Below are 115,343 nucleotides of genomic sequence, written 5' to 3'. Positions count from 1 at the left end.
ATCTATCCACTGTTTATTCAGTGGCCCCCAGCTATCTAGCCGGTAATATCCTGCATTATTGCGCACACCATCTTGCACAAATGTCATTGTGATGCCCAAACCGGGCAAGGCTTTCAAGACATCCTGTAATGTTCGCCGCGGCCAGCCTGTCAATTCCATCAAACGCGGCACATTCATTGGCTCACCTCGGCTGATCAGCCAGCAAAGGTAGAGACGACGAGCAAACACGGGATTAAGTTCCATACAAAGTCCTATTTTGAGTCACTGCTAATGAGTCTACCTGATACTAGAAAAAACACCTGTTTATACCCGCCATACTTCACGTTATATGTCCGTTGGCAGCCGTCGGGCAACTCGAACTATTTAGGATATATGACTTTTATCGCCATCAAGGAAAATTAACTCGATTTTATCGAGGTTTTTTACAGCTTCTCCTTATTTTCTTCACGTTTTCTTCAGCATTCCCACGTAAAGTGCACAGTAGATTCTGCTACATTTAACTTTAGAGGCTGGCACTGCATGGCTAATTTTTTCATCGACCGCCCAATATTTGCTTGGGTATTGGCGATAATTTTGTGTCTGACTGGCGCATTGGCAATCTCAACACTGCCGGTTGAGCAATACCCCAATTTGGCACCGCCAAATGTGCGCATCAGTGCCTCATACCCCGGAGCCTCAGCACAAACACTGGAAAATACTGTCACGCAAGTTATAGAACAAAGTATGACTGGCCTGGATAACCTGCTGTATATGTCATCACAAAGCAGTAACTCCGGCAGTGCATCAATAACACTGACATTCCAGGCGGGGACTAACCCTAATGAAGCTATGCAACAGGTGCAAAATCAGTTGCAATCGGCGATTAAAAAGCTGCCGCAAGATGTGCAACAGCAAGGTGTTTCGGTCTCTAAATCTGGTGATAACACCTTGATGATGGTGGCATTTGTCTCCACCGATGGCAGTATGGATAAACAAGATATTGCCGACTATGTCGCCAGTAATCTGCAAGACCCTCTGAGCCGCATTGAAGGTGTTGGCAGTATTGATGCCTTTGGCTCCCAATATGCTATGCGCATTTGGCTTGATCCCAATAAACTCAATAATTATCAACTCACAACCCAAGATATTGTCACCGCCATTACGTCGCAAAATAGCCAGATAGCCGTGGGCCAATTGGGCGGAACGCCCTCTGTTGATAACCAGGCGCTGAATGCCACGATTAATGCCCAATCCCAATTACAAACCCCGGAGCAATTCAGAGAAATCACCCTGAGAGTCAATCAGGATGGGTCACTGGTGACACTGGGAGATGTGGCAAAAATTGAAATGGGCGCTGAAAAATATGATTACTTGAGCCGCTTTAACGGGCAGGCAGCATCGGGGATGAGTGTCAAATTGGCATCAGGTGCGAATGAACTGCAAACCGATGAATTAGTCAAAGCCCGTATCGCTGAGCTGGCCCCATTTTTCCCACACGGCCTTGAAGCAAAAATTGCTTATGAAACAACGCCGTTTGTTAAAGCTTCAATTAAGGATGTGGTGAAAACGCTGCTGGAAGCCATTTTGCTGGTTTTCCTGGTAATGTATTTGTTCTTACAAAACTTCCGCGCCACCCTTATTCCAACGATTGCCGTCCCGGTGGTGCTATTGGGCACTTTCGCAATATTGTCAGTATTTGGGTTCAGTATTAATACCTTAACTATGTTTGCCATTGTGTTAGCCATCGGGTTATTAGTCGATGATGCTATCGTGGTGGTGGAAAACGTGGAGCGGGTCATGAGCGAGGAAGGGCTTGACCCGCGCGAAGCCACCCGTAAATCAATGGGCCAAATTCAGGGCGCACTCGTGGGGATTGCCCTGGTGCTGTCAGCCGTATTTATCCCGATGGCTTTCTTTGGCGGCACCACCGGGGCCATTTACCGTCAATTCTCCATTACCATTGTATCTGCCATGGTGCTGTCAGTTCTGGTGGCATTGATTTTGACTCCCGCACTTTGCGCCACCATGCTCAAGCCCATCAAACCGGGACATCATCACGCCAAACGCGGCTTCTTCGGCTGGTTTAACCGCATGTTTGACAGCAATGCCCATCGTTACGAGCGGGGCGTGGCGCGCGTGTTACACCACAGCGTGCGATATATGTTGTTGTATTTACTGCTTCTCGGTGGGCTGGCGCTGCTGTTTATCAAGTTACCGACGTCATTCTTGCCGTTGGAAGACCGTGGCGTGTTTATGGCGCAAGTCCAGCTTCCCGTCGGCTCCACTCAGCAACAGACATTGAAAGTGGTTGAGAAAGTCGAAAATTACTTTCTGACAGCAGAGAAGAATAACGTGCTGTCGGTGTTCTCCACCGTGGGGTCTGGCCCCGGCGGTAATGGTCAGAACGTCGCGCGTTTGTTCATTCGATTGTCTGACTGGGAACAGCGCAAAGGCAGCCATGACTCCTCTTTTGCCATTATTGAACGCGCGACCAAAGTGTTTAATAAAATCGGCGAAGCCAAAGTCTCTGTCAGTAGCCCTCCGGCCATTTCAGGTTTGGGTGGCTCATCCGGTTTTGATATGGAATTGCAAGATCACGGTGGATTAGGCCATGACAAACTGATGGCCGCCCGTGACCAATTATTACAGATGGCCTCGCAAGACCCGGCGCTAACGCGAGTGCGGCACAATGGGTTGGATGATAGCCCACAATTGCAGATAGATATTGATCAGCGCAAAGCGCAAGCGCTGGGAGTGTCATTAGATGATATTAACAACACACTAAAAACCGCCTGGGGCTCAACTTACGTTAATGACTTTGTCGACCGGGGCCGAGTGAAGAAAGTTTATGTCCAATCTGAAGCCACGGCGCGTATGTTGCCCGAAGACATCAACAAGTGGTATGTGCGCAATAAAAATGGCGGCATGGTGCCTTTCTCCGCTTTTTCTACCACTCGCTGGGAATACGGCTCACCGCGGTTAGAGCGCTATAACGGCTATTCGGCATTAGAAATCGTCGGTGAAGCCGCTCCGGGGGTCAGTACCGGTACTGCCATGGATGTGATGGAGGGGTTGGTTAAACAACTGCCCAATGGGTTCGGCCTGGAATGGACTGGAATGTCCTATCAAGAACGGCTATCTGGCTCACAAGCCCCTGCCCTTTATGCTATCTCACTGTTAGTGGTGTTCTTGTGTCTGGCGGCGCTCTATGAAAGTTGGTCAATCCCCTTCTCCGTGATGCTGGTTGTGCCGCTCGGGGTGATTGGGGCCGTTGCGGCAACTTGGATGCGGGGCTTGGAAAATGACGTCTATTTCCAAGTCGGCTTGCTGACCATCATTGGGTTATCCGCCAAAAATGCCATCTTAATTGTCGAGTTTGCCAGTGAATTGAACAATAAAGGCAAAGATTTGGTGGCGGCGACACTTGAAGCTTCCCGCCAGCGTTTGCGGCCCATTCTGATGACTTCATTGGCGTTTATCTTTGGTGTATTGCCTATGGCTATCAGCCAAGGGGCTGGTTCTGGCAGCCAACATGCAGTGGGTACTGGCGTTATGGGCGGGATGATTTCTGCGACCGTGCTGGCTATTTTCTTCGTGCCACTGTTCTTTGTCTTAGTTCGCCGCCGCTTCCCCGGCCGGCCGCCGCGCGCGAAAGAGTAATAAGCCCCGACGACGTGAAAGATGACGGATATAAAAAAGGCAGAAACTCTACAGTTTCTGCCTTTCTGCGAGCGAATCCTCGCCCCTGGGTATGTCATTAAGTCAATCGATAAAACAACAAAAGATATGAACTCTTACTGCCGGTTTATTCGCTTATGCCTGACGCAGCATAGCATCGATAAACTCTTTCCATGTGCTTAACTCAAAATCAACCATAACTTCCTCTCTAATTATCGCGGTCAATTATACGCCTGTTTTTTGAACAGTCAAAATGGGAATTCATCTGAGTTATTGTTGAAATGAGATCTGCTTCAGAGATATTGAATTTGGCTTTTTTACTGTGCTTCTCTGGTAAGCCCCACTTTACTTGCCTGTTGAGTGATTCCGGAGTAGCGTGCTCAGATAGATAGGGGCAAATGCCGTTTTTGACAAAAACCATTATTGGCAAAATACAGAGTAAAACCATGAAACACTCTATTGATTCGCTGAAAGAGTTGGGCCGTTATGATGATGCGGTGGCAATGGCGCAAAACTTACTGCGCAGCGCCCCCAATAACCCCAGCCTGCTGTATAAGATTGCCTCCCTTTATGATGTGCAAGGGTTAGAGTTGCAAGCAATCCCCTTTTACCGCGCGGCTATCGAGCATAATCTGGCGGGTAAAGAGTTACAGGAAGCTTACTTGGGGTTGGGTAGCACTTACCGGGCGCTGGGGTTATATCAAGAATCATTAGATACATTCGACGCCGCTTTGGCCCGTTTTCCGCAGGCAAAAGAGATAACATTGTTTCGGGCCATGACACTGTACAATCTCGGTGAAACCAAAGAAGCCGTTGCCGCATTATTGATATTGCTGGCTGAAACCTCAAACCATCAGGATATCAGCCTCTACCAAAAAGCGATTCGCCAATATGCCGCAGACCTTGACCGTATTGGCTAAATTCCCCGGTAGCACGCGCGCCTTTACGCGCTAATCATCCCATCGCCGTCTGGATTCAAACCCCATTTTCACGCATTATGGACAAAATAGAGCCGGGCAGTCGCATAAATGACTGGCCTTGAATTTATCCTGCATAATCGTGCCATTCTAGCCGAGGTATTATTTTTCCATGTCAGATAACCCAGCAATCCCATTATTGCGCCTTTATGGCATTAAAAACTGTGACACCATAAAAAAGGCCCGCCGCTGGCTGGAAGAACAAGGTATTGCCTATCAGTTTCATGATTATCGCGTGGATGGATTGAGTGACGAACAGTTGCAAGGCTTTATCGATAAACTGGGTTGGGAGCCATTACTAAATACCCGTGGCACCACCTGGCGTAAAGTGCCGCAAGCCCAGCGCGATGCGATTATTGATGCGCAGTCGGCTAAATTGCTGATGCTTGAACAACCCGCCATCATCAAACGCCCACTGTTGGAAGCCGCTGATGGCGAGATGCTGTTGGGCTTTAAAATTGAACACTATCAACTATTTATTCAGCAACACCTTCCCCATAATCCAACCGCTATTGAGGTGCAATAACATGATCTGTCCGGTAATCGACCTGGCCCAACAATTGATTAAACGCCCGTCGCTCAGCCCTAATGATGCGGGTTGCCAGGAGATCATGATTCAGCGCTTGGAAGCCATCGGCTTTACTGTCGAACCCATAAATTTCGGTGATACCCTCAACTTCTGGGCATGGCGTGGTGAAGGCGAAACGCTGGCATTTGCCGGTCATACTGATGTGGTTCCTACCGGTGAGGAAAGTCACTGGAACAGTCCGCCTTTTGAGCCAACTATTCGCGATGGCATGCTGTATGGCCGTGGTGCCGCCGACATGAAAGGCTCGCTGGCGGCCATGGTGGTTGCGGCAGAGCGTTTTGTTGCCGCCCATCCGGATCATAAAGGTCGGTTGGCATTTATGATTACCTCCGATGAAGAAGCCAAAGCCATTAATGGCACAGTCAAAGTGGTTAACACTCTGATGGCACGCCATGAACGGCTGGATTATTGTTTGGTGGGTGAACCATCCAGTACTGATCGCGTCGGCGATGTCGTGAAAAATGGCCGGCGCGGCTCTATCACCGCCAACTTGCGCATCCACGGCGTTCAAGGCCATGTGGCTTATCCGCATCTGGCTGACAACCCGGTTCACCGCGCCATGCCCGCCCTGAATGAACTGGTGGCCACCCAATGGGATGAAGGTAATGAGTTCTTCCCCGCTACCAGTATGCAGATAGCCAACTTGCATGCCGGTACAGGTAGCAATAACGTCATCCCAGGTGAGTTTTATGTGCAGTTCAACTTCCGCTTCAGCACTGAACTGACCGACAGTATGATTAAGCAACGGGTTGAAGCCCTGCTGGAGCGCCATCAACTCAGTTACACTCTGGAATGGGTGTTGTCCGGTCAGCCATTCCTCACCGCCCGTGGCGCACTGGTTGATGCGGTCGTGAATGCTGTTGAGCATTACGCGGAAATCACACCACAATTATTAACTACCGGCGGCACCTCTGATGGCCGTTTTATTGCATTAATGGGCGCACAGGTCGTTGAGTTGGGGCCGGTTAATGCCACTATCCATAAAGTGAATGAATGCGTTCACGCGGCTGATTTACAACTCCTCAGCCGGATGTATCAAAGAATCATGGAGCAACTCATCGCATGACAGCTAATACATTAACACCACAGATGCTTACCGGGCGTTCAACGGAACATTTAGTGATGTTAACGGGCCATCACCGCATGCAGCCACAGGCCGTTGATGCCTTTCGGGCCATGCAACAGGCGGCTAAAGTGGCGGGTTTTGATTTGCAGCCGGCCAGCACTTTTCGTGATTTTGACCGCCAATTGGCTATCTGGAATGGTAAATTTCGCGGCGAGCGACCAGTATTAGATAAAGACAGTCAGCCGATAGATATTCTTCAGCTTGATGCTGCTGCGCGCTGTGAAGCTATTTTGCGCTGGTCTGCCCTGCCGGGGGCCAGCCGTCATCACTGGGGCAGTGATTTGGATATTTACGATCCGTCACTATTACCTACGGGGACAAAATTGCAACTGGAACCATGGGAATATCTGGCTGGCGGGTATTTTTATCCACTGACTCAATGGCTTGATACACATATGGGCGAATTTGGCTTTTATCGGCCTTTTAGCGAAGACACTGGCGGTGTTGCCGCAGAGCCTTGGCACCTGAGTTACCGCCCTCTGGCGGCAACGGCGCAACATTTACTGACACCAGCCATCTTGCTGGAAGCCTGGCAATCACAGGATGTGGCGGGTAGTGAGTGGCTAACAAGCCATTTATCTATGATTTTTTCACGATTTATAACCATACCCAATGGATTTCAAGATACAAATTCTTGAAAAACCACGGATATAAGGAAGTTAACCATGCATTGGCTCGCAGATTATTGGTGGGTAGTTCTTATCCTACTGGCAGGTATTATCTTAAACGGTATTAAAGAGTTACGCCGTCTTGATCATAAAAAATTCTTGAACAATAAGCCGGAAATCCCACCACACCGCGATAATAATGCACAGTGGGATGAAGATGACGATTGGCCGGATAAAGGTAAGAAAAAGTAAACAGGTGGGAGCACCGCTCCCCCCGATTTAATGCTTTGCCAAGTCTTGGCGCAGATGGGCAATAGCCCTCGCCAACATCAGCTCATTAATGCCATGCCCGGTATGAGCAGCCAAATCCAATGTCACAGTGTTACCCAGTGCCGTTAAGCTACTCGCCGCCGCTTTGGCCTGTTCCACCGATATAACCCCATCCTGCTCACCATGAATCAGATGCACCACGACGTCAGTAATGGGTTTCTGCGGCAAAGTAGCAAAACGTCCACTGAATCCGATAACTTGCCCAGCCAACTGTGGCTGCCCTTTTACTCCCTCTAATGACATGATAGTGCCCTGAGAGAAGCCCACTAACGTCGTCTGTGGTGCGCCCAGCCCACTTTGCTGCTGCCAGTGATGCACAGTGGCAATAAACTCGGGCATCACTTCGTCAATACGCCCCTGACGGCCCTGTTCAGTTATCCCTTGGACGGAAAACCACTGCCGCCCATTGCCCATGTCACTGGCAAAAGGCCCATCAATACTGACGACCAGCGCCTGAGGAAATGCCTGTGCAAAATGGCTGCCGACCGGTGCCATGCCCGCTGCGCTGTCGCCAACACCATGAAATAACAAAATTAATTGATTAGGTTTTGCCGGTTGCTGCACCACAATGTGTTTCTGACTCATCGCGAGACCTTTAGTATCCAAATAATGATAGGGTTAACTATACGCCGCCAGTTTGAGAGGGATATTAGGTTTTATTGATGAAGTTGGTGGGAATTATTGAAGATGATAGCAAGACACCACTGTAATTGGGTGCAGTGATAATTATACCATCATAACCCCGCCATCCCTTCGGCAGCTTCTTGCCGCCATTTCGCCACCAATGCTTTGCGCCCTGAAAGCCCCAGATTCTTAACAATCTCTGCTTGTGAAATGCTCTGCTGCAAATATTGGCGCAAGGCGGGAAGAGGTAATTCTGTCTGCAATAACAGCCGCTGTAAGGCGGGTAAACTGGCTTCTAATGGACGCAAAGCAAAAGCAAAACCGGCCAATTCGCGCCCATCGTCGTCATTTAAGGCGATATCGGGTTGTTCTGGCAACGATAACGAAAATGGCACTGGAATATCAATCCATTGCTGTAACCAATACCAATCGCGCTCTAATTGCTGCCGTGCCGCCTCACAGAGCATTTTCCCTGCCGAGCTCAGGGGCAATATGGCCATTGCCGCATAACAACCGCTGCTGGCTTCTTTGTGGCTACCAACACGCACCAGTTGAAAACCACAAGCACGCCAAAAACACTCTAATTCTGCGGTATAACCAAAACTGACTGAAAGAAAATCCAGCCCTTCGCGCTGTGCACGCGCCTGCTCAGCGGCAATCATCTGCCGCGCAATCCCCTGCTGTCGCCAGGAGGGGGCAACCGCGACCCGACTAATTCGCCTGGATAATAAGATTGGTGCTTGCCATTGCCCACTGTGGGCAGCCAGTGATTGCGCCACCAGACTGCCCTTTGGCCGACGTTTACCCGCCCATACAGCATGGGCTAATGCGCTCTCCAGACCGCCCTCGTCCACCAGCCACAAAGCCCCTACGACTGAATCTGCAACCTTTGCCGCAGAAAAATGCATACCGGGAGCATCCATCAAACGCCGTAAATCCAATGGTGTGGTTCGGTAATGGGCACTGGAAAGCAAACCGTAAAAGCGCCGCAATAATTCGGGATTATCCAACCAATCAGGCTGTTCACAGGTTGTGATATCGACAAGCACAGCGGCAGATGCGGTCAATGGTAATTTGTCATTCCCCCATTCATCATTGAACAACATGATGTTATCGATAATCCGCTCCAGCGGATCATTACTGGCCCAGCGAATGGGGGTCGTGAGCGTCAAATGATGCCAATCATTCAGAGTGGCGCAAAACTTCAATAAAAATCCGCGTCCAGTGCCTTCATAACCCTGCACAGTAGTGGTGAGTAATACCCGAGGAAAGTAGGCCAAAAGTGCTGACAATAGCGCCGTGGGGATAGCCGCAGCTTCATCAATCAATAGCCAGTCGACATCACTAACATCATGGTGCTGACAGTAATCTAACAGTGCGTCTGGGGCCCAAAAACATACCCGTTCCCCTGCCCGTTGGCTTAATACTTGAGTCGCCGCCTTACCCGGCCCGGTAACCCAACAATTGCCCGGACACCGCGCCACCAACATACCGGCAAGTGTTGATTTGCCTCTTCCTCGAGCCGCCGTCAGCACCCAAACTCCCTGTTTTGCTCGTATCAAGCGCTGAAGAATACTCTGCTGCTCTGCGGTGGGAGTGCCATCTGGTTGTTGCCATTTTGGGCGGGAATCAAACACTGGCGTTGGCGCTAACTGACCCTGCCGCCACACAATGACATCGGGATCAGCCAGAAGCTGGCGCTGTAGATGGTCAATAAAATTCGACGTGGCAATAGGTGAATCCTGCTCACTCCAGCGCAAGCTGTCAGTATCAGGTAAAAGTGGCCAACTGCCCCACTCCGGCACTAACATCACCAGCCAACTTCCTGCTTGCAATGTCCCGGCCAACACAGCCAGCGCTTCCGTATTCAGGCCTACAGTGGCATCAAATACACCGTGCAGCCCCTCTTGCCCCAATAAAGTTTTAGCCGCCGCCGGTCCAATACCCTTGATGTTTGGCGGCAAAGACTCCCCTATCCACAGCCAATCTCCGGACAATTGCTCAGTCAGATTTAACGCCTGCTGCCGTGACCAATCTGCGCTGCCGCTGAGCACCAATAAACGTCGATTTCCCTGCTGTGCCATCAGCATCTGACCGGCGATAATTCCTTGAATCACTTTAAGATTTACCAATAACCAATGAGAGCAAACCTGCGGCAATGAGTGGCCCAACCGGCACGCCCCGGAACAATGCAACACCCAACACGGTTCCCACTAACAACCCGGCCACCACTGAAGGTTGATGTGTCATCAGTGAGACTCCGCGACCGCCTAACCAGGACACGGCGACGCCAACCACAATGGCTAGAATCGATTTCCACTGAACGAAGGAGTGTAATACTTCACTGGCACTGATTCTCCCGCTGGCAATCGGCGTCATTACACCAATGGTCAGAATCAATATACCGATAGTTAGGCCGTATTTTTCTATCCAGGGGAAAAACTGATTCAGGGGGGTAATGCGAACGGCGATTAATGTCAGAATGGCGAGTGTGACAGTCATATTGTGGCTAATGATGCCGAGTCCAGCCAGCACTAATAAGATTAATAAAGTTGGATCAAGAGCGGCCATAGTTATTCTGCCTTATCATAATAGTAATCCCTACTATGTAATAAAATGCCGGCGGCCAATGCGCCGGCAAAAAGTCGCCTTATGATAGTCTCTGCTTGCTTGAGGTTCTAGCGCTATTAGCGGCTGGCAAATGTGTTGCAGCTATTGGGATCACCACTGTCAAAACCTCGTTTAAACCAGGTATAACGCTGCGCTGAGGTGCCATGAGTGAAGCTATCCGGTACCACGCGCCCCTGATGTTGTTGCTGTAACCTGTCATCACCAATGGCCTGCGCAGCATTCAGGGCTTCTTGTAAATCACCAACATCCAGCACTTGTTGCTCCTCCATAGCTTTACCCCATACACCGGCAAAACAGTCCGCCTGCAATTCCATTTTGACCGACAAGCGATTGGCTTGCGCCTCTGAGGCCCCTTGCTGCTGCTGACGCACTTTAGTGTCAATACCCATCAAATGTTGCACATGATGCCCAACTTCATGAGCAATTACATAGGCTTGAGCAAAGTCACCGCCCGCACCCAGTTTATTCTTCATATCTTCATAGAAAGATAAATCAATATAAACCGTGCTGTCTGCCGGGCAATAAAACGGCCCCATTACCGACTGCCCCGTGCCACAACCGGTTCGCGTTGCACCCCGGTACATCACCAGTTTCGGTTCTTTGTAAGTGCGCCCCATTTTCTCGAAAATAGGTTTCCAGGTATCTTCTGTGTCAGCCAGCACCACAGAGGTAAATTTAGCGTATTGGTCATCTTGGGCGCTAACAGGGCTTTGTGAACGCGGCGGTGATTGAGTTTGAGACACAGGATCACTGCCATTTAACAACGGCGTCAAATCAACCCCGTAGTAACCCGCCACCAGCACCACAATCAAGATGACAAGGCCACCTTTGCCACCAATAGGCGGCCGAAATCCGCCACCGCCGCCCGATGAACTACCCCGTCTGTCTTCTACATTGTCACTTTCTCGACGACCTTGCCAACGCATAGCTTTGCTCCCAGATATATTCCTTACGTATTATCGTAGGAAATCTGTAAAGCTAATACCATTAAAAGTACAAATGATTAATGCAACAGTGGGGGAAATTAAGAAAGGTATTAAGGGAAGATAAAGCTTATCTCCCCTTAGAACGGTTACGCCAAAGAAAACGTAATCGATTGCGCGGTTAGTCTAATTTAACGCCAATACGGTGTGCAACTTCCTCGTAAGCTTCAATCAAACCACCCAGACTTTGACGATAGCGGTCTTTGTCCATTTTATTCAGGGTTTTCTTATCCCACAAACGGCTGCCATCGGGAGAGAACTCATCGCCCAATACCACTTCACCGTTAAACAGGCCGAATTCCAACTTGAAGTCCACCAGGATTAAACCCGCATCATCAAACAGTTTACTCAACACGTCATTGGCCAAATAGCTCAGTTCTTTCATCCGTGCTAATTGTGCTTGTGTTGCCCAACCAAATGTTTTGCAGTAGGACTCATTAACCATCGGGTCATGCATTGCATCATTTTTCAAGAACAGATCAAACAGCGGAGGACTCAGCTCTAAACCTTCTTCGATACCCAGACGTTTTACCAACGAACCCGCAGCACGGTTACGGATAACACACTCAACTGGGATCATTTCCAGTTTTTTCACCAGCACTTCGGTGTCTGACAGCAAGCGTTCCATCTGGGTAGGAATGCCAGCCTCTTCCAATTTAGCCATAATAAAATGGTTAAATTTGTTGTTTACCATGCCTTTACGATCGAACTGTTCAATGCGCTGACCATCCAGTGCTGACGTATCGTTACGGAACTCCAATACCAACAGGTCAGGATTTTCGGTGGTATAGACGGTTTTCGCCTTGCCACGATACAACTCAGCTAGCTTTTGCATCTTATTACTCCAGTAATGTGAAAATGTAACTCGCCATAAAATGAATAAGCCCTAAATAATTCGAGTTGCAGGAAGGCGGCAAGAGAGAGCCCCGATGCGCCTACTGTAGTCAGTGATTCGGGTGACTGAATGTAGTCAACGCTCATGCAGCTTGAAGTATGACGGGTTTAAAGGGGCCGAAGCCCCTTTGGTTTTATTTGGTACTTGTAGCACTAGTCTGGCTAAGCGCTGCCTGGAACACCGCAACCAGCGCATCATTCTGCGCCTGAGTCAGGGTATGCCCTTTAGGGCCGATGAATTGTAAGCTACTGCGGTTATCAAGGTCACCGACTTGCAACTTATAATCACCCTCTGGCAATTCAGGGTCTTTGGCACCCAACGCATCCCAACTACTGCTGCTCATTGATTTAACAGTAACGTTAATCGAGCCTTGTGGGCGGCTGCGGTCAGTGACTTTCATGCCAATCTTCTCGAGTGCAGCAGGTAGGCGTTCCCACAACACAGCATAAGGCGCGCGAACAATCAGTTGCGGTAAGCCGGTATCATCGCTGCCACTTTGGACATCAAGAGTGCCGACTTTGCGTGCTGCCTGGCTGCTTTCGCTATCAGAACGAACCTTATCCAAGCCTTCGATAATGGCATTCAGCATCGCACCGTTATAGCGCTGGACTTCGGTATAGCTGGTGATAGGTTTTCCACCTTGTTGTAACTCAAGGGATTTCACCACCAAGGCCAGCTGATAACCTTGCTCTTGCACACTTATCTGATAACGGCCTTCAAACTGGACGTCTTCATCTGCACGATTCCATTTAACCCAATCAGTTGTCAACGTTTGGTTGGCATCCTGACGGCTGGCTATCGTCCAGTTTTTGTCCTGTAGAACACGGGTGACCTGCGCCCACAGATTACGATTTTGCGGGCTATTTTCTAACAATAGCTTGCTGGTATCGTTAGCATTTTCAGCGCGGGAGCCGCTTAACAATGCCAATGATTGTACCGGAGGACGGATGTCCAACTGCTTGCCCACAGCGCCTTGAGAGTTGACGGAACGGACATCATACTCACCATTTTGAATAGGCAGGATCATCCCGGCAGGTGAGTTCAGCGGCTTCAGCCCCGGAGCTTCAAGATAAGACTCGTCACCGCCAACCTGGCGTTTGTAGCGTTGGTCAGTAGTGCAGCCTGCCAGCAGCATTGCCAGCGAAACTCCCACAACCGTTACCACCGTCGACTTTTGCAATGATATTGCCATCAAATTTCCCTAAGAGTTACAGCAAACCTGCGCTTTTCAGCGCGTCTTCCACAACCCGTTTAGCCGGGTCAGTCAGTGGAGTCATTGGCAGACGCAAAGTATCATTCGCCATTAACCCCAGTTTCTTTGCGGCCCATTTCACCGGAATTGGGTTTGCTTCTACAAATAAATGCTGATGCAATGGCATCAAGCGCTGATTCAAACGGCGAGCTTCTGCAAAGTTACCCTGTGCCGCTAGTGCACAAAGTTCAGCCATTTCACGCGCAGCAATGTTTGCTGTCACTGAAATAACACCTTTACCGCCCAGTTGCATAAAGTCCAGACCGCTCGCATCGTCACCACTGAGCAGGATGAAATCTTCATCATCAACCAGCACTTGGATCTGACTTACACGACTTAAGTTCCCTGTTGCCTCTTTAACAGCAACAATATTTTTAATCTTGGCTAAGCGGGCAATGGTTGGCGGTAACATATCGCAACCGGTACGCGATGGCACATTATAGAGAATTTGTGGTAAATCGGTACTTTCTGCGATCGCTTTAAAATGCTGATATAACCCTTCCTGCATAGGACGGTTATAATATGGCGTTACCGTCAGGCAACCCACCACACCGGTATCATTAAACCGCTGCGTAAGTGAAATTGCTTCGGAGGTGGCATTAGCACCGGTTCCGGCAATGACAGGAATCCGGCCGTCGGCCAGTTCGAGCGTCTGCATGACCACATCAACATGTTCGTCATGGTTTAATGTTGCAGACTCACCAGTTGTGCCTACGGAGACAATCGCCGCAGTTCCACTGGCTACATGATAATCAACAAGTTTCTTAAGGCTGGCACGATCGACAGCACCTTTGTCGTCCATCGGCGTTATCAGTGCAACTATGCTTCCTGTAAACATTCGATTTTCTGTAAATTCTGGACTTCCCATAAACATTGCCCACCCCCTCCTTAAACAAGTTCCTCATGGTACTTTTGACCTCTATCCAAAAGCAAGCAAACAACTGTGTTGTAAGCGCTTGGCAGCAGGTTTTTTTTATGTTTACCATGGTAACCCCAAAGAGCATCACAGGAAGAGCGATTTTGCCGCAGCTTGATGAACATTATCTGGTCATTACCGCACTCGGTGCTGACCGCCCTGGGATCGTAAATACTATCACCCGCCATGTCAGTAGCTGCGGTTGTAATATTGAAGATAGCCGGCTGGCCATGTTTGGTGAAGAGTTCACATTTATTATGCTGCTTTCAGGCAGTTGGAACGCCATCACCCTTCTGGAATCAACCTTGCCGCAAAAAGGCGCAGAGCTTGATTTGCTGATTGTAATGAAACGAACCAATGCTCAACATCAGAAAGCCATGCCTGCTACGGTATGGGTTAAAGTTGAAGTGAATGACTCCCCTCATATTATTGAACGGTTTACCAATCTGTTCCATTGCCACAATATGAATATTGCGGAGTTGGTTTCCAAAACTCAACCGGCTGAAGGTGACATTCCTCCTCGGTTACATATCCAGATGAGTGCGCACAGTCCCGCTAGCCAAGACAGTTCAATAATCGAACACGCTTTTTATCAGCTATGTACAGAACTCAACGCACAAGGCAGTATTAGCGTTGTGAACTATCCACAGCATGACTCACGAATGGAGAGTTAGTAATGAGCCCATTGAAAGCCGGTGATATTGCGCCGAAGTTTAGTTTGCCCGACCAAGACGGCGAGCAAATTAGTTTGGCCGACTTCCAGGGACAACGTGTCTTAGTCTATTTTTATCCTAAAGCCATGACACCTGGCTGTACTGTTCAGGCCTGCGGTCTGCGCGACAACATGGATGAATTAAAAAATGCGGGCGTCGAAGTGCTGGGTATTAGCACCGATAAACCGGAAAAGTTGTCACGTTTTGCAGAAAAAGAACTGCTGAATTTCACATTGCTATCTGATGAAAATCATCAGGTTGCTGAGCAATTTGGTGTCTGGGGCGAGAAAAGCTTTATGGGTAAAACCTATGACGGTATTCATCGCATCAGCTTCTTGATTGGGACTGATGGGAAAGTGGAGCATGTGTTTGATAATTTCAAAACCACCAACCACCACGATATCGTTTTGGATTATTTGCGCCAAAGTGCTTGAGTGATAGCCCTGTGAGCTATGCCCATCATTTGTAAAAAAGAGCGCTTAAGCGCTCTTTTTATTGCCAATAAATCGAATTATCCCCAAAGCCATTATTGTGCAGTAAGGTCGGCGGGGGCAGTTAATCTGCGTCGGGGATAAACTCCTCAGGCCATGCATGAATAACGGCTTTCACCAGTGTGGCCAAGGGTATAGCAAAAAATACGCCCCAAAAGCCCCACATCCCGCCAAAAATGATCACTGACAGGATAATGACCAGCGGATGCAAATTCACCGCCTCAGAAAATAACACTGGCACCAGCAAGTTACCATCCAACCCCTGCACCACTAAGTAGGCGACAAAAAGTGTCCAGAAATCCGCGCCAATTCCCCATTGGAATAGGGCGACCAGCACCACCGGGATAGTAACAATCACCGCGCCAATATAAGGAATCAAAACAGAAAAACCGACCAATACCGCCAGTAACAGGGCGTAATTCATCCCCATCACAAAGAACACTAAATAAGTGGCGATGCCGACCACCACCATTTCCACTACTTTCCCGCGAATATAGTTGGTAATCTGTTGGTTCATTTCTAACCAAACTTGGCCGGCCAAACCCCGGTTGCGCGGTAAAATACGGCGCACTGCATTCAGCATTTGCTCTTTATCTTTGAGCAGGAAAAACAGCATCAGCGGCACTAAAATCAAATAGATAGCTAATGTCAGTAAGCCAATTAATGACGCCAGCGAGAATTTCACCACTGACTCACCCATCCCAGAGAGCTTACCGCGCAGATTTTCGGCCATCATATCGACAATACCGGCGTCCACCAATGCGGGATAACGCGAAGGTAATGTCTGAGCGAATGCATTGAATTTATTCAGCATTTTCGGCATATCCGAGATCAGATTATTGCCTTGTTGCCAGACTGTCGGGGCGACAACAAATACCGCCAGCAGCGCAACACCGCCGAAAACCACCAACATAATACTGGCCGCCCACGGGCGCGAACACCCAATACGCTGTAACCGGGCCGTCGGCCACTCTAACAGATACGCTAGAACAATAGCCGCCAATAACGGGGCCAAGATACCGCTGAAGAAGTAGAGAATACAGAACCCAGCCAACAGAATAACCAGTAAAGCGATAACCTGCGGATCGGTAAAACGGCGGCGATACCATTGTAACAACAGCTCTAGCATCCGAAATTGCTCCTTAAATACCATGAGAAACCCGCAAATTGACGAATTCCTTTAACAGCCCCGATATACACAGGTATGACCGAAAGTCTGTTTGACACGTCAGCCGTTTTCTTATCACCGTTGCCTTAGTCGCCATTCCTTCATATAACTATTTCTTTATACCTATAGGCTGACTAAGATAGTTGCAAGTTTCAGTAATGGATGATGAGCTTAACCTTTGACCTATTTAATACTATTTTTGTGATCTAACTCGCTTTCGTGATGATTGTACTGGAGAGCAGAGCAAGGAAGAAGAACTCTTACACATCTCGGAGTCTAATTGTCATTACATCAGTAGGGGCAACCTCGTTTATGACATATCAGTTAAATAAAACAGGTCAGTTAAACAAAGCAGGTCGGGCAAGTAAAACGGTGGTAGCCGCCTTGCTCAGTAGCTTGTTACTCACCGGCCCCGTAGCTGTCAACGCTGAGACCCAGACGCAAGACCTGTTGCCCGATATCGGCACTTCCGCGGGTGCAACATTAAGTATTGATCAGGAAAAAGCCATGGGGGATTTTTATGTCCGCCAAATGCGCGCCAGTGCCCCACTGATTTATGACCCATTACTGACACAATACATCAATTCGCTGGGTAACCGCTTAGTCGCAAATGCTTATTCAGTGCGCACACCATTTCATTTCTATTTGGTGAATAACGACCAAATTAACGCCTTTGCTTTCTTTGGCGGCAATGTGGTGCTCCACTCGGCTCTGTTTCGCTATACAGAAAACGAAAGCGAACTGGCATCCGTATTAGCCCATGAAATCTCTCATGTCACTCAACGCCACCTGGCGCGAGCAATGGAAGAACAGCAACGAATGGCTCCCCTGACATGGGTTGGGGTGCTTGGGTCTATTTTGCTGACGATGGCCAGCCCACAAGCTGGTATGGCGGGCTTGAGCGGCACATTGGCGGGTGCTCAGCAAGGAATCATCAGCTTTACTCAGGGCAATGAACAAGAAGCTGACCGAATTGGTATTCAAGTATTGCAGAGGTCAGGATTTGACCCGCAAGCCATGCCGAATTTCCTGCAAAAACTGGCTGATCAGTCGCGATATGCATCTAAACCACCCGAAATGCTGCTGACTCACCCATTACCCGATAGCCGTTTAGCTGATGCGCGTAACCGTGCTAATCAGATGAAACCGCACCCGATTGCCTCGTCGCAAGATTATTTGTTCGCCAAAGTCCGGATTTTGGGCATGTATGGTTCGACGGAAAATAGCCTGACACCAGACCTACTTGAAACCTTAAGTAAAGGGACGTCGCGCGAACAGCTGGCCGCCAAATACGGCCAGGCTATTTTGCTGTATCAAGCCAAAAAATACGATGAAGCCCGCAATCAGTTACAACCGCTATTAACACAACAGCCGGGCAATATTTGGTTCCTTGACCTGATGACTGATATCGATTTGGGCCAAAATAAAGCAGCCAGCGCCATTAGCCGCCTACAAGCGGCAACCGCTAAACAAAATGATGAGCCGGTATTGCAGTTGAATCTGGCCAATGCCTATGTTCAGGGCGGCCAACCGGCTGCGGCTATCAAAATATTGCGCAGCTATACATTCAGCAACCCTAATGACCCTAACGGCTGGGATTTACTGGCGCAAGCGGCAGCAGCACTGGGTCTGCGCGATCAAGAACTGGCCGCGCGCGCAGAAAGCCTGGCACTGAGTGGTAAATTGACTCAAGCTATCGGCTTACTCAGTGACGCCAGTGCGCGAGTGAAACTGGGGAGTTTGGAACAAGCTCGCTATGATGCCCGCATTGACCAATTACGCCAATTGAATGAGCGTTTCCGTAAATATCAGAAGTCCTAAGGAAAGTATGATGAAAGACGTGACGATTTATCATAATCCGCGTTGCTCCAAAAGCCGGGAAACCCTCGCGTTAATTGAGCAGCACGATATCAAACCACAGGTAGTATTGTATTTAGACACCCCACCCTCGGTGGCGACGTTAAAAGAGTTGCTGCAACAGTTGGGTTTCAGTGACGCCCGACAATTAATGCGCACCAAAGAGGATCTCTATAAAGAGCTGAATCTGGCGGATAAGGCTCTGACACAAGAGCAATTACTGCAAGCTATGAGTGATAATCCCAAATTGATCGAACGCCCAATTGTGGTTGCTCAAGGCAAAGCAAGAATTGGCCGACCACCAGAGCAAGTGCTTGAAATCTTACCCTGAAGTGATTGGATTAGGGATAAACATTGAACGGATGCCATAACATGTATTCGTTCAATGTTATTGTTTACAACCCCAGAATCTCTTTCACGAAAGGAATCGTGAGCTTGCGTTGTGCGGTTATAGAGGCGCGATCAAGCTGATCGAGTGTCGTAAACAGAGTGCGCATTTCCCGATCCAGTCGTTTTAACAGAAAACGGCCAACATCTTCAGGTAATTCAAAACCGCGTAATTTGGCGCGTAATTGCAGAGCTTGCAATTTTTCATCATCTGACAAAGGCTGCAATTTATAGATTTGCCCCCAATCAAGCCGAGAAGCTAAATCAGGTAAACCGAGGTTTAATTGGCGCGGCGGGCGATCGCCGGTTATCAATAAACGGGTGCGGCCGGTTTCTACAATGCGGTTATAGAGGTTAAATATCGCCATTTCCCACTGTTCATCGCCAGCAATACACTCAATATTATCAATACAAACCAGTGCCAGCTGTTCCATACCATCCAACACTTCCGGCACAAAATATGCGCGTTTATCCAGCGGGACATAACCCACGGCCTCACCTTTTTGCGATAACTCAGCGCAAGCGGCATGCAATAAATGGCTACGTCCACCCCCTTCACGTGACCAGAAGTAGATATAACTGCCATGAGACTGATGAACAGTAGACTGGATCGCCGCTAATAGGGACGGGTTCTCCCCCGGATAAAAACTAGCAAAAGTTTCATCATCGGGAAGATAGAGTGGCAGTGAAAGCTGTGCCGGCGTATTCAGAAGCACCTCAACCAACAAAACGGGCGGGAAAACGTGGCAAGCTTACCACAAAAAATTACAACAGCATAAAAACCTGATCTAGGACGAAAAACTGGCCGAACCGACAAGTGCGGCACGGCCAGAGATCACGTTTACTTAAGTGCAGGTTCGTCTTCCGGTGCTTCAATAATCTCTTCTTCAGTGTGGATCAAACTGATCACTTTGAACAGCAAGCTCAGGCCGATGCCGACTACTGTAGCCAACGCCATGCCTTTCAGTTCAGTTGCACCAATATTCACTTTCGCGCCGCTCACCCCGATAATCAGGATGACAGAGGTTAAAATCAGGTTTTGCGCTTTGTTGTAGTCCACTTTTGACTCGATCAACACGCGGATACCTGACGCTGCAATCACACCGTACAGCAGCAATGAAACACCGCCCATAACCGGCACCGGAACGGCCTGAATTGCCGCGGCCAATTTACCGACACAAGAGAGCATAATCGCCAGAATCGCGGCACCACCAATAACCCAAGTGCTGTAAACACGGGTGATCGCCATAACACCGATATTTTCACCGTAAGTGGTATTCGGTGTTGAGCCGAAGAAGCCGGAAATCACTGTTGAAATACCATTAGCAAACATCGAACGATGCAGGCCAGGGTCACGAATCAAATCCTTTTTCACAATATTTGCTGTTACCACCAAGTGGCCAATATGCTCGGCAATCACCACCAGCGCCGCAGGTAAAATGGTCAAAATGGCAAACCACTCAAAGCGCGGAGTATAAAACGTCGGTAAAGCAAACCAGTGAGCATCACGGATTGGCGTTAAATCAACCACACCCATCACGAATGACAGGGCATAACCGGCCAGCACACCAATTAGAATCGGGATAATGGCAAAAAAGCCGCGGAACAGCACTGATCCCAGAATGGTCACACCTAACGTCACCATTGAAATAATGATTGTGGTTGAATCGACCGTCACTCCTTGCGCAGGTAATAACCCCGCCATACCCGCAGCAACACCCGCCAGTTCAAGGCCGATAACGGCAACAATCGCCCCCATCGCCGCCGGTGGGAAGAGGACATTTAGCCAGCCAGTACCGGCTTTTTTTACAATCAATGCGACCAGACAAAACAGCACGCCGCACATGATAAAACCGCCCAGCGCGACTTCGTACCCCAATGGCAACAGCAGTAATACCGGCGAAATAAAGGCGAAGCTGGACCCTAGGTAAGCTGGGATCTTTCCTTTACAAATGAATAAGTAAAGCAAGGTTCCGATACCATTAAACAACAGCACTGTGGCCGGGTTAATTTTAAACAGAATAGGAACTAAAACTGTGGCACCAAACATTGCGAATAAATGTTGGAAACTCAGGGGGATCGTCTGGAGCAGCGGTGGACGCTCGCTGACGCCAATGGTGCGACGGCTCATTTTCTCTATCCTCTCAATGGTGTGTTTAAAAATGTTTATGCTAAAACTTATTCAAAAAAAAGCCGACTATCGAGTCGGCTATCATCTTTATTTTGTTCCGAAAATCTTATCACCAGCATCACCTAACCCAGGGATGATGTAACCGTGTTCGTTCAGCCCTTGATCGATGGAAGCCGTGTACAGCTCGACATCTGGGTGAGCAGCCTCCAATGCTTTAATCCCTTCTGGTGCGGCGACCAACACCAATACTTTGATACTCTTACAGCCTGCATTCTTAAGCAAATCAATGGTCGCAATCATCGAACCACCGGTTGCCAGCATCGGGTCAACCACCAGCGCCATGCGCTCATCGATATTTGACACCAGCTTCTGGAAGTAAGGTACTGGTTTTAGCGTCTCTTCGTCGCGATAGACACCGACCACACTGATGCGAGCGCTAGGAACATTTTCCAAAACCCCTTCCATCATGCCCAAACCAGCACGCAGAATAGGCACTACCGTAATTTTCTTACCTTTAATCTGTTCAATCTCAACCGGCCCGTTCCAACCCTCGATGGTGACTTTCTCAGTTTCCAGATCGGCGGTTGCCACGTAAGTCAGCAAACTCCCCACTTCAGACGCTAACTCGCGAAAACGCTTTGTACTGATATCATTCTCACGCATCAAACCAAGTTTATGTTTTACTAGCGGGTGCTTCACCTCAACGATCTTCATTATTTTTCTCCTGGTTAGGCGACTGGCGGCCAAAAAAATCGCGAGATTATACCGCCTTTTTTTTTGAACGCCATAATGAATAGCCTGATTCAGATCAATAGAAAATCATTATTAAGTCAAGAAAGCTAAAAATCGGCGTGATATCACAAGCTACTCGCAAACGTTTGCCTGCGCTGTTAGAATTGTCGCGTTTTCTTCCTATGCTTAAACCGCCAACCGCCGTGGGGACCTCGCAGTGACCAACAAAACCTCTCTCAGCTATAAAGACGCAGGTGTAGATATTGATGCCGGCAATGACCTTGTTGATCGCATAAAAGGTGTGGTTAAACAAACCCGTCGCCCAGAAGTGATGGGTGGATTGGGCGGGTTCGGTGCCCTGTGCGCTTTGCCACAAAAATACCGTGAACCTATTCTTGTTTCAGGCACTGATGGCGTTGGCACCAAGCTACGCCTGGCGATGGACCTGAAACGCCACGATACTATCGGTATCGATTTAGTCGCTATGTGTGTCAACGACCTGGTTGTTCAAGGTGCCGAGCCTTTGTTCTTCCTTGACTATTTTGCCACCGGCAAACTGGATGTAGATACTGCCGCCAGTGTGATTACCGGCATCGCTGAAGGGTGTAAACAATCAGGTTGTGCACTGGTTGGTGGCGAAACCGCCGAAATGCCGGGGATGTACCACGGTGAAGATTATGACGTTGCTGGCTTCTGTGTTGGTGTGGTCGAAAAATCTGAAATTATTGACGGCAGCAAGGTCGCTCCGGGTGATGCTCTGGTGGCCTTAGGTGCCAGCGGCCCGCATTCGAATGGCTATTCGCTGGTACGTAAAATTCTGGAAGTCAGCAACACAAATCCAGAACAGACTCAATTAGACGGTAAATCTCTGGCTGACCACTTGCTGGAACCAACCAAAATCTATGTAAAATCCATCCTTAGCCTGATTGAACAACTTGATATTCATGCTATTGCTCACCTGACCGGCGGCGGCTTCTGGGAAAATATCCCACGCGTTTTGCCACAAGGGACTCAGGCGGTTATCGATGAAGCTAGCTGGCAGTGGCCTGCGGTATTTAGCTGGTTGCAGCAAGCCGGTAATGTCAGCCGCCACGAAATGTACCGTACATTTAACTGTGGGGTTGGCATGGTTGTTGCGCTTCCGGCAGAACTCGCCGATAAAGCCGTTGAGCTACTAACAGCATCCGGTGAAAAAGCATGGAAAATCGGGGTGATCGCTGCCGCAACTGATGGTGCAGAGCAAGTTATTATCAACCCATAATATTGCTGACTCATCCTGCAGCTTCAAGTACGAAGGGTATTATGAAAAAGATAGTGGTTTTGCTCTCGGGCCAAGGCAGTAATTTACAAGCACTGATAGACGCCCAACAGCAGGGGCGTATTTCAGGCGAGATTAGTGCTGTTTTTAGTAATAATCCGCAAGCTTATGGGTTAGAACGTGCTGAATTGGCGGGCATTGCACACCATGCAATAGATGCCAAATCCTATGCTGATCGTGCCAGTTTCGACTTGGCATTAGCGCAAGCCATTGATGAATATCAGCCTGATTTACTGGTGCTTGCGGGTTATATGCGTATTCTCAGCCCTGAGTTTGTTCAGCATTATGCTGGCCGAATGTTGAATATTCATCCCTCATTACTGCCAAAATACCCGGGCCTGCACACCCATCGCCAGGCACTGGAAAACGGTGATCAGGAACACGGTACTTCAGTGCATTTTGTCACTGATGAACTGGATGGTGGCCCCGTTATTCTGCAAGCCAAAGTCCCGATTTTCAGTGATGATACTGAAGAAGATGTGATCGAGAGAGTCCAAACTCAGGAGCACAATATTTATCCGCTAGTGGTCGGTTGGTTTACCGATGGCCGCCTGTCTATGCAGGATAATGCTGCCTGGTTGGATGGTAAGCGCTTACCCGCTCAAGGTTATGCGGCAGAATAAAACCCGTAGTTAATAGCTGACTGATTAAAGGCGCTGCCATTTTTTGGGTAAGCGCCTTTTTTAATTCCCCTGTGCTTACACCTTGTGCTAATAGTATAATTTCTATGGCAGCAACCGCTGCCGTCATACGAGGAGTAAGCATGTCTACCACTAGCAGCGTCCGGTTACGTCCACTGGAACGGGATGATCTGCCGTTTGTTCATCAGTTAGATAACAATGCCAGCGTTATGCGCTATTGGTTTGAAGAGCCTTACGAGGCTTTTGTCGAGCTGTCTGATTTGTACGATAAGCATATTCATGATCAGAGCGAGCGACGCTTTATTATTGAAAGCCAGGGCACAAAAGTGGGTCTGGTCGAGCTGGTTGAAATTAACCATATTCACCGCCGTGCTGAGTTTCAGATTATTATCGACCCAGCCCATCAAGGTAAAGGTTATGCCGGTTCAGCTGCAAGATTAGCAATGGAATACGGTTTTTCCGTACTGAACTTGTATAAACTGTATTTGATTGTGGATAAAGAAAATGAGAAAGCTATTCATATCTACAGCAAATTAGGCTTTGAATTGGAAGGTGAGTTGAAACAAGAGTTCTTTATCAATGGCGAGTATCGCACTGCCATTCGCATGTGTATTTTCCAGCCACAATATTTGGCCAAATATAAAACACCATCGATAAAGAGTACTTAGCCGATAGCCTGGTCATTCATTGGCGCTGAAGCAATCCCAGTCGCTTCAGTGCCAATTCCTCAGAATCAACCGTAGCGCCCGGTAATATAGTCTTCCGTACGCCGCTGATGTGGCGAAGTAAACAGCGCGTCGGTATCGTTATATTCCACCAGCGCCCCCTGATGGATAAAAGCAGTATAATCTGAAACCCTTGCTGCCTGCTGCATGTTATGGGTAACCAACACCACAGTATATTGCTGTTTTAATTCAGTAATAAGCTCTTCAATAGTCAAAGTCGAGATAGGGTCCAATGCCGATGTCGGCTCATCCAACAATAGCACTTCCGGCTCAATCGCAATGGCTCTGGCTATCACTAAGCGCTGTTGCTGACCACTGGAAAGGCGGAAGGCGTTTTCGCGCAACCGGTCTTTGACTTCATGCCACAAGGCAGCAGCCCGTAATGAGCGCTCAACGGCATCATCGAGAACGCGTCGGTCACGGATCCCCTGTAAACGCAGGCCATAGACCACATTCTCATAAATAGATTTTGGGAAGGGATTTGGCCGCTGGAAGACCATGCCAACCCGCCGACGCAATGCAGCAACATCGGTGCTTTTCTCGGTAATCACTTCATTACCAAGACGGATCTGCCCCTCAAGACGGCAATTATCCAGCAAATCATTCATTCGGTTAAAGCAGCGTAATAAAGTTGATTTACCACAGCCAGAGGGGCCAATCAGCGCGGTAACACGGTGCTTGGGCACATTAAAGGAAATATCGTGCAGCACTTGTTTGTCGCCATAGAATAAATTGAGCTTTTCGACCGCCAAGGCAGTTTGCTCGTGAGTCAGTTGCTGCACATCAAGCAGTGGCAGCGAATCCGGCATCAACAGTCCCATATATTGTCCTGCGGGTTAAAAAGTTCAGTCACAGCATTAAACCACGGTATTTTTCGCGCAGATGATGACGAATACCAATAGCCGCTAAATTAAGGCCAACCACAATGATAACCAGCAATAGTGCCGTGGCGAACACTAATGGCCGGGCAGCTTCTACATTAGGGCTTTGGAATGCCATATCGTATATCTGGAAGCTTAAATGCATAAATTTACGTTCTAAATGCAGGAACGGGAAAACACCGTCCACCGGCAAGAGTGGCGCTGATTTCACCACCCCGACCAACATCAGCGGAGCCGTTTCCCCTGCCGCTCGCGCTACCGCTAAAATTAACCCGGTAATCATGGCTGGAGCGGCCATCGGCAACACAATATGCCACAGTGTCTCTGCTTTACTCGCCCCTAGCGCGAGTGAACCTTGCCGTAAGCTGACCGGAATACGCGATAAGCCCTCTTCAGTCGCAACAATCACCACCGGCAATGTCAATAATGCCAGGGTTAATGCCGCCCATAATACGCCCGGCGTGCCGAAGGTCGGGTTGGGCAGCGCTTCAGGGTAAAACAGTTTATCCAGTGAGCCGCCTATAAAATAGACAAAGAAACCGAGGCCAAATACTCCATAAACAATGGATGGCACGCCGGCTAAATTCACCACGGAAATACGAATCATCCGAGTCAGCCAGTTTTTTCCCGCGTACTCATGTAAGTAAACCGCCGCAATGACACCCAATGGCATAACCACGATGGACATCAATATCACCATCAATACAGTACCAAAAATAGCCGGAAACACGCCGCCCTCAGTATTGGCGTTACGCGGGTTATCAGTCAGAAACTTATGTGTTTGCACTGCAAAATGGCGCAGTTTCTGCCAAAGACTCATATCATTGGGATACCAGGCACTCTTGATTTGGCTAAGTGGCAGTGGATGAATTTGCCCATTCATGTCCCGTAACAGCAGGGTGTAACGGTTTTGGTCCGTTTGCAGGCCGCGTAATTTCTCCATCATCGCCAGATGGCTGCGCTGTAGTTCGCCCCACTCGGCTTCAATTCGGTCTTGTGATTTACTGTCAAAATCACCGGTCATTTGCAGGCGTTTTTTCTGTAGTCGTAATACTTCAAACTGTTGATTCAGCATGTTCATCTGACGGAACTGGATATCTTTCGACTGCCTGACCAGCGCCTGTATCACCGGAATACGCTTTTGCAGTTCCTGAGCCAAATTATCGCCCACAACGGGCTGGCCGTTATCCAGCATTCCGGCGAGAAAACCATATGCTGTCCCATTATTTTGCCTATCTAGTACCAGTAAATCTTTAGGCTGACTGCGCTGCTGAATATCCGTGTCCAGCAACCGGTGAAAATCTTGCCCTTGTGTCTCACGGTTACCGGTTTTAATCAGATAACGGGTCACGGTGTCACCCGCCTCTGGCGGTAAAACCATGCCCGCTTGTTCTAATTGCTGGCGAGGGAGAGACTGCTGCTGATAAATCTCACCAATCACTCTGACCGGGCCGGCGGCAGTTTGCTTGAGTTCAAACTCGTAAACCGGGCTGGGCCAGAAATATCGCATCCCCTGCCCGGCCAATAACAAGACAACACCCAGTAAGGCTAACAAGCTGATGCTCACTGATCCGGCTGTCAGCCAAATCCACGGCGAGCCAGAGGTAAACCATTTTTTGGTCAAGCTGGCCATCAGGCAATCTGCTCCATTTGATAGCGTTCACGTAAGCGCAGACGAATGGATTCGGCGAGTGTATTGACTAAAAACGTGAAACAAAACAGGACTAATGCCGTCAGGAATAGCACCCGATAATGACCGCTGCCCATCACGGCCTCCGGCATTTCAATAGCAATGTTGGCCGCCATCGCCCGTAATCCTTGGAAAATGCTGCCATCAATAATCGGCGTATTCCCGGTTGCCATAAGTACAATCATGGTCTCCCCAACCGCGCGGCCAAAACCAATCATCAGCGCGGAGAAAACACCCGCATAAGCTGATGGCAAAACAACACGAGTCAGGGTTTGCCATGGCGTAGCACCTAGCGCCAGAGAACCTTGGCTCAGTGACGGTGGCACACTAAAGAGGGCGTCTTCGGCCAGCGAGAAAATGACAGGGACCAGGGCAAAGCCCATGGCAACGCCCACAACTAAGGCATTACGCTGAGAATAATTATCGCCCAACCATTCATGCAACGGAATTCCCAATGTCCATATCGCCAATTTCGGCCCCAACCAGAGTGCCGAAGCCCCGGTCAACAGAATGACCGGCAGCAAGATAATGACATCCCAGCCTGCGGGCAGTTTGCGTTGCGTTTTTTCCGACAATCGCGCACTGCCCCAGCCACACAATAGAATCGCCAACGCCAACAATGGCGGCAACAATAAAATACCGGTCAGATAATGTTCAATTATCGGTGCCAACCAAATACCGGCAATCAGCCCAATAACTACCGTCGGAAATGCGCCCATCATCTCAATCGTCGGTTTAACCACTCTCCGCAGGCCTGCCGACATAAAATAAGCAGTATAAATAGCACCAGCCAATGCCAGTGGAACAGCAAACAACATGGCATAGCCCGCAGCCTTTAGGGTGCCAAAGATAATAGGTATCAGGCTAAATTTGGCTTGATAACTCTCTTGTGCCGAACTCGATTGCCAGACATAGGCCGGCTCCGGGTAATTTTCATACCACACCCGCTGCCATAGGCTACGCCAATTGATATCAGGGTAACGATTGTCTAATTGATAAGAAGACCAACCAGCCGCATTCTCTATCAGCAGGTTATCGCCCCAAGGAGAAAAAGCCGCATGGGTCACCCCCTCCGCCAATTTATGCTGCAATAGCGGAGCTGACTGGATGCTGGAGAAGAGCGATAACTCGCCTTGTGGCGACAATGAAGCAAATACTCGCCGGGCATTTTCAGTCGTCAGTAAGCCCTTACCCGCAGGAGTAAAGCTGCGAATTCGTGTTAAATGGTATTGATTATCTGGCTCTTTGGGCACGTCAAACCATTGCGTGACTACGCCGTCCGGCGATTGAACCAACAGAGACTTTCCACCGGCCAACAGCGCGAGAGTTAAAGGGCCATCGGCGGCATGTTTATCATCGCGCAACGACACCACTTCCCGCAGTGTTAGTTCAGTGCCAAGTTGGTAGATATAGAGCTGATTGCCCGATAACAAATAGAGCAAATGCCCATCTGGGGCCAAGATCAACTGATCGGTTTTCGGCACATCCGTCAGCTCGGCGATGTACTGGCCCTGCGCAGTAAACGCCCCTGCCAGTAAGCGGCCATCATCAGTGGCGGCCGCCAAAGCAAAGTGTTGTGGCTGCGGCTCCGCCAACACCAGGTGACTCAGATTTTGACCTTTCAAATCCAAAAAGCGCGGTTGCTCACCCAGCGGAAATTGCCAGCGCGGCGGTGTCGCTGAGAAGTCGGGTTGCAGCAAAGTAAAGTGGCCATTACTCAGGCCAACACCATATAAAGATTGGCTACCTATAGCACGGCTGATTGATACTGGCGGAGGTGACAACTGTTGCTCACTGATAAGGCTACCGGCGGGAGATTCACCCTGCGCATTGAGGCGAATAAAATAACCTCGCCCTTTATTATCAATACGGTATCCCACCAACCCCTGCGCATCAGTCCCCAGAGCAAGAGTGGGCGCGCTGCTATTTATCGCAAACTGACTGTGCAAATTCATCGAGGCAGGTTTAAACAGCGGCAGTACGGCGTACAATAAATAGACGAAAATCAGCATTAATGTCAGCAAAACCAACAGGCCACTGCCCGTAACTAACATACGCACCAGACGTTCAATGACAGCCCGGCGCTTATCTCTCCCTGATTGTGTTACTACGCCCGCTTGCCGCATAATCTTTGATTGTCCCATGCCCTTACGCTGCTCTATCCCATCGATGTTATCAACCCAGCCACAATCTATAATATATAGCGCCAGATGACCGAGCATCTTATGTCAGTTTTGTGGCGTTTGCATGACAATGTTTTTATACCCACCCTCTTTCAAACTACAGTTGTATTACCGGTTTCCTGCATCTTGAAATCTATTGAATAGGATTATTAGCAAACAAAGTTAACTAATGATATCTGTTGGACTTTCTTATCATTCTTTCGCAATAATGATTACGGACACTAAATACTCCCACAATAATCTTACTGGAGTTGCAATGGGTCAGGAAAAGCTCTACATCGAGAAAGAACTCAGCTGGTTAGCCTTTAATGAGCGGGTATTGCAGGAAGCGGCGGATAAGAGCAATCCACTCATTGAGCGGATGCGGTTCCTTGGTATTTATTCCAACAATTTGGATGAATTTTACAAAGTCCGTTTCGCCGATCTGAAGCGGCGCATTTTGATTAGCGAAGAGCAAGGCTCTGCCGTGACCTCGCGCCATTTGCTGAAAAAAATTCAGAGCAAAGTGGTGAAGGCCGACCAAGAATTTGATGGGTTATATAATGAGCTATTGCTGGAGATGGCCCGTAATCAGATCTTTTTGATTAATGAGCGGCAAATTTCCGAGAATCAGCAAATCTGGCTCAAGCTCTATTTTAAGCAGCATCTGCGCCAGCACATCACACCTATTCTGATTAATCGTGACACCAATTTGGTGCAGTTTTTAAAAGACGACTATACCTATTTGGCAGTGGAAATTATCCGTGGTCAGGAAATTGCCTATGCCCTGTTAGAAATTCCTTCTGATAAAGTACCGCGCTTCGTTAATTTACCACCAGAAGCCCCCCGCCGTCGCAAGCCAATGATATTGCTTGATAATATTCTTAGATATTGCCTTGATGAGATTTTTAAAGGCTTCTTTGATTATGATGCGCTAAATGCCTATTCCATGAAGATGACCCGTGATGCGGAATATGATTTGGTCACTGAAATGGAATCCAGCCTGCTGGAATTGATGTCATCAAGCTTAAAACAACGTCTGACGGCCGAGCCGGTACGCTTTGTTTATCAACGCGATATGCCGGATGAAATGGTGGAATTACTGCGCGGTAAACTGGGTATCTCGAATGATGATTCAGTTATTGCTGGCGGCCGTTACCATAATTTCAAAGACTTTATCAGCTTCCCGAATGTCGGCAAAAGCAATCTGGTTAATAAGCCGTTGCCACGTCTGCGCCATGTTTGGTTTGATAAATTCCGCAATGGCTTTGATGCTATTCGCGAACAAGATGTGTTGCTGTATTACCCTTATCACACTTTCGAACACGTATTGGAATTACTGCGCCAGGCATCCTTCGACCCAAGCGTGTTAGCCATTAAAATCAATATTTATCGTGTTGCCAAAGATTCTCGCATTATCGAATCAATGATCCATGCGGCCCATAATGGCAAGAAAGTGACTGTGGTCGTGGAATTGCAGGCGCGTTTCGACGAAGAAGCCAATATTCATTGGGCCAAAAGTCTGACCGCCGCGGGTGTACACGTTATTTTCTCCGCGCCGGGTTTGAAAATTCACGCCAAGTTATTCCTAATTTCCCGTCTCGAAGGCGAGGAAATCGTGCGTTATGCTCATATTGGTACCGGTAACTTTAACGAGAAAACCGCGCGTATTTATACCGACTATTCATTGCTGACGGCAGATGCCCGTATTACCAATGAAGTTCGGCGGGTATTTAACTTTATTGAAAACCCATACCGCCCGGTCAAATTCGATAATTTGATGGTATCACCGCAAAACTCGCGTTTGATGCTGTATCAATTGATCGATCAGGAAATTATTCATGCTCAGGCGGGCGAAAGCGCCGGGATTACCCTGAAGATAAATAATTTAGTGGATAAAGGTCTGGTAGATAGGTTATATAACGCCTCCAGTGCGGGAGTGAAGATCCGGTTATTAGTGCGTGGCATGTGTTCACTTACCCCCAATATGCCGGGGATCAGCGATAATATCCAGGTCACCAGTATCGTTGACCGTTTCTTAGAGCATGACCGAGTGTACGTCTTTGAGAATAAGGGTGACAAACTGGTCTATCTCTCTTCCGCTGACTGGATGACTCGTAATATTGATTATCGTATTGAGGTAGCAGTTTCATTACTGGACCCGAGGTTAAAACAGCGGGTGCTGGATATTTTAGAGCTGTTATTCAACGACACGGTAAAAGCCCGTTATATTGATAAAGAACTGAGTAATCGTTATGTACCGCGTGGAAATAGGCGCAAAGTACGTGCACAGATTGCCATCTATGATTATTTAAAAGCGCTGGAACAACCAGAGCAGTAAGGCTAAAACTATGCCGCTAACCAATAATTCGACTACCACAAAACCGCAAGAAATTGCCGCTATCGATCTGGGTTCTAACAGTTTCCATATGGTTATTGCCCGTGTTGTTAATGGCGCACTGCAGGTTTTAGGGCGCCTGAAGCAGCGTGTGCATCTGGCTGATGGTCTGGATAGCAATAATATGCTCAGCGAAGAAGCCATTGAGCGGGGTCTGGCTTGTCTGGCCTTGTTTGCAGAACGTTTGCAAGGTTTCTCACCAGATAACGTCTGCATCGTGGGGACGCACTCACTGCGACAAGCTGCGAATGCAGAGACTTTCCTCAAGCGTGCCGCCCAGGTCATTCCTTATCCGATCGAAATCATTTCCGGTCAGGAAGAAGCGCGCCTGATTTTTATGGGCGTTGAACACACTCAGCCGGAGAAAGGCCGCAAACTGGTGATTGATATCGGTGGCGGTTCAACCGAGTTGGTTATTGGCGAAGACTTTGAACCTTTACTGGTCGAAAGCCGCCGTATGGGCTGCGTTAGTTTTGCCCAACAGTTTTTCCCACACGGCGAAATCAGTAAGACAAACTTCAAGCGTGCCCGTCTGGCCGCCGCACAAAAACTGGAAAACCTCGCCTGGCAATATCGAATCCAAGGTTGGCAATATGCTCTGGGTGCTTCCGGCACCATTAAAGCCACCTACGAAGTGCTGGTGGAAATGGGCGAGAAAGACGGTTTGATTACCCCTGAGCGCCTCGAAATGCTGGTTGAGCAAGTGCTGCAATATAAACACTTCTCAGCACTGAGCCTGCCGGGGCTATCGGAAGATCGCCAATCGGTGTTTGTGCCGGGTTTGGCTATTTTATGTGGCGTATTTGATGCCTTAGCAGTCAAAGAGTTGCGTTTATCGGATGGTGCGCTGCGTGAGGGGGTTCTCTATGAGATGGAGGGCCGTTTCCGCCATCAGGATATTCGCCAACGCACGGCCAAAAGCTTGGCCGAGCACTACAATATTGACCGGGAACAAGCTCGCCGGGTGCTGGAAACAACCGAACAGCTTTATACCCAATGGTTGGCACAAAATACCAAGCTGGTACAGCCGCAACTTGAAGCATTGCTAAGATGGGCGGCCATGCTACATGAGGTCGGTCTGAGTATTAATCACAGCGGAATGCATCGCCATTCTGCTTATATTTTGCAAAATACCAACTTACCGGGCTTCAATCAGGAACAGCAATTACTGCTGGCGACCTTGGTGCGTATGCATCGAAAAGGGATTAAGCTTGATGAGCTGCCGCGCTTGAATTTATTCAAGAAAAAGTATTATTTGCCGTTAATTCAGTTATTACGTTTGAGTACTTTATTGAATAATCAGCGTCAATCGACCACCACACCAGAAACACTGCGGCTGATAACAGATGACAGCCATTGGACATTGCGCTTCCCGGCAGGTTACCTGGCACAAAATAATCTGGTACAACTGGATTTTGAACGTGAGCAGGCTTACTGGGATGACGTCGTCGGCTGGAAGCTTATCATTGAAGAAGAAGCACCGGAAGATGCTGAAGTAGAAGCTGAAAATCCTAAAGTGTAAGTAGAAAAACCCCGATGAGCTTACTCAAGTCAGTGATTCGGGTGCGTGAGAGCAGCTAACGCCGCTGCAATTTCAAGTACGAAGGTATTACCCAAAGTTATTGGGATTGCAGCAAGGCAGCAAGTGAACAAATCCCGATGAGCTTACTCAAGTCAGTGATTCGGGTGCGTGAGGGCAGCTAACACCGCTGCAATTTCAAGTACGAAGGGTAAAGGTAAATATGAAAAAAAGGCCCTCAACACAACTAACAAAAATCATCTTGCTGGTGAGCTTTCTCATTCTGTTTGGCCGCTTATTGTATGCGGGGATTGCTTCTATTTCTCATCATCAGGAACGGCGTGAAGAGCAGCGAATCGAACTGTCTGTGGACGGCGAACCGCCTGGCTCTCATGAGACTGATTTTGCACCTTAGACTTTCGCTATCTACTGTATATACCCCAAATAATTCGAGTTGCAGGAAGACGGCAGCTGAGCAAATCCTCAAGCGCTTGCACAAGTAAGTGACTGGGGAAGTTAACACACCTGTAGTTCGAAGCATGACAGATATAAAGGACACACTATGCCAGTGCCGATTACGCCTGTGCCACTTTCTTCGATTGTAAAAAACAAAGCTAAAAATAATGCGAAAAAATTGGCAGAAATACGCAACCGAATACTTTCCTTATTGTTGAATAATAAAGCCTTGGTCGACGGTATTCTTGGCCGTCAGGAAGACCGCGAAAAACTCAGTAATGAGCAATTAGCAGAAAAAACATTAGAATTAAAGACTCTGCTCGACAATTTGCACGCAGCTGACCTTGCCGACTTGCTCGAAGCCTTACCCAATGATGAACGTCTGGCGTTGTGGCGGTTAGTCAAAAATGAAAAGCGCGGTCAAACACTGGTCGAAGTCTCTGAAACGGTGTGGGACACACTCATCACAGAGATGAGTGATAAAGACCTGTTAAAAGCGATGCGCACCTTGCATGTTGATGAACAGGCTTATCTGGCCGAATACCTGCCGCGTAACTTGATGGGCCGCCTGCTCACCTCATTGGACCCGGACCAACGGGCCAGAGTGCGTGAAATTATCCAATATGGCCGCGATACCGTCGGCCAGATGATGGATTTCGAACTGGTGACGGTACGGGCCGATGTCACTCTGGCCACGGTACAGCGCTATTTGCGTTATCGGAAAAATATCCCCGATGCCACAGATAAAATCTTCGTTATTGACCGCAAAAATACCTTACTTGGAGAACTGCCGCTGACCGCCGTTCTCCTTAACTCACCCAATACTCTGGTATTCCAGGTGATGGAGAGCAACCCAATCACTTTCCAGCCGGAGCAGAAAGCCGAAGATGCCGCTGGAGCCTTTGAACGTTATGACTTAATCAGTGCCGCAGTTATCGATGCTAAAGGCAAACTGATGGGCCGTCTGACCATCGAAGAGATAGTTGACGTGGTGAATGAAGAGAGTGATACCACATTAAGGCGGATGGGGGGCTTAAGCCCAGAGGAAGATGTATTCTCCCCTGTAGGCCGTGCGGTTCGAACCCGTTGGTCATGGCTGGCAATCAATCTCTGTACTGCGTTTGTGGCCTCAAGGGTCATCGGATTATTTGAAGATACCATTTCACAATTAGTGGCATTGGCTGCGTTAATGCCAATTGTTGCAGGTATTGGCGGCAACACGGGTAACCAAACTATCACCATGATTGTTCGGGCTTTGGCATTGCACCATATTCAGCAGGGCAATGTGACCTTCCTGATGTTCAGGGAACTGGGTGTGGCCCTGATCAATGGCCTGGTATGGGGAGGAATTATGGGGGTTGTCACCTATCTACTCTATGGTGACCCGGCCATGGGCGGCGTGATGACGTTGGCGATGATACTTAACTTGTTAATGGCGGCGCTGATGGGCGTTATTATCCCGATGACTATGGCCCGTTTAGGTCGTGACCCGGCGATTGGTTCCAGTGTCATGATCACAGCAATCACCGATACTGGCGGCTTTTTCATTTTTCTGGGACTCGCCACCATATTCTTAGTTTAGTGTTTATGCTAATAAATAATTAATTAAACAGTGAGCACGCCAATAACACTCGTTAGTGCTGATCTAGACTAAACTATTGAATGCGGTATATTTTTATGTAGTGAGTTTTCCCATAATAATCATAATGATTGTGAGCAAAATAAGGCGTTCTATGGATCTCAGTGCGGTCGAAAAGCCGGCTCCTGACAACAAAACAATTCTGCACATTGCTATCACCAGCATAGTAGTGTTTTTGCTCGCACTCTTTTGTATCCGGCTTTCTGAGCAATCAGAAAATCTGGCCCCTTTATGGTTCCCAACCGCAGTATTGATGGTGGCATTATTTCATCACCCGACGCGCTATTGGTCGTGGCAATTACTGGCGGCAGGGATATCTATTGTTGCGGCCAATTTTATTTTATATGGTATCAGTTGGTTCCCACTGCCATTAACACTGATAAATCTTGCGGAATCAGCCGCCGGCGCGTGGCTACTGCGAAGATTACTCCAGCCCAAAGACCCACTTAATAACCTCTTCAGTTGGCTCAAATTCTCCATTTGTACCGTGATTCTGGTTCCCTTGGTGAGTGGGCTGGCGGCGGCTTGGTACTTAGCGCCTCAAAACGGCAATTTTACTCCAGTGCTTACCGTGTGGTTTATGTCCGAAGCTATCGGCATGTTAGCCTTAGGCCCGGTTGGGCTACTTTATCGCCGTGGTTATTTCAATATTACAACCAAAACCAAAGCACTGTTCGACATGATTTGGATGATGATAGCCTCGCTGACGGCTTGTTATATTGGTTTGATTTATCTACCTTTTCCTTTCACTTTCATTATTATGGCGTTGATTTGGGTATCCATCCGGCTTCCCCGTTTTGAAACCTTTACTATCTGTTTTCTAGCGACATTGCTGATTGCAATGATGATTAATTTCAACCTGTTTACACTTCCGACCGATACCAAACTGTCAGTGCAGGCGTTTTCTTTTATTCCCTTATTGATGGTGCTGATTCCCCCTCATGCCATGGCAATGGTAATGCACTCCTTTCGAATGGAAAAAGAGCATATTGTTGAAAGCGAAAACCGCTTTCGCAACGCCATGGAATATTCCGCCATCGGCATGGCTCTGGTCTCGCCGGAAGGCAAATGGATGCAGGTCAATCAGGCACTGTGTAAGTTGCTGAACTACAGTCAGGAAACCTTACTAACTCTGACTTTTCAGCAAATCACACACCCAGAAGACCTCTCCGCAGATATGAAATTACTGGATGATCTCTATCATGGCCGCATCCCCAGTTATTCGATGGAAAAACGCTATATCCGCAGTGATGGCGAGGTGGTGTGGGCATTGCTGGTTGTAAGTGTGGTGCGGGATCACGAGCAGCAACCGCTCTATTACATCTCGCAGGTCGAAGATATTAATGATCTGAAAAAGAGTGAGATAATTAACCGCCGTCTGATGGAGCGCATTACGCTGGCTAACGAAGCGGGCGGGATTGGCATCTGGGAATTGGATCTGAGAAAGCAGGTGATCAGTTGGGATAAGCGGATGTACGAACTTTATCATATCCCGCTGTATACCCCGGTTGACGATAAAGTTTGGCGCACACATGTACATCCGGAGGATATCAATCGAGTCAATCGCGAATACAGCGCAGCCCTAAAGCAGCGCCAGCCGTATCGCCTGGAGTTCAGGTTGCTATTGCCGAACGGTGAGATTGTGCATCTGCGTAATCAAGCCAATATGGTGTGTGATAAGAAAGGCAATATTCTGCGCCTAATCGGCACCACGCTGGATATGACCGAAATCAGGAACCTGACGGAAGCGCTGCACGAAGAGAAAGAGCGGTTGCATATCACGCTGGACTCCATCGGCGAAGCGGTGGTCTGTACCGATCAGGAGATGAAGATTACCTTTATGAACCCTGTCGCCGAGAAAATGACCGGCTGGGCCAATACCATCGCACTGGGTCAGCCCGTCAGCCATATTATTAAGCTGACCAACGGAGTGGATGGGCCAGAAATTGACAACCCAATCGAGCACTGTCTCAATCACCGCCCTTACTCTTCGCTGAATGAGTCGATAGTGTTACATCATCGCGACGGGCAGCATTACGACATTCAGGAGTCCGTCGCGCCGCTGAAAACCCTCGAAGGTGGGGTGGTCGGGGCGGTTATGGTGTTCCAAGATGTCGGCGAGTCGCGCGCCATGATGCGCAAACTCAGCCACAGTGCTTCCCACGACAATCTGACCGGTCTGCCAAACCGTGCCAATTTTGAAAACAAGTTGAAAGCCGCTATTCAAGTCAGTGTCGAGCTCAACCAGCAACATGCACTGGCGTTCCTCGATTTAGACTATTTTAAAGCCATCAACGACACCGCAGGCCATCCAGCGGGGGATGCATTGCTGAAAGAGTTGAGCCAGTTGATGCGCCAGCATTTACGCAACAGCGACTGTGTCGCGCGGCTCGGCGGTGATGAGTTTGGTTTACTGATGCTCAACTGCACCCTGCCCCACGCCAAAGCCATCACCCAAAGTCTGGTGTCCATGATCAATGGCTACCATTTTTACTGGGAAGATAAGCTTTATCGTATCGGGGCCAGCGCCGGTGTGACCCAAATTAGCAGCAGCAATAATCAGCGTAGTGAGATTATGGCGCAGGCCGATATCGCCTGTTATACCGCCAAACACAGTGGTCGCGGTCAGGTGTTCCTCTATCAGCCACGGCAAAAACAGTTGTTGGCACGCCAGCACGACTTGCTGAGCAAAGAGGATGTCGAAAATATCATCAGTGAGAGCCAACTGACACTGCAACTGACCCCAACGGCACCACCTAAAACGCCATTGTCAGTCTGCTTTTATCAGGTCAGTTTCGTGGTCAATCGTCCGCAAAACATGAATGTTAGCCAAGCCGAATTTCAGGAAGCCGCGCTGCTGTATGGCTTACTGCCGCAGGTCGACGGCTGGGTGTGCGAGCAGTTGTTAGTCACACAGGCCGAGGCAATTAATCGCAAAGGGATGTCACTGGCAATCCCGTTATCCGAGATAGCGCTGCTCAAGGAGGATTTCCGTCAGTCACTGCTGGCGCTGGTGCAACAGACCGCGTTACCACCGCAAAGCTTGTACTGGATGGTCGACGAATCCACCTTACTGCAATACCCGTTTGCGATTGGTAATTTCCTCGCCAAGCTGCAAGAACTGGGCTGCAAGTTAATTGTTAAGGAGTTTGGCCATAATCTGAATGATTTTGAATTACTGGCTGAGCACACCATTGATTATCTGAAATTCAATAGCGATTTAATTGCTCATATTCATATTAATCAAATGGATGAAGTGCTGATATCCATCATCAACGGCACAGCACAACGGGCCAATATAGCCACACTGGCAGGCCCGATAGAGTTAGCCCCCACTCTCCATAAGTTAGTGGCTATCGGAGTTGATTTAGCCGACGGCGAAATGATTGGCCCCACAGCCCCCCTAACAGAGGTGCTTAACAGCGGATATTTCGCGATTAAATAGCCTAATATCCTGACTTGACGATTGCCCCACTGCTCACTCTAGGGTAAAGTCGCCCCCCTTTATTTGGCCTGGGGCAATTATGTTCATTGGATTTGACTACGGCACAGCAAACTGCTCGGTTGCCGTGATGCGGGACGATACTCCCGAATTGCTGGTGCTGGAAAATAATGATGTCTATTTGCCCTCCATGCTGTGCGCCCCGACCCGGGAAGCCGTTAGTGAGTGCCTGCACCGCCACTGGCAGGTGCCAACCGGCAGTGACGAAAATCAGCAACTGTTACGCCGGGCCATGGCGTTCAATCGCGAAGAAGATATCCCGGTCACCACTGACAGCTTGATGTTTGGCTTGTCGGCTCTGGCCCACTATATTGAAGATCCCGAAGAAGTTTACTTTGTAAAATCGCCTAAATCTTTCTTAGGTGCCAATGGGTTAAAACCTCAGCAGTTAGCGCTGTTTGAGGATTTAGTCTGCGCCATGATGTTCCATATCAAGCGCCAGGCGGAATCCGTATTGGCATCAGAAATCCGTCAAACAGTCATTGGCCGCCCGGTTAACTTTCAGGGTTCCGGCGGCGAAGAAGCTAACCGACAGGCTGAAGGTATTTTACTGCGCGCCGCACAACGTGCGGGTTTTCGCGATATTGCCTTCCAGTTTGAGCCCGTCGCGGCGGGGCTGGATTTTGAAGCCACACTGAAGACGGAGAAAACGGTCTTGGTGGTAGATATTGGCGGGGGAACCACAGACTGCTCGGTGCTATTAATGGGGCCAAAATGGCAGGGGCTGGCAGACCGCCAGCAAAGCCTGCTGGGCCACAGTGGCTGCCGTGTCGGGGGGAATGACCTAGATATTATGTTGGCGTTTAAGCAACTGATGCCTTTGTTTGGTCTGGGTGGCGAAACCGAAAAAGGGATTGCGATGCCGTCATTGCCCTACTGGAATGCCGTTGCCACCAATGATGTCCCGGCACAAAGCGATTTCTACAGCACCGTTAATGGCCGTTTTCTGCGGGATTTAATCCGTGATGCCGCCAACCCACAGCAAGTTGAGCGCCTACTGAAAGTCTATCAGCAGCGTTTGAGTTACCGGTTGGTACGCGCCGCAGAAGAGAGCAAAATTGCGCTGTCTGAGCAAGAACAGGTCACGGCAGCACTGGATTTTGTCCAACCGGAATTGGGGCAAACTATCAGTCAGCAACAACTTGCTGAAGCTATTTCCCAACCACTGCAACGGATTCAAGAACAAGTCAGCCTGGCGCTCTCCACCAGCCACGTCACGCCAGATGTGATTTACTTGACTGGCGGCAGCGCCCGCTCCCCATTACTGCGAGCCGCATTAGAGCAACAATTGCCCGGCATCCCATTAGTGGGTGGTAATGATTTTGGCTCGGTTACAGCAGGGTTGGCGCGGTGGGCGCAGACACTTTATCGCTGATATTGAGTTGAGTATTGATGTTGATTACGTTTTCTGATTAGGTTGTTAGAACTTCACGGTTCAGTTAGCCTGCGATGAACCAACCGCCAAAGGGGCCATAATCACGGCCCCTTTGTGCAATCTCGCGTTGACGACTCCCTCGGCATTGATACTAACCAGATAAATGAAACCCTGAACCATTCCCCACCGATGCCCTCATTCATATCAAGCGAAACCTGATCCAATCTCATTTTAATGCCTATTCCGAATTATTCCGCTGAGAATAAGTATTAGCGCCCTACTGACTTTCTATTTTAATGGAAAATTCCAAGTTATTAATAAATAAAACCACCTTATTAAAAAACTCATTTTTCTTACCCGACATTAATTCCGAAAAATACACTTTCCTCATAACTATTTTGACCACTATATTAGCGACCAGAATGAAACGGCAACAAAAACCTTTCATTGAAATATAGGTCATTATGGCCATGCGATTTAACTATTAATTACCACGAACCATTTCGGATTGAAATTTTATTATGAATATGAAAAACAAACTAATTGTCACTTCTTTACTGGCCGCCTCGGTATTTGCCTCTACGGCAAATGCAGGCACTATTAATATTACCGGGAAAATCACATCAAACCCATGCGTGGCGAGTTCTACAGTTACAGATATTAAAATGCCAGACATTAACCTAAATGAACTGGGTCGAACTGCCAACACGGTAGCGTCTAGTTCTACAGATATTATCATCAAACTAACCGGTTGTCCGGCAATAAAACAAGATGCCACTGTAACCTTCACAGGTAAAGAAGATACTGATAAGAAAGGCTCATTACAACTGAATGGTGTTAAAGGTGTTGCATTGGCATTGTATGAAGAAGACGGCACTACAGAAATCAAAATAAATGAGAAAGCAGCTGTTAAGTCGCTGGATGGCGCCGAGACTCATGATCTTAAATATAAAGCAAAATATGTCACAACAGCCAGTGTGTTCACTCCAGGTGATGCTGATGCCACACTAAACTTTGAAGTTAAATTTAACTAATACGCCCCCACGCTAATACTTTTATTAGCGGTGTATTTGTTGTGTCTTTACCGCCCCGATATTTTATTTGTCGGGGCAGTAACTTTTATTGTTTATTTTTGCCACCAAGGCAACAAATTAATCTATTTAGAGAGAAAGACCATGCCGTGGTTAAAATCGCTATTCTTTATCGCCTGTTTAACCGGCGTGATGCAGTCAGCTCAGGCCGGTGTCGCGGTTGGTGGAACCCGTGTTATTTATGATGGAGCTAAAAAAGAAGCTTCTTTATCCGTGACCAATCAGGATAAAAACACCCCTTATTTAATTCAAAGCTGGGTCGATAATTTCGAGGCCACCAATAATAACAAAGTGCCGTTTATTATTACCCCGCCGTTATTCCGTTTAGATGGTGAGCAGGAAAGTAACCTGCGTATTTTATTAACTGGCGGTCATTTACCGCAAGACCGTGAATCAGTGTATTGGCTGAATGTCAAAACTATTCCAGCCAGTAAAAAAGGCGCTGGCAACCAACTATTCATCTCGATTAAAAACCGCATTAAATTATTTTACCGCCCAGCAGGACTAGTTGGTAACGCCGCTGATGCCTACAAAGCACTGAGCTTCTCCCGCCAGGGCAAACAATTGCAAGTGAGTAACCCCACAGCCTATCACGTCTCCTTCCATACCCTGAAAGTGGGTAGCAGTGAAATCAAAGGCGCGCTGATGGTGGCCCCTAAAGACACCCTGAATATTGACCTCCCGGCTGGAGCTTCCGGCACCGTGAGTTGGCAGGCGATTAGTGATTTTGGCGGCACGTCAGACGCCGCCACGACGCCCTTATAACTCCGAGTGACCACCATGACGCAGCTTCATTTTACATTACCGCCCAAGCGGCGGGCTTTAAAGCTAGCTATTCAGTTAGCGCTGGGGTTGACCGCTTTGTCTGCCCCCGCCTGGGCCGAAGATTACTTTCATCCCGGTTCGTTAGAAATCAAAGACGCCAGTTATGCAGCAATTGATCTCAGTGTGTTCTCGCAATCCGGCGCGCAATTGCCCGGCATCTATCGGGTCGATATTTACCTTAACGGCCAGCAGATAGAGACGCGAGACGTCAACTTTATTACCGATAACGGCCGCTTATTGGCCGAAATCACCCCACAGCAACTGGCTGATTTTGGGGTGAAAGTGGCCGCCTTCCCCGCCCTGCAACAGCAGCCAGTGGACTTGCCGGTGACACAATTGGGCAAATTTATCCCGGCCGCCAGCAGCAGTTTTGATATTAATCATCAGCGGCTGGATTTAAGTATTCCGCAGGCGGCGCTGAACAGTGAAGCGCGCGGCTATATTGACCCGAAACAGTGGGATCAAGGTATCCCCGCGCTGATGGTCAATTACAGCTTGAGTGGTGCCAATAACTGGCAGGATAACCGCAGTAACAGCAGCCATTTTCTTAATCTGCGCAGCGGGCTGAACTGGGGGCCGTGGCGCTTACGTAACTATTCCACTTACAGCCAAAGCAGCAATGGTCAAGCGCAGTGGAATAACCTGACCAATACTTTGCAGCGGGATATTCACCCCATCAAAGGCCAGCTCACACTGGGGGACAGCTACACCCCCGGCGATATCCTGAGCGGTGTGCCTTTCCGCGGTGCGCAGTTGTCATCCGATGACAGTATGTTGCCCGACAGCTTGCGCGGTTTTGCCCCGGTAATACGCGGTATTGCGGAAAGCAACGCGCAGGTGACCATTCGCCAAAATAATAATGAGATTTACCAAACCTATGTGCCGCCGGGGGCTTTTGTCATTGACGACTTGTTCCCCACCTCTTCGAGTGGTGATTTGGAGGTGACCATCAAAGAGGCAGATGGTCGCGAGCGCAGCTTTAAACAGGCGTTTTCATCCGCGCCCATCATGCAGCGCGAGGGGAGTCTGAAATATGCCCTGAGCGCCGGCCAATATCGTGGTGGTGGTTACGGCAGCCCTACGCCGCACTTTGCCCAGACCTCGCTGGCGTACGGCATGCCGTACGGTTTTACCCTGTATAACGGCTTATTGATCTCATCTGATTATCAGGCCGGTGCGCTGGGGGTAGGGGTCGGCTTAGGCCGTGTGGGATCGGTATCCATGGATGTGACCCAAGCCAAAACCCGCTTTGAAGATAGCGCCCGCCGTCAGGGGCAATCTTACCGTCTGCAATATGCCAAAAGTTTTAGTAAAACTGGCACTAACTTCTCACTCGGTAGCCACCGCTATTCCACCGAGGGTTTTTATGATTTCAGCGAAGCCAACCAACTGACCGGTATGGGCAGCATTAACTCACTGGGGCGCAATAATAACAAACGCAGCCGTACCCAGTTTCATATCAGCCAGTCACTGAGTGATTTTGGCGGCCTGTATCTTTCCGCTTATCAGCAGGATTACTGGCAGCGCAAAGGTTACGAGCGCAATGCCACGCTGGGCTACAACGTGAATATTCACGGCATTAGCTATGGCCTAAATTACAGCTATAGCCAGATGCCGGGTCAGCAGCAAAATGATCAGCGCACCAGCCTGAGTGTCAATATTCCGTTGAGTAAATGGCTACCTAATAGTTGGGCCAATTACAGTATTAATACCCATAAAGGTGGAGCGACCAGCCAGCAATTGGGCCTGAGTGGCAGTGCGCTAGACAATAGTCTCAGCTACAACCTGCAACAAGGCCGCACTAACCATGCCGGGGGCAACAGCGGCAGTCTGAGCAGCAGCTATAGCGGGGCTTACGGCCAGTTAAATGCCGGTTACAACTACAGTGCGAACAGCCGCCAGTTGAACTATGGCCTGAGTGGCGGTGTGTTGGCGCACCCTTACGGCGTCACCCTGTCACAATCTCAGAGCGATACCTTGGTGTTGGTGCGCGCGCCCGGTGCCGGCGGTGTGGGCGTCGGTAGTGGCCGCGGGGTGAAAACCGATTGGCGCGGCTATGCGGTGGTGCCGTATGCCACCCCTTATCGCCAGAATAGCGTGGCGCTGGATACCCAAACTATGGGCGACAGTATTGATATGGATATCACCAGCCAAAATGTGGTTCCCACCCGCGGCGCGGTGGTGCTGGCTAACTTTACACCACGCCTCGGCAGCCGGGTGCTGATTCACCTCAGTTATCAGGGTAAGCCGGTGCCGTTCGGTGCCATGGCCAGCTTGCACGATGATGCAGCCGATAGCACCAATAGCAGTATCGTCGGTGATGGCGGCCAGGTCTATCTCAGCGGCGTGCCGGATAACGGTCATTTGCAGGTGCAGTGGGGCAATCAGGAAAAGCAGCAGTGTCAGGTGAAATTCACCTTACCCGCGGCCGAGGACAATACCACTTCGGCGGTGCGCACGATGGATGCGGTGTGCCGATAAATAAACTTAGGGTTGCGGGTTAATTTTCATTAGCCCAAAACCAAATAAAACATTCATGTAGGTAATTATGTTTTCTTTAACGTCAAAAAATGTAACATATAAAAAATCGTGGTATTTTATTTTAATATTGTCAGTAAGTTACCTGTTTATTCCTAACTTTTCATTTGCAGCTATAACATGTGTTGGAATGCCATCTTCAATAACTTCTAACTTTAGCGTTAAAATTCAAAGAGATTATCCAGTTGGCCATAAAACACCCTTCCTAAATGAGAGTCATAATATTCATTGTCGCGGCCCTATATCCGTAGGAAAAACAATTATTTTTAAACTAATAAACAAGGAAAAACCCCAATTTGTTACCGCTGAAACCTTTGAGAGCGGGTTATCAGGCTTAGGACTTAAAATTACTAGATTACTTGACTTAGCATCATCTACAAATTGCTCCGAAGATCTCGTCAAATTAGAATTAAAATGTAAGGTAACAAAAGGATTTAGTGATTCATATATTATTTTCAGGCCTTCTATGGAGGCAGGTATTACAAAGTTAAATATGAATTATGCTGTAGGCTCATTTGATTTCCCACTTTATGATTGGCTATATTATATGGAATCCGACGGTCCAAGCACAGCTAAAGCAGTTAATGGATCACAAAATCAAAAACATATACATGTCACATCTAATTCTTGTTCCCTCGACACTCCTGTTCTTAACTTTGACTTAGATGAAATAGAACAAAGACATTTTACTAGTATAGGGCCAAAAAACGTAAGAAAAAAACAATTTATAGATTTGACCTGCGATCCCAATGTCATATATTCACTCCAAATTGATGGCATTGCTGAACAGAACTATCCAGGGGTAATTAAATTAATCCCAGGACCGGGTGCAGCCACAGGCGTAGGCGTGCAATTATTAGCTGCCGATCAGGAAATAGAAATTGGCAAAGCCAAAAGAATGGGCACTAGTGATAACAACGGCCGTAGTTCAGGGCAATATATCAGTATCACCGCCCGCTATTATCAAACCGACAATAAAGTTACCCCCGGAATTGTTAAGGCTACTGCAACATTTACTATGACTTATCAGTAGAATGAAAGGGTTTGATTTCGGTTGTTGAAGCATTGGATTAGGTTTAGGTTGATAATCGTTTTGTTATCACATTACCTCAAGCGGCCTCAACCGAATCGCCTCCCCCAATCAACTAAACTGGCCACCTGAGCAACGGAAACCGAAATCCCCACATACCCTGACAATATTTTCATATTTCCTCCATTTTTATCCTGCTAATTCCCGCTAAACTAGTAACCTATCTGTACTCATCGTCTTTCAAGATACAGGTGTGTTGGCTGCGTTCAATCACCCGAACACTGACTTACGTCAGCTTAGCGGGGTTATCTTGCTTGCCGCCTTCCTGAATCACGAAATTTATTGGGTATTAATTCTCATTTTCGCACCAGCATGCGCATAAACAGATCAATAAAGGGACTCTTCGCCATTATGAAAGCTCAATCTAAACGCACTTCCCGATTACTGACGTTATTGGGGATGGTGGTGGCGATTATTGTTGCAGTGTTTGTCTGGCGTCATTTCAGTGCGGCCCCACAGAGTAATACGCCCGGCGCACAACACGCCGCGAGTGGTAGCAGCTCGGCCCGTGCTGGGGGGCGACGCAATATGCCGATGCCGCCAGTACAAGCCGCTACCGCCACCGAACAAGCTGTGCCACGTTATCTCACCGGTTTGGGGACTGTTATTGCCGCGAGCACAGTGACGGTCACCAGTCGGGTTGATGGTCAGCTAATGGCCATTCACTTTACTGAAGGCCAACAGGTTAACGCCGGTGATTTACTGGTCGAAATTGACCCACGCCCTTATCAAGTCCAACTGACTCAAGCTCAAGGGCAACTGGCGAAAGATCAAGCAACACTGGACAATGCGCGTCGTGATTTGGCCCGCTACCAAAAATTGGCTAAAACCGGCCTGATTTCACAACAAGATTTGGACACCCAAACCTCACTGGTGCGCCAGAGTGAGGGCAGTGTGAAAGCCGATCAAGGGGCTATCGACAGCGCCAAACTGCAACTGACTTATAGCCGAATTACCGCGCCTATTTCCGGTAAAGTCGGGCTAAAACAAGTGGATGTCGGCAATTATATTACCAGCGGCACCACGACCCCCATTGTGGTTATCACTCAAACACACCCAGTCGATGTGGTCTTTACTCTGCCAGAAAGTGATATCCCGGCGATTATGCAAGCCCAGAAAAATGCAGAAAAAAACAACACAACAGTGCCGGTTGAAGCATGGGATCGCACCAATAAACAGCTGCTGGCCCAAGGTTACCTGCTCAGCATTGATAATCAGATTGATGCCACCACCGGCACTATTAAGCTGAAAGCCCGCTTTGCCAATGAAGATGACGTGCTGTTCCCAAATCAATTTGTGAATGCGCGGATCAAGGTGGATTTACTGCAAAATGCCGTGGTGGTGCCGACCGCTGCTGTGCAAATGGGTAATGAAGGCAGCTTTGTCTGGACACTAAATGATGAGAATAAAGTCAGTAAGCACTTAGTCACCACCGGAATTCAAGATAGCAAACAAGTGGTTATCAGCGCCGGGCTGGATGCGGGTCAGCGCGTGGTCACTGATGGTATTGATCGCCTGACGGAAGGGTTACAAGTTGAAGTGGTCACACCGCGCTCGGCCGAGGCCAACCAAACTAACGCGGCCGAAAAACCGGCAGCGCAGGGGAGCGGCACACATCGTCGAGGTGGAAAACCCGCCACTGACACACCGGCTGGCACGGCTCCTGCGGCGGAGAAATCCTGATGCAAGTGATGCCTCCAACACCGGGTGGCGGGCCATCACGGCTGTTTATCCTGCGCCCGGTTGCCACAACATTATTTATGATCGCCATTCTGCTGGCGGGGATTATCGGATATCGTGCTTTGCCGGTTTCCGCCCTGCCGGAAGTGGACTACCCGACGATTCAGGTGGTAACCCTCTATCCCGGTGCCAGCCCGGATGTGGTGACATCCTCCATTACCGCGCCACTCGAACGCCAGTTTGGTCAAATGTCTGGCTTGAAACAGATGGCGTCACAAAGCTCCGGCGGCGCGTCGGTTATCACCTTGCAATTCCAACTGACTTTGCCGCTGGATGTGGCCGAGCAAGAAGTACAGGCGGCGATTAACTCCGCTACTAACCTGCTCCCGAGTGATCTGCCCTATCCACCGATTTACAGCAAAGTGAATCCAGCGGATCCACCGATTCTGACACTAGCAGTGACCTCCACGGCCATTCCGATGACCCAAGTGGAAGACATGGTGGAAACCCGCATTGCGCAGAAAATTTCGCAAGTGACCGGGGTAGGTTTGGTCACCATTTCAGGCGGCCAGCGCCCGGCGGTGCGGGTAAAACTCAATGCACCGGCCGTTGCTGCCTTGGGGTTAGATAGCGAAACCATTCGCACCGCTATCAGCAATGCCAATGTCAATTCAGCCAAAGGCAGTCTGGATGGGCCCACCCGCTCGGTGACATTGTCTGCAAATGATCAGATGAAATCTGCTGAAGATTATCGCGACCTGATTGTTGCTTACCAAAACGGCGCGCCAGTCCGTTTGCAAGATGTCGCCACTATTGAACAGGACGCAGAAAATAACAAATTGGCCGCCTGGGCCAATACCGAACAGGCGATCGTGCTGAATATCCAGCGCCAGCCGGGAGTTAATGTGATAGCCACTGCCGACAGCATTCGTGAAATGCTGCCGGAGCTTATCAAAAGCCTGCCTAAGTCGGTTGATGTCAAAGTGCTGACCGACCGCACCACTACTATCCGCGCCTCGGTCAATGATGTGCAATTTGAATTAATGCTGGCGATTGTATTGGTCGTGATGGTGATTTACCTGTTCCTGCGCAATGCGGCGGCCACGATTATCCCCAGTATTGCCGTGCCGCTGTCACTGATTGGGACGTTCGCGGCGATGTATTTTCTTGGTTTTTCAATCAATAACCTGACATTAATGGCCCTGACGATTGCCACCGGTTTTGTCGTCGATGACGCCATTGTGGTGATTGAAAATATCTCGCGCTATATCGAAAAAGGCGAGAAGCCGCTGGATGCCGCGCTAAAAGGGGCCGGTGAGATTGGCTTTACCATCATCTCCCTGACTTTCTCATTGATTGCGGTGTTGATTCCATTGCTATTTATGGGCGATATCGTGGGCCGCCTGTTCCGCGAATTTGCAGTAACATTGGCGATTGCTATCCTGATTTCAGGGGTGGTTTCCCTGACGTTAACGCCAATGATGTGCGCGCGGATGCTCAGTTATGAATCACTGCGCAAACAAAACCGCCTGTCGCGCGCCAGCGAAAAATTCTTTGACTGGGTGATTGCCCATTATGCTGTCGCACTGAAAAAAGTCCTTAATCATCAATGGATAACCTTGGGTGTCGCGTTGAGCACTCTGGTACTGACCGTGTTGCTTTACTTACTGATCCCCAAAGGCTTTTTCCCCTTGCAGGACAATGGGTTAATTCAGGGCACTTTGGAAGCACCGCAATCTGTTTCGTTCAGTAATATGGCGGAACGCCAGCAGCAAGTGGCCGCGATTATCCTTAAAGATCCGGCGGTCGAAAGTCTGACTTCATTTGTCGGGGTCGACGGCACCAATGCCACCCTCAACAATGGCCGGTTGCAGATTAACCTTAAGCCATTAAGCAGCCGAGAAGACCGAATCCCAGAGATAATTACTCGCCTACAGCAGAGTGTGGCCGGAATTCCGGGAATTAAGCTCTATTTGCAACCTGTACAAGATTTAACCATTGATACCCAGCTGAGCCGTACACAGTATCAATTCACACTCCAGGCGACCTCACTGGAGGAACTGAGCGCGTGGGTGCCGAAACTGGTGAGTGAATTACAGCAACAAGCGCCGTTCCAGGATGTCACCAGCGATTGGCAAGATCAGGGGTTGGTGGCGTTTGTGAATGTGGACAGAGATAGCGCTAGCCGACTGGGGATTACCATGGCCGCTATCGACAGCGCTTTGTATAACGCGTTTGGTCAACGGCTGATTTCCACCATTTATACTCAAGCCAATCAGTATCGGGTAGTGCTGGAGCATGATGTCAAAGCCACTCCGGGGTTGGCGGCATTCAATGATATCCGCCTGACCGGCAGTGACGGCAAAGGCGTACCATTGAGCAGCATTGCCACGATTGAAGAGCGCTTCGGGCCGCTTTCTATCAACCATTTGAATCAGTTCCCATCAGCCACCATCTCATTCAATTTGGCGCAGGGCTATTCACTGGGTGAAGCAGTGAATGCGGTGACGCAAGCAGAGCAGGCAATCCAACTGCCGGCCGATATCACGACGCGTTTCCAAGGCTCGACGCTGGCGTTCCAAGCCGCACTGGGCAGCACGCTATGGCTGATTATTGCCGCGATTGTGGCGATGTATATTGTGCTCGGTGTGCTATATGAAAGTTTTATTCACCCGGTAACTATCTTATCAACCCTACCAACTGCCGGTGTGGGGGCGTTACTGGCCCTGATATTGACCGGCAATGAGCTGGATGTGATCGCCATTATTGGGATAATCCTGCTGATCGGGATCGTGAAGAAAAACGCCATCATGATGATCGACTTTGCATTGGCCGCCGAGCGCGATCAGGGCATGACGCCATATGACGCGATTTATCAGGCCTGTTTATTACGTTTCCGGCCAATTCTAATGACCACATTGGCCGCGCTGTTTGGGGCGTTGCCACTGATGCTCAGTACCGGCACTGGGGCTGAATTACGCCAGCCGCTAGGGGTCTGTATGGTCGGCGGACTGATTGTCAGCCAGGTGCTAACCCTGTTCACCACGCCGGTTATCTATCTGTTATTTGATAAACTGGCGCGCAACTCCCATGGTAAAAACCGATATCGTCATGAGGATATTGATGCGCCAGAATTGCCGAATGGGCGGGAACAGCCGTGAAATTTTTCGCTCTGTTTATTCAGCGCCCGGTCGCCACCACCCTGCTGACACTGGCTATTACCCTCAGTGGTGTGATCGGCTTTAGCTTATTGCCGGTCTCGCCACTGCCGCAGGTCGATTATCCGGTGATTATGGTTAGCGCCTCCATGCCCGGCGCTGACCCGGAAACCATGGCGTCATCCATTGCCACACCATTGGAACGCGCACTGGGAAGAATTGCTGGGGTCAATGAAATGACCTCAACCAGTTCGCTGGGTAGCACGCGGATTATTCTGCAATTTGATCTCAGCCGCGACATTAACGGTGCCGCTCGCGATGTGCAGGCCGCGCTCAATGCGGCCCAAAGTTTGCTCCCCTCCGGGATGCCCAACCGCCCGACTTACCGCAAAATGAACCCGTCTGACGCGCCAATTATGATAATGACACTGACGTCGGATACTTTCAGTCAGGGCCAATTATATGACTTTGCTTCCACTCAGTTGGCGCAGAAAATTGCCCAGACCGAAGGTGTCAGTGATGTCTCTGTCGGTGGAAGCTCCCTGCCCGCAGTCAGGGTTGAGCTTAATCCGAGTGCGCTATTTAATCAGGGCGTGTCACTGGATGCGGTGCGTCAGGCGATCAGTGCGGCTAACGTGCGCCGCCCGCAAGGATCAATTGATGGCAATGAGCAACATTGGCAGGTTCAGGCCAATGATGAGATCAAAACTGCCGAAGGGTATCGCCCACTTATAATTCATTACAACAATGGTTCGGCAGTGCGCTTACAGGATGTCGCGAATATCGTCGATTCCGTGCAGGATGTGCGCAATGCCGGGATGTCTGATGGCAAGCCGGCCATCCTGTTGGTTATCAGCCGTGAGCCGGGGGCGAATATTATTGCCACGGTCGACAGAATTCGGGCCGAACTCCCTGCCCTGCGAGCTTCGATCCCGGCCTCGATTCAATTGAATATTGCTCAAGATCGCTCTCCCACGATCCGTGCCTCACTTGATGAAGTGGAGCGGTCATTGGTGATCGCCGTGGCATTGGTTATCCTGGTGGTCTTCTTGTTCCTGCGGTCAGGTCGCGCGACCTTGATCCCCGCCGTTGCTGTGCCGGTCTCACTCATCGGGACTTTTACCGCCATGTATTTGTGTGGTTTTAGTCTCAATAACCTGTCGCTGATGGCACTGACCATCGCGACTGGCTTTGTAGTCGACGATGCTATCGTGGTGTTGGAGAACATTTCTCGTCATTTGGAAGCGGGAGTGAAACCGATGATTGCCGCCTTACGCGGGGTTCGCGAAGTCGGTTTTACAGTACTGTCGATGAGTATTTCGCTAGTGGCGGTGTTTATTCCACTGCTGTTGATGGAAGGGCTACCGGGGCGGTTATTCCGTGAGTTTGCCGTCACATTGTCAGTGGCTATCGGTATCTCGTTGGTTATTTCGTTGACTCTAACCCCGATGATGTGTGCTCATTTATTACGCGCACACCCGGTTGGTCAACAGCAACGTATTCGCGGTTTCGGTAAAGTGCTGTTATCTATTCAGCAAGGCTATGGCCGCTCACTCAATTGGGTGCTGGGCCATACACGCTGGGTGATGGTTGTGCTGCTTTCCACTATTGCTCTGAATGTTTGGCTGTATATCAGCATCCCGAAAACCTTTTTCCCCGAGCAAGATACCGGCCGCATGATGGGTTTTATTCAAGCTGATCAGAGTATTTCGTTCCAGGCGATGCAGCAAAAACTGAAAGATTTCATGAAAATTGTCGGCGCGGATCCGGCGGTCGACAATGTGACCGGTTTTACTGGCGGTTCGCGCACCAACAGCGGCTCAATGTTTATCTCACTGAAACCACTGAGTGAGCGCAGCGAAACTGCCCAACAAGTCATTACCCGGCTACGTGGCAAACTGGCAAAAGAGCCGGGAGCCAGCCTGTTCCTCTCTCCGGTGCAAGATATTCGTGTTGGCGGCCGCCAATCTAACGCCAGTTATCAATTTACGCTATTGGCCGACGATTTAACGGCCCTGCGTGAATGGGAGCCGAAAGTTCGCGCCGCGCTGAGTAAGTTACCAGAACTGGCAGATGTGAACTCCGACCAACAGGATAAAGGCTCGGAAATGGCCCTGACGTACGATCGCGAAACCATGGCACGGCTGGGTATTGATGTGTCAGATGCCAATGCGTTGCTCAATAACGCCTTTGGTCAGCGGCAGATTTCCACCATTTATCAGCCATTGAACCAATACAAGGTGGTGATGGAAGTCGCGCCTCAATTTACGCAGGATGTGAGTTCGCTGGACAAAATGTTTGTGATTAACAGCGAAGGCCAGTCAATTCCACTGTCGTATTTCGCCAAGTGGCAGCCCGCCAATGCCCCGCTGGCGGTGAATCATCAAGGTTTATCGGCCGCCTCGACTATCTCATTTAACTTGCCCGATGGCGGCAGCCTGTCTGAAGCAACCGCCGCTGTTGAGCGGGCGATGACGGAACTGGGGGTGCCCGGCACCGTGCGAGGCGTGTTTGCCGGTACCGCGCAAGTGTTCCAGGAAACCTTGAAATCCCAGCTATGGCTGATTATGGCGGCGATCGCCACGGTATATATCGTGCTCGGGATTTTGTATGAAAGTTATGTTCACCCACTGACAATATTATCAACATTACCCTCCGCGGGGGTCGGGGCGCTATTGGCGCTGGAGCTGTTCGATGCGCCCTTTAGTCTCATCGCCCTGATTGGCATCATGTTATTGATTGGTATCGTGAAAAAGAATGCCATCATGATGGTTGATTTTGCTCTTGATGCTCAGCGCAATGGCAATCTCAGTGCCCGTGATGCCATTTTCCAAGCCAGTTTGCTGCGCTTTAGGCCGATTTTGATGACCACGTTAGCCGCCTTATTCGGGGCACTGCCGCTAGTATTGAGCAGTGGCGATGGCGCGGAATTGCGCCAACCGCTGGGGATTACCATTGCCGGTGGGTTGGTGATGAGCCAGTTGCTGACGCTCTATACCACCCCAGTGGTTTATCTCTATTTTGACCGGCTGCGCAACCGCTTTAGCAAAAAGCCGTTGATGAGACTGGAATAATGGCAAACGCTATAGACTTAAAAGTGCAGCCAACACACCTGCGGTTTAGGAAACAGCGCTGTGCCGAATCCCCTATAGCTTTCAAGTTGCGGCAAGGCGGCAAACGAGAAAATCCCGATGAGCTGACATTAGTCAGTGATTCGGGCGAACGAGTGCAGCCAACACCGCAGCAGGTTGAAAGATGACAGCCTATTTATACCCTATAGCTTTCAAGTTGCGGCAAGGCGGCAAACGAGAAAGTCCCGATGAGCTGACACTAGTCAGTGATTCGGGCGAACGAGTGCAGCCAACACCGCAGCAGGTTGAAAGATGACGGGTATACGTTGGCAACTGTGGATAGTGGCCTTCGGCTTCTTTATGCAGACGCTGGATACCACCATCGTCAACACCGCCTTGCCCTCAATGGCGGCCAGTCTGGGCGAAAATCCGCTGCGCATGCAGTCGGTGATTGTCTCTTATGTGCTAACAGTGGCGGTGATGCTACCTGCCAGTGGCTGGCTGGCCGATAAAGTTGGCGTTAAATGGGTATTCTTCTCGGCCATTATCCTGTTTACCCTCGGCTCATTGATGTGTGCGCAAGCTGAAACCTTGAATGAGCTGATTTCTTCCCGTGTTATTCAAGGGGTTGGCGGTGCCATGATGGTGCCGGTGGGCCGCCTGACCGTGATGAAAATCGTGCCACGCGAACAATATATGTCGGCAATGGCATTTGTTACCTTGCCTGGCCAGATTGGGCCATTAGTCGGGCCAGCACTGGGAGGATTTTTGGTGGAGTATGCCAGTTGGCACTGGATATTTTTGATCAACTTGCCTGTCGGGGTGGTCGGCGCAATCGCCACTTTGTGGCTGATGCCCAATTACACCACCCGGACTCGACGCTTTGATATCAGTGGTTTTATTATGCTGGCCATCGGCATGGCAACCTTGACACTGGCATTAGATGGACATAAAGGACTGGGCCTGCCCCCCTTAGCAATCGCAGGTCTGGTATTGTGCGGAATATTGGCGTTGGCAGGTTATTGGTGGCATGCCAAAGGTAACAGTTCGGCGCTATTCACACTGAGGTTGTTGAACAATAAATCCTATTCTCTGGGCCTGATAGGCAGTATGAGTGCCCGTGTCGGCAGCGGCATGCTGCCATTTATGACACCGGTTTTTCTGCAAATTGGGCTGGGGTTTACCCCATTCCATGCCGGCTTGATGATGATCCCGATGATTATCGGCAGCATGGGCATGAAGCGGATTATTGTGCGCGTGGTTAACCGCTTCGGTTACCGCCGGGTGCTGGTCAGTGCCACATTGCTACTGGCGGTCGTCAGCTTAAGCTTCCCCATGGTGGCATTGATGGGATGGACGCTGCTGCTACCGGTGGTGCTATTCTTCCAGGGAATGCTTAATGCGTTGCGCTTCTCCACGATGAATACATTGACCCTGAAAGATTTACCCAACCGCCTCGCCAGCAGCGGCAATAGCCTGTTGTCGATGGTTATGCAGTTGTCGATGAGCTTGGGGGTCAGCACTGCCGGGATATTACTCGGCGTATTTGCGCATAATCAGGTCGTGACAAACACCCCTGCAACTCACAGTGCGTTCTTATACAGTTACCTGTGTATGGCAATTATTATTGCGCTACCTGCCCTGATATTTAACCGCGTGCCGCCGGATACTGGCACTAACCGCAATCTGTCCCGCTCGCCCGCTAAACCGGCCAACCGATAAAACAGGTGGAGATATCATGAGAATCGGCATTACCGGAAAACTGTTTATGGCAATATTCGCCACCTGCATGCTGGTGTTAGTCACCATGCATTGGGGGGTCAGAGCCAGCTTCGAGCGCGGTTTCATCGATTATATCAAGCAAAGCAATGAGCAGCGCATAGCCATGTTGGGCGATGCCCTCGAGGTACAATATCAGCGCTATGGTAACTGGGATTTCCTGCGCAATAATGACCAAATTATTTATCAAATCATGCGCTCTTTCGAGCAAAGTGGCAGTAACAGCCATAACTTACCGCCACACGGCTGGCGTGCTCAATTGTGGGTAGTTGATAGCCACAATAACTTGCTGGCTGGCCGCTCTGACCGGGTCCCCAAAGAAGCTAGCCGCCAACCAATAACCGTTAATAAACAAGTAGTTGGCTGGGTGATGTCGACTCCGCCAGAAAAACTGACCCGCAACGCCGACATTAATTTTGATCAACAACAGCGCCGTACCAGTTGGATTATTGTCGGCTTGTCGACCTTACTGGCAGCCGCAGTCACCTGGATTTTATCGCGCGGCATGCTGGCCCCCGTCAAACGCCTGGTCGAGGGCACTCATCGGCTAGCCGCCGGTGATTTCAGTGCCCGAGTGGCGGTCAGTAGTCGAGACGAACTGGGCCGTTTGGCACAGGATTTTAACCAGCTTGCCAGCTCATTGGAGAAAAATGAGCAGATGCGACGCGACTTCATGGCCGATGTTTCCCATGAGTTGCGTACCCCACTGGCGGTATTACGCGGTGAACTGGAGGCATTACAAGATGGTGTGCGTGTGCCGACGCCGGAGTCATTGATTTCGCTACAAGCCGAAGTCGGGATATTGACCAAACTGGTTAACGACTTACACCAATTGTCTCTCTCTGACCGGGGGGCACTGGCTTACCGCAAAACCCAACTGGATGCCGCTCGCCTGTTACAAATTGCTATTGCCAGCTTCCGTGGCCGTTTTGAAACCAAAAATATCAATATCACCGCCCGGCTGCCGGAACAGGCGGTGATGTTTGGCGACCCCGACCGGTTAAATCAACTCTTTCATAACTTGCTGGAAAATAGCCTGCGCTACACCAATGAAGGCGGCCAGTTAGAAATCACGGCACAGCAGGAAGAAGAGACATTAACGCTGCGCTGGCAAGACAGTAAACCGGGGCTTAGCGATGAGCAGTTACAGCGTATTTTTGAGCGTTTTTATCGCACTGAAAGCTCACGTAACCGCGCCAGTGGTGGCTCGGGGCTGGGTTTGGCGATTTGCCATAATATTGTCGAGGCCCACAGTGGGAAAATCAGTGCCGAACATTCACCTATGGGTGGCCTGCGGATTACGGTAGTATTTCCGCTATTCCATTCAATAGGGTAATTCATTTCATGCACGAACAGCTTCAGTCTGCCAGTCAGTCTGGCACCGTGTTGATTGTTGAAGATGAGCCTAAGCTCGGCCAGTTGTTGGTCGATTACCTGCAAGCTGCGGGTTACCGCACCCAGTGGCTCACCAACGGCGCTGAAGTGGTCGCGGCAGTTCGCCAGGCTCCGCCTGCTATCATCTTGCTGGACCTCATGTTACCGGGCAGTGATGGCATCAGCATTTGTCGTGAAATTCGCCGTTTTTCAGATATCCCTATCATGATGGTCACGGCGAAAACAGAAGAAATCGACCGGTTACTGGGATTGGAAATTGGAGCGGATGATTATATCTGCAAGCCCTATAGCCCGCGGGAAGTGGTCGCTCGGGTGAAAACTATCCTGCGCCGCTGCCAACAACAGCGCGAGCAGCCCAGTGATAATGCGCCACTGCTGATTGATGAATCGCGCTTCCAAGCCAGTTATCAAGGTCACCTGCTGGAGCTGACCCCGGCGGAGTTTCGTCTGTTGAAAATCCTTGCAACCCAACCAGGCCATGTTTTTAGTCGCGAACAACTGCTCAATAACCTGTATGACGATTATCGGGTAGTGACAGACCGCACTATTGACAGCCATATCAAGAACCTGCGCCGTAAATTAGAAGCTCTCGATGGTGAAAAGCCATTTATTCGCGCAGTTTATGGAATGGGCTACCGCTGGGAAGCAGAGATCTGCCGTTTACTGTAATGTCGCCCCGAAGAGCTTACCCAAGTCAGTGATTCGGGTGATTGAATGCTGCCAATGCCCATGTAATTTGAAATATGACGGGTATAAATCTGCATTATGTTGGTGGTGTATGAGCCGTTGGCTACACTCATAGGAGGTATCACCACCAACAGGAGAAACATTATGGTCACAGGTCACTATGAGATTAAAAAGGCAAAGAATGGGCAGTACCATTTCAATCTGAAAGCCAGCAATGGCGAAATTATTCTCACCAGTGAGATGTATGCCAGCAAGGCCTCCGCGGAAAACGGTATATCATCGGTGCAAAGTAACTCCCCACTGGAAAGCCAATATGAGCTGAAGCACAACACGAAAAATGAGCCTTATTTTGTGTTGAAAGCAAAAAATCATCAGGTTATTGGTGTCAGCGAATCCTACAGTTCAGAAACTGCGGCTAAAAATGGGATTGCCTCTGTTATGAAAAATGGCCCCACCACAATCATTAAAGATTTAACGCTGTAATCTTATTGATTAGATAGCACTATTTTACTGACTTTTTTGTACCCAATAGATTTCAAAGTGCAGGAAGGCAATAAGTCACTGGTAAATCGGCCGAAGACTGGTTTGAACAGCATTTATGCCGGCCTGCCATTTGAAAGATAATGAAGAGCGCGGGGTGTCTGACCGCGCTTATTACACCTCAAATTGATCCAGATCATTTAAACCTTACAAAAATTGTGCGACGGCTGATTTTCAAGGTTGCCGAGGTTACAATCCCCGGCTTTTAGCCACCCCTCGGGCGTGGTTCTGACTTGAACTCAGACTGAGAGCCGTTATATGTCTTTAACAAAAGTGTCATCATCAACATCTTCATCAGAATCTTCAGTAAATCCGCCTTTTACACCGGAATTACTCTCCCCCGCCGGTACCCTAAAGAATATGCGCTATGCCTTTGCTTATGGTGCAGATGCCGTTTATGCCGGCCAGCCGCGCTATAGCCTGCGGGTGCGTAATAATGAATTCAACCATGAGAATCTGGCATTAGGTATTCAGGAAGCACATGCTTTGGGTAAGCGCTTTTATGTGGTGGTGAATATTGCGCCCCACAACTCTAAGCTGAAAACCTTCCTGCGGGATTTAAAACCGGTGATTGATATGGGGCCGGATGCCCTGATTATGTCTGACCCTGGTTTGATAATGATGGTGCGCGAGGCTTTCCCTCAGATGGACATCCACCTGTCAGTGCAGGCCAATGCAGTGAACTGGGCGACCGTCAAATTCTGGCAGCAAATGGGGCTAACCCGTGTGATTCTTTCCCGTGAATTATCACTGGAAGAAATCGCCGAAATCCGCGCACAAGTGCCCGACATGGAGCTGGAAATATTTGTCCACGGCGCACTTTGCATGGCTTATTCCGGCCGTTGCCTGCTCTCCGGCTATATCAATAAACGCGACCCGAATCAGGGAACATGCACCAATGCCTGCCGCTGGGAATATAATGTCCAGGAAGGTAAAGAAGATGATATTGGCAATATCGTGCATATTCACCAGCCTATTGCGGTGAAGAATATCGCCCCCACACTGGGTATCGGCGCGCCGACCGACAAAGTGTTTATGATAGAAGAAGCCCAGCGCCCCGGTGAATACATGACCGCCACGGAAGATGAGCACGGCACTTACATCATGAATTCCAAAGACCTGCGCGCCATTCAGCATGTGGAACGCCTGACCCAGATGGGGGTGCATTCACTGAAGATTGAGGGGCGGACTAAGTCATTTTATTATTGCGCCCGTACTGCGCAAGTTTATCGCCGAGCAATTGATGATGCCGTGGCCGGTAAACCTTTCGACCCAACCTTACTGACCACATTGGAAGGCTTAGCTCACCGTGGTTACACCGAAGGTTTCTTGCGCCGCCATGCCCATGAAGAGCAGCAAACATATGAATATGGCTATTCCGTTTCAGAACGCCAGCAATTTGTCGGGGAGTTTACCGGTGTGCGCCGTGATGGCTTGGCTGAAGTGGTAGTCAAAAATAAATTCTCGGTCGGCGACAGTGTTGAACTGATGACCCCCAATGGTAATATCCAGTTTACCCTTGAAAGTATGCAGGATAAAAAAGGCCAACCCGCGGATATCGCACCGGGCAACGGGCATATCATGTATTTGCCTATCCCAGAGGACATTAATGTGGAATATGGCTTACTGATACGGAATCTGAACGGGACAAATAGCCGTAATCCCCATGAAAAGGCATAACAAGAAGCATTAAAAAATAATGCCATCGCTAAGATGGCATTTTTAGCAAATATTAGAAATGGATCACATCAATTATAATAACACTGGGGTAGGATAGCTCGAGTACAATCAAGAACTAAAAAAGTTTTAAAGCAAGACTAGGAACCACCTCCTTGGCTAGCCCAATCTCCCTTGGGCTGGCCTTTTCTTTTTTATCACTATAACTCATTGATTATAAGTGATTTTCATCACACCTTTATTATTAATGATTCTTGTTATGCTGTTAGATAATAATAAGAGTAGCCGCATGTTATGAATAATCCCACCTTAAATAGAGTTTATCTTAGTTAAATAAGTATTCCTGTAAAAATAAAACCAATTTTTATTAAGGCCAATAATTACTGATGCTCTCTGTTATTTATTGAATAATCTGATAGATAAATTAAACAAGTTTGGGTTACTGTTACTCTTATTACAGAAATGATCTGGAGCAAGTTATGACCTCAATGCCACATACTCTTCTCATCCTTAATGGCAAAGAAGCGGGTAACCAAGATGTTCGCAATGCTGTCAAAAACTTGCGCGAGGAGGGAGCCACTCTTCATGTCCGCGTCACTTGGGAGCAAGGTGATGCCAAACGCTATGTCGAAGAAGCTGCGGTGCTGGCAGTCGAGACAGTGATTGCCGGTGGCGGAGATGGCACTATCAATGAGGTTGCTAGTGCTCTGATAACACTGCCTGAGGAGAATCGCCCCAGCTTGGGCATCCTGCCGCTGGGCACAGCGAATGATTTTGCTACCAGTTGTAGCATTCCTCTGCAAATAGAAAACGCATTGCAGCTAGCGGTTAAAGGTCGGAAAGTCGCCATTGATATAGCGCAAGTGAATGACAACCACTATTTTATCAATATGGCCACAGGCGGTTTTGGTACGCGCATTACTACTGAAACACCTGACAAACTCAAGGCGGTACTGGGCGGTGCGTCTTACTTTATTCATGGCCTGATGCGCATGGATACCATTAAAGCCGACAGTTGTGAGATTCGCGGCCCTGACTTCGAATGGTCTGGCGATGCCTTAGTCATTGGGATTGGCAATGGTAGACAAGCCGGTGGTGGGCAGCCCCTTTGCCCCGATGCACTGATTAATGATGGCCAGTTACAATTACGTTTGCTGATTGCTGAAGAATTGCTTCCTGCCCTGCTGACCAGTGTCTTTAGCGGTGAGAAAAACAAAAATGTGATTGAGACATCTCTACCTTGGCTTGAAATCACCGCACCACATGACATTACCTTTAATCTGGATGGGGAACCTTTGTCAGGAAAAAACTTTCGTATTAAAGTCATCCCCAATGCAATTCAATGTCACCTTCCCCCAAATTGCGAGCTGCTAGGCTAAGTCTTCACCATTGGGCTAACAGCGATTAGCCCATGATTATCCTAAACTTTATCATCTCTTCGCTCTCAACATATCCCTCTTAAAACCTGATTTCAGCTTAGTTTTCCGCATGCTTTCGCGCAAAAACCTTTCATTTCAATTCTATTTTCTTTTATTTTTAATATTCATTTTGAAAGGTTTATCTTTCAAAGTGTGATCTATATGCAATAAATAGATCTAAAAAATGATTATGGTAGTGCACATGGCGACAAACAAGATGCTGAAGTTCATTCTGATACCTCAGTGTTTTGAAACCGCTTTAGCACGCGGAACATTACATTTCTTTTGAAAACAAAAGTTTATAAAAACAGCCATAACCTCGATTACAGGAGAAGCAGAATGATTGAACTTATAACCCATGGAGCCGAGTGGTTTATCGGACTCTTCCAAAAAGGGGGAGAAGTTTTTGTTGGAATGGTCACCGGGATTTTACCTTTATTAATTAGTCTGTTAGTTATCATGAATGCTCTGATCAAATTTGTCGGTCAGGACAGAATTGAGCGATTGGCACAGCGTTGCGCGGGTAACCCCGTTTCTCGTTATCTGTTATTACCACTGATTGGTACTTTTGTATTCTGTAACCCGATGACATTAAGTCTCGGGCGCTTTATGCCAGAAAAATACAAACCAAGCTATTACGCCGCTGCATCATACAGCTGTCACTCAATGAATGGTTTGTTCCCACACATCAACCCAGGTGAATTATTTGTCTTCCTCGGTATAGCCAGTGGCTTAACCACACTGGGCCTGCCATTAGGTCCATTAGCGGTGAGCTACTTCTTGGTCGGGTTGGTTACCAACTTCTTCCGCGGCTGGATTACTGACCTGACGACCACCATTTTCGAACGCAAAATGGGCATCCGCCTGGACCGTAACGTACAACTTTAATATGTAATTCAAATACATACTGTGTGGAGCAGATCATGAGTGAGTTTATCCGGATTGAAAAAGGCGAAGGCGGTTGGGGCGGCCCATTAGAGTTGCCAATCGTCCCCGGCAAAAAAATTGTCTATATCACTGCGGGTACCCGCCCGGCCATTATTGACCGCATTAGCGAACTGACTGGCTGGGAAGCAGTTGATGGATTCAAAGAAGGCGAACCACCGGCGGAAGAAATCGCCGTCGCCATTATTGACTGTGGTGGCACGCTGCGTTGTGGTTTGTACCCGAAACGTCGTATACCAACCGTCAACATCCATTCAACCGGTCAATCCGGGCCAATGGCGCAATACATTCTGGAAGATATCTATGTTTCCGGTGTCCGTGAAAAAAACATTCAGAAAATCAGTAAAACCGCCAGTGCAACAGCAGGATCCACAGTAGAAGCCGCGCCTAAAGCGGCGGAAACAATCGCAGCCAAAAGTGGCCGTGATTACGATACCAGTAAGAAAATCACCGAGCAAAGTGATGGTTTGCTGGCGAAAGTGGGCATGGGCATGGGTTCAGTGGTTGCCGTGTTCTTCCAGTCGGGCCGCGACACGATTGATACCGTACTGAAAACCATCCTACCGTTTATGGCCTTCGTCTCGGCATTAATCGGCATCATCATGGCATCCGGTTTAGGTGACTTTATTGCCCATGGCTTAACACCGCTGGCCAGTAGCCCGATTGGATTGGTGCTCTTGGCTCTGATTTGCTCCTTCCCATTGCTGTCACCGTTCTTAGGCCCAGGGGCCGTTATTGCGCAAGTTATCGGTGTATTGGTTGGGGTACAAATTGGTTTGGGAAATATCCCACCACAATTAGCCCTACCAGCGTTATTTGCGATTAATGCTCAGGCGGCGTGTGACTTTATCCCAGTTGGTTTATCTCTGGCAGAAGCGAAGCAAGATACCGTGCGCGTTGGGGTTCCATCAGTCTTGGTGGGTCGTTTCCTGACAGGTGCGCCGACAGTCTTGATTGCTTGGGCAGCATCAGCCTTTATTTATCAGTAAAGCATTATCAATAAAACAGAAGCATTAGATTTTCTGTAATACATTCAACGGTTAAGGATGTACGTATGAATACTATTTATCAGACAACCATTATCAATATCGGTGACAGCGCCCGCGAGGCGCTGCTAGATGACATGCTCATCACCTTCCGCGAAGGGGCCCCTAAAGATATTGAAGAGTTCTGTTTTATCCACCAGCACAGCACCACTGATGGGGAATTACAGGCAGGCAACATTATGGAACTGGCCGAACAGCGCTATGTCATCACCGCCGTGGGTGAAGTGGCGACTCAGAATCTGCGCGAACTGGGCCATATCACTATTCGTTTTAATGGTGATGAACAGCCAGAGTTCCCCGGTTCCATTCATGTTATCGGCCCGACACCGACTGATATCCCGGTCGGCAGTTCGTTGAAATTTATTCGCTAATTTATTTATTCATTTATATCCGACGTCATTGGAGTTGCAGCGAACACCGCTGCAACTCCAAGTACCGAGGATAAATTGGGAGGTCGTTATGTCACAAGTAGCAGTAGTGATTGGTGGTGGACAAACTCTGGGGGCATTTTTGTGCCATGGTCTGGCCGAAGCAGGTTATAAAGTGGCAGTTGCTGACTTAAATTCAGATAACGCACAGTTGGTTGCTGACCAGATTAATACCGAATATGGCGCAGACAGCGCACAAGGTTTCCAGGTTGATGCAACCAATGAAAGCAGTGTTCAGATGTTAGCTAAAGCTGTCGATCAGCGTTTCCATCAAACAAATCTGCTGGTTTACAGTGCCGGTATTGCCAAGGCCGCGCCTATCACTGATTTCCCGCTGGATGATTTTGACCGCTCACTGCAAGTGAACCTGGTAGGTTACTTCTTATGTGCGCGTGAATTCTCCCGCCTGATGATCCGTGATGGAGTTGCCGGTCGCATCATCCAAATCAACTCCAAATCAGGTAAAGTGGGCAGCAAACACAACTCGGGTTACAGTGCCGCAAAATTTGGCGGAGTGGGTCTGACTCAATCATTAGCACTGGATTTGGCGGATTACGGCATCACCGTGCATTCACTGATGTTAGGAAATCTGTTGAAATCGCCGATGTTCCAGTCACTTTTACCGCAGTACGCCGCTAAGTTGGGTATCGAACCGGAAGAAGTTGAAAAATATTACACTGATAAAGTCCCACTAAAACGTGGCTGCGATTATCAGGATGTTCTGAATACTCTGCTATTCTACGCCAGTGATAAAGCCGCATATTGTACCGGCCAATCCATTAACATTACCGGCGGGCAAGTGATGTTTTAAAGCCACGAGTTCTCAAGCCCGAATCACTGACTCGCACCAGTGATTCGGGTGGCAAATCTGCCGAATGCAGCTAACACCGCAGAGGCGTCAAGAAAAAGGGTAAATTATGTCTCCTACATCAGCACTGATCAGTATTGTTATCATCGCCTGGGTACTCCAGATCTTACTCGGATGGTGGCAAATTAATCGCTTTAACCGTGCTTTTGATAGGCTCTGTCAGCACAGTCAATCAGTTGGTGTTGGCCGTTCTGGCGGTCGTTTTAAACCCAGAGTCGTGATGGCGCTGGCTTTTGATGAAAATATGCGTGTCAGTGACAGCATGATCATGCGGGGAATCAGTGTTTTTGCCCGCCCTCGCACATTACCGCACCTTCATGGGTTGCATCAGCAGGATTTAATCCCGGATGTGATCTTCCCTACGGATACAGCATGTCAAACTGCACTATCATTAGCGATTAAACCGAAATCATGATATTTTCACAATGAAAGTTATTCTTTTTCATGTGAAAGTTATGCCTGAAAAAGAGGCAATGGAAATACTTGAGCAGGAATCGTTATGAAACCAAAGCAGCGACAAGTCGCTATTCTGGAATATCTCCAGCAGCACGGTAAAACGGCAGTTGATCAACTTGCCGCCCATTTTTCAACCACCGGCACGACAATCCGCAAAGATTTAACCAGCCTTGAAAATGAAGGGGCGGTTATTCGTACCTACGGCGGAGTTGTATTAAATCGTGATGATGTTGAACAACCCATCGACCGTAAAACGCATATTAACACCGAGAAGAAAAAGCAAATCGCTAAAGCGGCCAGTAAGCTGATTAAGGATGGCGATAGCTTGGTTTTTGATGCGGGCAGCACCGTACTGCAAATGGTGCCGCACCTGACCAAGTTCAACAACATTACGGTGATGACCAACAGCTTGCATATCGTCAATGAGCTGGTTGAGCTGGATAATGATCAAACTATCTTGATGCCCGGCGGCACTTATCGTAAGGGCTCAGCTTCCTTTCATGGCAGCCTGGCCGAATCTGCTTTTGATAACTTTAGCTTCGATAAGCTATTTATCGGCGCAGATGGTGTCGATTTAAAAGCAGGTGTCACCACGTTTAACGAAGTTTATCATGTCAGCACCGCTATGTGTCACGCCGCTAGCCGTATCATTCTACTGGTCGACTCTTCTAAATTTGGCCGTAAAAGCCCAAATGTAGTTTGTGCGCTCAGTGCCGTCGATACCTTGATTACCGATAAAGGTATTAGTGACGAATATTTGCAGGAATTACAAAAAATGGGCATTAACATCATTCTGGTAGATAAAGATGACTAATCCACTGCTTACCTATGCCCGTGAAACTCTGGAAATTGAGCTAACAGAAGCCCAGCGCTTGTTATCACGTTTGGATGATAATTTTGTTCAAGCTTGTGAATTATTACTGGCTTGCACCGGCAAAGCGGTTGTTTCTGGCATTGGAAAATCTGGCCATATTGGCAAAAAGATTGCCGCCTCACTGGCCAGCACCGGGACTCCAGCCTTTTTTGTTCACCCCGCCGAAGCATTGCACGGCGATTTAGGCATGATTGGCCCACAAGATGTGCTGATTTTTATCTCTTACTCAGGGCGGGCCAAAGAACTGGATTTGATCTTGCCATTGCTGGCAGACAGTCACATTCCCGTGATTGCTATCACCGGGGGGAAGGAGTCGCCATTAGCGCTCGGGGCCGCTTGTGTGCTGGATATCAGTGTGGAGCATGAAGCCTGTCCGATGGGGTTAGCGCCGACATCAAGTGCCGTCAATACCCTGATGATGGGTGATGCACTGGCAATGGCATTAATGCGACATCGTGGTTTCAATGCTGAAGATTTTGCGCGCTCGCACCCGGGAGGCAGTTTGGGTGCGCGGTTACTCAACCGAGTTCATCATTTAATGAGAACTGGCGAGCTTTTGCCGATGGTGAATGAATCGGACAGTGTCATGGAAGCCATGCTGGAGCTGAGCCGCACAGGATTAGGGCTAGTGGCTGTTTGTGATCCAAACCAACGGGTCGTTGGGGTGTTCACAGATGGTGATTTACGCCGCTGGTTAGTGAAAGGGGGCACTCTGCAACAACCGCTAGTGGGCGCGATAACTCGACCGGGTTTCCGATTACCTGAGCAATGGCGGGCCGGTGAAGCTTTGGAAGCACTGCACCAGCATCATATTAGTGCCGCGCCGGTGGTTAATCTTGATGGGAAATTGGTTGGCGCTATCAACTTGCACGACTTGCATCAAGCTGGTGTAGGCTGATATCCCGTCATCTTTCAAATTGCAGGTGTGTTGGTTATTTCTCACTTGCCACTATCCTGCAATTTGAAAAAAATCAAAAATCAGTGCCAGTTAGGATCTTGTCCTAATTGCTTTTTCAGCATGGCCTGAACACTCTCACTTGGACGCCCCAGCCATTGATAAGTGGAAAATTTGCTCGGCGTATCAAGGGCTTCCGGCTTATCATCTACCGAAACTCGCATCCCCCATGCTTGCCAAACTTGTTTTTTGTCCCGGCTGAAGGCAACCCACATAAATTGATTACTGCAATCATGGGGTTTACAAATCCGCCCCACTTTATATTGCTGCCCTTCCCAGCTTATTACCTCATACGGCGCGGACGTCCCGACGCCTTTACGCGCCCAAGCCGGTAAATTTTTCTGGCTCTTCACCATTTTTTGCCAGCTATTTTTATACACCGGCTGCTGCAAAAGGTCTGCGGTGGTGGGAAGCGGTTGGGCCGCTGCGGGCTGAACAGATGCTGAGCTTGCTGGAGCCGAGGCAACATTCGCCACTGGCTGCGCGAAAGCCCAGGAACTGACACTGAGTATCGTCGCAGCAACTAGACAATGGAGGGTTTTGTGACCTTTCATTATCGAAAATCCTTATTATCTGATTAATCTACTCGCCAGGTATTCAACTGGCCACTGTGCAACAAATTTGCATGCGTGATATTAGTTTGCATGTCTATGACCCGTAACTGTAGAAAAAGTTGATCCATAGCACGAATTTTCATCCTAATTCTCGTTATACCGCAATCGGTATGACAGCTTGATGTAAGATATAAACCAGACAATGTTGAATTGATAACCATACTCCACATTATTCAAATTGCAGGAAAGCGGCAAACAAGTGAGCCCGATGAGTTGCCTCCAGCCAATGATTCGGGGGGAAACCTGCCGAGAGCGGCCAACGCACATGCAACTTGAAAGATGACGAGTCTATTCCCGAAAAGGCCATGCCATGTTGACCCTTGAGTTACCCGAAGCCCCCGAGAAGTTGTATTACTCTGCCGGGGATGCCCATCCGCTAGACAAGCTCGAGAGTGATAAAATCGTCCAAATGGTGATAGACCTGGATGTCGCCAATTCTGACAGTGAACATTACGTCACGGGTTGGATGGGGCTAAATAGCGTGGTGATAATACGGAATTATCAAAATAAACGCGGCACGGCCAATGGCTTTGTAGTGAACAAAGGGGACCGCTATCGGCTGAGCATTCAGTCGATTGAATTCCGTATCCCTAAGGTGGTGTTATGGATGAGTTTTCGCCGCAAGCCCCGCACCATGGAGTTAATTACTTACGAAACACTGGGTGACCAACCTAGCGGCATGCAGCAATACCGTAATATCCTCGAAGAAGAGTTACGCCAACAGCTGGATAGTGATTGGCGCGAACTGAATGATTATTTGGGTGCTGCTTGTTGGCAAATCGAAAATGACGTCCCATTGTGGCGACAAGCGCATCAAGAAATAACATTGGATGCCATCAGCCAACTCGCTGCGGCCCCCATTTTCCGGACCAAACACTTACAAGCTGATGGACATTATGCCGGTTTCTGGGCAGGAGAATACTTTTTTGCCATCAGGCAACCGACGGCAGATAACCCATTGCCAGCAGTACAAATTTCCTGGCGAGAAGATGAAAAAGACATCGGCAGCTATCAGTTTGACTTGATCAAAGATGAAGCGGGTAATCCGAAGCTCCTGCTGTGTATTCGCCCGCGTAAAGGAGCCGAAAGTTACTTACTTAACCGTTTTGATGCTCATCATTTGCAGCGTGCCATCGCGATATTTACGATGACACAGCGCTATTTACTGGCGCAAGAATAGCAGTCATTTCGAGGAAAAAGGGGATTACCACCATTGGTGGAAATGATGCACCGGCCCGATCCCCTGCCCCACTTCCAGGGTGTCGGCTTGCTCCAATGCCCCTTGCAGATAATTCTTGGCCGCACTTACCGTATCGACCCAATTGGTGTGCCGTGGCCGCAATGCGGCGAGGGCTGCCGATAAGGTACAACCGGTGCCGTGGGTATGGCGGGTATCAACCCGGCGAGTGACAAAACGCTGTTCACCCTGTGCGGTAAACAGCCAGTCCGGGCTTTCCTCACCGCTCAGATGCCCTCCTTTCATCAATACCCCCTGACAACCTAATGCTAACAATGCCCGCCCCTGCTCACACATTTCCTGCTCATTATCAGCCGGATTGCAATTAAGTAATGCCGCGGCCTCCGGCAAGTTAGGGGTTATCAAGGCCACCTGAGGAATCAGTAAACGGCGCACCGCATCAACAGCGTCGGGGGCCAGCAAAGGATCACCACTTTTGGCAACCATCACCGTGTCTAGCACCACAAACTCTATGGGATAGCGACGCAGCTGCGCGGCAACAATATCAACAATTTCAGCATTTGCCAGCATGCCGATTTTGGCGCTATCAATACGCACATCACTCAGCACCGAATCCATTTGAGCAGCAACAAAAGCCGCGTCAATAGAATAAACCAACTGCACGCCACGGGTATTTTGTGCCACCAAAGCCGTGATAACACTGGTGCCATAGGCCTGTAATGCAGAAAAAGTTTTTAGATCAGCCTGAATACCGGCACCGCCGCTCGGATCAGTTCCGGCAATGGTGAGTGCATTTATACGTTTCATGAATACGCCCCCACAATCATATCGGCATGCGATATTGTGAATAGCAAGGTGTGAGTCGTGATAACTGAAGAAAAAACGGCAGGTTGAACGAACATATTCCTCCTAACCGGCGGTCAAGAAGGCGGTACCTGGCGGTGCCGAGACTTCCCTACGCTGGTATAATCCAGATCAGGTAATACGGGTAATATCTCAGCCATATCACTATTTGTGACAGGCACCCCGAGTCAGAATTGTTATTATCACGGGCTGGTGATAGAAGATCAATCACGTATTCGCTCACCCCATGTTCAACGCAGCCGTTTGGGAGGGATAAAACAAGGATGAGTATCAAGATTCGTGAATATCAAGAGAGTGACCGGCCATTTTTGCGCACCTTGTATTTGGCATCACGTCGGGCCGCATTTAGTTGGTTGGATGGCGAGCATTTTCGTCTGGAGGACTTTGACCGCGTCACTCTTGGGGAGACTATTCTGGTCGCCATTGAGGGTGAGTCTCACGCGGGTTTCGCTTCAATATTTATGGAGGAAAGTTTCCTGCATAATCTGTTTGTTGACCCCAAAGCCCAGCACAGTGGAGTCGGGCTGGCGTTATTGCAAGCAACACAGCATCGGTTTAACAGCCATGGCTCATTAAAGTGCCTGGCAAAAAACCAGCATGCACTGGCGTTTTATCAAAAAAATGGCTGGGTGGCCATTGCGACCGGTAAGAGCAATGACGGTGACTATGTTTTAATGCATTGGCATAATGAAAAGATTAAATAAGAATTAATATTGATAATGTGGTCTAAAAAGCAAAACGGGGAGCCGAAACTCCCTTATTTTTGTTCCTTACTGTTCGCGTAGTGTTTTGACATCCTCAGCTTTTATATTCAGTGCTGGTTGCCCAAACTGTTGCAACAGATAATTACTCAAACTAACCACCTGCTCATCAGTCAATGTATTAGCAAAACCGGGCATAAAGACTTCACCGTCATTGGTTTTCCGCGACACACCATGGAGAATGACATTAATCAGGTTATTTTGAGTGGAAGCCCCAACTACCGAGTTTTTCATCAGTGATGGGTAATAACCGTCTTTCACACCCTCGCCGGTAAAACTGTGGCAACTGGCACAATTGCCCAGATACAAACGCGCACCATCGGTGTGGTTATCTGCCGTGAAAGGCATCCCGCGTAAGGTATTAACACTGGTTGCCGACTGCCCCCAATCCGAACGGCTCTTGGTTTCGTCATCCGGATTTAAGGGTTTTAGGCTGCGTAAATAAACCGCCATCGCGTTCAGATCACTCTCAGTCAGATGACGAGTACTGTTTTCAATGACTTCCGCCATCGGCCCAGCCGCTTGTGCTTTACCGTCGACATGGCCGCTACGCAGATATTGCACAACCTGTTCCTGACTCCAGCCCCCAATCCCGGCATGTGGGTCTGAGGTAATATTGAATGCCGTCCAGCCATCAATCTCTGCACCGGCATAAGCTTTGCTGTCTTTCATTCCCATGGTGATATTGCGCGGGGTGTGGCATTCACCGCAGTGACCCAATGCCTCAACAAAATAAGCACCCTGATTCCATTGCGCATCTTTGCTGGTATCGGGTTGGAAGCGCTGCCCCTCAAAGTTCACCAAATTCCAGAACCACAATCCCCAGCGCTGATTGAACGGGAATGGCATGTCATTCTCGCGATTCGGCTGATGTACCGCAGGCAAACTGAACAGATAAGCTTTGATGGCTTTGACGTCATCATCTTTCAGCAACGTATAGGAGGTATAAGGGAATGCGGGATAAAGATTCTCGCCGTTTTTGCCTTTCCCTTCATGCAAGGCACGCAAAAACTCCTCATCCGTCCAATTGCCAATGCCGGTTTCTTTATCCGGAGTGATATTAGGTGAATATAGGGTGCCCATCGGGGTTTTAAATGCCAATCCGCCGGCAAAGGGTTTGCCATCCTTAGTGGTATGGCACGCCACGCAGTCGGCGGCTTTAGTCAAATACTCGCCACGCGCAATCAAGTTAGCATCCGCACTGCTGTAGCCGCTGACAGTTAATCCTAATGCAACAAACAAAAATTTCACTGAGTGGCCCAGGGTTGGTTTTTTCATCTTACACCTCGGCCTTTAATGTTTCAGCGATACGCAAAGAGAGTGCTGCAATCGTCAAAGTACAGTTCACTGAACCGACAGTTGGCATCACACTGCTGCTGGCGATAAACAAATTTTTGTGGTCATGAGTACGGCAATCACTGTCCACGACGGAATCTTTCGGGTCATTGCCCATGATGGTGGTGCCAGTGATATGGTTATTGTTAGCAAAGTTATTGTGGAACTGAACTTCTGTGCCGCCCATCAGCCTTGCCGCCTCGGCATAAACTTGCTGAGTATGTACGGCACTTTTGCGCACATAATCATCCATCGCATAGTAAAACTCTGGCTTAGGAATGCCGATGGCGTCTTTTTCTGTCGGGCTAGGAATAATGCGATTTTCTACATGCGGTAGGATTTCGTGGAAACTGTCGAACTGCACAAATCGTGCCGCCCGATCGCGGATTTTAGCATCAAGCTGTGGCCCAAGCTGTAACTCCCCTTGCTTAAGCAACTCAATAGTGACCTGATCAGTGCGAGATAAGTTAGATAAATGAATCTTTTTCGCGGCATATTCAGCACGGAAAGCGCCATCACGAAAGCCAATCAAAGACGTCATTTCCTGCGGGCCGCGCCCCGGCCATAGCGGCTCATTGGCCATAAAGGTAACGCCCGTCCCAGGGTGGTCCATCAGATTGCGCCCGACCATATCGGAGCTATTCCCCACACCGAGTGGGTTTTTACCACTGGTGGACATCAGCATCAGCTTCGGCGTTTCAATACCATTGGCCGCCAGTACAAAATATCGCCCTTCGGCGCGATGCTCATGGCCTTGCGCATCTTTAAACAGTGCGGCAGTAATCTGCTGCTGGTCATTCACTTCCAGTTTATAAACCACGGCTTGTGGGCGAATAATCGCACCAGCAAGCTCTGCTTTTTCAACATGAGTGATGGCGTTATACATCGCCCCTATCGGGCAAATTGGCATGCAGTTATTGTTACCACAACAGGTAGGTCGGCCATCATAAGGGCGGCTGTTACGCGCAACCGGCTCAGTGACAACATCAAAGTGACTGCCATTAAAAGTGTGGCTGTTTAGTACAGTTTTAATGCGCTGTTCATTCCACGATAACGGCAGCGGGGACATCGGATAAGGCGCGCTGCGCGGTGACCCCAAGTCTTCATCACTCGGCCCCCAAACACCTAACTCCTGCTCGGCACGTAAATACCACTTTTCCAGCGTCGCATAGTCAATTGGCCAGTCGCGCCCAACACCATAAATAGTTTTTAGCTTGAAATCATTTGGCAGGAAACGCCAGGCCGATGCCGCCCAATGCCAGGTGGTGCCTCCCACGGCTCGTATATATTGCACATCATATGGGTGTTCACCCTTTTGAATCAGATAGTTATTATTAGGATTAGATTCGGGATGAGGAGCATAAGATGTTGAAGGGTAAGGAGCCATGTTGTCCGATTTGTCGGGCTGATTGCGGAAGTTTTCCACAATTTCCCAGCGAGAAAGGCGCGGCCCCGCTTCTAAAACCAATACCGATTTGCCCGCCATGGCCAATTGATGAGCAACTAATCCGCCCGCGACACCCGAGCCAATGATGACGATATCCGCCTTTAGTATGTCAGCCATAAATGTATTCTCCAAAATTATAAGGCGACATCAGGCTTTGCAGCCCAGTATCCGGGTTTATTCGGGCAATAAGAGCGAATAACCAACACATCGGATACCGCATCGAACATCAACGCATTTTCATAGCTGATAACTACCGCGTCAGTTCCTTCACCAATGACCCCCACATACCAACCTTGCAAAATCTGCCGGGCAATCTGCTGTTGTAATGGTGACCATTGCTGAGGTTCACCGGCGGGCAAGGGCTGTAACAAGGCCAGTTTCTGATCAAAGCCACCGATTTTACCGAGTAATATCTGATAGATACGCTGACCTACCTGCGCATTGAGTTGGCGTTTGCCGGTCAATGCACGGGAAACCAACATAAATCGTTCCAGGTTCTGCGGCGAGGTTTGGGTTGATGCTGCGAAAGCATCCAAAGAGAGGGGATTCATCAGGCTGCTGACCAGCCCGACGCCAACATACCCGAGCAAACGACGACGTGAAATACCGCGCAACTGGGGTATCGGAGAGCGAGTTACCGACATGTTTTTTCTCCACAAAAGAGCACGCACGCAGTATTCATCTGTTGACGATATAGACATGCTGTTAAGCGGCATGGCGTTAACAGACGCGGGTTACTGCGGGCTAAACTACCGTGCGAAACACCCTACGGCAGTGGCAATCTTGACTAATAGCGAATGGATTTCCCGCCTTATGGCGATGTGAGTTATAAAATAAAGATGTTAAACATTTAGTTTAGTTGTAAAGATTCGTCAAGATTATACCTCCATAATGGAGGGGTAAAGTTAAATGTGATGTGAGTCACATTTTGTAACTATGAAGGTGAGTTATTCCCCCATTCGATTAATACATCAACACGATTAAGAATATGCGCAGCTTGATACCAAATTTTGGTGTATTCGGATGAGCCATAAGCATATAAAAACGCAACTAATAGCGCTTTTGTTTGCTCCAATACAGTGTTGTCAGTTGGCTGTTCCCTATTTTTTTCAACAAGCGTTTTTAGTGTTTCAACTTCTTGCAAAAAATCCGCCGACTTATTCGTCCATTCATCTCGATGTAGCCTCTGCGCTATTTGCGACAGCAACCAAGGAATATAATAACGACTGAGATGGGTATTCTGTACGTGATAATCAGTTGAAGACCAACTGGTATCTGCTCCCCCACAGTGAACATCCTTGTTATCACTTATGTTTCTGAGTTCACATACTCGCTTTTCCATATCAAGGAAATGAGCCAATGCCTGATTATTAATGAATATTGCATCCTGAGGTTTTCGTTCATTAAAATGAATAGCCTGACCAATACGCTCACCTAACTTTGGCCCAGTTAAGACACCCCGAAAGTTCATTTTTTGCGGATTTTCATTAATATAGAAACTCAAGACTTTATTTTCAAAACCATTAACTAAATAGTGATAATTCTGGTCCCTTATAAAACCCCATCGATGAGTATACCGATTGTAAGCAATGCCATTGTCGCAACGGTATTCAATAGAGTTATCACTATAACTGCTGCGGCTATAGGTGAAATTGATAGGTGAGCGCTCATCAACTTGGTTATTTATCAATGAGAGACATGCCGCTTCTGTTAGCATCCGCTCATTACTCAATTTGTTATAAGAGATTAATGCTTTTGTCTCTGCGTTATAATAAACATACATCCCTATTTCATCACCCCCCAAATAGATATTAATGTCATCAGTTGTATTGAGATGATTAACGAAAATATCTTTATGACCAACTTCATTTAATGACTCGAATGTTTCTTTATATTGTAGAAAAGGCCTTACGGCAGATAACTTCATTCTCTCAATGTAAGCATCGTCAAACCATATTGTCTCTCTATTAGTTTTAACTTTTGGTTGATGACTTGGCGCGCCGCGGCCGGGGAGATGATTCATAACTCTGGGTTTGGTCTTTAAACTCACATAAAAACCGCCCTCATCCAAGGATAAGGCCGTTCCCGTCCCTTTATTAACCAACACTATTTTGCCTTCTATTTTTTGTGGTGACCAAATCTGCCCTGTAGTCCCCATATCACAATAACTAAATGCGACATCAGCTTTTAAATTCCCCTTTCTGAGATCTGCTGGCAGCAAACAATAAATATTGCGATCAAAGCCTTGGCCGCTAAAGGCTGTCATGATTTGCCCTGTATGGCTATAAAAGATAGAGGAGCTTTGGCTGTCGATATCTGTCGGTTTCTCCTTGCGACTTAATAGTATATTGTGCCCACGACTCAAGTAATAATCATAACTAAGATGTTTTTCTTGAAAAATATTGGAGTGATAATTAAAAATAATCTTTTTATTACTCGAGTATATTTTTTTAGGCATGACGCGATAAGAACTTATATCTGATATTAGTCCGTACTTCTCCAATTCAGCAGCATTAGTATTTTTATAAAGGGATACTGATTTTCCCATAAATGAAAAATCACTAAAAACATCAACCTGAAAATTTAGCGGTATTTTAATAGATGAGACATTGTTATTCCACTGAGTAAATAGCCATTCATCCTCAGTATAATAGGGCACGCAAAATCTCTTCCCTCCCCCTTTCTCAGTATAATTATCACCAGAATAAAAGCAGACATTATCATCATCAAAATCATTGGATATGGCATTGAATGTGATAACAAATAATACATATAATATCTTACTAATCTTATTATTAATATTCATGCTTCACCTTCAAAGAATAAGTCAGCAAAAACATGCTTTGTGCATGAGACTGGGCGTAATAATTTACACGTTTATATTCACACAGCCACAGGCAACTAGGAAGAATAATCGGCTAAAAAATTAGTTCATTTTTTATTTATATTTAAATAGAAAAGTATAAATACAGCTCACTTACAACCAAGATAGAAAATAAAAAGCCCCCGAAATATCGGAGGCTTTATTTATATCAAAGACAATATCTTATTAAGGGAAAATCATTCCCACTCAATCGTCGCAGGGGGTTTACCACTGATATCGTAAACCACACGAGAAATACCATTAACTTCATTGATGATGCGGTTTGATACGCGGCCAAGGAAGTCATATGGCAGATGCGCCCAATGTGCAGTCATGAAATCGATAGTTTCAACCGCACGCAGTGAAACAACCCAATCATATTTACGCCCATCGCCCATCACGCCGACTGAACGAACCGGCAGGAACACGGTAAAGGCCTGGCTGACTTTATTGTACAAATCGGCTTTGTGCAGTTCTTCAATAAAAATGGCATCGGCACGGCGCAGTAAATCACAATATTCTTTTTTCACTTCACCGAGAACGCGCACACCCAAACCTGGGCCTGGGAATGGATGACGATACAGCATGTCGTATGGCAGGCCCAATTCGAGGCCGATTTTACGCACTTCGTCTTTAAACAGCTCTTTCAGCGGTTCTACCAGCCCCAGTTTCATCTCTTTCGGCAAGCCGCCCACATTGTGGTGAGATTTAATCACATGCGCTTTGCCCGTCGCAGATGCTGCTGATTCAATGACATCTGGATAAATAGTGCCCTGCGCCAACCATTTCACTTGGTCTTGTTTGCACGCTTCTTCGTCGAATAACTCAACAAAAACGCGACCTATAATCTTACGTTTTGCTTCAGGTTCATCTACGCCAGCCAGTGCTGTAAGGAAGCGCTCTTCCGCTGCCACATGAACAATGTTCAGACCGAATTTATCACCGAACATTTCCAGCACTTGATCCGCTTCATTCAAACGCAACAGACCATTATCAACAAATACGCATGTCAGACGTTTACCAATAGCGCGGTGCAGCAGCATGGCAGTCACGGATGAGTCAACACCACCAGACAGACCAAGAATCACATGGTCCTCACCAATTTGCTCACGCAAACGCACAATCGCATCTTCAATAATGGTGGCCGGCGTCCACAATGCTTCACAAGCACAGATATCCAGAACGAAGCGCTCTAGCAGACGTTGACCTTGCTTGGTGTGTGTCACTTCAGGGTGGAATTGCACACCATAAAAGTGCTTTTCTTCATTGGCCATAATGGCAAACGGACAGGTATCGGTGCTGGCAACAGTGACAAAATCAGACGGAATCGCGGTCACTTTGTCACCGTGGCTCATCCAAACATCCAGCACTGCTTCACCAGCTGGATTGATGGCATCTTTGATATCACGGATAAGCGCACTATCAGTTTTAATTTCAACCTGCGCATAACCAAATTCGCGCTGATTTGAACCTTCGACTTTGCCACCCAATTGCATCGCCATGGTCTGCATGCCGTAGCACACGCCCAACACCGGGACACCCGCTGTGAATACATAATCAGGCGCTCGTGGGCTGTCATGCTCAGTGGTGCTTTCAGGGCCGCCGGAAAGAATGATGCCGCTTGGATTAAATTCGCGGATTTGAGCTTCGGTCACGTCCCACGCCCAAAGTTCACAATAGACGCCAATTTCACGAACTCGGCGTGCTACTAATTGGGTATATTGCGAGCCGAAATCAAGAATCAGAATGCGATGTTTATGGATATTTTTTGTCATGTGCGGCAAATTCCAGATATTAAAATAAAAAATAGTCATCTGATGACCAGCACCAGATGACTAATTAACTTGTTATTAGCCCATGCGGTAGTTTGGTGACTCTTTAGTAATCGTCACATCATGAACATGGCTTTCTTGAATGCCAGCACCACTAATACGGACAAATTCAGCTTTGGTGCGCAATTCATTGATAGTGGCGCAGCCGGTCAGCCCCATACATGAACGCAGGCCGCCCATTTGCTGATGCACAATCTCTTTCAGCAGACCTTTGTATGCCACGCGCCCTTCAATACCTTCCGGTACCAATTTATCGGCAGCATTATCGGTTTGGAAGTAGCGATCTGAAGAGCCTTTGGACATCGCGCCCAGTGACCCCATTCCGCGGTAAGATTTGAATGAACGGCCCTGATACAGTTCGATTTCACCTGGAGACTCTTCAGTCCCAGCCAACATAGAGCCGACCATGACACAAGAAGCGCCCGCCGCAATGGCTTTGGAAATATCACCAGAGAAACGAATACCACCGTCGGCAATCACCGGAATACCCGTACCTTCCAGCGCTTCGACCGCATCGGCAATCGCCGTAATCTGTGGAACACCAACACCGGTCACAATACGTGTGGTGCAGATTGAGCCAGGGCCGATACCCACTTTAACCGCGCTGACACCAGCATCGGCTAAAGCTTTCGCTCCCGCGCCCGTCGCCACATTACCGCCAACGATTTGCAGGTTAGGATATTTAGCGCGTGTTTCGCGAATACGTTGCAAAACGCCTTCGGAGTGGCCGTGAGATGAGTCGATGAGCAGAACATCAACACCAGCAGCAACCAGAGCATCAATACGCTCTTCATTGCCAGCACCGGCACCAACAGCAGCACCAACACGCAGACGGCCATGCTCGTCTTTACAAGCATTAGGTTTGCGTTCTGCTTTTTGGAAGTCTTTTACTGTGATCATGCCGCGCAGATGGAAGCTATCGTCAACAACCAGGGCTTTCTCGACACGTTTTTCATGCATTTTTTGCAGAACAACTTCGCGGGCTTCGCCTTCTTTGACTGTGACCAAACGCTCTTTCGGTGTCATCACCGCAGTCACGGGTTGATCCAGGTCAGTGACAAAGCGAACGTCACGGCCAGTAATGATGCCAACCAGCTCGTAGTCTTCGGTCACTACCGGATAACCGGCGAAACCGTTACGGGCGGTCAGTTCTTTAACCTGACGGAGGGTGGTCGTTGGAGTCACAGTCTGTGGTTCAGTAACAACACCACTTTCGTGTTTTTTCACGCGGCTGACTTCTTCAGCCTGGCGCTCAATGGACATATTTTTGTGGATGAAACCTAAACCGCCCTCTTGTGCCAGCGCAATGGCCAGACGAGCTTCGGTTACGGTATCCATTGCTGCGGACAGCATAGGGATATTCAGGCGGATAGTTGCAGTCAGTTGAGTACCAAGTTCTGCCGTATTAGGCAAAACTGTGGAGTGGGCTGGAACCAGGAGAACGTCGTCAAATGTTAGAGCTTCTTTCGCGATACGTAGCATGGGCAATATCTCACCAAGGTGGATGTAAAAAGATAAAATATTGCCGTGGCATTATACAGAGCGTAATCGGTTGCCTCCAGCACTTTCTCATTATTTTTCTTGCCAAGCGGTTTGAGGCAGGTAATATCGATCAATTAAGTGCTTGTTTTAAAATTTGATCCAGGTCACATGTCACAAAATTCTGCTTCATCAATTTTTACTGTCAGCCGCCTTAATCAGACGGTGCGACAGCTGTTGGAAATGGAAATGGGCCAAATTTGGCTCACTGCCGAGATTTCCAACTTCTCCCAACCTTCGTCTGGTCACTGGTATTTCACCTTAAAAGATGACCGGGCGCAGGTTCGCTGCGCGATGTTCCGTAACACGAATCGCCGCACAACGTTTCGCCCGCAAAATGGCCAGCAAGTGTTGGTCAGGGCGTCAATCACGCTGTATGAGCCCCGTGGTGACTATCAGTTAATTGCCGAAAGCATGCAGCCTGCCGGTGATGGATTGCTGCAACAGCAGTTTGAGCAGCTTAAACAGCAACTGGCCGCAGAAGGGCTTTTCGACCAAAATCACAAGCAATCTCTGCCCAGCCCCGCCAGGCAAGTCGGGGTGATAACCTCATCCAGCGGTGCCGCGCTGCACGATGTTTTGCAAGTTTTGCAACGCCGCGACCCCTCTCTGCCAGTGATTATTTACCCGACCGCGGTGCAAGGCGCTGATGCGCCACTTCAAATAGTCCGAGCCATTCAATTGGCTAACCTGCGGGGTGAATGTGATGTATTGATCGTCGGGCGCGGGGGTGGTTCACTCGAAGATTTGTGGAGTTTTAATGACGAGCGGGTGGTGCGCGCTATTTTTAACAGTCGAATTCCCATTGTCAGCGCGGTCGGCCATGAAACCGATGTCACTATCGCGGACTTTGTTGCAGATTTACGCGCCCCAACCCCTTCAGCCGCCGCCGAGCTTGTCAGCCGTAACCAAATTGAGTTAGTTAGGCAAATTCAGGGGCAACAGCAGCGGATGGAAATGGCAATGGATTATTATCTGGCGCAGCGTAGCCAGCAATTCACCCGCCTTGAACATCGGCTGCAACAACAACATCCGCATTTACGACTGGCGCGTCAGCAAACACTCCTGCTGAAGTTACAGCGCCGCTTGGAAGAAAGCGCACAAAGCCAAATTCGCTTATTAAGCCGGCGTACTGAACGGCTACAACAGCGCTTAGTGCAAGCTCAACCTCAAGGCCAAATCCACCGTTATCACCAGCGGGTGCAACAGCAAGAATACCATTTACGGCAAGCCTTAGAACGCCAGCTTAATAGCTATCGTCAGCGCTTTGGTATCGCCTGCTCGCAATTGGAAGCAGTCAGCCCATTGGCAACGCTTGCCCGTGGCTATAGCGTCACGCAGACCCCTGAGGGTGCTTTGCTCAAAACCACCAAACAAGTGCATACCGGCGACAAGCTCACCACCAGATTGCAAGATGGTTGGGTGGAAAGTGAAATCACGCAAATCAATGTCGTAAAAAAGCGCCGCCAGCGCAAAACAGCCGACTAACGAAATAGCTGCCTGCAAATGACAAATTGGGCGCAGCTAGCAACCCTCTAGCTTCCAATATGAAGGGTGTAAAGAATTCTGTTGACCAATCAGACTATCGGCAGATAACTAAAGCGCACGCGGCTCTTCGAAATCAGTCCGTGGCCATTCTGACAAAAATAATCAACCGCACCACATGCCTTCAACACTTGCAGGGATTTAGCACAATCAGGGCACACTGCTTGTTGCTGAAAGTTGCCATGGCAGTTAGAGCAGTGAAAGTGGCCACTCACTTCCGTCATTGCTTTCTCACAAACCGGGCATAACGCATCCATAATTTCTCTCCGACAAATTGATGAAAACTTACATCACGCCCAGCGAACGTAAGAAGTAAATCCCGAGCGCAGTAGTGAAAAATGAGCCAACCGTGGTGATGGCAATAATATTCGCCGCAAGTGTAGCATTCCCCCCCATGGCCCGGGTCATGACATAACTGCCCGCAGCAGTTGGGGTCGCGGAAAACAGAAAAACAATACCTAATGTTGCGCCACGGAATCCCATCAGCACCCCCCCGAGCGTCATCAATATTGGTACGATAAATAGTTTTGCTACTGAGGATAATGCCGCCACATTGGAAGAACGGAACATTGCATGCCAATCAAGACTCGCGCCGGTGCAAAGCAATGCCAGAGGAAGTGCCAAGGCTGAGATATAACTGCCAGTCTGCACAATCACCGGAGGAATAGGTAACTGGGTTTGAGCATAAGCTAAACCGCATACCAGACCAATAATCAATGGGTTAGTAACAATACTGCGCAACAATGCCAATTTGCTGATTTTCCCGCCCTGCCCACTTTGTAAGCTACGGGTCAATGTTATTACTGACAACATATTAAATAATATCACCGTCACCGTCAGGTACATCGACCCCAGCGCAACGCCTTCATCACCATAGGCCGTCATAGCAAACGCCAAACCGACAATCGCGGTATTCGCCCTGAAGCCGCCCTGCACGAACACACCGCGCTCTCTTGGGTCTTTTACCAGCCACTTGGCAGCAATCTCAAGCAATAGGAATGTCAGTAAAGTGCCGACAGCACCGTAGATAACCAAGGGTAAGTTATCCATTAAACTGACGTGATTGGTGGCAACGCTGAAAAATAGCAGGCAAGGTAGCGCCAGGTTGAAGACGACCCGAGTCGCACCGTCGCAGAACCGATCATCCATCAAACCACAGCGCCGTAACAAAACACCGAGTAACATCATCAATAGGTTAGGTACTGTTACACCGAATGCAAAACTCCAGGTTTCCCAAGACATGGCTGGCGTTCAACTCCTTTTGTTGGCGAGTAAATGGCCCATGGTGCAGATTACCAAAACGATTTGTTAAAAAATCATTGGCTAAAAATGCAAAAAGCGCGGGATGCCCGCGCTTTGCTGTCTTTATTTACTTACTTTTTTTCAGGTGCGACATCAAACGTTTACGTTTGCGCATCTGATTTGGCGTCAAGGTATTGCGCTTACCCGCAAACGGGTTCTCACCCTCTTTAAACTGAATGCGAATTGGCGTACCCATAACTTTCAGTGAGCGGCGGAAATAATTCATCAGATAGCGTTTGTAAGAATCTGACAAATCAGTCACTTGGTTACCATGGATAACTACAATCGGTGGGTTATAACCACCGGCGTGAGCATATTTCAGCTTCACACGACGACCACGAACTAACGGGGGCTGATGGTCTTCTTCTGCCATTTGCATGATACGGGTCAGTAAGGAAGTACCCACTCGCTTGGTTGAACAGTCATAAGCTTCCTGAATGGATTCAAACAGGTTACCTACACCACTCCCGTGCAAGGCAGAAATAAAGTGAATTCGGGCAAAATCGACGAAACCAAGGCGCAGGTCTAGCATATCTTTAACCTGCGCGCGGGCTTCTTCTGTCATGCCATCCCATTTGTTGACCGCAATAACAAGTGAGCGCCCACTATTGAGGATAAAGCCTAACAGAGACAAATCTTGATCTGAAATACCATCACGGGCATCAATAACCAACAGCACGACGTTGGAATCTTCAATTGCCTGTAAGGTTTTAATAACTGAGAATTTTTCAACTGTCTCAGTAATTTTACCGCGTTTACGCACACCCGCAGTATCAATCAGAATATATTCGCGCTCATCGCGGGTCATTGGAATATAAATACTGTCACGGGTGGTACCCGGCAGGTCATAAACCACCACACGATCTTCACCGAGGATACGGTTAGTTAGTGTGGACTTACCTACGTTAGGACGCCCGACAATCGCCAACTTGATTGGCAGAGTTCTCGGGTCGAAATCATCTTCTTCGTCTTCTGGGATCTCGTCTTCGTCAGCTTCCTGCGCTGCCCAATAGGCCGCATTAGCTTCTTCGTCTGTCAACTCAACTTCAGGCTCTTCGGCGTCCATATAAGGCGCCATAACATCTTCAATCAGTTGAGTCACACCACGGCCATGGGAAGCCGCGATAGCATGAACTTCACCTAAGCCTAATGAATAGAAATCAGCGGCAGCAGTATCTGCGTCAATACCGTCAGTTTTGTTGGCAACCAGGAAAGTGGCTTTCTCACGGCTGCGTAAATGCTGGGCAATGCCCTGATCCGCTGGCATCAGCCCGGCGCGCGCATCAACCATAAACAGGACAATATCAGCTTCTTCAATCGCCAATAACGATTGACCCGCCATCTTGGTTTCTACGCCATCTTCTGTGCCATCAATACCTCCGGTATCGATAACAATAAACTCATGACCCTCGACCTCGGCACGACCATACTTACGGTCACGCGTTAGCCCGGGAAAGTCCGCAACTAGCGCATCACGAGTGTGCGTTAAGCGGTTAAATAAAGTGGATTTACCCACATTCGGGCGCCCGACCAGCGCGATGACAGGTATCATTTTTTGGAGCCTCATTACTTAATTTTCAAAGCGTTACAGCGCTGTATCGAATATTCAACAGCGCAGTTTTTAGAAGACAAACGGCCCCTGAATATCAGGAGCCGCTTTAAACCCTTCATCCTTGAAGTTGCAGCAGTGTGACTTACTGCAACACCAAGGTACTCGGGTATTAGCCTGTAGACAGGCGCTAAATCAGAATTAACGGGTGAACGCGTAGACCGTGCCGCCTCTTGCCTGCACCAGCAACTTATCGCTGGCAACCACAGGCGCACTCAGGAAACCAGAGCTGTCTACACTCTGTTGAGCAACAAAACGGCCATCATCGGTATTCACCCAGTGCAGATAACCTTCAGCATCACCTACAACCAGATAACCATTATACATCACTGGCGCAGTCAAGTTGCGATGTAATAAATCGCTTTGACTCCAAAGGGTTATCCCGCCATCAGTCTTCAATGCGACAATACGGTCATTCTGATCGACCAGATAAATGCGGCCACCGTCAACAATGATGTCATTGACTGAGCCCATTTCGCGTTTCCATAGAATCTGACCAGAGCGCAGATCTAATGCGGTCAAATTGCCGTTATAGGCCAAAGCATAGACAACACCGTCAACCACTACTGGCGTGGTATCGACATCATTCAGGCGGTCAATTTCAGTGGTCCCAGTCACTTGGGAAATACGCTGTTGCCAGATCAACTGGCCCTGCTCCATCATAACCGCACTTACGCGACCGTTATCACCACCGACAATTGCAGCACCAAATGCAACCGCTGGAGCAGACTCACCACGCAGAGATAATGCGGGTGTATCCAGGTTTAATGTCCACTTAATAGCACCGTCAGATTCATTCAGCGCTTGCAGCATGCCATTTGACGTGTGGATCAGCACCACACCATCACTGACAACCGGGCGGGACAATGCTTCGCCAGCGACGACTGTCTGCCATGCAACTTTACCATCATCAGAGTTCAGCGCATAAACCACGGCTTTCTCACTGCCGACATACACATGGGCACCAGAAGCTGTTACGCCACCAGATAACATTGCAGAACGGTTGCTGGAGAGGAAGTTGGTTTTCTCAGACAGGTCGGTTTGCCAAATTTGCTTACCGCTATCAGCTTCCATAGCTTTCACCAGACCTTTACGGTCGGCGGCATAGACAGAAGTCCCCTGCCAGGCTGGGCGCAGATGAGAATAATAATCACCAATGCCACTCCCCACAGAAGTGCTCCACACTTTAGTCGGCGTGAATTGATTTTCAACTTTTGGCAGTGGCGACATGGTAACCACATCTTCTTCACTGTTAAACAGTGAACAACCACTCAATAGGGCAACAGATACCAGTCCTACTAAGAGTGTTTTACGCAATTGCATGGGAATACCCCTTAGCTGGACAAATTATTCAATTTCATGCGCAGCAAAGCTTGCAGCGCCTGAGAAGCATTTGATTCGACGCCTTTACTGTAAGCTGCTCGTGCACCTGCGGTGTCACCTTTGCTTAATAATGCATCGCCACGAACATCTTGCGCCATCGCCGTCCAGCCATCACCTTGCACTGCATCCAGTGTTTTCAATGCTTCATCTGGTTTTTTCAATTGCAGTTGCAGACGAGCAAGACGCAGATTAATCAGCGACAGCAGGTTTTCATCTTTTGTCTGGCCCAATGCTTGGGTCAGTTGCTGTGCCGCTTTATCAAACTCGTTTTGCTCAACAAAGTGATGAGCCAACTCTAACCCGGCAAGTACGCCGTAGTTATTTTTATTGCCCTGAACAAATTTTTCAGCAATAGCAACACCATCAGCACTGTTCGCTGACAAAGCATTGCTGGCTTGCTGATAGGCAGAGGAGGCTTCCGTCAAGACAGTGTTTTGATGACTCTGCCAGTAACGCCAACCCACTAGTGCACCAATCCCGAGCACCACACCCACGGCCAGCGCTTTACCATTTTCACTAAAGAAACGGCGCACTGCATCAACCTGGTCATTTTCAGTGGTATAGACTTCCACGGTGTCTCTCTCCTTAAACCAACATCAAAGCCAGACGCGCAGCAACATCCGCTTGCGCCAGCGTTTCTTGTTCACCATTACGCAAATCTTTCACTACCACTTGCTGTGCGGCCACTTCACTTTCGCCAAGTATTAATGCAACGCGAGCGCCCCATTTATCAGCACGGGTAATTTGTTTTTTGAAATTACCGCCGCCATAGTTAGTCATCAACTTTAGCGCGGGTAAATCATCACGCAGGCGCTCAGCAAGCTGCATCGCGGCACTTTGCGCGCCCTCACCCGATGAGATGAGATACACATCAACTGTTGCCGGCACTTTGAACTCTGGATTAACTGCCTGCACCAATAGCACAAGGCGCTCAAGTCCCATAGCAAAACCAACAGCAGGTGTTGCACGACCGCCTAATTGTTCTACCAAACCGTCATAACGCCCGCCGGCACAAACAGTACCTTGCGCACCCAAACTGTTGGTCACCCATTCAAATACTGTACGATTGTAATAATCCAAACCACGAACTAAACGCTCATTTACGGTATATGGGATACTGGCCTGGTCTAAAAGTTCACACAAGCCCGCAAAATGTTGTTTTGACTCTTCATCCAGATAATCAGATAGCTTAGGTGCATCATTAAGCAACAACTGAACATCCGGGTTCTTGGAATCCAATACCCGTAATGGGTTGCTGTACATGCGGCGCTTACAATCTTCGTCCAACACATCAACATGTTGTTCCAGGAATGTCACCAGCGCTTCACGGTAATCTGCGCGTGCATCCAATGAGCCGATAGAGTTCAATTCAAGCTGCACATGCTCTGAAATTCCCAAAGCACGCCACCAACGGGCAGTCAGTAGAATCAGCTCCGCATCAATATCCGGCCCTTGCAGGCCGAAAACTTCAGCGCCCAATTGATGAAATTGACGATAGCGCCCTTTTTGTGGGCGTTCATAGCGAAACATTGGGCCGATATACCACAGACGCTGTTCCTGATTGTACAGCAGACCATGTTCAATGCCTGCGCGCACGCAGCCTGCGGTTCCTTCCGGACGCAGTGTCAGACTTTCGCCATTGCGATCGTCAAAGGTATACATCTCTTTCTCAACCACGTCGGTGACTTCACCGATAGCGCGCTTGAATAACGGGGTCTGCTCTACAATCGGCATGCGAATTTCGCTATAGCCGTAGCCTGCCAGCACTTGCTTTAAGATACCTTCAATACGCTGCCATATTGCCGTATCGGCTGGCAGGTAGTCGTTCATACCACGGATGGCTTGAATGTTCTTTGCCACGTCTGTTCTCTGTAGTTTTATACCCAATCCACTTGTGTTGCCGCGGTGTCAGTAGCAACGCCAATAACATTGGGGATAGTGCAAAAAATAAAGCCGATTATAGAGGCTTGCCGCCTACATATTCAATGGCGACAATTTGTTACCTCTTTCAGCCTCAATATAAAGCGGGCCGCGCCCGCTTTTTTGTATTCATGACTAACCAATGGTTCAGGATGCTTATTTATCATCCAACATATTGATAACTATCCGATTGTTCGCATCAAGCATAGATGCTTTTGCTCGAATTTTTGCTTCTAACTGGTCAATCATCTTTTCGTTATCAAAACGCTCTTTCTGACGAACACCATCTTCGTAGAAACCACTTTTGTTGTGTGCGCCAGTCACACCAATGGTCGACACCAATGCTTCGCCCGGCCCATTGACTACGCAGCCAATGATAGACACATCCATTGGGGTAATCAGGTCTTCTAACCGCTGCTCCAACGCATTTACTGTGCCGATAACATCAAACTCTTGGCGGGAACAGGTTGGGCAGGCGATAAAGTTAATCCCACGCGAACGGATCCGCAGCGATTTAAGAATATCAAAACCAACTTTGACTTCTTCCACGGGATCCGCTGCCAGTGAGATACGCAAAGTATCGCCAATCCCTTCTGACAACAGCAAGCCCAACCCAACAGCAGACTTTACAGAACCACTGCGCGCACCACCGGCCTCAGTGATCCCTAAGTGCAAAGGGTTATTAATTTGCTTGGCCAACAGACGGTAGGAGTTTACAGCCAGGAAAACATCGGAGGCTTTTACACTCACTTTAAACTGATCAAAATTGAGGCGATCAAGAATATCAACATGACGCATCGCGGATTCAAGCAGGGCTTCTGGCGTAGGTTCGCCATATTTTTCCTGAATATCTTTCTCCAGCGACCCACCATTGATACCAATGCGGATAGGGATATTGTGGTGACGAGCACAATCAACCACAGAACGAATACGATCTTCCGAACCTATGTTTCCGGGATTAATTCGCAAGCAATCAACGCCGTATTCCGCAACTTTCAGCGCAATACGGTAATCAAAATGGATATCGGCAACCAGCGGAACATTTGACTGCTGTTTGATTAACTTGAAAGCCTCAGCCGCATCCATAGTCGGCACTGAGACTCGCACGATATCCACGCCGACACGTTCCAATGCCCTAATTTGGGCAACCGTCGCATCAACATCAGTCGTCTTAGTATTGGTCATCGATTGCACTGCAATCGGTGCACCATCACCAATTGGCACTTTACCGACGTAAATCCGAGTCGATTTACGTCGGATAATAGGTGATTCGTTATGCATTACACACTCTCCTTTACAGTCGTGTAGTTTTCGCAACAAAGCAGTCTTTCAAAACCACAACCATTCATAAGACAATGGCTGTTTGTTAGAACCACAGAGTTGTTTGTCAAAAACACAATATTACTCTACACCGACAGTCAGGCGGGCTACGCGATTAGCCTTAATAAACTTACTCAGATCTACTGGGTTACCCTGATACGTAATCGTTAATGCACCAGGTGCACCAATGGTCAGTTTGTAGGGCGCTGTCCCTGATAGATTGAGGGTCGCGCCCCCTTTTTGGATACCGCTAAATAATGTTTTTCCGCTCGCATCAACAACCTGTAACCAACAGTCAGCGGTAAAATTCATGACCAATGAGCCGACTGATGATGCAGCCCCTGCCACCCCAGCATCTGCTGTAGGCAAGGGTGATTGCGCGGTAGAAACATCAGGCAAAGGTGCCTGACTGGGCGAAACAACCGCAGACTCCGCTGAAGTTGTTCCTTGAGAGGTTGTGGTATCGGCACGGCTATTCGCCGTACCCGCAGGTGCTACACTGCTCGTCGCAGGCGCAGTGCCATTTGCTATTGGAGTAGAAGGCTCGCTATTCGCGACCGGAGCTTGGGTATCCGTAGGTGCTGCAGGACTGCTATTATCATCAGACAGCGGCACAGATTGCCCGCCATTTTGCGACAGTTGAGCAGAAGATTGATCAGCCATAGTGACTATTTCTGCTTGCTGCGCCTGATGATTTTGCCACCACCATGCTCCTGTCAGGCCTAGCACCACCAACACAATAAGCCAGGTGAAACTCATCAACCAGCCATCACGTTTTTTATGCTTTTTACCCAATGAGAAACTTTGCATTGGAGCAACTTTTGCCGCTCGGATAGGCGCTTGCTTTTCCAACATCGGCAACAGTTCATCCTCAGGAAGGTGAACTAATTTAGCGTAAGAACGAATGTAACCACGGTGGAATGTCGAGGCGAGGTTAGCTTGTGCTTTATCCTCCTCAATATCACGGATTGTGGATACTTTCAGACACAGACGTTCTGCAACCATCTGCTGAGTTAGCCCTAGTGCTTCACGGGCTTGACGCAGGCGCACACCTGTCGTCTCTGGAACAGTTTGATCTTGGGAGGCTTCAGTATTCATTAGCTAGAAAATGCTGGTACTGTTTGGATTGTGGAAAACTTCGCGCAAGCTGCTTGCCATAGCGTTGTACACTATCTTGACGGCCTGCTAGCGCGGCGAAACGAATTTGTAACCATAAACTTTCAGCACTGGCTGGAAGTACATGTTGATAAACATCCAGTAATAGTTGCGCCTGAGCGCGATTCCCTTCTCCAAAATGCCTTTGAGCTTCTGCGAGCAGCGGCTCACCCTTATCAGGGTCATATTTCAATGCCCGACTCAAGAGTACCCGAGCCTGGTCATTTTGATTCGCCCGTAAAAAGCAATATCCCGCGTTTTCCAGACTATTTGCAACCTGACCGTAATCAGGTGACAGCACGGCTGCGCTAAACTGTTGTTGGGCCGGTACATACTGCCCTAAACTACACAGAAACGCACCGTAATTATTCAGTACAGTGCCATTTCCTGGTGCCAGTTTCATTGCTTGCTGATAGCGCTGCTCTGCCGCATCATTTTCGCCGATACGTTGCTCATAAAAAGCCATACCCAATTGAGCGCGATAATCCTGTGGATCCGCCGCTACAGCCTTCTCAAGATTCTGCCGCGCAGCATTAAGGTCACCTTGCGCCAGATATTCTAAACCCAGTTGTAAACGTGTTTGCCCTGCGGCGGGTTGGCTCACTTTTTCCGGCGATGAGCCAGAACAACCAGCCAATACAGTCGCTATCAGGCAAACTCTCCACAGTCTTGTCAGCTTCATGCTTTCTCAATTGTCCTTATATGTGAAGATATCCATCATATTTCAATCTACAGGTGTGTTGGCTGCTTTCGTTCCCAAATCACGTGACCGAAGTTAAGCATTTGAGAATTTTCTTGCTCGCCACTTTCTTGTACCTTGAAATCGATTTGGCCTATGAGCACCCAATCTAGCTGCTCATGTTATTCCCATTACTGACTTTTGAATAACCTTTTTAACGCCGATTATCGAACAAATTATAAGTTGAATAACAAATAGTTATACACAAACAATTAGCATTATGAATCAGACTGTTTTAATGGCGATAGGTTCACCCGCCATTTTCTTTTTCAAAGTGCGCTTGGTGCGGTCAATCACCTCACCGGCCAATTGGCCACATGCCGCATCGATATCATCACCACGTGTCTTACGGACGATAGTCGTAAAACCATATTCCATCAATACTTTAGAGAAACGATCCACCCGGCTATTTGAACTACGGCCATAAGGTGCCCCTGGGAACGGGTTCCATGGGATCAAGTTAATCTTACACGGCGTATCTTTCAAACATTCCGCTAACTGATGAGCTTGCTCAGTGCTGTCATTGATGTGATCCAGCATAACGTATTCAACTGTAACCCGCCCACCATTAGCATTGGATTTCGCCAAATAGCGACGAACCGCAGCCAGGAAAGTTTCAATATTGTATTTACGATTGATTGGCACAATTTCATCGCGGATATCATCGGTAGGAGCATGCAACGAGATGGCCAAGGCGACGTCAATCATATCACCTAATTTATCTAATGCAGGCACCACGCCTGAGGTGGACAAGGTCACACGGCGTTTGGATAAGCCAAAACCAAAGTCGTCCATCATGATATCCATCGCGGGTACCACGTTATTCAGGTTCAACAGCGGCTCACCCATTCCCATCATCACCACGTTGGTGATAGGGCGAGTGCCGGTCGATTTTAATGACCCAATAATTTTCGCTGCCCGCCATACCTGACCAATGATTTCAGACACGCGGAGGTTACGGTTAAAGCCTTGCTGCGCGGTTGAACAGAATTTACATTCTAATGCGCAACCTACCTGAGATGACACACACAGGGTCGCGCGCTCACCTTCGGGGATATAAACCGTCTCGACTTGCTGATCGCCAACTTTGATTGCCCATTTAATGGTGCCATCTATTGAGCGCTGTTCTTCCGCCACTTCAGGCGCACGGATTTCTGCTACCCGCTGTAACTTGGCGCGCAGCACTTTATTAATGTCGGTCATTTGCTCGAAATCATCGTAGCAATAGTGATACATCCACTTCATGACCTGATCTGCACGGAAAGGCTTTTCGCCCATCTCGGCAAAAAATTCGCGCATTTGCTGACGATTTAAATCAAGCAGATTGATTTTGCTGCTGACAGGTGCAGTAGTTTCAACCGCGTTGTCAGACTGGGGGGCAGCATCAATCGGCATTGATGCAGTTAATAATTGTTCAGACATGAGTTGTCGTGGCCTCGTTGTTACACTTTACGGCGCTGCGCTTTAAACCGGGTACGGCTTTCGAAACGGCGATGAATAAATAATAGAACGCCCCGGGAGAGATGTCTCCACCGGGGCGCGGCATTGTACGAATTTTAAAGCATGGATTCCATGATTGGAAAGGTGCTGGGTCAACTTTATTGTTTCAGTTGATTAAATAGCGGCCATTCCTGCATTGAATCAATTAATTAGCTGCGCGGAAAAATTTCATCTGCGGCGAAGAAATAAGCAATTTCACGTTGAGCTGATTCAACAGCATCAGAACCGTGTACCGCATTCGCGGTGAAGCTATCGGCAAAGTCAGCACGCAGTGTACCTGCCAGTGCATTATCTGGGTTAGTTGCGCCCATGATATCACGGTGACGTTGAACTGCATTTTCGCCTTCCAGAACCTGAACCATAATTGGGCCAGAAGTCATAAACTCAACCAAACCATCGAAGAATGGGCGACCTTTATGTTCTGCGTAAAAACCTTCAGCTTGCTCTTTAGTCAGGTGCAGCATTTTAGCAGCAATAATTTTGAAGCCAGCACTTTCAAAACGCGCATAAATGGCACCGATGTCATTATTAGCAACAGCATTTGGTTTGATAATGGAGAAAGTACGTTCTAAAGCCATGATAACCTCTATTAGGTATTATAATATTGACCGGACTCGGAACCCGCCCCGATAAGCATCATCAATGAGCGCTTAGGTTTGGCTGGCGGACAGTTCCTTTACTACAAAATTATGCCGACCACTGTACAGTGGCCGCCGATTATATGTGTGTGTTTGGCACTTGCATACGGGAATTACAACATTTCATTAAAAAATATTTATCTTAATTGCTTATTTTTATGCACAACTCACATTTCACATAGAAATCGGTTTGCTGCACTGAGATTGCCGCAAAATAGATAGATATCGAGTCACAGCTCATTGATAAATTTGAAACCCACTTTCTTTTTCACAATGGCGGATGGCCGACTAATTACATCTGATACCAAAGATCGTTTGCCTTTTTTACTCAGGTGGTCGGCCAAAGCTCTGATTGCCGCGGTCCCCGCGCCTCTAATCCCGCCCTCCACTTCTGGGCGCAGGACGTAATCAGGATTCGTCAATGAACCGGCAATACCAGTATCTGATTCATTAATATCTATCGCCATCGTAATACTGACTATCTGCCCCGAGAGACGAACAACAACATAGATATAGTCGTCGCGGCTGGTTCTTAACCAACTTTGAACAACATCACTCACCAAACGCGCAGCCTCAATAACAGAGTCATCAGTCACGGCGGGATTATCGGCCACTGCGGTATGACCAGAAATAGCTTGTTCATTCTCAACAACCTCATCGGTAGTTGCCGGATTATGGCTACTTTCATTTGGCGGGATGGTCGTGAGTGACCGTGCGCTAGTCTGATAATATGTGCGCCGCCATTTATTAATCACGGGCAGAATAGCTTGCCGTGCTGCCAATGTGTCATCGGTGGCTCCGCTAATTACTTCTGTCTCAAAATGTAATTCAGTGTCTTCCATCCACTGCCCGTGCCGACGAATACGCGGTACTGTCTCAATAAATTGGAAGTTCTGTAGCGCTAATTCATAACGCCCCATTGGTAATTCTTGCGCAATGAGTGGCGGATGTACTTCTGTCTCAGCATCATGATGTTGCAAATAATCTGCATAGCTAAGTTGTGAAAAATCAAATGCAGTTTTTATATTAATTAAATCACTATCACTTTCAGCCAAGTGTTTCTGGACATTTTCGACTAAACGCTTTTCAACTTCGCTATTCGAGGCTCCTTGCCCTATATTCCCCTCTTTAATAATATTTTCAATAACCTGACCAAAATGTGCAGAATTCCAATCGGCCACATTTCTACCAAATAGCAAAGTGAAATCAGTCAAAATATTTAATGTCCATTCAACACAACCGGACATCAGATCACGGCGATGGCGCAGGTGAGGAAGTAATTGTTCTTTCAGAGAAACATTACAGGCCAATGCCGTTGCCGGTACAGTGAGAGCCTCCCCTCTCATATCCGTATTAATATGGGTTAATTCACCTTCAACTTTAGACGAGAAATCTACCGAGGGTGCGTCAAACTCAATGGGATCATTAGCCTTTATTTTTGGATATGGTTTTGCCGATCCAGATATTTGTAATATTTTATCGTCATTTTTATCAAAAAAATCATGAGTGTTACTTACAAATCTATCTACCTGATTACACTTACCCTGAATAACATAGTTATAAATACTCATGATAGGCATAAGCCAACAGGCGGCTGTTTCAATAGCGCCACGTTCTAAGCGAGAAAAGTTTTTTTCGGCTGTTAATACTATTTTATTAATAACCAATAAATTATTTTCACTAGTACTATTCACCTTGAGATTGATATTACTAAAACCAAAGTCAAATAGAGAACCAACTATTGGTGAAATATATAATGGTTTACTTCCTATAGATTCAATAAATTGAACTTCAGAATACCCACCATTAAACCGCAGTAGAAATGATAATGTATCACTCCTTTTATCCAGTTCAAAAATAAAACTATTTTCTTCATGATTTTTATGAATAAAAAATATCACCTCATCTAAAACTCTAATAATTACATTATCAAAAAAATCAAGTGAGTAATTATCACGTCCACTAAAATAAAAACTAATTAATGCTTCTTTATTTTTAACTCTGTCGTCTAACCAATAGGATCCGAAACCATACCCTTATGGAATAGGTAATATTCCTTTAACAACACAATATTGATCACAAATGAACGCCTCTTGTTGAACAACCTTAATGCTGGTTATCTCCTTGCTCATGCCAATTTTCTCTAATTCATCACTTGAGAAATTATTCATTAGAACAAAATATTTTCCTGTATATTCATCATCTGCGTAAATAGTAACATGAGTGTCATCTGGTATTGATATGGAACTAATCCTGTCATTGAATGGATTTACAATATGATACTTATTGGCGGGTTTATTATTTTGATAAAGATCGATACTTTCATTACCCGACAAACAAAATGACTCACCAGAAAACCCATCAAACTCATAAAAACAAGCCGCACTTCTGACTCTAAAAGAGCTAATTTCATTATTCAAATTTGCCCATTTCAGTAAAAGCAATGAATCAACATCATCCTTGAAAGTCAATGTCTTACCTGAGAAATTCACATCTTTAGAAACTGAAACCACCATACCATAAGGGATTTTAATAGACGATATCCTGTCATTCCATTTAGAGGGAAGGGCATCAACAGAATTACCTTCTGTCGTGCAAAGAGATTCACCTTGATAATTTTCATCCATAAAAAAGCAGACTTGGGGCTGATTAGAATATACATCTCGACTTAATATTAAAATGAAAATAATGAGTAACAGAAAAGATTGATATTTTATCATACCCCCTCCAGACTTGTTATTCATACCATTATAATGAACAGTGAAAAATCTCAAGGAAATATATTATCGCAATGGAAGGCAAATTATTAAAATATTTTTTATTATAAAAATATTATATTAAGAAAAAAATATAAAGAATGGGTTGTTGCTTGTAATTAATTAAAGTAATTAATTCAAATCAGATATTGTGCTAGTCCAGCCGAAATACCAAATTACTGACCTGCCCACTTTCATCCAATACATTAAGCTGATAACGACCAGGTAGAGATAAAGTTTGTACCCATGATTGATTATTTTCAGTTATCGCAACTTGCTCCCCATTGAGGAACCACCAATGTTGCCCTCGCCCCCCCTGCACGGCCAGACGAAGGTCAAGATGTTGCTGGCCCGGCAAACGCTTCACTATCGTGCCGTTGCGTATACCCAAAATCAGTAATGGGGCCACATCAACATCCCCTTGTGGCGGGCATTCGCGACTAACTGCGGGTAGCCGTTGACTGCGGCGCTCAGTTATCGGTAGCCAAGGTTCAAGTGGCAGTGGCCATAGTGTTAGCTGCTGCAGTCGCGCATTGGGGCAATCAGCGGCAACCCGCTGCCCCAGTGAATTCAGCCAAATACTGAGCTGGCTCCCTTGAATATTTTCCTGCCCCGGCGCGGCCAATGTTGGAGGAAGAGTGCCATCAAGCACCCAGCTTTGACGCCGCTGCCGGCAGTTAGTATCGCCAATGGCCAGTGGTTGACCGCCGGGCCAGCAAATTTCTTCCCGACTGACAGATGGGGGCCGAGGATCAAGAGGTAACCGGCGGCCATTTTGTTGTAGAGCTGTCATCAACACATTGTTGACCTGATTGAGAATTGGTATTGCCGTGGCGTAACCAAATTGACCAGCGACCGGTGTGCCATCAGGCCGCCCAACCCACACGCCAATGGTATAACGGGCATTAATACCAATGGCCCAAGCATCACGATATCCATAGCTGGTGCCGGTTTTCCATGCCAGCGGCACGGTGGCAGGTAAAATATCATCCGGTAATGGTCGGGCCTCCCCGGCCATTATGCGCCGGGTAATCCATGCAGCTCCCGCGGAAAATAAGCGCCGTTCCTGTACTTGCTGTTGCGGTTCAAAGCGCAATGTAGCCGCCATTCCTCCACGAGCAAAAGCGCTGTACGCCGCAACCAACTGATCCAGCCGCGAGCCGGTGCCGCCAAGGATCACGGCTAAACTCGGCTCACTGTAGAGGGGAAAACGTAAATTTAAGCCGCCATTACGCAAATTGGCAGTAAAGCGCTTCGGCCCATAGGCTTCCAGCAATTGCACGGCGGGGAGGTTTAGTGAACGCACTAGCGCTTCACTGGCACTCACTGGGCCATGAAATCCCGTATCAAAGTTACCGGGCCGATAGTCGCCAAAACGGCGCGGCACATCTTGCAGCAATGATTCAGCATGAATCAGACCATCATCAAGTGCCATGGCATAGAGAAATGGCTTCAGTGTTGATCCCGGCGAACGCCAGGCGCTCACCATATCCACATGACCAAAGCGGCTGTTGTCCTGAAAATCGACCGAACCGAGGTAAGCTCGCACATTCATGGTGGTATGGTCCACCACCAGCAATCCTAGCGACGTTTTCTCCGGCAGTTGGTGACGCCACCCCGCAGCCATCTCTTCTAATTGCCGCTGCAATCCGGCGTCTAAAGTCGTCTGAATCACTTCCCGTTTATTGCCACTGGTTAAGCGCCGGGCCAGTAATGGCGCTAATTGGGGTACCTGTCGCGGTGCCAGCCAGATATCTTCTTGTTTTATATCAGCAACTTGCTGCGCTGGCCACACCTGATAGTCAGCCAGTCGGTTTAAGACTTTATCGCGTGCTACTTTCGCGCGCAGTGGGTAGCGATCTGGCCGCAACCGGCTTGGAGCTTGCGGTAATGCTGCCAGCAATGCCGCTTCTGCGGGCGTCAGTTGTGAGGGAGGTTTGCCCAGATAAGTCCAACTGGCCGCGCCAATTCCTTGCAATGTGCCGCCAAAAGGGGCGCGATTCAGATAGATTTCGAGAATTTGGTCTTTGGAAAAGTGCCACTCCAACTGAGCGGTTCGCCAAACTTGCCGCAATTTCCCCAACAACGTGCGGGGATGAGGGTCGATTAGGCGGGCAACTTGCATCGATAACGTACTGCCGCCAGAAAGAATTTTACCCGCACGTAAATCCTGCCCAGCGGCGCGGATAAGTGACAGCGGGTTCACTCCAGGGTGCCGATAAAACCAGCGGTCTTCGAAGGTCAATAAAGCTTGCAGGTAATAAGGAGAAACATCACGCAAGGAGACCGGGTAACGCCATACCCCATCTGCATCGGCAAAGCGCCATAATGGCGTGCCATCTTCGGCCACGACCACCCGAGCAACCTGCGCCTCGGTCAAGGGTAGCGGCCAAAGTTTATCCGCCAGCCACAAAGCAGCCGGAAAGAGCACAACAATAAGCACTAGCGCCCAAATTTTGTGTCGTTTTTGCATCGATGGCATTCACCTCCCCCTTACAGTAGCTTACTGCCGACCATAAAGGGGAGTGAGTGTTTACTTAGAAACTTCAAGCTGCGGCACGGTACTCCCTAGCGCCCGCCAATCCGGGACATACATGGATTCTACCTGCGGAGCCGGTACTTGATAAATACCCGGTGTCACCGCGCGTGCCAGATAGAGCAAGGTGGTGTGGCGGTATGGATCAACATTGACGGCCGCCACATAGCGGTCATCACGGAACTCCTGATGCTTGATATCCGACTGCTGCATGTCTTGCAATAACTCCGTCACACTGTTGGCGCTTTCCCCCAGACTGGCGCTGCTGTCACCCAAATTCTGGTTTTCCAACTCCAAACCGGCTGGCAATAAATCAACTACCAGAGCATCTGGCACGCGCTTATCGGCCCAGACATCTAAGTACACCAAAACCAGCTCCCCGCTTTTCAGATTTGATAACTTCAGCGGCTTACCATCAAGACCAATATAACTGCGGCTGATATGCAAATTATTGCTAAATGGCGCTGGCGTTTGCAGTGGGTATCCCACAATATCCAAGCGGCTATATAGGGCCACATCACCGCGATTTTGCAATTGTATCCCACCCGCCAGCTGTTGAGCTGACCAGTTTTGATTAAGCGCCGTATTCTGAGTCAATGTCGGGCTATCCGCGATCGGCTCTGCCTGCTGCGCAATCGCCACCTGCCACGGGGTTTCAGCCCCATTCATCAGGGTGCGTCCGGCCAGGAACAGTGCATTACTCTCTTGCGTAGACAGGTAATTACGACCCATCAGCGCATTGGATAACTCCAACAAACGTGTGTCGCGCACCTGCGGCAACAGGTTATTGTCGGTCAGCAATGCCAAAATCAGCGCGTCATCGCGCAGTGGACTACCATAATCTTCCAACCAATAATCTTTGTCACTGCGAGTGGTGTTCAGCCCTTGCGTAATGGCTTCTTTGGCTCGCGGCATATCCCCCATCAATTTCAGCGCCACCCCAAGTTGCACCAATGGTAAACCGGAACGCGCATCATTGCCGCGGGTATACAATTGACGTAATGCCCCCAATGATGCCTGTTGCTGTTGCGCCAGCACCAAACCAGCATAAGCTTGAACCGCAAAGCGGGTATGGTTGGTCTGTTCACTGTAACGAATCTGCACCTGACTCGGGTCTTGCAAATAGCGCTGTAAACGATTATTGGCGGCGGTTAACGCGGCTACTGGCACACTGTAACCTTGCTGGCTGGCGCGATAGAGGAAATCAGTGGCATAAACTGTCAACCAAAACTCTTCCGGGCTGTCATTACTCCATAAGCCAAAACCGCCGTTATGACGTTGCATACTGAGCAAATGCTCAATACCGACATCAATGCTTTTACGCCGTTTTTCATCGCTGTCCGCTTTGATACCCAGTGCGGTCAGTTGCGCATTATTGCTGTACAAAGAAGGATATAGCCCGCTCACCGTCTGCTCCAGACAGCCATAAGGATAGGCATATAATTCAGTGATATAGCGGGCCAGATTCAGCGGCGGACGGCTGGTGATTAATAGCTGCCCTTGTAGCGTTTCAGGGGCCAGCCCCTCAATGGCCTCTGCCGGCAGGTTCCAGTTATCACCACTGTGCAGCACATTAGCAAAATGGCGGGTCTGAGCGGGATAAGCCGGCCGCACCCCAATTTTCCAATGATGTTGATAATCTGCCAGTTTTTCATCCGGCAATACCATCCCGGTGATGGTCAGCCCGATATCACCCTGACCAAAACCATTCAAGGCCAGAACCGGGATCAGCAGGGTTTTGCGCTCGCCAGTTGCCAGAGAGACAGACTGCGTTGGTGCGCCCTTTAATGCCAATAAATTGCTCGCCGCCCAGTTGAGTGACAGCGTTTGTGGTTGACCGGACAAATTGCTCAAGTCCAATGCCAGCTCGGTGCTATCCCCTCCCGCCAGAAAACGCGGGGTGGCCAGTTGCGCAATCAGCGGGGCCGCCACCACCACTTTAGACTCAGCTTTACCGAAGTCTTCATCACTCCAAGCTTGTGCCATCAAACGCAATTCGCCGTTAAAATCGGGGATAGGCAGTTCAATGGTGCCTTCACCCTGTGAATTTAGGCTCACGGGTTGGGCCTGTTGCGCCACAATAGTCACTTCAGTAATCGGTTTTTTACCCCCACGGGATAGCGCGTCTTCTTCATCACCATCACCACCAAAACGCAAGCTCGCCAAGCGCCCCTGCCCTTCAATCAATTGCCCGTAAACATCATATTGATCAGCACTGTAGCGTTTGCGCCCCAAGAAAGCGTCATGAGGGTCCGGCGTGGCGTAATCGGTGATATTTAAAATTCCGCTGTCGACGGCTGACAGCAACACTTGCACTTTTTGTGGTAACGGCGCGCCGGTACGGCTGGCTTTCACTTTCACCACCAAGGTTTGGTTAGGACGAATACGGGCAGGTGCTTCCAATTCCAGCGCCAGTTTGCGGGTTTCATCCACCAGCGGCAGATGCAGTAAACCAATGGCGCGTTTTGGTGTAGCCTGCTGCGATTTATCACCGGGGCGAATTACTGTCGCGCTGAGATACAAATCATGGCGATTCCAATCCGTGTTAATAGGCACTTCAACCTCTGTGCCACCCGCCGCAATGCTCACTTCCTGCCACCATAATGGGCCATCACTGGATTCCACCAACAAATAGCCGTTACCAGCAGTCGGTGCTTCGATGCGTAATTTCACTTTCTCGCCCGGCCGATAAGCCGGTTTATCCAGTGTCAGTTTGACCTGATCTGGCCGAACTGCGCCGCTGCCCGCGGTATTATCCTGCCAGCTATAACCGGCCCAGAAACGGGAGCTACTGACCAGTGAGTTATCAGGGTTACTCACCTCAATGCGGTAAGCGCCCCACTCGACCGGGAAGCTAACTTTGGCGCTGCCATTGGCGGGAATGTTCACTGACTGCTCAGCCATGGTCAGATCTTTTTTATCAAACAGTGACTGCCAGCCATCACTTTCAGACCACTGCCAATAGTAATCGCGGCGCTCACGAACCAACTTCACTTTCAAGCCATTAACCGCCAGTTTTTCACCGTCTGCATTGGCATAAACAATGTCAAAATCAGCCGTCGTGTCCTGATCGACCATAGCCTGTGATTTATAGCTGTCACTGCGGTAATCATAGACTTGCTGCTTGTTGAATAAAGGGCGAATACCTGCCAACGCATCGGCTGGCCACAAAGCCTGCTCTGCACGCCGCGTGACGGGCCGCCCACCGGATTCTAGCAAACTGGCCTGTAAAATCAGTTTCATAGGCGACTGGGCATTCTGCCAACTGTTATCGACTTCGATGTCAGTTTGGCCATCACTGTCCAATGTGGTATCAAACTCGTCTAAGGTGCGTGACAGATTTTCTTCAATAACCGAGCCAAACTCAAAACCGGGTAATGCTGCAACCGCTTCGCGCAGTGGGCGCAGGAATAATTGACCTTGCAGACGGTTACCAGAGGCCGGAGCGCCATACAGATAGCGGCCAGTGACCGCAAAGCTGGCTTCACTGTCGGTGGCAATCGGCTCTGCACTAGTGGCAATATCTAATGCCATGCGCTCTGGCAAGAAGTCTTCTACTTTAAATTTGTAGAGGCGCGGCTGGTTGTCACCCAGATTCAGACGCAATGACCACTCGCCAGTCGGGCCACTTTCTGGAATGGCGTATTGGTATTGATATAAACCATCCTGTGGCTGCCAGACAAAACTGCGAACAACCTGGTTATCAGGTTTGAGAATATCCACTTTGACTGGCTGGGTAGCCAGGGGCTTACCATCTGCATCGCGCAATAACCCATTGACGATTAAAGTCTCCCCAGGCCGATACAGGTCACGCGGGCCAAAGGCAAAAAACTGCTTCTGGAAACCTTCAGGCCCGGCAATATCAAATTCAGCCAGATCCAACGCCGGTGCGGTGAGATCAATCAAGCTGGTCTGCCCGTTTTGCGAGGCCAATAGCAATTTCGCCTTGGCATTTTTCTCTAGCTGCGCATGGCCCTGACCGTCAGTTTCACTCTGCGCCAGCACTTGGCCTTTTTCGTCCAACAATTGCAGCGACACACCTTTTAAGGCCGCGCCGCCCGCCAATGCTTGGGTAAAGACATCCAGCTGGTCATGATAACTGTGCAACGAAACACCAATATCACTCAGTGTAAATAAGGTAGCCGCATTGGTATAATTGTAACGTCCGGCTTGTTGCATCACCGCCAGATAAACACCGGATTCTTGCAACGGCTTGATATCGGCTAACGGAAGTAACAGCTTTTCGCGGGTATTGGCCGCAGGATTGAGGTCAAAACGGCCGGTATAGACCAGATCAGCCATTTTCAGCAACTCGTCCGATTCCCAGTTAGACAGCGAACTGCGGTACTGCCAATTCGCCAGGAAATTGGCCAAGCTACTTTGCTTAATGCGGAAAAAGTTAACATCAACGTTATCGACATTGAGCACCATTATCGGTAAACCCTGCGCCAATTTACCCGGCAGCAAAGAGCCTTTACTGGCAAAACCGACACTCGGCTTAATATCGCGGGTGGTAATTTGTTGCTGCTGTTGTTTACCTAACTCAGCACCGCCGATGCCTTTCAAAGCACTATCAACTGTAAGCAGCAATTTACGTTCAGGTTTGAGATGGCGTAAACGCAACTCCATCATGTTATCGGACAGTTCCCAAGCCCCGTCAATTTTCCCACTGACGGTATCAACCAGATGCACCTGTGAGGAAAAGTCCTGATTGGGATCTAATGGCTGAGAGAAAGTCAGCACCATAGCACTAGCGCCATCGAGCTGTAGCTCGGAGGCATCCAATAAAGTTAGCGGCTGCCCGGCATGCTGTTTGGCCAGTTCTGCCAATTTATTTGCATCATTAGTTTTACTTACTGGCGTTTTGACCACAGACTCACTGGCCTGTGTCGCCACCGGGGAAGATGGCGCAGCAACATCCTTATTTTTGTTCTCGTCATCACAGCCCGCTAATAATAATACCGCGCTGACCAAGAGCACCATCTGGCACCCTTTCATTCTCGACATTAACCGATGCAAACCATTGTAATTCATATCTTGCTCCCTGGTTGATGGCAAGATTATAGCATTCGCCAAACAGGGAATATAGATCATCAATTCTTGAGATTATTCTCATCATAAACTGTGAACATTTGGTGGGAAACAACATTCATATTGATAATATTTTTGAAATAAATCGCATTTAATTTTTTAAAGAAAATTTAAATTAACCTATCAAAAAACAAGCCCAAGAAAGCAGCAAGAAGAAAAAGACATTAAAAACAACAGAGTAAAATCAAAGCAATGAGACCAATGTATTAAGATAAATAAAAAGCCCCCTAAAAAACGTTTAATATTTTAATAAATAGGAATTTAAACCAAGTTTGTTTATATTTCATCAAAACTCGCACGCCTTTATTTAGTCTTTATATCATTTTAATAAATATCACCTATAAATGGGGTTTTATAAAATTATGGGCCATAGCAACACATTTAATGCGCGTTTATTGTCATTATCCATTTTTATCTCAGCGCTAGTATCAAGTGGCATCATTGCAGCACAAACAATACCTCTGGGTGAGTTTCAGCGTACCAATGATAACTGTGCGCCATAAAAAGGGAGCCATATCGGCTCCCATTCTCATTAATGATTAGTCGAAGGAATGATATTTCTAAGCCAACTGCCCCACCTGCGCTGATAAAAAGCTTGGGTATGAGTCATCAGATAGTGGCTGACTCCCCGCTCTTTCTCATTCACCACGCAAAAGTCTACCGGGCCATCATCCGGTGCATGGTCACTGGCCACATTGCCAGCCTCTTGAATCAACTGATCAATTTCATCAATGGAACCATCAACTTCCAGCCCCACCAATAAATTAGGTTTCTCATCTGCCGCCTTATCGTGCATCAGCGCCAAGAAAGCCCGTCGCACCGCCTTACGCTGGCTGAACAGTTGGATCAATGCATCGACCATCGCCGAAGGGTACTCTTCCGGCTGCCCTAACAGAATTTGGCTCTCTTTATCCACCACCATTTCAGCCGGTTGAGCTAAACCGCCGTTCTCCAGTAGCATCGCCACTTCTTGCGGCCAAAACTCTTTACCGTGCTCTGATTTCGGATTCAAAAACAGATGCGCACCCTGTGTCATTTCAAATAACACCCGCACTGGCATAGCAATGAATGGCTGTTTTTCACTGTCAACCTGTTGATCTTCAGCGATATCTAGCGCTTGCTGTAGCACCTCGACCGAGGTAAAGAATGGAATGACTGATTCACCATCCTGCTTTTCCCAGTGCAGAATATTCACACCATTGCCTGCCGTGAATGTCATTTCACCATCCTCACCACTCTGATCTGAATCCTCCACCAGCACTAAAACCGTGGCATCTAACAGCGCACGAAAAAAGGCGGTGCGATGAATTGACTCCGTCGCCGCCAGTTTGAGCAAAGACTCCAGATTTTGGTCTTCATCATGGGGATGGTGATCGTGATTATCATCAGGGGACTGCGGCAAACTCATGATCTACTCCAGAAAACAATCAAACAAAGGGACGCTAAAAGCGCCCCACAAGCCTCTAACAATACTGATTGAAGAGGGGAAGCATGCCGCTCGGGTCGTGGCGACATAAGCCGCCGGAATGCCCGTAGGTGCGCTAGCCCCTCACTCACTCAATGACTATTTTGCTTTCGATAACAGCAGGTTAGCAATAGTGCGAACACCTAAACCAGTAGCGCCAGCAGACCATTGCTCAACGGCGCTTTTACGGTAAGTAGCAGAACAGTCAATGTGCAGCCAACCTTGCTGATAGTTTTTCACAAAGTGCGACAAAAATGCCGCCGCGGTGCTGGCCCCGGCGCTGTAAGCCGCGCCCGCGACATTATTCAACTCAGCAAAATTAGAAGGCAACTGGCTGCGATGGAATTCGGCCAGCGGCAAGCGCCAGAACGGTTCATGCTCAACTTTTGCGCTGCTCAGCAACTCTTGCGCCAGTTCATCATCAAAGCTAAATAACGCGTGGTAATCATTGCCCAAGGCGGTTTTCGCTGCCCCCGTTAACGTCGCCGCGTCAATAATCAGCGGTGCGTTCTTCTGCTCAGAGGCATCAATCAGACCATCAGCCAATACCAAGCGCCCTTCTGCATCGGTATTCATGATTTCAACAGTCTTGCCATTGCGGTAACGGATAATATCACCCAGTTTGAAGGCATTACCGCTAACCATATTGTCGGCGCAACACAAATAAAGTTTCACACGCTCTTTTAACCCACGGGCTGCCGCTAATGCCAATGCACCCGTTACTGTTGCAGCACCGCCCATATCGGATTTCATCGAATCCATAAAAGCGCTCTGTTTCAGGCTATAACCACCTGAATCAAAAGTAATTCCTTTGCCGACCAAACATGCCATAACTGGCGCATCCGGGTTACCTGTTGGGTTGTAATCCAGCGCTAACAAGACTGGCGCACGATCAGACCCACGGCCGACAGTGTAAATCCCGGCATAGCCTTGCTCACGCAGGTCTTCGCCTTTGGTAATGCGATAGCTGACGGCGTCGCATGATACCGAGCACAGCAAATCAATCGCGTTTTTTGCCAGCTGTTCTGGCCCTAAGTCTTCTGCCGGTGTATTGATGGTATCGCGCACCCAGTCAATAATCTTTAGCCGTTGTTCCAGCTCGGTTTTTTCGTCCACTGGCAGTTCTGCCCACTCCACGCTGCGCTGGCCTTTTGGCCCACGGAAACCTTGCCAGAATGCCCAGCTTGGCTCCAGACCCCAGCCCTCTCCGGCCAGTTTTACATGTTTAATACCTTGCCCATCTATTTTGCGGGCAGCGCGTTGAATAGCACCTAATTTACCATTACCTGTCAGGTGAATGGTTATCCCCTCAGCATTCGTGCTGAGTATTGCTTTGTCGCCCCAACGGGCATCAGCGGGCTTATCGGATAGGGTTACTTGCATCATTTCTGTTGTCATGAACTACCTCTTCATTATTATTTTTTGCTGTTATTCAGCTGCTTATACGTGGCCCTGTGTTAGCCACGGCGGATCAAAATTTTCTATCGAACAATCAAACTTTTCTATCAAACACTTTACGCTAAAAAGTACCGTCGGTTAGATATAAAGTAGCGGATAAAAAGTAACAGAAAGAAAAAAGGCCGCTTACGCGACCCTTATCTGCTTACTCAAATTCATCTAACCAGACCAATAAGATAGCTTCTAGCACTTTTTCATTCGATCCCTGCGGATCATCATCAAAATCTTCCAGATCACAAATCCACTGATGCATGTCGGTAAAACGCACGGTTTTCGGATCAGTATCCGGGAACTGGTCGTACAGGGCTTCGCCAATTTCGCGAGTATCTTGCCAGGTTAAGCCCATATCAGTGCTCCCGCGCATGGTTAATGGTATAACGCGGGATCTCAACCACCAGATCTTCGTCCGTCACTCGGGCCTGACAGCTCAAGCGGCTTTCCGGCTCCAGCCCCCAAGCTTTATCCAACATATCATCTTCCAGCTCACTGCTTTCTGGCAGAGAATCAAACCCTTCCCGCACAATACAGTGGCAGGTGGTACACGCGCAGGATTTTTCACAAGCGTGCTCGATATCAATTCCATTACGCAAGGCGACATCCAATATGGTCTCACCTTGGGTTGCTTCCAGTACTGCGCCATCCGGGCAAAGGTCTTTATGGGGCAGAAATACTATTTTAGGCATGATTAAACCTCATCCACAGAATGGCCAGCCAAAGCACGACGAATGGATGCATCCATCCGGCGCGCGGCAAAATCTTGCGTTTGTGCATCTAACGCTTTTATCGCAGCTTCGATTGCATGTGGGTCAGCGCCCTGCATCTGCTGCTGTAATGCCGCTACCGCCTGAGCGATAGCAGTACTTTCTTGCTCATTGAGTAATGCGGCGTCTTCTGCCAGTGCGCCTTGTAAACTTTCCAGCACACGGGAAGCTTCGACTTGTTGCTCCGCCAGCTTGCGCGCGCCAATATCACTTTGCGCATTAGCCATTGAATCTTTAATCATATTGGCAATTTCATCATCGGATAGCCCATAGGAAGGCTTCACCTGAATCGACGCCTCAACGCCAGTGGATTTCTCCATTGCGGTAACACTCAATAGCCCGTCCGCATCCACTTGGAAAGTCACACGAATATGCGCGCCTCCTGCTGGCAACGGCGGTAAACCACGTAAGGCAAAACGGGCGAGTGAACGGCAATCTTGAACCAATTCGCGTTCACCTTGCAGCACGTGGATAGTCATCGCGCTCTGACCATCTTTAAACGTAGTGAACTCTTGTGCGCGGGCCACTGGAATGGTGGTATTGCGGGGAATCACTTTCTCCACTAACCCCCCCATAGTTTCCAGCCCCAATGACAGCGGGATAACATCAAGCAAAAGCATGTCACTGTCGGGTTTATTCCCCACCAGAATATCTGCCTGGATAGCCGCACCAATGGCGACCACTTTATCTGGGTCAATCGAAGTCAGTGGCGTGCGGCCAAAGAATTGTCCAACTTGCTCGCGCACTAAAGGCACACGGGTTGAACCGCCAACCATCACGACTTCAAGCACTTCATCAGCTGTGACGCCAGCATCTTTTAATGCACGGCGACAAGCCATTAATGTGCGTTTAACTAATGATGCTATCAGAGATTCAAACTGCTCACGAGTAACCTGCCCTTGCCAACCAGCAACAGAGACATCCGCAACCTCAGCATCACTCAATGCAATTTTGGCCGCGATTGCCGCATCAAGTAGTTGCCGCTGAACACCATGATCATCGCGGGAATCAATACCCGCTTGCTCACGTAGCCAATCTGCTAATAAGTGGTCAAAATCATCGCCACCCAGCGCGGAGTCGCCGCCCGTAGCCAAGACTTCAAATACACCACGACTTAAGCGCAAAATAGAAATATCAAATGTCCCGCCGCCCAGGTCGTAAACAGCAATCACCCCTTCTTGACCTGAGTCCAGGCCATAGGCGATGGCGGCTGCGGTCGGCTCATTAAGCAAACGCAATACGTGCAATCCGGCTAAACGGGCTGCATCTTTAGTCCCCTGGCGTTGAGCATCATCGAAGTAAGCGGGGACAGTAATCACCACGCCATCCAATTCCCCTTCCAGAGCGGATCGAGCCCGTTGCGCCAATGCTTTAAGAATATCCGCAGAGACTTGCACCGGATTAACCAATCCACTCGCCGTCTGGATCATCGGCAAACCATTTTCACTCGGCTGGAATTGGTAAGGCAGATTAGGATAGCGCTGCGTGATGTCTGCTAGAGAGCGGCCCATCATGCGTTTGACTGAACTGATTGTATTGACCGGATCCAATGCGGCTAAGTGGCGCGCATTCCAGCCGACATCAATTCCATCTTTTTGATAATGAACGACTGAGGGCAAAAGATCCCGCAACTGCTCATCTGCTAGCGTTTGCGCTTTACCGCTGCGCACTGTAGCTACCAAGGAGTTGGTGGTGCCTAAATCTATCCCCGCAGCCAACCGACGTTGATGCGGCGCAGCCGTTAAACCAGGCTCACTAATTTGTAATAAGGCCATATTGAGCTTCCATCAATCTATAAAACTTTAGCGACACGCTCTAATAAGAAATAGTCGGGCATTGCATCATTAATAAATTGAATTTTATTTATTTTTATCAAAAAGATACAATTTTTATTGCCCTATTAAACTCTCACGAAAAGTCATCAAACAGGCGTTCTTCTAACTGTTCAACCTGCTGTTGTAACTTATCCAGAAAACGTAATTTTCGTACCGTATCCGCTGCTTGTTCCCATTGTTGTTGATTCAGTTGCTCAACCATCAGTTGGCTGCGCGTTTGAGTCATGAGCGCCAAGCGGCGATTAAATTCAGCGAGTTGTGTTTCAGCATCGGGCTTACGTTCGATAGCATCAAGCTCTTCGCGCAACTCCAATTGCTCCATCAGAAACGCAGTATCGTGCATAGTATGTTGTTCATTGCTTAAATCAAAACCCTGCAAAGATAGCATATACTCAGCCCGTTTTAACGGGTGCTTGAGGGTTTGATAGGCATCATTGATGGTCGCAGCTTGTTGCAACGAGGCCAAGCGCTCGCGTTCTGGCTGATTGGCAAAACGGTCAGGGTGGAATTGGCGTTGCAATTCTTGATAGCGGGTAGTGAGCTGGTTGCCGTCAATCAGATACTGAGCTGGCAGCCCGAATAATGTGAAGTAATCCATAGCATGCTCTGGAGTTATCCCTTTCGTCCTTAAGCTGCAAAGGTGCTCGCTGCGCTCACTGACCCGAATCGCTTACTTGTAGTTGGCCTACTCGAAGCTCATCGGGATGTGTTTGCTGGCTGCCTACAACTCCAATGACTTTGGGTATATAAGGTATCAAATGCCTGAGGTAGGAACAAAAACAGGGGTCAAACGTTAAAGCTTTCACCACATCCGCACTCACCGGAGACGTTCGGATTATTGAATTTAAAGCCTTCGTTCAGACCTTCTTTGACGAAATCCAGTTCGGTGCCGTCAAGATAAACCATGCTTTTGCCGTCGATGATCACTTTCACGCCTTTGTCTTCAAAAACGATATCGTCATCGTTCATTTCATCAACAAATTCCAAGACATATGCCATACCGGAGCAGCCCGATGTCCGCACACCTAAGCGCAGACCCAGACCCTTACCACGGTGATTTAAAAAGGCGCTGACCCGTTGTGCAGCACTGTCGCTGATTGATATCGACATACACCTTCCTCAACTCTGGGAACCAGCTCAATCCTCATTATTTTTCAAACTGCAAATGTATTAGTGTGCAGCATCTTGAAATTTCCGGAGAAAATGAGCCAGTTGTTAATAACCTATATTACAACTACTTGGCAGTATGTTTGCTTTTGTAGTCGGCGATAGCTGCTTTAATGGCATCTTCTGCCAGAATTGAGCAGTGAATTTTGACTGGCGGTAACTCCAGTTCTTCCGCGATCTGAGTATTTTTGATCGCTTCAGCCTGATCGAGAGACTTGCCTTTCATCCATTCAGTTACCAGAGAACTGGAAGCAATGGCAGAACCGCAGCCGTAAGTTTTAAAACGCGCATCTTCAATAATGCCAGCTTCGTTAACTTTAATCTGCAATTTCATGACATCACCACAAGCTGGTGCGCCAACCATGCCACTACCAATGGTAGGGTCTGCGTTATCGAAAGACCCAACGTTGCGTGGGTTTTCGTAGTGATCGATTACTTTTTCGCTGTAAGCCATGTGATTACTCCTGAGTCTTAAAGTCTGGAATTAATGGTGAGACCATTCAATGCTGCTGATATCCACGCCCTGTTTGAACATATCCCACAACGGAGACAAGTCACGCAGACGGCCAATGGATTTACGTACCAGCGCAATGGCGTAGTCGATCTCTTCTTCAGTGGTGAAACGCCCCAGAGAAAAACGGATTGAACTGTGAGCCAGTTCATCGTTCATCCCCAACGCACGCAACACGTAAGAAGGTTCCAGACTCGCGGAGGTACAGGCTGAACCTGACGAAACAGCCAAATCTTTCAGTGCCATGATAAGCGATTCGCCCTCAACATAGTTGAAGCTAACGTTCAGAATGCCGGGTGCGCCATTCTCCAAATCGCCATTCAGGTAAACTTCTTCAATATCTTTAAGGCCATTCCACAAACGCAGACGCAGTGAACGCAGACGCGCAGCTTCGCTTTCCATCTCTTCTTTAGCGATACGGTAAGCTTCCCCCATACCTGCTATCTGATGAACAGGTAAGGTGCCGGAACGCATACCGCGTTCATGACCACCACCGTGCTGTTGCGCTTCAATGCGAATACGTGGTTTACGGCGAACAAACAGTGCGCCAATGCCCATCGGACCATAAACTTTATGGGCAGAGAAAGACATTAAGTCGACTTTCAGTTTGCTCAGATCAATAGGTAATTTACCGACGCTTTGCGTAGCATCAACGTGGAAAATGATCCCACGACTACGGCACATTTCGCCAATAGTCGCGATATCTTGCACCACACCGATTTCATTATTCACATGCATGATAGAAACCAAAATGGTGTCTTCACGCATAGCCGCTTCGAGCTGTTTCAGGTCGATAATACCGTTAGACTGCGGTGCCAGATAAGTGACGTCGAAGCCTTCACGCTCCAATTGACGGCAAGTATCCAGCACAGCTTTATGTTCAGTCTTACAGGTGATGATGTGCTTGCCTTTCTTCTGGTAGAAGTTGGCCGCACCTTTAATTGCGAGGTTATCGGACTCAGTTGCACCGGAGGTGAAGACTATCTCGCGAGGGTCCGCACCTACCAATGCAGCAATATCATTACGTGCAATATCAACAGCTTCTTCTGCTTGCCAGCCAAACTTGTGGGAACGAGAGGCGGGGTTACCGAAAATACCGTCCAGAGTCAGGTACTGCATCATTTTTTCAGCGACACGAGGATCTACCGGGGTCGTTGCTGCATAATCCAGATAGATCGGTGTCTTTATTTTTGATTCGGTCATTGCTCTTATGCTCCGTACATCACTTCCAAAACGTAAAATTCCGCAGATTCTGCTTATGCGCGCAGATTGACGTTAATCGTCTCTTGCGTTCGGCCATTGGCCGTACGGCGCGTATCGTTATTTTGACGATCCGCAACCTCAAGAATATCTTGGTTATTCACTAGTTCTGCCAATGTGATGCTGTTGAGGAAGCTGCTGATGCGCTCGCTCAAATCACGCCACAAGGTGTGAGTCAGGCAACGATCGCCGCCCTGACAACCTTCTTTACCCTGACAACGGGTTGCATCGACAGATTCGTCAACGGCGGTAATAACAGCACCGACCGCGATTGCTGACGCGTCTTTACCCAGCAGGTAACCGCCACCTGGACCACGAACGCTGGCAACTAAGCCATTTTTGCGTAACCGTGAAAAAAGCTGTTCCAAGTAGGATAATGAGATCCCCTGACGTTCGGAAATATCTGCCAGAGGAACTGGCCCGTCCTGGGAATGTAATGCCACATCAAGCATGGCGGTCACGGCATAACGGCCTTTGGATGTCAGTCTCATAGCTAAAATTACCTGTTGGTGAAAACAAGCCAGAATTCTGACATTCTTGAGTGTTTTAGTCAACTATTTAACCTAGTAATTAACTCAAGTATTATTTAACTATTCCACTTCCAATAATATTGGGTGGTTTTTATAATAAACAATTGATATGCAATATTATTTTTTGTCGTTATGCTCATTGATATCAGTGATGCGTCGTGGGTATTTATCTTGTTTCTCAATAGATGTCAGCATCCCACGCAAGATATTCAGCTCTTGGGCTTCTGGTCGAGCACGGGTAAATAGGCGGCGTAATTTGCTCATAATCTGCCCCGGATGGGCCTGACGAATAAAGCCAGTATGAGACAAAACCTGCTCCAAATGCAGATAGAAACGCTCCAAATCATCGACTAACGGATATGGGGCTTCCTCTTCTTCGACTATTGGCGCAGCTGCTTGCTGGCGATCGAGGAAAGCGACCCGCACTTCATACGCCAGAATCTGAACGGCCATGGCCAGGTTCAGTGAACTGTATTCCGGGTTTGCCGGGATAGCCACATGATAATGACACTTTTGTAGCTCATCATTCGTCAGGCCAACTCGTTCACGGCCAAACACCAACGCAACAGGCGCATGTTCAGCTTCGCGTGCGCTGCGAACACCACACTCACGTGGCTCCAGCATCGGCCAAGGCAATGTGCGGGAACGCGCGCTGGTGCCAACCACCAGATTGCATCCAGCCAGTGCCTCATCCAAGGTATCGACGATAGTAGCATTGCCAATCACATCACTGGCACCTGCCGATAACGCAATAGCCTGAGAATCAGGTTTTACTAAAGGATTGACCAGATATAAATTGGTTAATCCCATTGTTTTCATGGCCCTGGCTGTAGAACCCATATTACCGGTGTGTGAGGTCTCAACCAAAACGATACGAATATTGTGTAACATACAAACTCTGAGGATAACGGGGAATCGGCATATCTTAACACAGACATAGGCATTTATCCGATCCCCTGCTATACTACGCCCCGTTTCTCGTTCTTTAACATCCTAGTGGAAGATACCCATGCATCCGATGCTGACTATCGCCATACGCGCTGCGCGTAAGGCCGGTAACCTGATTGCCAAAAATTATGAAACCCCGGACGCTGTCGAAGCGAGCCAGAAAGGCAGTAATGACTTTGTTACCAACGTAGACCGTGACTCAGAGAGTCTGATTGTTGACGTTATCCGTAAATCTTATCCAAAACACACCATTATTGGTGAAGAGTGCGGTGAGTTAGTTGGCGAAGACGATGATGTACAATGGGTTATTGATCCACTGGATGGCACTACCAACTTCATCAAACGTCTTCCACATTTCGCAGTCTCTATCGCAGTTCGCATCAAAGGCCGCACCGAAGTTGCCGTGGTCTATGACCCAATGCGTAACGAATTGTTTAGCGCGACGCGTGGTCAAGGCGCTCAGCTAAACGGCTACCGTCTGCGTGGTACTAACGCCAAAGATTTAGACGGCACGATTCTGGCGACCGGCTTCCCATTCAAAGCTAAACAGCATGCTCCGGCATACATCCGTGTTGTTGGAAAACTGTTTGAGCAGTGTGCAGACTTCCGTCGCACCGGTTCAGCAGCACTGGACTTGGCTTATGTTGCCGCTGGCCGTGTTGATGGTTTCTTTGAAATTGGCCTGAAACCTTGGGATTTCGCCGGTGGCGAACTGTTGGTTCGTGAGTCTGGCGGTATCGTGACTGACTTTGCAGGCGGCCATAACCATTTCAGTTCAGGTAACATTGTTGCCGGTAACCCACGCATTGTGAAATCTATCGTTCAAGCAATGAGCGACGAAATCAGTGATGCATTGAAGCGTTAATTCTATACGAATGACGGTTTCATATAAAAAGCCAGTCTGGGTTAACCGACTGGCTTTTTTATTGTTAAAATTAGCGGCCAAATGGCCTTATTCCCCCCATCATTTCCGGTTGGCTGGAAAGATAGAGCAGAACTCCGGCAAACAACAAAATTAAACCGCCGGTCAATGCCAATGTGGCCCAAGCTATAGATCCCCATGCCGCAGGAGCCCTTTTACGGCTTAGATGCACCGCCAACCGCCGCGCATAATGCACGAATAATGCCAATAACGAGATGGTCAATGAGGTGCCTATTGCCATTGCAATCGCTGACAAAATCCCCCACCAATAAACCCCAATCACCTTAGCAAACAGCAGCACCATAATTGCACCGGAACAAGGCCGCATCCCCATGGCTAACACAATCGCCAAACGAGTGCGCCAGTCATCGCCAGCTTGTAGCTCTTGAGCACTCGGCATATGGCGATGCCCACAGCCGCAACTCTCACTGTGAATGTGATCCGCGCTCAACGGCTGAATGCGCTGGATGCTGATTTTCTGCGGTTTTAGTGTCTTTATCTGCCAATAAAGGCGCTTTATTGCCCGGAAACACAACAAAATCCCGAGCACGATAACCAGCAGAAAACTGCCCTTTTCCAGCCAGAAACTGCTTTGGTGCAAATAGCGAGAGGAGAGTTGCAACATGCCCAGCAGCACTGTCACCAGCACAATAGCGACACCGCCTTGTAATATCGACGCCGCAAAAGTCAGTTTCAAACTGTTTTTTAGCTGTGTCGGGTGTGTCGCCAGATAAGTCACGATCACTACTTTACCGTGTCCTGGCCCCACGGCATGCAGCACACCATAAATCAGGCTGAACATCATCAGCGCTAAACCGGCCTGATGCGGATTTGCTTTCACCTGTTGCAGTAGCTGGGCCATCTGCTGATGCATGCTTTTTTGCCAAACCACCGTTTTGAATAACAGTTCCGGCCAATAAAGCCAGGCAACCTGTGCAGCTCCGGCCAGAAGCACTAAAAATACCAGTAGTGGCCATAAATTGATGGCCCAGTGTCTTGAGCGCGAAGCGGAGGTGAGACCTACTGACATTGTACTGTTATCCGTTGGGCGAATTGTTTTCCAAGTTCCATATCTTCTCCCGGTGAGTCACTTTTATCCAAGGACAGCGCGTAGGCCTGTAATGAAGCATTTGGGTTTGGGGTTAATAAAGTTAATTTGCAGCTTTTTTCCATCTCAGCCGACAACCTTATCGCCTTATTATCGGCGTAAGTCATATCCACAAAATAAGTAGGGTCGTAAGTCGAGATAATAAAAGGTTTCCCCACCAAGGGTTGCGGTTCGGCCAGTGGCAAAACAAATTCCAAAACCGCCTGATGGCCCTTGCGCGACAAATGATATTCTGTCGGTAAATTTTTATATTTCACCGGCTTACCGTCGCGATAGATATCCGTGAAATAGTGCTGGCCCAGCACATTGACCATCACTTCAGCGGCCAGTTTCTTCCAGATTTCAGAGTCACTTTTGGCATTTTCTGCATCATAAAGCAGATCTGCGGAAGTTATTTCATCCATCGTCCAGACCATTTTCATTCCCACCAGCGTCTGTTTTTCACTGACAAAGGTGGTATCCATGTCAATAAAACTGTGAGGGTGAGCCGCAGCAAAGTGGCTATAAATAAAAGTACAGCCCACTAACAACAAGGCT

93 protein-coding genes, 1 pseudogene and 1 riboswitch (2 of these 95 cut by a window edge) are annotated in these 115,343 nt (G+C 48.5%); of the genes and pseudogenes, 44 read left to right on the top strand and 50 right to left on the bottom strand.

Going from position 1 to position 115,343, the window contains the following annotated elements; translation table 11 throughout:
• Positions 1-243, bottom strand: partial view of a winged helix-turn-helix domain-containing protein gene (locus tag F0T03_RS06105; RefSeq protein ID WP_145553902.1) — the 5' portion only. The gene continues 36 nt to the left of window position 1, outside the view; 243 of the gene's 279 nt are visible here — the first part of the coding sequence; the start codon lies at positions 241-243; its stop codon lies beyond the left edge, outside the window.
• Between the two features lie 276 nt (positions 244-519).
• Between F0T03_RS06105 and acrD the strand changes: the two genes are divergently transcribed.
• From acrD to F0T03_RS06075, 6 genes are all read left to right on the top strand, one after another.
• On the top strand, positions 520-3,639 hold the full coding sequence (acrD, locus tag F0T03_RS06100) for a multidrug efflux RND transporter permease AcrD (RefSeq protein ID WP_159677457.1): 3,120 nt from the start codon (positions 520-522) through the stop codon (positions 3,637-3,639).
• A gap of 464 nt (positions 3,640-4,103) precedes the next feature.
• A complete protein-coding gene (locus F0T03_RS06095) occupies positions 4,104-4,577 on the top strand; it encodes a tetratricopeptide repeat protein (RefSeq protein WP_145553898.1) in 474 nt (157 codons plus the stop codon).
• 169 nt (positions 4,578-4,746) lie between these two features.
• Entirely contained in the window at positions 4,747-5,160 is a 414-nt protein-coding gene (locus F0T03_RS06090) for an ArsC family reductase (protein WP_145553896.1), read from the top strand.
• Between the two features lies 1 nt (position 5,161).
• The gene (dapE, locus tag F0T03_RS06085) at positions 5,162-6,289 is read left to right on the top strand and encodes a succinyl-diaminopimelate desuccinylase (protein ID WP_159677456.1); all 1,128 of its coding nucleotides are present in this window, start codon (positions 5,162-5,164) and stop codon (positions 6,287-6,289) included.
• Complete coding sequence (locus F0T03_RS06080) at positions 6,286-6,987, top strand: M15 family metallopeptidase (RefSeq protein WP_159677455.1); 702 nt, start codon at positions 6,286-6,288, stop codon at positions 6,985-6,987. The genes dapE and F0T03_RS06080 overlap by 4 nt, the downstream gene beginning before the upstream one ends.
• Before the next feature lie 27 nt (positions 6,988-7,014).
• Entirely contained in the window at positions 7,015-7,209 is a 195-nt protein-coding gene (locus F0T03_RS06075) for a YpfN family protein (RefSeq protein WP_145553890.1), read from the top strand.
• A gap of 27 nt (positions 7,210-7,236) precedes the next feature.
• Here F0T03_RS06075 and ypfH read toward each other — a convergent pair whose 3' ends face one another.
• The 7 genes from ypfH to dapA all read right to left on the bottom strand — a co-directional run bounded on the left by ypfH (position 7,237) and on the right by dapA (position 14,510).
• Positions 7,237-7,872 carry an esterase gene (ypfH, locus tag F0T03_RS06070; protein WP_159677454.1) on the bottom strand — a complete coding sequence of 212 codons (636 nt, stop codon included), beginning with the start codon at positions 7,870-7,872 and terminating at the stop codon, positions 7,237-7,239.
• A gap of 149 nt (positions 7,873-8,021) precedes the next feature.
• Positions 8,022-10,028 carry a tRNA(Met) cytidine acetyltransferase TmcA gene (locus F0T03_RS06065; protein ID WP_162526892.1) on the bottom strand — a complete coding sequence of 669 codons (2,007 nt, stop codon included), beginning with the start codon at positions 10,026-10,028 and terminating at the stop codon, positions 8,022-8,024.
• Position 10,029: 1 nt separating this feature from the next.
• Positions 10,030-10,482 carry a DUF441 domain-containing protein gene (locus tag F0T03_RS06060; RefSeq protein WP_145553886.1) on the bottom strand — a complete coding sequence of 151 codons (453 nt, stop codon included), beginning with the start codon at positions 10,480-10,482 and terminating at the stop codon, positions 10,030-10,032.
• Between the two features lie 116 nt (positions 10,483-10,598).
• Positions 10,599-11,468 (bottom strand): KPN_02809 family neutral zinc metallopeptidase, encoded by an 870-nt coding sequence (gene ypfJ, locus F0T03_RS06055; RefSeq protein ID WP_159677453.1) that lies wholly within the window; start codon positions 11,466-11,468, stop codon positions 10,599-10,601.
• A 178-nt stretch (positions 11,469-11,646) separates the two neighbouring features.
• Positions 11,647-12,360, bottom strand: a complete 714-nt coding sequence (gene purC / locus F0T03_RS06050; RefSeq protein WP_145553882.1) for a phosphoribosylaminoimidazolesuccinocarboxamide synthase — start codon at positions 12,358-12,360, stop codon at positions 11,647-11,649.
• Between the two features lie 193 nt (positions 12,361-12,553).
• Positions 12,554-13,612 (bottom strand): outer membrane protein assembly factor BamC, encoded by a 1,059-nt coding sequence (bamC, locus tag F0T03_RS06045; RefSeq protein ID WP_145553880.1) that lies wholly within the window; start codon positions 13,610-13,612, stop codon positions 12,554-12,556.
• A gap of 16 nt (positions 13,613-13,628) precedes the next feature.
• Positions 13,629-14,510 (bottom strand): 4-hydroxy-tetrahydrodipicolinate synthase, encoded by an 882-nt coding sequence (gene dapA / locus F0T03_RS06040; protein WP_145553873.1) that lies wholly within the window; start codon positions 14,508-14,510, stop codon positions 13,629-13,631.
• Positions 14,511-14,692: 182 nt separating this feature from the next.
• Between dapA and F0T03_RS06035 the strand changes: the two genes are divergently transcribed.
• Together F0T03_RS06035 and bcp are read left to right on the top strand one after the other, a co-directional pair.
• The gene (locus tag F0T03_RS06035) at positions 14,693-15,262 is read left to right on the top strand and encodes a glycine cleavage system transcriptional repressor (protein ID WP_145553928.1); all 570 of its coding nucleotides are present in this window, start codon (positions 14,693-14,695) and stop codon (positions 15,260-15,262) included.
• 2 nt (positions 15,263-15,264) lie between these two features.
• Positions 15,265-15,735 carry a thioredoxin-dependent thiol peroxidase gene (gene bcp / locus F0T03_RS06030; protein ID WP_159677452.1) on the top strand — a complete coding sequence of 157 codons (471 nt, stop codon included), beginning with the start codon at positions 15,265-15,267 and terminating at the stop codon, positions 15,733-15,735.
• Between the two features lie 121 nt (positions 15,736-15,856).
• Here bcp and F0T03_RS06025 read toward each other — a convergent pair whose 3' ends face one another.
• Positions 15,857-16,921 (bottom strand): AI-2E family transporter, encoded by a 1,065-nt coding sequence (locus F0T03_RS06025; RefSeq protein ID WP_145553869.1) that lies wholly within the window; start codon positions 16,919-16,921, stop codon positions 15,857-15,859.
• Between the two features lie 351 nt (positions 16,922-17,272).
• Here F0T03_RS06025 and bepA point away from each other — a divergent pair, with 351 nt between their 5' ends.
• Both bepA and arsC read left to right on the top strand, forming a co-directional pair.
• The gene (bepA, locus tag F0T03_RS06020) at positions 17,273-18,781 is read left to right on the top strand and encodes a beta-barrel assembly-enhancing protease (protein WP_162526891.1); all 1,509 of its coding nucleotides are present in this window, start codon (positions 17,273-17,275) and stop codon (positions 18,779-18,781) included.
• 10 nt (positions 18,782-18,791) lie between these two features.
• Positions 18,792-19,148: an arsenate reductase (glutaredoxin) gene (arsC, locus tag F0T03_RS06015; protein WP_159680713.1), complete on the top strand. Its 357-nt coding sequence runs from the start codon at positions 18,792-18,794 to the stop codon at positions 19,146-19,148.
• Between the two features lie 64 nt (positions 19,149-19,212).
• Here the strand turns inward: arsC and hda are convergent, their stop codons facing one another.
• The 3 genes from hda to upp all read right to left on the bottom strand — a co-directional run bounded on the left by hda (position 19,213) and on the right by upp (position 22,049).
• On the bottom strand, positions 19,213-19,920 hold the full coding sequence (gene hda / locus F0T03_RS06010; protein WP_162526890.1) for a DnaA inactivator Hda: 708 nt from the start codon (positions 19,918-19,920) through the stop codon (positions 19,213-19,215).
• A gap of 125 nt (positions 19,921-20,045) precedes the next feature.
• Positions 20,046-21,335: a uracil permease gene (uraA, locus tag F0T03_RS06005; protein WP_159677451.1), complete on the bottom strand. Its 1,290-nt coding sequence runs from the start codon at positions 21,333-21,335 to the stop codon at positions 20,046-20,048.
• An 87-nt stretch (positions 21,336-21,422) separates the two neighbouring features.
• On the bottom strand, positions 21,423-22,049 hold the full coding sequence (upp, locus tag F0T03_RS06000) for a uracil phosphoribosyltransferase (protein ID WP_038635186.1): 627 nt from the start codon (positions 22,047-22,049) through the stop codon (positions 21,423-21,425).
• A gap of 235 nt (positions 22,050-22,284) precedes the next feature.
• Here upp and purM point away from each other — a divergent pair, with 235 nt between their 5' ends.
• The 3 genes from purM to speG all read left to right on the top strand — a co-directional run bounded on the left by purM (position 22,285) and on the right by speG (position 24,694).
• Positions 22,285-23,328 carry a phosphoribosylformylglycinamidine cyclo-ligase gene (purM, locus tag F0T03_RS05995; protein WP_145553863.1) on the top strand — a complete coding sequence of 348 codons (1,044 nt, stop codon included), beginning with the start codon at positions 22,285-22,287 and terminating at the stop codon, positions 23,326-23,328.
• Between the two features lie 41 nt (positions 23,329-23,369).
• Positions 23,370-24,008 carry a phosphoribosylglycinamide formyltransferase gene (purN, locus tag F0T03_RS05990; RefSeq protein ID WP_159677450.1) on the top strand — a complete coding sequence of 213 codons (639 nt, stop codon included), beginning with the start codon at positions 23,370-23,372 and terminating at the stop codon, positions 24,006-24,008.
• Positions 24,009-24,148: 140 nt separating this feature from the next.
• On the top strand, positions 24,149-24,694 hold the full coding sequence (speG, locus tag F0T03_RS05985; RefSeq protein ID WP_145553858.1) for a spermidine N1-acetyltransferase: 546 nt from the start codon (positions 24,149-24,151) through the stop codon (positions 24,692-24,694).
• Positions 24,695-24,759: 65 nt separating this feature from the next.
• Here speG and pstB read toward each other — a convergent pair whose 3' ends face one another.
• The 3 genes from pstB to F0T03_RS05970 are packed head-to-tail and all read right to left on the bottom strand — an operon-like array spanning position 24,760 to position 29,448.
• Complete coding sequence (gene pstB, locus F0T03_RS05980) at positions 24,760-25,572, bottom strand: phosphate ABC transporter ATP-binding protein PstB (protein ID WP_145553855.1); 813 nt, start codon at positions 25,570-25,572, stop codon at positions 24,760-24,762.
• A gap of 28 nt (positions 25,573-25,600) precedes the next feature.
• Entirely contained in the window at positions 25,601-27,265 is a 1,665-nt protein-coding gene (gene pstA, locus F0T03_RS05975) for a phosphate ABC transporter permease PstA (RefSeq protein WP_159677449.1), read from the bottom strand.
• Positions 27,265-29,448 (bottom strand): ABC transporter permease subunit, encoded by a 2,184-nt coding sequence (locus F0T03_RS05970; protein WP_162527017.1) that lies wholly within the window; start codon positions 29,446-29,448, stop codon positions 27,265-27,267. Before F0T03_RS05970 ends, pstA begins: the two co-directional genes overlap by 1 nt.
• Before the next feature lie 313 nt (positions 29,449-29,761).
• On the opposite strand from F0T03_RS05970, the gene ppk1 reads away from it, so the two are divergent.
• The 27 genes from ppk1 to gutQ all read left to right on the top strand — a co-directional run bounded on the left by ppk1 (position 29,762) and on the right by gutQ (position 66,837).
• The gene (gene ppk1 / locus F0T03_RS05965; protein ID WP_159677447.1) at positions 29,762-31,825 is read left to right on the top strand and encodes a polyphosphate kinase 1; all 2,064 of its coding nucleotides are present in this window, start codon (positions 29,762-29,764) and stop codon (positions 31,823-31,825) included.
• Positions 31,826-31,835: 10 nt separating this feature from the next.
• A complete protein-coding gene (gene ppx, locus F0T03_RS05960) occupies positions 31,836-33,404 on the top strand; it encodes an exopolyphosphatase (protein ID WP_159677446.1) in 1,569 nt (522 codons plus the stop codon).
• 220 nt (positions 33,405-33,624) lie between these two features.
• Positions 33,625-33,816, top strand: a complete 192-nt coding sequence (locus F0T03_RS05955; RefSeq protein WP_159677445.1) for a YfgG family protein — start codon at positions 33,625-33,627, stop codon at positions 33,814-33,816.
• A gap of 147 nt (positions 33,817-33,963) precedes the next feature.
• Positions 33,964-35,439, top strand: coding sequence for a magnesium transporter (gene mgtE, locus F0T03_RS05950; protein ID WP_145553842.1), 1,476 nt, complete (start codon positions 33,964-33,966; stop codon positions 35,437-35,439).
• 151 nt (positions 35,440-35,590) lie between these two features.
• Positions 35,591-38,941 (top strand): diguanylate cyclase, encoded by a 3,351-nt coding sequence (locus F0T03_RS05945; protein WP_159677444.1) that lies wholly within the window; start codon positions 35,591-35,593, stop codon positions 38,939-38,941.
• 79 nt (positions 38,942-39,020) lie between these two features.
• On the top strand, positions 39,021-40,373 hold the full coding sequence (gene yegD, locus F0T03_RS05940) for a molecular chaperone (protein WP_159677443.1): 1,353 nt from the start codon (positions 39,021-39,023) through the stop codon (positions 40,371-40,373).
• Positions 40,374-40,894: 521 nt separating this feature from the next.
• On the top strand, positions 40,895-41,407 hold the full coding sequence (locus F0T03_RS05935) for a fimbrial protein (RefSeq protein ID WP_159677442.1): 513 nt from the start codon (positions 40,895-40,897) through the stop codon (positions 41,405-41,407).
• A gap of 141 nt (positions 41,408-41,548) precedes the next feature.
• Positions 41,549-42,229, top strand: coding sequence for a fimbrial biogenesis chaperone (locus tag F0T03_RS05930; RefSeq protein WP_159677441.1), 681 nt, complete (start codon positions 41,549-41,551; stop codon positions 42,227-42,229).
• A 15-nt stretch (positions 42,230-42,244) separates the two neighbouring features.
• Positions 42,245-44,770 (top strand): fimbria/pilus outer membrane usher protein, encoded by a 2,526-nt coding sequence (locus F0T03_RS05925; RefSeq protein ID WP_159677440.1) that lies wholly within the window; start codon positions 42,245-42,247, stop codon positions 44,768-44,770.
• A 67-nt stretch (positions 44,771-44,837) separates the two neighbouring features.
• Positions 44,838-45,860 (top strand): fimbrial protein, encoded by a 1,023-nt coding sequence (locus F0T03_RS05920; protein WP_159677439.1) that lies wholly within the window; start codon positions 44,838-44,840, stop codon positions 45,858-45,860.
• A 408-nt stretch (positions 45,861-46,268) separates the two neighbouring features.
• On the top strand, positions 46,269-47,600 hold the full coding sequence (locus tag F0T03_RS05915) for an MdtA/MuxA family multidrug efflux RND transporter periplasmic adaptor subunit (RefSeq protein ID WP_159677438.1): 1,332 nt from the start codon (positions 46,269-46,271) through the stop codon (positions 47,598-47,600).
• Entirely contained in the window at positions 47,600-50,758 is a 3,159-nt protein-coding gene (locus F0T03_RS05910; protein WP_159677437.1) for an MdtB/MuxB family multidrug efflux RND transporter permease subunit, read from the top strand. The genes F0T03_RS05915 and F0T03_RS05910 overlap by 1 nt, the downstream gene beginning before the upstream one ends.
• Positions 50,755-53,829, top strand: coding sequence for a multidrug efflux RND transporter permease subunit MdtC (gene mdtC, locus F0T03_RS05905; RefSeq protein WP_145555489.1), 3,075 nt, complete (start codon positions 50,755-50,757; stop codon positions 53,827-53,829). Before F0T03_RS05910 ends, mdtC begins: the two co-directional genes overlap by 4 nt.
• A complete protein-coding gene (locus F0T03_RS05900) occupies positions 53,829-54,014 on the top strand; it encodes a hypothetical protein (protein ID WP_159677436.1) in 186 nt (61 codons plus the stop codon). Before mdtC ends, F0T03_RS05900 begins: the two co-directional genes overlap by 1 nt.
• Positions 54,015-54,138: 124 nt before the next feature.
• A complete protein-coding gene (gene mdtD, locus F0T03_RS05895; protein WP_145555488.1) occupies positions 54,139-55,548 on the top strand; it encodes an MFS transporter in 1,410 nt (469 codons plus the stop codon).
• 16 nt (positions 55,549-55,564) lie between these two features.
• Positions 55,565-56,941 carry an envelope stress sensor histidine kinase BaeS gene (gene baeS / locus F0T03_RS05890; RefSeq protein WP_159677435.1) on the top strand — a complete coding sequence of 459 codons (1,377 nt, stop codon included), beginning with the start codon at positions 55,565-55,567 and terminating at the stop codon, positions 56,939-56,941.
• Between the two features lie 8 nt (positions 56,942-56,949).
• Positions 56,950-57,669, top strand: a complete 720-nt coding sequence (gene baeR, locus F0T03_RS05885; RefSeq protein ID WP_159677434.1) for an envelope stress response regulator BaeR — start codon at positions 56,950-56,952, stop codon at positions 57,667-57,669.
• Between the two features lie 162 nt (positions 57,670-57,831).
• Positions 57,832-58,170: a YegP family protein gene (locus F0T03_RS05880; protein ID WP_159677433.1), complete on the top strand. Its 339-nt coding sequence runs from the start codon at positions 57,832-57,834 to the stop codon at positions 58,168-58,170.
• A 315-nt stretch (positions 58,171-58,485) separates the two neighbouring features.
• Entirely contained in the window at positions 58,486-59,907 is a 1,422-nt protein-coding gene (gene trhP, locus F0T03_RS05875) for a prephenate-dependent tRNA uridine(34) hydroxylase TrhP (RefSeq protein WP_145555484.1), read from the top strand.
• 485 nt (positions 59,908-60,392) lie between these two features.
• Positions 60,393-61,283, top strand: a complete 891-nt coding sequence (yegS, locus tag F0T03_RS05870; RefSeq protein WP_159680711.1) for a lipid kinase YegS — start codon at positions 60,393-60,395, stop codon at positions 61,281-61,283.
• Between the two features lie 378 nt (positions 61,284-61,661).
• Positions 61,662-62,210 (top strand): PTS glucitol/sorbitol transporter subunit IIC, encoded by a 549-nt coding sequence (srlA, locus tag F0T03_RS05865; protein ID WP_145557466.1) that lies wholly within the window; start codon positions 61,662-61,664, stop codon positions 62,208-62,210.
• 35 nt (positions 62,211-62,245) lie between these two features.
• Positions 62,246-63,256 carry a PTS glucitol/sorbitol transporter subunit IIB gene (gene srlE / locus F0T03_RS05860; protein WP_145557468.1) on the top strand — a complete coding sequence of 337 codons (1,011 nt, stop codon included), beginning with the start codon at positions 62,246-62,248 and terminating at the stop codon, positions 63,254-63,256.
• A 65-nt stretch (positions 63,257-63,321) separates the two neighbouring features.
• Positions 63,322-63,684, top strand: a complete 363-nt coding sequence (srlB, locus tag F0T03_RS05855) for a PTS glucitol/sorbitol transporter subunit IIA (RefSeq protein ID WP_145557470.1) — start codon at positions 63,322-63,324, stop codon at positions 63,682-63,684.
• Between the two features lie 88 nt (positions 63,685-63,772).
• Positions 63,773-64,552, top strand: coding sequence for a sorbitol-6-phosphate dehydrogenase (gene srlD / locus F0T03_RS05850; protein WP_159677432.1), 780 nt, complete (start codon positions 63,773-63,775; stop codon positions 64,550-64,552).
• A gap of 106 nt (positions 64,553-64,658) precedes the next feature.
• Positions 64,659-65,024, top strand: coding sequence for a transcriptional regulator GutM (gutM, locus tag F0T03_RS05845; RefSeq protein WP_145557473.1), 366 nt, complete (start codon positions 64,659-64,661; stop codon positions 65,022-65,024).
• A gap of 84 nt (positions 65,025-65,108) precedes the next feature.
• Positions 65,109-65,879, top strand: coding sequence for a glucitol operon DNA-binding transcriptional repressor SrlR (srlR, locus tag F0T03_RS05840; RefSeq protein ID WP_038635260.1), 771 nt, complete (start codon positions 65,109-65,111; stop codon positions 65,877-65,879).
• On the top strand, positions 65,872-66,837 hold the full coding sequence (gutQ, locus tag F0T03_RS05835; protein ID WP_145557475.1) for an arabinose-5-phosphate isomerase GutQ: 966 nt from the start codon (positions 65,872-65,874) through the stop codon (positions 66,835-66,837). The genes srlR and gutQ overlap by 8 nt, the downstream gene beginning before the upstream one ends.
• A gap of 80 nt (positions 66,838-66,917) precedes the next feature.
• Here gutQ and F0T03_RS05830 read toward each other — a convergent pair whose 3' ends face one another.
• Complete coding sequence (locus tag F0T03_RS05830) at positions 66,918-67,448, bottom strand: inhibitor of vertebrate lysozyme family protein (protein ID WP_159677431.1); 531 nt, start codon at positions 67,446-67,448, stop codon at positions 66,918-66,920.
• Between the two features lie 370 nt (positions 67,449-67,818).
• Here F0T03_RS05830 and F0T03_RS05825 point away from each other — a divergent pair, with 370 nt between their 5' ends.
• Positions 67,819-68,688, top strand: coding sequence for a hypothetical protein (locus tag F0T03_RS05825; protein WP_162526888.1), 870 nt, complete (start codon positions 67,819-67,821; stop codon positions 68,686-68,688).
• Between the two features lie 24 nt (positions 68,689-68,712).
• Here the strand turns inward: F0T03_RS05825 and thiD are convergent, their stop codons facing one another.
• The gene (gene thiD / locus F0T03_RS05820; RefSeq protein WP_159677430.1) at positions 68,713-69,513 is read right to left on the bottom strand and encodes a bifunctional hydroxymethylpyrimidine kinase/phosphomethylpyrimidine kinase; all 801 of its coding nucleotides are present in this window, start codon (positions 69,511-69,513) and stop codon (positions 68,713-68,715) included.
• 128 nt (positions 69,514-69,641) lie between these two features.
• Positions 69,642-69,745: riboswitch (TPP riboswitch) on the bottom strand.
• A gap of 88 nt (positions 69,746-69,833) precedes the next feature.
• Between thiD and F0T03_RS05815 the strand changes: the two genes are divergently transcribed.
• The gene (locus tag F0T03_RS05815; protein ID WP_145557482.1) at positions 69,834-70,274 is read left to right on the top strand and encodes a GNAT family N-acetyltransferase; all 441 of its coding nucleotides are present in this window, start codon (positions 69,834-69,836) and stop codon (positions 70,272-70,274) included.
• Positions 70,275-70,340: 66 nt separating this feature from the next.
• Here the strand turns inward: F0T03_RS05815 and F0T03_RS05810 are convergent, their stop codons facing one another.
• From F0T03_RS05810 to guaB, 6 genes are all read right to left on the bottom strand, one after another.
• Entirely contained in the window at positions 70,341-71,609 is a 1,269-nt protein-coding gene (locus F0T03_RS05810; RefSeq protein WP_162526887.1) for a cytochrome c, read from the bottom strand.
• Between the two features lies 1 nt (position 71,610).
• Complete coding sequence (locus F0T03_RS05805) at positions 71,611-73,230, bottom strand: GMC family oxidoreductase (protein WP_159677429.1); 1,620 nt, start codon at positions 73,228-73,230, stop codon at positions 71,611-71,613.
• Positions 73,231-73,247: 17 nt separating this feature from the next.
• The gene (locus F0T03_RS05800; protein WP_162526886.1) at positions 73,248-73,757 is read right to left on the bottom strand and encodes a sugar dehydrogenase complex small subunit; all 510 of its coding nucleotides are present in this window, start codon (positions 73,755-73,757) and stop codon (positions 73,248-73,250) included.
• A gap of 290 nt (positions 73,758-74,047) precedes the next feature.
• The gene (locus F0T03_RS05795) at positions 74,048-75,919 is read right to left on the bottom strand and encodes a hypothetical protein (protein WP_159677427.1); all 1,872 of its coding nucleotides are present in this window, start codon (positions 75,917-75,919) and stop codon (positions 74,048-74,050) included.
• Positions 75,920-76,173: 254 nt separating this feature from the next.
• Positions 76,174-77,751 (bottom strand): glutamine-hydrolyzing GMP synthase, encoded by a 1,578-nt coding sequence (guaA, locus tag F0T03_RS05790; protein ID WP_159677426.1) that lies wholly within the window; start codon positions 77,749-77,751, stop codon positions 76,174-76,176.
• A gap of 75 nt (positions 77,752-77,826) precedes the next feature.
• A complete protein-coding gene (guaB, locus tag F0T03_RS05785) occupies positions 77,827-79,290 on the bottom strand; it encodes an IMP dehydrogenase (protein WP_145557492.1) in 1,464 nt (487 codons plus the stop codon).
• Positions 79,291-79,458: 168 nt separating this feature from the next.
• Here guaB and xseA point away from each other — a divergent pair, with 168 nt between their 5' ends.
• Positions 79,459-80,835: an exodeoxyribonuclease VII large subunit gene (xseA, locus tag F0T03_RS05780; protein WP_159677425.1), complete on the top strand. Its 1,377-nt coding sequence runs from the start codon at positions 79,459-79,461 to the stop codon at positions 80,833-80,835.
• Positions 80,836-80,924: 89 nt separating this feature from the next.
• Here the strand turns inward: xseA and F0T03_RS05775 are convergent, their stop codons facing one another.
• From F0T03_RS05775 to trmJ, 25 genes and pseudogenes are all read right to left on the bottom strand, one after another.
• Positions 80,925-81,149: a zinc ribbon domain-containing protein gene (locus tag F0T03_RS05775; protein WP_145557496.1), complete on the bottom strand. Its 225-nt coding sequence runs from the start codon at positions 81,147-81,149 to the stop codon at positions 80,925-80,927.
• Between the two features lie 28 nt (positions 81,150-81,177).
• Positions 81,178-82,134 (bottom strand): AEC family transporter, encoded by a 957-nt coding sequence (locus F0T03_RS05770; RefSeq protein ID WP_159677424.1) that lies wholly within the window; start codon positions 82,132-82,134, stop codon positions 81,178-81,180.
• Positions 82,135-82,261: 127 nt separating this feature from the next.
• Complete coding sequence (der, locus tag F0T03_RS05765; RefSeq protein WP_145557501.1) at positions 82,262-83,746, bottom strand: ribosome biogenesis GTPase Der; 1,485 nt, start codon at positions 83,744-83,746, stop codon at positions 82,262-82,264.
• A 198-nt stretch (positions 83,747-83,944) separates the two neighbouring features.
• Positions 83,945-85,126: an outer membrane protein assembly factor BamB gene (gene bamB, locus F0T03_RS05760; RefSeq protein WP_145557503.1), complete on the bottom strand. Its 1,182-nt coding sequence runs from the start codon at positions 85,124-85,126 to the stop codon at positions 83,945-83,947.
• 11 nt (positions 85,127-85,137) lie between these two features.
• Positions 85,138-85,758 (bottom strand): YfgM family protein, encoded by a 621-nt coding sequence (locus tag F0T03_RS05755; RefSeq protein ID WP_145557506.1) that lies wholly within the window; start codon positions 85,756-85,758, stop codon positions 85,138-85,140.
• A 13-nt stretch (positions 85,759-85,771) separates the two neighbouring features.
• Positions 85,772-87,046: a histidine--tRNA ligase gene (gene hisS / locus F0T03_RS05750; protein WP_145557508.1), complete on the bottom strand. Its 1,275-nt coding sequence runs from the start codon at positions 87,044-87,046 to the stop codon at positions 85,772-85,774.
• Positions 87,047-87,262: 216 nt separating this feature from the next.
• Complete coding sequence (ispG, locus tag F0T03_RS05745) at positions 87,263-88,387, bottom strand: flavodoxin-dependent (E)-4-hydroxy-3-methylbut-2-enyl-diphosphate synthase (RefSeq protein WP_145557510.1); 1,125 nt, start codon at positions 88,385-88,387, stop codon at positions 87,263-87,265.
• Between the two features lie 120 nt (positions 88,388-88,507).
• Entirely contained in the window at positions 88,508-89,524 is a 1,017-nt protein-coding gene (gene rodZ / locus F0T03_RS05740) for a cytoskeleton protein RodZ (RefSeq protein WP_145557513.1), read from the bottom strand.
• Positions 89,514-90,263, bottom strand: coding sequence for a type IV pilus biogenesis/stability protein PilW (pilW, locus tag F0T03_RS05735; protein ID WP_159677423.1), 750 nt, complete (start codon positions 90,261-90,263; stop codon positions 89,514-89,516). Before pilW ends, rodZ begins: the two co-directional genes overlap by 11 nt.
• A gap of 282 nt (positions 90,264-90,545) precedes the next feature.
• The gene (gene rlmN, locus F0T03_RS05730; RefSeq protein WP_246169952.1) at positions 90,546-91,715 is read right to left on the bottom strand and encodes a dual-specificity RNA methyltransferase RlmN; all 1,170 of its coding nucleotides are present in this window, start codon (positions 91,713-91,715) and stop codon (positions 90,546-90,548) included.
• Between the two features lie 254 nt (positions 91,716-91,969).
• Positions 91,970-92,398: a nucleoside-diphosphate kinase gene (gene ndk, locus F0T03_RS05725; protein ID WP_004707890.1), complete on the bottom strand. Its 429-nt coding sequence runs from the start codon at positions 92,396-92,398 to the stop codon at positions 91,970-91,972.
• Between the two features lie 290 nt (positions 92,399-92,688).
• A pseudogene (locus tag F0T03_RS05720) lies at positions 92,689-95,178 on the bottom strand (exotoxin).
• 190 nt (positions 95,179-95,368) lie between these two features.
• Positions 95,369-97,687 carry a peptidoglycan glycosyltransferase PbpC gene (pbpC, locus tag F0T03_RS05715; protein ID WP_208787096.1) on the bottom strand — a complete coding sequence of 773 codons (2,319 nt, stop codon included), beginning with the start codon at positions 97,685-97,687 and terminating at the stop codon, positions 95,369-95,371.
• A gap of 60 nt (positions 97,688-97,747) precedes the next feature.
• On the bottom strand, positions 97,748-102,784 hold the full coding sequence (locus tag F0T03_RS05710; protein ID WP_159677421.1) for an alpha-2-macroglobulin family protein: 5,037 nt from the start codon (positions 102,782-102,784) through the stop codon (positions 97,748-97,750).
• Between the two features lie 589 nt (positions 102,785-103,373).
• A complete protein-coding gene (gene sseB, locus F0T03_RS05705; RefSeq protein WP_162526885.1) occupies positions 103,374-104,249 on the bottom strand; it encodes an enhanced serine sensitivity protein SseB in 876 nt (291 codons plus the stop codon).
• Positions 104,250-104,405: 156 nt separating this feature from the next.
• Entirely contained in the window at positions 104,406-105,704 is a 1,299-nt protein-coding gene (gene pepB / locus F0T03_RS05700; RefSeq protein ID WP_159677420.1) for an aminopeptidase PepB, read from the bottom strand.
• Between the two features lie 205 nt (positions 105,705-105,909).
• Complete coding sequence (iscX, locus tag F0T03_RS05695; protein WP_145554548.1) at positions 105,910-106,110, bottom strand: Fe-S cluster assembly protein IscX; 201 nt, start codon at positions 106,108-106,110, stop codon at positions 105,910-105,912.
• A gap of 1 nt (position 106,111) precedes the next feature.
• Positions 106,112-106,447 (bottom strand): ISC system 2Fe-2S type ferredoxin, encoded by a 336-nt coding sequence (gene fdx, locus F0T03_RS05690; protein ID WP_004707904.1) that lies wholly within the window; start codon positions 106,445-106,447, stop codon positions 106,112-106,114.
• Between the two features lie 2 nt (positions 106,448-106,449).
• Positions 106,450-108,300: a Fe-S protein assembly chaperone HscA gene (hscA, locus tag F0T03_RS05685; RefSeq protein WP_145554549.1), complete on the bottom strand. Its 1,851-nt coding sequence runs from the start codon at positions 108,298-108,300 to the stop codon at positions 106,450-106,452.
• Between the two features lie 133 nt (positions 108,301-108,433).
• Positions 108,434-108,958, bottom strand: a complete 525-nt coding sequence (gene hscB, locus F0T03_RS05680) for a co-chaperone HscB (protein WP_159677419.1) — start codon at positions 108,956-108,958, stop codon at positions 108,434-108,436.
• A gap of 188 nt (positions 108,959-109,146) precedes the next feature.
• On the bottom strand, positions 109,147-109,470 hold the full coding sequence (gene iscA / locus F0T03_RS05675; RefSeq protein WP_004713942.1) for an iron-sulfur cluster assembly protein IscA: 324 nt from the start codon (positions 109,468-109,470) through the stop codon (positions 109,147-109,149).
• 124 nt (positions 109,471-109,594) lie between these two features.
• Positions 109,595-109,981 carry a Fe-S cluster assembly scaffold IscU gene (iscU, locus tag F0T03_RS05670; protein WP_005159510.1) on the bottom strand — a complete coding sequence of 129 codons (387 nt, stop codon included), beginning with the start codon at positions 109,979-109,981 and terminating at the stop codon, positions 109,595-109,597.
• A gap of 30 nt (positions 109,982-110,011) precedes the next feature.
• Positions 110,012-111,226, bottom strand: coding sequence for an IscS subfamily cysteine desulfurase (locus F0T03_RS05665; RefSeq protein WP_145554567.1), 1,215 nt, complete (start codon positions 111,224-111,226; stop codon positions 110,012-110,014).
• 68 nt (positions 111,227-111,294) lie between these two features.
• Positions 111,295-111,789, bottom strand: coding sequence for a Fe-S cluster assembly transcriptional regulator IscR (iscR, locus tag F0T03_RS05660; RefSeq protein ID WP_159677418.1), 495 nt, complete (start codon positions 111,787-111,789; stop codon positions 111,295-111,297).
• 156 nt (positions 111,790-111,945) lie between these two features.
• Positions 111,946-112,719: a tRNA (cytosine(32)/uridine(32)-2'-O)-methyltransferase TrmJ gene (gene trmJ / locus F0T03_RS05655; protein ID WP_159677417.1), complete on the bottom strand. Its 774-nt coding sequence runs from the start codon at positions 112,717-112,719 to the stop codon at positions 111,946-111,948.
• 118 nt (positions 112,720-112,837) lie between these two features.
• Between trmJ and suhB the strand changes: the two genes are divergently transcribed.
• The gene (gene suhB / locus F0T03_RS05650; protein WP_159677416.1) at positions 112,838-113,641 is read left to right on the top strand and encodes an inositol-1-monophosphatase; all 804 of its coding nucleotides are present in this window, start codon (positions 112,838-112,840) and stop codon (positions 113,639-113,641) included.
• Between the two features lie 70 nt (positions 113,642-113,711).
• On the opposite strand, the gene F0T03_RS05645 is transcribed toward suhB, so the two are convergent.
• Positions 113,712-114,728 (bottom strand): nickel/cobalt transporter, encoded by a 1,017-nt coding sequence (locus tag F0T03_RS05645; protein WP_159677415.1) that lies wholly within the window; start codon positions 114,726-114,728, stop codon positions 113,712-113,714.
• Positions 114,719-115,343 carry the 3' portion of a DUF1007 family protein gene (locus F0T03_RS05640; protein ID WP_425511053.1) on the bottom strand. The gene runs 41 nt beyond the window's last position, so 625 of the gene's 666 nt are visible here — the last part of the coding sequence; its start codon lies beyond the right edge, outside the window; the stop codon is at positions 114,719-114,721. Before F0T03_RS05640 ends, F0T03_RS05645 begins: the two co-directional genes overlap by 10 nt.

This window comes from Yersinia canariae (genome assembly GCF_009831415.1).
In the GTDB taxonomy this organism is placed as follows: Bacteria; Pseudomonadota; Gammaproteobacteria; order Enterobacterales; family Enterobacteriaceae; genus Yersinia; species Yersinia canariae.
The sequence above is the reverse complement of the archived record's forward strand: the minus strand, read 5'-3'. Positions and strand labels throughout refer to the sequence as shown.

Excerpts from the sequence above, each read along its gene's own strand:
- F0T03_RS06060 (WP_145553886.1), bottom strand. The coding sequence starts at position 10,482 with ATGGCCGCTCTTGATCCAACTTTATTAATCTTATTAGTGCTGGCTGGA.
- F0T03_RS06090 (WP_145553896.1), top strand. The coding sequence starts at position 4,747 with ATGTCAGATAACCCAGCAATCCCATTATTGCGCCTTTATGGCATTAAA.
- der (WP_145557501.1), bottom strand. The coding sequence starts at position 83,746 with ATGATACCTGTCATCGCGCTGGTCGGGCGCCCGAATGTGGGTAAATCC.
- pilW (WP_159677423.1), bottom strand. The coding sequence starts at position 90,263 with ATGAAGCTGACAAGACTGTGGAGAGTTTGCCTGATAGCGACTGTATTG.
- uraA (WP_159677451.1), bottom strand. The coding sequence starts at position 21,335 with ATGAGCCGTCGCACCATTGGCGTCAGCGAGCGTCCACCGCTGCTCCAG.
- ispG (WP_145557510.1), bottom strand. The coding sequence starts at position 88,387 with ATGCATAACGAATCACCTATTATCCGACGTAAATCGACTCGGATTTAC.
- dapA (WP_145553873.1), bottom strand. The coding sequence starts at position 14,510 with ATGTTTACAGGAAGCATAGTTGCACTGATAACGCCGATGGACGACAAA.
- F0T03_RS05910 (WP_159677437.1), top strand. The coding sequence starts at position 47,600 with ATGCAAGTGATGCCTCCAACACCGGGTGGCGGGCCATCACGGCTGTTT.
- thiD (WP_159677430.1), bottom strand. The coding sequence starts at position 69,513 with ATGAAACGTATAAATGCACTCACCATTGCCGGAACTGATCCGAGCGGC.
- F0T03_RS05970 (WP_162527017.1), bottom strand. The coding sequence starts at position 29,448 with ATGCGGCAAGCGGGCGTAGTAACACAATCAGGGAGAGATAAGCGCCGG.
- srlE (WP_145557468.1), top strand. The coding sequence starts at position 62,246 with ATGAGTGAGTTTATCCGGATTGAAAAAGGCGAAGGCGGTTGGGGCGGC.
- F0T03_RS05805 (WP_159677429.1), bottom strand. The coding sequence starts at position 73,230 with ATGGCTGACATACTAAAGGCGGATATCGTCATCATTGGCTCGGGTGTC.
- acrD (WP_159677457.1), top strand. The coding sequence starts at position 520 with ATGGCTAATTTTTTCATCGACCGCCCAATATTTGCTTGGGTATTGGCG.
- guaA (WP_159677426.1), bottom strand. The coding sequence starts at position 77,751 with ATGACAAAAAATATCCATAAACATCGCATTCTGATTCTTGATTTCGGC.
- F0T03_RS06095 (WP_145553898.1), top strand. The coding sequence starts at position 4,104 with ATGAAACACTCTATTGATTCGCTGAAAGAGTTGGGCCGTTATGATGAT.
- F0T03_RS06075 (WP_145553890.1), top strand. The coding sequence starts at position 7,015 with ATGCATTGGCTCGCAGATTATTGGTGGGTAGTTCTTATCCTACTGGCA.
- dapE (WP_159677456.1), top strand. The coding sequence starts at position 5,162 with ATGATCTGTCCGGTAATCGACCTGGCCCAACAATTGATTAAACGCCCG.
- pbpC (WP_208787096.1), bottom strand. The coding sequence starts at position 97,687 with ATGCAAAAACGACACAAAATTTGGGCGCTAGTGCTTATTGTTGTGCTC.
- pstB (WP_145553855.1), bottom strand. The coding sequence starts at position 25,572 with ATGGGACTGTTGATGCCGGATTCGCTGCCACTGCTTGATGTGCAGCAA.
- srlA (WP_145557466.1), top strand. The coding sequence starts at position 61,662 with ATGATTGAACTTATAACCCATGGAGCCGAGTGGTTTATCGGACTCTTC.
- purN (WP_159677450.1), top strand. The coding sequence starts at position 23,370 with ATGAAAAAGATAGTGGTTTTGCTCTCGGGCCAAGGCAGTAATTTACAA.
- sseB (WP_162526885.1), bottom strand. The coding sequence starts at position 104,249 with ATGAGTTTGCCGCAGTCCCCTGATGATAATCACGATCACCATCCCCAT.
- bepA (WP_162526891.1), top strand. The coding sequence starts at position 17,273 with ATGACATATCAGTTAAATAAAACAGGTCAGTTAAACAAAGCAGGTCGG.
- ypfH (WP_159677454.1), bottom strand. The coding sequence starts at position 7,872 with ATGAGTCAGAAACACATTGTGGTGCAGCAACCGGCAAAACCTAATCAA.
- suhB (WP_159677416.1), top strand. The coding sequence starts at position 112,838 with ATGCATCCGATGCTGACTATCGCCATACGCGCTGCGCGTAAGGCCGGT.
- F0T03_RS05915 (WP_159677438.1), top strand. The coding sequence starts at position 46,269 with ATGAAAGCTCAATCTAAACGCACTTCCCGATTACTGACGTTATTGGGG.
- F0T03_RS05925 (WP_159677440.1), top strand. The coding sequence starts at position 42,245 with ATGACGCAGCTTCATTTTACATTACCGCCCAAGCGGCGGGCTTTAAAG.
- mdtD (WP_145555488.1), top strand. The coding sequence starts at position 54,139 with ATGACGGGTATACGTTGGCAACTGTGGATAGTGGCCTTCGGCTTCTTT.
- F0T03_RS05800 (WP_162526886.1), bottom strand. The coding sequence starts at position 73,757 with ATGTCGGTAACTCGCTCTCCGATACCCCAGTTGCGCGGTATTTCACGT.
- F0T03_RS05955 (WP_159677445.1), top strand. The coding sequence starts at position 33,625 with ATGAAAAAAAGGCCCTCAACACAACTAACAAAAATCATCTTGCTGGTG.
- bamB (WP_145557503.1), bottom strand. The coding sequence starts at position 85,126 with ATGCAATTGCGTAAAACACTCTTAGTAGGACTGGTATCTGTTGCCCTA.
- F0T03_RS06025 (WP_145553869.1), bottom strand. The coding sequence starts at position 16,921 with ATGCTAGAGCTGTTGTTACAATGGTATCGCCGCCGTTTTACCGATCCG.
- gutQ (WP_145557475.1), top strand. The coding sequence starts at position 65,872 with ATGACTAATCCACTGCTTACCTATGCCCGTGAAACTCTGGAAATTGAG.
- pepB (WP_159677420.1), bottom strand. The coding sequence starts at position 105,704 with ATGACAACAGAAATGATGCAAGTAACCCTATCCGATAAGCCCGCTGAT.
- hscA (WP_145554549.1), bottom strand. The coding sequence starts at position 108,300 with ATGGCCTTATTACAAATTAGTGAGCCTGGTTTAACGGCTGCGCCGCAT.
- rodZ (WP_145557513.1), bottom strand. The coding sequence starts at position 89,524 with ATGAATACTGAAGCCTCCCAAGATCAAACTGTTCCAGAGACGACAGGT.
- F0T03_RS05900 (WP_159677436.1), top strand. The coding sequence starts at position 53,829 with ATGGCAAACGCTATAGACTTAAAAGTGCAGCCAACACACCTGCGGTTT.
- upp (WP_038635186.1), bottom strand. The coding sequence starts at position 22,049 with ATGAAGATCGTTGAGGTGAAGCACCCGCTAGTAAAACATAAACTTGGT.
- fdx (WP_004707904.1), bottom strand. The coding sequence starts at position 106,447 with ATGCCTAAAATAGTATTTCTGCCCCATAAAGACCTTTGCCCGGATGGC.
- F0T03_RS05825 (WP_162526888.1), top strand. The coding sequence starts at position 67,819 with ATGTTGACCCTTGAGTTACCCGAAGCCCCCGAGAAGTTGTATTACTCT.
- hscB (WP_159677419.1), bottom strand. The coding sequence starts at position 108,958 with ATGGATTACTTCACATTATTCGGGCTGCCAGCTCAGTATCTGATTGAC.
- xseA (WP_159677425.1), top strand. The coding sequence starts at position 79,459 with ATGTCACAAAATTCTGCTTCATCAATTTTTACTGTCAGCCGCCTTAAT.
- srlD (WP_159677432.1), top strand. The coding sequence starts at position 63,773 with ATGTCACAAGTAGCAGTAGTGATTGGTGGTGGACAAACTCTGGGGGCA.
- F0T03_RS05810 (WP_162526887.1), bottom strand. The coding sequence starts at position 71,609 with ATGAAAAAACCAACCCTGGGCCACTCAGTGAAATTTTTGTTTGTTGCA.
- F0T03_RS05880 (WP_159677433.1), top strand. The coding sequence starts at position 57,832 with ATGGTCACAGGTCACTATGAGATTAAAAAGGCAAAGAATGGGCAGTAC.
- iscU (WP_005159510.1), bottom strand. The coding sequence starts at position 109,981 with ATGGCTTACAGCGAAAAAGTAATCGATCACTACGAAAACCCACGCAAC.
- guaB (WP_145557492.1), bottom strand. The coding sequence starts at position 79,290 with ATGCTACGTATCGCGAAAGAAGCTCTAACATTTGACGACGTTCTCCTG.
- bcp (WP_159677452.1), top strand. The coding sequence starts at position 15,265 with ATGAGCCCATTGAAAGCCGGTGATATTGCGCCGAAGTTTAGTTTGCCC.
- iscX (WP_145554548.1), bottom strand. The coding sequence starts at position 106,110 with ATGGGCTTAACCTGGCAAGATACTCGCGAAATTGGCGAAGCCCTGTAC.
- F0T03_RS05945 (WP_159677444.1), top strand. The coding sequence starts at position 35,591 with ATGGATCTCAGTGCGGTCGAAAAGCCGGCTCCTGACAACAAAACAATT.
- yegD (WP_159677443.1), top strand. The coding sequence starts at position 39,021 with ATGTTCATTGGATTTGACTACGGCACAGCAAACTGCTCGGTTGCCGTG.
- iscR (WP_159677418.1), bottom strand. The coding sequence starts at position 111,789 with ATGAGACTGACATCCAAAGGCCGTTATGCCGTGACCGCCATGCTTGAT.
- srlR (WP_038635260.1), top strand. The coding sequence starts at position 65,109 with ATGAAACCAAAGCAGCGACAAGTCGCTATTCTGGAATATCTCCAGCAG.
- speG (WP_145553858.1), top strand. The coding sequence starts at position 24,149 with ATGTCTACCACTAGCAGCGTCCGGTTACGTCCACTGGAACGGGATGAT.
- yegS (WP_159680711.1), top strand. The coding sequence starts at position 60,393 with ATGCCACATACTCTTCTCATCCTTAATGGCAAAGAAGCGGGTAACCAA.
- F0T03_RS05930 (WP_159677441.1), top strand. The coding sequence starts at position 41,549 with ATGCCGTGGTTAAAATCGCTATTCTTTATCGCCTGTTTAACCGGCGTG.
- trmJ (WP_159677417.1), bottom strand. The coding sequence starts at position 112,719 with ATGTTACACAATATTCGTATCGTTTTGGTTGAGACCTCACACACCGGT.
- purC (WP_145553882.1), bottom strand. The coding sequence starts at position 12,360 with ATGCAAAAGCTAGCTGAGTTGTATCGTGGCAAGGCGAAAACCGTCTAT.
- bamC (WP_145553880.1), bottom strand. The coding sequence starts at position 13,612 with ATGGCAATATCATTGCAAAAGTCGACGGTGGTAACGGTTGTGGGAGTT.
- F0T03_RS05920 (WP_159677439.1), top strand. The coding sequence starts at position 44,838 with ATGTTTTCTTTAACGTCAAAAAATGTAACATATAAAAAATCGTGGTAT.
- F0T03_RS05830 (WP_159677431.1), bottom strand. The coding sequence starts at position 67,448 with ATGAAAGGTCACAAAACCCTCCATTGTCTAGTTGCTGCGACGATACTC.
- F0T03_RS05775 (WP_145557496.1), bottom strand. The coding sequence starts at position 81,149 with ATGGATGCGTTATGCCCGGTTTGTGAGAAAGCAATGACGGAAGTGAGT.
- F0T03_RS05710 (WP_159677421.1), bottom strand. The coding sequence starts at position 102,784 with ATGAATTACAATGGTTTGCATCGGTTAATGTCGAGAATGAAAGGGTGC.
- srlB (WP_145557470.1), top strand. The coding sequence starts at position 63,322 with ATGAATACTATTTATCAGACAACCATTATCAATATCGGTGACAGCGCC.
- ndk (WP_004707890.1), bottom strand. The coding sequence starts at position 92,398 with ATGGCTTTAGAACGTACTTTCTCCATTATCAAACCAAATGCTGTTGCT.
- F0T03_RS05795 (WP_159677427.1), bottom strand. The coding sequence starts at position 75,919 with ATGAATATTAATAATAAGATTAGTAAGATATTATATGTATTATTTGTT.
- baeR (WP_159677434.1), top strand. The coding sequence starts at position 56,950 with ATGCACGAACAGCTTCAGTCTGCCAGTCAGTCTGGCACCGTGTTGATT.
- iscA (WP_004713942.1), bottom strand. The coding sequence starts at position 109,470 with ATGTCGATATCAATCAGCGACAGTGCTGCACAACGGGTCAGCGCCTTT.
- rlmN (WP_246169952.1), bottom strand. The coding sequence starts at position 91,715 with ATGCCGATTGATGCTGCCCCCCAGTCTGACAACGCGGTTGAAACTACT.
- pstA (WP_159677449.1), bottom strand. The coding sequence starts at position 27,265 with ATGGCCAGCTTGACCAAAAAATGGTTTACCTCTGGCTCGCCGTGGATT.
- baeS (WP_159677435.1), top strand. The coding sequence starts at position 55,565 with ATGAGAATCGGCATTACCGGAAAACTGTTTATGGCAATATTCGCCACC.
- trhP (WP_145555484.1), top strand. The coding sequence starts at position 58,486 with ATGTCTTTAACAAAAGTGTCATCATCAACATCTTCATCAGAATCTTCA.
- F0T03_RS05935 (WP_159677442.1), top strand. The coding sequence starts at position 40,895 with ATGAATATGAAAAACAAACTAATTGTCACTTCTTTACTGGCCGCCTCG.
- gutM (WP_145557473.1), top strand. The coding sequence starts at position 64,659 with ATGTCTCCTACATCAGCACTGATCAGTATTGTTATCATCGCCTGGGTA.
- ppk1 (WP_159677447.1), top strand. The coding sequence starts at position 29,762 with ATGGGTCAGGAAAAGCTCTACATCGAGAAAGAACTCAGCTGGTTAGCC.
- mgtE (WP_145553842.1), top strand. The coding sequence starts at position 33,964 with ATGCCAGTGCCGATTACGCCTGTGCCACTTTCTTCGATTGTAAAAAAC.
- F0T03_RS05770 (WP_159677424.1), bottom strand. The coding sequence starts at position 82,134 with ATGTCTTGGGAAACCTGGAGTTTTGCATTCGGTGTAACAGTACCTAAC.
- F0T03_RS05815 (WP_145557482.1), top strand. The coding sequence starts at position 69,834 with ATGAGTATCAAGATTCGTGAATATCAAGAGAGTGACCGGCCATTTTTG.
- arsC (WP_159680713.1), top strand. The coding sequence starts at position 18,792 with ATGAAAGACGTGACGATTTATCATAATCCGCGTTGCTCCAAAAGCCGG.
- ppx (WP_159677446.1), top strand. The coding sequence starts at position 31,836 with ATGCCGCTAACCAATAATTCGACTACCACAAAACCGCAAGAAATTGCC.
- F0T03_RS05645 (WP_159677415.1), bottom strand. The coding sequence starts at position 114,728 with ATGTCAGTAGGTCTCACCTCCGCTTCGCGCTCAAGACACTGGGCCATC.
- F0T03_RS06080 (WP_159677455.1), top strand. The coding sequence starts at position 6,286 with ATGACAGCTAATACATTAACACCACAGATGCTTACCGGGCGTTCAACG.
- ypfJ (WP_159677453.1), bottom strand. The coding sequence starts at position 11,468 with ATGCGTTGGCAAGGTCGTCGAGAAAGTGACAATGTAGAAGACAGACGG.